The organism is Serinicoccus sp. JS2-9 (genome assembly GCF_059025165.1).
In genome coordinates, this window is the sequence record NZ_CM180091.1 from 2,863,939 (window position 1) to 2,978,590 (window position 114,652).

The window sequence follows — 114,652 nt, forward strand, 5'->3', positions numbered from 1 at the left end:
GTGCGCTGAGAGGGGGTGGGTGCGGCACCGGTTCGCGGTATGCCGTGGCGTCCGCCGGCGGCGTGCTGGTCGCGGAAGCAGGGAGCCGGTGGGTGCCTGCGCACGCCTGCTCAGCGGGAGCTGGACGAGGCCGCCTCAGGGGGTGCGGGCACCCTGGGCGTGCTGGGCCAGGAGGTCTCGCACCGCCGCGGCGTCGCGGGCCGCGACGGCGCCGGCTGCGAGGTCCTGCAGCTGGCGGCGTGACGAGGCGCGCAGCAGTGCCTTGACGGTCGGCACCGAACTCGCCGACACGCTCAGCTCGCGCACGCCGAGCCCCACCAGCAGCCCAGCGGTCTCGGGGTCGCTGGCCAGGTCGCCGCACAGGCTGACGACGACCCCCTCGGGGGCCTGGTCGCTGATGAGCCGCACCAGCCGCAGCACGGCCGGGTCCAGCGCGTCGGACCAGGGCGCCACATGCGCGTTGCCCCGCTCGGCGGCCAGGGTGTACTGACTCAGGTCGTTGCTGCCGATCGAGACGAAGTCCAGCCCGCGGGCCAACCGGGCCAGTCGGACGGCGACGGCAGGGACCTCGACCATGATGCCCACGCCCAGCTGCTCGGGCGGCGCCGACAACCCGGCCCGCCGGGCTGCCTCGGCCAGCCGCTCCTTGGCCCAGTCCACGTCGTCGACCGTGGTCACCATGGGGAAGAGCACGTTGACCCGGTGGCGGCGCGCGACCTGGCAGATCGCCTCCAGCTGGTCGAGCAGCAGGGAGGGATCGGCCCGGAACGCGCGCAGCCCGCGCACGCCGAGGAAGGGGTTGGTCTCGGGCTCCATCGGCATGAACTCCAGCGGCTTGTCACCGCCGACGTCCCAGGTGCGGATCGTCACCGGGTGCGGCGCGAAGGCCTCGGCGATGGCGCAGAAGACCTCGATCTGCTCCGCCACGTCCGGGGCCCGGTGCCACTGCGCGAAGACCGCCTCGGTGCGCACGAGCCCCGACCCCTCGGCCCCGAGTCCGGCGGCGAGCCGCGCCACCGCGGGCGAGGAGACGTTGGCTTTGACCGACACCCGTGCCCCGTCCCGCGTGACGACCGGGAGGTGGGTGTCGGCGAGCGCCTGCTCCCGATAGGCGCGGCGCCGCTCCAGCATCTCCTCGAAAGCCGTCTGCACCTCTGCCGGTGGATCGATCTCGAAGCGTCCGCTGCGGCTGTCGAAGGCCAGCACCGTGCCGGCAGCGACCCGACCGCGATCCCCCACGCCGGTGAGGACCGGCACCCCCCGGGCCCGGGCGATGAGCACGCCGTGACCGAGTGCTCCGCCCCGCAGGGTCACCACGCCGCGGATCGCCGTGGCGTCCAACGAAATCGCCAGGGCCGGGTCGAGCTCGTCCACGACCAGGACGCCCTGCCCCAGCTCCTCGGGCTCCTCTGCGTCGAGCAGCACCCGCATGACCCGTTCACCGACGCTGCGCACGTCCTGCGCCCGCTCCCGCAGGTAGGCGTCCGGCAGCTCCTCGAACCTGCCCGCCACGGCGGCCACGGCGTCCTGCCAGGCCGAGACGGCGCTGGCCCCGCCGTCGATCCGGCCCGAGACGTCAGAGGAGAGCTCGGGGTCGCGCAGCAGCAGAGCGTGGGCGTCGAAGACCTCGGCGTGTCCCGTGCCCAGGTGACGCCGGGCCCGCGCGGCGAGCTCACCGAGACGGTCGACGGCTTCCGCCACCGCGGCCCGCAGCCGGTCGTGCTCCCCCTGCGGCGACCCACCCTCGCGATCCGCCCGCTCGGGCAGCACCTGATCCAGCACCGCAGGGCCCATCGCCGCGTCCAGCCCGGAGCCCGCCACACCCGGCTCGTCCGAGACCGCCGGTGCCGGCTGCTCCTGGTCAGCCATCGGCTCGGCGGGAGCGGGGGTGTCACCGAAGGCCGTCGCCGCCAGTGCCTCGATGTCGGCCAGCACGGCGCTGGCGTCGGGGCCGGTGGCCTCCACCCGCAGCACATGCCCCTGCCGCGCCGCCAGAGTCGCGACCGAGGACAGGCTCATCGCCTCGACAGGTCCGGTCCCACCGGTGAGGTTGCGCACGCGGACCCGCGTGCCGGGAGCGACCTGGGCCGCGGTCGAGACGAGGCGGGCCGCCGGTCTCGCGTGCAGTCCGTGATCACCCAGCACCGAGACGTCGACCTGCTCCCACGCCGCATCGTCTGCGCCGTCTCCGTCGGCGCCGACATGCGCTCCGTCCGCGCCACCCGCGTCGCCCTCGCCCCCGCCCTCGCCGTCGTCGCCGGCGCCGTCGTCGCCGCCGTCGCCGCCTCCGAGGTGGGTCGCCTTGGCCTCGAGCCCGCGCCGCGCCTCCTGCGCGCAGGTGTCGAGATCGGCGCCGGTGCCCGCCGCGACGGTGGCGGCGATCAGACCCTCCACGAGGGGCGCGGGGCTCAGCCGTACCCGATCGGCCACCTCCGGCTCGACCATCTCCAGGGCCATCTCGGCGGACAGCACGGCGCTGCCGAGGTCCAGCAGCACCAGCACGCCGTCGCCACCGCTGGCCTGGTCGGCACGGCCGATCGCCTCCGCGATCGCCATGGCGTCGGTGCCTGTCGTGTCGTCGTCGAGCCCCGCCGCGACCTGCAGGTCAGGTCCGTCGCCGGAGCGCATCTCGCTCGCCAGAGCGACCGCGGCCCGGGCCAGGGGACGGCTGTGCGAGACGACGACCACCCCGATCATCGTCGGCTCAGCTCAGGGTGCGCGCGGCGGCCTCGAGCAGGAGCGTGGCGCTGGTCGCGCCGGGGTCCACGTGACCGGCGCTGCGCTCCCCGAGGTATGAGGCCCGCCCCTTCCGGGCGACCATCGGCTCGGTCGCATCGCGGCCGGCTCCGGCGGCGCTCGCGGCGTCCTGCAACGCGTCACCCAGCCCCTTGCCCTCGGCCACGGCTGCGTCGTAGGCGGCCAGGGCGGGGGCGAGCGCGTCATACATCGTCTTGTCGCCCTCCTCGGCCTTGCCGCGCGCGACGATGCCCTCGACCCCGGCCCGCAGCGCCTGGCCGAACTCGCCGGCGTCGGCGTCCTGGGTGGCCGAGAGCGGGCCGGCGAGGCGCAGGAAGAAGGTGCCGTAGAGCGGCCCGGACGCGCCGCCGACCGTGCTCACCAGCGTCATCCCGACCTTCTTGAGGTAGGCGTCGAGGCTGCCGAAGTCCTCCTGCTCGGCGAGCTGGGCACAGGCGGTGAAGCCGCGCTTCATGTTGCTGCCGTGGTCGGCGTCACCGATGGTGCGGTCGAGGTCGGTCAGGTGGTCAGCCTGGTCCGCCACCGTGGTGGCGCAGTCGGAGATCCAGGTCTGGAACGCAGTCAGGTCAGCCATGTCCTCATCCTCCCCAGCGCAGACCCGGTGTGTCCACGGGAGCGTCCCACAGGCCGACCATCTCCTCGTCGACCCGCAGCAGGGTGACCGAGCACCCGGCCATGTCCAAGGAGGTGATGTAGTTGCCGACGAGCGAACGGGCGACCGTGATCCCGGCCCCGTCGAGCAGCTTCGCGACCTCGGCATACATGAGGTAGAGCTCGAGCAGCGGAGTCCCGCCCATGCCGTTGACGAAGGCCAGCACGCTCTCGCCCCGCGCCAGCTCCAGGTCCTGGAGCACCGGCTCGACCAGCCTGGCCGCCACGTCGCGGGCCGGCGCGAGCTTCTCCGTCGAGCGGCCGGGCTCACCATGGATCCCGATGCCGATCTCCATCTCGTCGTCGGCGAGCTCGAAGGTCGGCTTCCCCGCCGCCGGCACCGTGCACGAGGTGAGCGCGATGCCCATCGACCGGCCCTGGCTGTTGACCCTGCGAGCCAGCTCGGCGCACTCGGCGAGGGGCCGCCCCTGCTCGGCCGCCGCCCCGACGATCTTCTCCAGCAGCACGGTGACGCCCACGCCGCGGCGCCCGGCGGTGTAGAGGCTGTCCTGGACCGCGACGTCGTCGTCGGTCACGACGGCCTCGACCTCGATGCCCTCGGCCATCTCGGCGGCCATCTCGAAGTTCATGACGTCGCCGGTGTAGTTCTTGACGACGTGCAGCACGCCCGCGCCACCGTCGACGGCGGTCGTCGCGGCGAGGATCTGGTCGGGCACCGGAGAGGTGAAGACCTCGCCCGCGCAGGCGGCATCGAGCATCCCGCGGCCGACGAAGCCCCCGTGCAGCGGCTCATGCCCGGAGCCACCACCGGAGACCAGCGCAACCTTGCCGGAGACCGGCGCGTCCGCGCGGAGCACGAGCTTGTGGTCGAGGTCGACGCGGAGCCGCTCGGGGTGCGCCAGAGCCATCCCCTGCAGCGCCTCGACGACCACGTCGTCGGGGTCGTTGAGCAGTTTCTTCATAGGCGTCACTCTGCCACGGATCGCGCCGCGAGGTGAGGGTATGACGTCGCTCGCCGACCTGTCGTCGGGACCGATCGGTCCCGGCGACCGGCCGGTCGGGATCGGCTGCAGCGTTCAGGTGAACGCTGCAGCCGGTCGTGTCCGGCGCGTCGCTGGGACGGAACGGGTGAACTACCGGTCTCGCGCCCGAGGACCCGACCGGTGCTGGCCGCGCCCGTCACCAGCACCAGCGACGGCCCAGCGCTCAGAAACCGAGCCGGTCCAGCGCCTTGGGGTCCCGCTGCCAGTCCTTGGCGACCTTGACGTGCAGGTCCAGGTGCACCCGGTGGCCGAGCAGCCGCTCGATGCCGACCCGCGCCTCGGTGCCGACCTCGCGCAGCCGGGAGCCGCCGCGGCCGATGATGATGGCCTTCTGGCTGGACCGCTCGACGAAGACGTTGACGCGCACGTCCGACAGCGGCGAGTCGTCGGGACGGTCCTCGCGCGGGACGATCTCCTCGACCTGGACGGCCAGGCTGTGCGGCAGCTCGTCGCGCACGCCCTCGAGCGCCGCCTCGCGCACCAGCTCCGCGATGTGCACCACCGTGGACTCGTCGGTGATCTGGTCGGCGGGATAGAGCGGCGGCGACGCGGGCAGGTAGGAGGCCAGCAGGTCGGCGACCTCGTCCACCTGGTCGCCCCGCACCGCCGAGCACGGGATGATCGCGTCGAAGTCGCCGAGCTGGTCGATCGACACGAGATGCTCGGCGAGTCGGTCACGGCTCACCGCGTCGGCCTTGGTCGCGATCGCGACGACCGGCACGGTGCGCACCTGGCGCAGCTCGGCGAGGTCGCGCGCGATGAACGTGTCACCCGGACCGACGCGTTGGTCGCTCGGCAGGCAGAAGCCGATGACGTCGACCCCGAGCAACGTCTCCCGCACCAGGTCGTTGAGCCGCTGCCCGAGCAGCGACCGAGGTCGGTGCAGGCCGGGTGTGTCGACGAGGATGAGCTGGGAGTCGTCGGTCGTCCGGATCCCCCGGATGGTGTGCCGCGTCGTCTGCGGCTTGGAGGAGGTGATCGCCACCTTCGCCCCCACCAACGCGTTGGTCAGGGTCGACTTGCCCGCGTTGGGGCGCCCCACCAGGCAGGCAAAACCGCTGCGGTATGTCGTGTCCTCACCCGGCACTGCTGCTCACCTCGTCCTTGCTGTCCCTGCGGTCGGCCGCAGCGCGGCGGTCGCTGTCCCCGTGGTGGTGGCCGGTGGGGGTGCCGTCGTCGGCACGGTCGTCGCCGCGGCCGGAGGACGTGCCGTCGCCACCGTCGGCGTGGGCGTCGCTGGTGGCGGGACCGCGACCGCTGCGGGTGCCCGCGTCCGCATCGGACGCGTCGCCGGAGCCGTCAGCCTCGGCCGCACCGAGGGTCCGTCCGTCGGAGTCGCCCCGGCCGTTCGAAGCCTGCTCCTCCTCCGGCTCCTGCTCCTCCTCGCTCAACCGGCGCACGAGCACCGTCGCGACCCGGCGCCGCCGTCCGGCCATGCGCTCGGCGGTGAGCTCCAACCCGGCAAGCTCGCCCACCGAGCCCTGGATCGGCACCATGCCGATCGCCGTCGCGAGCAGCCCACCGACGGAGTCGACGTCCTCGGTCTCGATCTCGACCTCGAACATCTCGGCGAGGTCGTCGACCGGGAGGTTCGCCGGCACGCGGGTCACCTCGGTGCCGTCGTCGAGGGCGACCTGCTCGACCTCGACCTGGTCACGGTCGTACTCGTCGGTGATCTCGCCGACGATCTCCTCGACGACATCCTCGATGGTGAGCAGCCCGGCGGTGCCGCCGTACTCGTCGATGACCAGCGCGACGTGCTGACGGCCCTGCTGCATCTCGCGGAGCAGGTCGTCGACCCGCTTCATCTCCGGGATCCGCTGCACCGGCCGCATCACCTCGGTCACCGGCACCGAGCTCGCCGACTCCGCCCGGCTGTTGACGGCGCGCGCGACGTCCTTGAAGTAGAGCATCCCGAGGACGTCGTCGGTGTCCTCCCCGATGACGGGCACCCGCGAGAAGCCGGAGCGCAGGAAGAGCGACATCGCCTGACGCAGGACTTTCTCGGCCTTGATCGTCACGAGGTCGGGGCGGGGCACCATCACCTCGCGCGCCACGGTGTCGCCGAGCTCGAAGATGGAATGGATCATCTCCCGCTCCTCGTCCTCGATCACCGCGGACTCCCCCGCCAGGTCGACCAGCTCGCGCAGCTCGGTCTCCGTGGCGAACGGGCCCTCGGCATACCCCCGGCCAGGTGTCATCGCGTTGCCGAAGACGACCAGGAGCTTGGCGATCGGTCCCAGGAAGAGCCGCATGAGCACCACCACCGGCGCCGCCGTCAGGGCCACCGGCTCGCTGTGCTGCCGACCCAGGGTGCGGGGCGAGACACCGACGAGGACGAAGGTGACCAGCACCATGATGGCGATCGCGATGAGTCCGGTCTGCCACGCCGAGGCGGTGAGCATGCCGACCGCGACCGTCACCACGACCGCCGTGGCCGCCTCGGCGGCGACCCGGACGAAGGCCGCGACCGCGAGATAGGGAGCGGGGTCCGCGGCGATGCGCGCGAGCGCCTTGGCCCCGGAGCGACCGTCGTCGAGCAGCTGCTCGGCGCGGTGCCGGGTCACGCGCTGCAGCGCGGTCTCCCCCGCGGTCAGGAGGAAGGCCACCACCGTGGAGAGGACGGCGATGAGGACCAGCGTGATCACGAGCGACCCACCACGCCGTCGTCGGCGGCCGTCGTGGTGCGGCCACGGTGCGCGAGGAAGGTCAGCAGCAGGGTCCGCTGGAGGTCGAACATCTCCCGCTCGTCCGCGGGCTCGGCGTGGTCGAAACCCAGGAGGTGCAGGATCCCGTGGGTGGTCAGGAGCAGGATCTCGTCGCCCACCGCGTGACCGGCCCGCTCTGCCTGGGTCCGCGCGTAGGACGGGCAGAGGACGACGTCGCCGAGCACCCCCTCGCCGGACTCCCCGGCGTCCTCGCCCCGGCCTCCCGGGCGCAGCTCGTCCATCGGGAAGCTCATGACGTCGGTGGGCCCGGGCAGGTCCATCCACCGCTCGTGCAGATTGGCCATCGTCGTCTCGTCGACGAGCGTGATCGCCAACTCCGCGCGCGGATGCACCCGCAGCTGGTCCAGGACGTGCCGACCGAGGTCGGCCAGCTCCTGCTCGGGGACCGGCGAGGGCACCTCGCCGGACTCGTTGAGGACCTCGATCACGAGGAGCCCTCCTCGAGCCCGTCACGGCCGCGACGGGCCCGGGGACGCTGCTGCCGGTCGTCGTAGCGGCCGTAGGCGTCGACGATGTCGCTCACGAGCCGGTGCCGCACGACGTCCTGGCTGGTGAGGTGGGAGAAGTGGATGTCCTCGACGCCGGCCAGGATGTCCTGCACGACCCGCAGGCCGGACTTCGTGCCGCCGGGCAGGTCGACCTGGGTGGTGTCTCCGGTGACCACCATCTTGGAGCCGAAGCCGAGCCGGGTGAGGAACATCTTCATCTGCTCGGGCGAGGTGTTCTGCGCCTCGTCGAGGATGACGAAGGCGTCGTTGAGCGATCGCCCGCGCATGTAGGCCAACGGGGCCACCTCGATCGTGCCGGCGGCCATGAGCTTGGACATCGACTCGCTGTCGACCATGTCGTGCAGCGCGTCGTAGAGCGGCCGCAGGTAGGGGTCGATCTTGTCGGTCAGCGTGCCGGGCAGGAAGCCCAGACGTTCGCCGGCCTCGACGGCGGGTCGGGTGAGGATGATCCGGTTGACCTGCTTGGCCTGCAGGGCGGCGACCGCCTTCGCCATGGCCAGGTAGGTCTTGCCCGTGCCCGCGGGGCCGAGGCCGAAGACGATCGTGTGGTGGTCGATGGCGTCGACGTAGTGCTTCTGGTTGAGCGTCTTGGGCCGGATCGTCTTGCCGCGGTTGGACACGATGTTCATCGTCAGCACGTCGGCCGGCCGGTCGCTCGTGGCGGTGCGCAGCATCCCGATGCTGCGCTCGACGGCATCGCGGTTCAAGGGCTGCCCCCGGCCGACGATCGCCAGCAGCTCGTCGACGAGCCGCTCGACCAGGGCGAGCTCGCCGGAGTCACCGGTGAGCCGGAACTCGTTGCCGCGCACGTGCACGTCGACCTTGGGGAAGGCGCGCTCGACGGTGCGCAGCAACTCGTCGCGCGGGCCGAGGAGGGTCACCATCGGCACGTCGTCGGGGATGACGACGGTATGGGTGGGGCGGGGTCGGGACGTGCTGCTGTCGGTCTGGCTCATGTCCGTTCCAGTCTAGACGCCGGATCCGACAGGGCCAGCCGGTTTCCCCGCGGGCCGGGCCCGGCTGGCGCTCACGACCGAGAGCACCCCCACGACGAGGGCGACGACCATCGTGCCGACGAAGGCGCTGTGCGGGGCGGTGGCATAGAAGAGCCCGAAGACGACCCCCGTGATCGCCAGGGCGAAGGCCCCGGTCAACGCCTCACCGACCTGCAGCGCGCTGGAGTTGCGCCCGATCTCCGCCTCGGGCGAGAGCCGCATCGTCAGCAGCGAGGTGGTCGGGTAGGCGACACCGACCCCCAGGGTGGCCAGCCCGTAGCCGACGATGAGCACCCACCCGGGCCAGGACAGCAGCACCGCCAGGACGAGCAGGCCGGTCAGCACGGCATACCAGAGCACGCCGCCGAGCATGACGCGGTAGCGATCGGTGGCGGCGGGCAGCCGCCCCTGCCACCAGGACCCCAGCGCCCAGGTGACCGAGGCGACGGCGAGCACGCCGCCGGCCTGCGCGGGCCCGTAGCCGTGCTCGTCGCGCAGCAGCAGCGGGAGATAGGCCTCGGCGGCGAGGAAGGAGCCCCCGAGCGCGCCCCGCACCCCGATGACCGAGGGCAGGCCCCGCCCCAGCGCGAGGGTGCCGCGGGGCAGCAGCCGCAGGCTCGCGATGAGCAGGACCAGCAGCGCCATGCCCCCGACGAGCCACTCGACGCCGGCGACGCTGTCGCCGGCCAGGTTGAGCACCCCGACGCTCAGCGCCGCCGCGACGGCCCACAGGATGATTGCGGGCCGCAGGTGGGCCCCCGAGCCACCCTCGGGGCGTCGCGTGGAGCGCAACGCAGGCCGCAGGACCGCCAGGGCGAGCAGGACGGCGGGCGCCACGCCGAGGAAGACCCACCGCCAGGAGAGATGCTCGACGAGGACCCCGGTGAGCAGGGGTCCGGCCAGCCCGGGCAGCACCCAGGCGGCCGCGAGCAGGGAGAAGACCGCGGGGCGCAGGTCGTCCGGCACCCGCTGGGCGATGACGACGTAGATGGCGACCGAGGCCAGTCCCGACCCGAGGCCCTGCCCGGCCCGCCCCGCGACGAAGATCTCCATCGTCGGGGCGAGGCCCGCGACCAGCAGGCTGCCCGCGAAGAGCAGCGCACCGGTGACGACGACCGTCCGAGGGCCACTGCGGTCGGACCACCAGCCGCCGACGATCATGCCGACCACGCTCGCGGCGACGGTCGCGCCGAAGGCCATGTTGTAGAGGTGGTAGCCGGAGAGCGCCTCCGCCACCGTGGGCATCGCCGCGCCGACCGCGATGTATTCGAGCGCGAACATCGCGATGAGGGCGGTGGCGCCGACGGAGGCCGACCGGATGCCCGGGCTGAAGAGACCGAGCGGCGAGGCGTCGGGGCCCGCGGGGTCGCTCGGATGGCGCCGGCGCCGGCGCCGCAGCGTTCTCGACCCCGGCCGGCTGGTCGTCATCGCCACCGCTGCCGGGACTGCAGCACCGCGAGCGCCGCCGGGCCGGCCGTCGAGGTGCGCAGGACCGTCCGGCCCAGGCGCACGGGGCGCGCACCCGCGGCGAGGAGATCATCGAGCTCGTCGCCTGCGATGCCGCCCTCGGGGCCGACGACGAGCAGCACCTCGCCGGTCTCGGGAAGGGCCACGTCGGCGAGCGCCTCGGTCGCCTCCTCGTGGAGCACGAGGGTCAGCGTCGAGGTCGGGGCCGAGACGCGCGCCACCAGCGACCCCCGGTCGACCGGCGCCCCCACGCCCGGGAGGCGCAGGCGTCGGGACTGCTTGGTCGCCGCGAGCACCGTCTGCTCCCACTTGCGCAGCGCCTTGGCCCCCCGCTCGCCGCGCCAGCGCACGACGCTGCGATCAGCCTGCCAGGGCACGACCTCGTCGACATCGAGCTCGGTCGCCGCCTCGATCGCCTGCAGGTCGCGGTCGCCCTTGGCGAGGGCCTGCACGAGCACGAGCCGCGGGTCGGGCGCGGGCGCCGTGTGCCGCCGCAGCACCTCGAGCTCGAGCTCGCCGGGTCGCGCGGCAAGGACCCGGCAGGTGGCCCCTGCCCCCGCCCCGTCGGCGACGAGGACCTCCTCGCCTGGCCCGATCCGCTGCACGGTCGCCGCGTGCCGGCCCTCCGGTCCGTCGAGGACGAGGCGGTCAGCCTCCTGCGCCAGGGTCGCCGCGTCGACGAGGAAGAGCGGCGCCGTCAACGGTCACCGGCCACGCAAGGCGTCCCACAGGCTGTGTTTGCGGCCGCCGGAGCTGCTGCCCATCCGGCCGGTCGGGCGGGACTCCCCCCGGCTCTCAGCCAGCTGGGCGAGCAGACCGCGCTGCTCGTCGGTGAGCTTGGTCGGGACCTTGACGTCCAGGTGGACCACCAGGTCGCCGCGGCCCTGACCGCGCAGGTGGGTGACGCCCTTGCCGTCCAGGGTGATCGTCTCGGCCGGCTGGGTGCCGGAGCGCAGGTCGACCTCGATCGGCCCGTCCAGCGTCTCCACCGGCAGGGTGGCCCCGAGGGCGGCGGCCGTCATCGGCACCTCGAGGGTGCAGTGCAGGTCGTCGCCACGCCGCTGGTACGTGTCGTCGGCCTCGACCGCGATCTCGACGTAGAGGTCGCCAGGCTCCCCGCCAAAGGGGCCGACCTCGCCCTCGCCGCCGAGCGCGATGCGGGTGCCGGAGTCGACGCCGCCGGGGACCTTGAGCGTGAGATCACGCCGGGTGCGCACGCGCCCCTCGCCGGAGCAGTCGAAGCACGGGTGCTCGATGACGTCGCCGTAACCCCGGCACGCCTGGCACGGACGCGAGGTCATCACCTGGCCGAGGAAGGAGCGCTGGACCTGCTGCACCTCCCCGCGACCGCTGCATACCTCGCAGGTGCGGGTGCCGCTACCCGGCTGCGCGCCCGCGCCCGAGCACGTCGTGCAGACCACCGCGGTGTCGATCTGCAGCGTCTCCTCGCCGCCGAAGACGGCGGTGCGCAGGTCGATGTCGAGCTGCACGAGCGCGTCGTGGCCCCGCTGCACGCGCGAGCGCGGCCCCCGGGCGCCCGCCGCGGTCCCGCCGAAGAAGGCGTCCATGATGTCGCTGAAGGTGAAGCCCTGCCCGAAGCCGCCGGTCGCCCCGCCGTAGGGGTCCTGACCGCGGTCGTAGGACGCGCGCTTGGTCTGGTCGCCCAGCACGTCGTAGGCCTGGCTGACCCGCTTGAACTCCGCTTCGGCGTCGGGGCCGGGGTTGACGTCGGGGTGCAGCTGGCGGGCCTTCTTGCGATAGGCCTTCTTGATCTCCTCGGGGGTGGCCTCGCGGGAGACTCCGAGATCGGCGTAGTAGTCGTTCACGTGTGTGCGCGTCCTTGAGGGTCGTGGGCGTGCGTCCGGTCAGTTCTTGGTTCGGTCAACGGCGGGAGGGGCCCGGGTATGCCGTGAGGTGGCTCACCCGTCCAGGATCTCCGCGACATAGTGGGCCACGGCGCGGACGGTGGCCATGGCCTGGGGGTAGTCCATGCGGGTCGGCCCTACGACGCCGAGCCCGCCCGCGGTGCCGTAGGTCGTGGCGACGACCGACGTGGTGCGCAGCGGCTCGTAGGGGTTCTCGGCCCCGATGGCGACCGCGACCGCCTCGCCGTCGAGGGTGGCCATGCTGCCCATGAGCCGCAGCAGCACGACGTGCTCCTCCAGCGCCTCCAGCACCTGCGACAGGGACGTCGGGAAGTCGGTGCCGACGCGGGCCAGGTTGGCCGTCCCGGCCAGCGCGATCCGCTCCTCGGTGCGCTCGTCGGCCGCGTCCGCCAGGGCGTCGACGACGATCTCCGCCAACGCGCGGTCACCCGGGGCGACGCGGTCGCCGAGGGCGGCCAGGCCGGCGGCGATCGTCGAGAGCCGCTCCCCCACCGCGAGCTCGTTGACCAGCGCCCGCAGGTGGGCGACGACGTCGGGCTCGAGGGTGAGGTCGCGAGCCACGTCGACGACGCGCTGCTCGACGCGCCCGGTGTTGACGATGAGCACGATCATGAGCCGGGTGCCGCCGACCGGGACCAGCTCGACGTGCCGGACGGTGGAGCGGGACAGGCTGGGATACTGCATCACCGCGACCTGCTGGGTCAGGCTGGACAGCAGGCGCGTGGTCCGCGTGACGACGTCGTCGAGGTCGACCGCGCCGTCCAGGAAGCGGGCGATCGCCGTGCGCTCGGCCCGGCTCATCGGCTTGATCTGCTGCAGCCGGTCGACGAAGAGGCGGTAGCCCGCGTCCGTCGGCACCCGCCCGGCGCTCGTGTGCGGCGCGCTGATGAGGCCCTCCTCCTCGAGGACCGCCATGTCGTTGCGCACGGTCGCGGCGGAGACCCCGAGCTGGTGCCGCTCGAGGAGGGTCTTGGAGCCGACCGGCTCGGAGGTCCGTACGTAGTCCTGCACGATGGCGCGCAGCACCTCGAGCCTGCGGTCCTCGCTCACGGTCGCCTCCCTCCGGCGTCACTGGCACTCACGGGTATGGAGTGCCAGTCTACGCGAGCGCGAGCGTCGGGGACGGATCCCGCGGGACGGCGGTGGCGGGCGGGCTCGACGGCATACGATGTGCGCCATGAGCGAGCCGCGCATCGAGACCGACAGCATGGGCCAGGTGGAGGTTCCCTCCGACCGCTACTGGGGCGCGCAGACGCAGCGCAGCATCCACAACTTCCCGATCGGGCAGGACACCTTCGTGTGGGGGCGGCCGGTCATCCAGGCGCTGGGCATCCTCAAGAAGGGCGCCGCGCAGGCCAACGCCGAGCTCGGTGAACTGCCCACGGACGTCGCCGACCTCGTGGTGCGCGCGGCGGACGAGGTCATCGCCGGAGACCTCGACGACCACTTCCCGCTCGTCGTCTTCCAGACCGGGTCCGGCACCCAGAGCAACATGAACTCCAACGAGGTCATCTCCAACCGCGCCATCGAGCTGGCCGGCGGGGAGATGGGGAGCAAGACGCCGGTGCACCCCAACGACCACGTCAACCGGGGGCAGAGCAGCAACGACACCTTCCCGACAGCGATGCACATCGCGGTGCTGCTGGAGCTGCGCGACCGGCTGGAGGGCGCGGTGACCACGCTGCGCGACACCCTCGCCGGCAAGGCGGAGGAGTTCTCCGACGTCGTCAAGGTCGGGCGCACCCACCTGCAGGACGCCACCCCGATCACGCTGGGTCAGGAGATCGGCGGCTGGGTGGCGCAGCTCGACTACGCGCTCGGGGAGGTGCGGCACGCGGGTGAGGGGCTGCGTGAGCTCGCGATCGGCGGGACAGCGGTCGGCACGGGACTCAACGCGCACCCGGACTTCGGGGCGCTCGCGGCGCGCAAGATGGGCGAGGAGGCCGGGCTGGAGCTGCGCAGCGCGGAGGACAAGTTCGCCGCGCTGTCGGCCCATGACGCGCTGGTGCAGACCTCCGCTGCGCTGCGGACGCTCGCGGGCGCGCTCATGAAGATGGCCAACGACGTCCGGTGGCTGGCCTCCGGGCCGCGCAACGGGATCGGCGAGCTGACCATCCCGGAGAACGAGCCGGGCAGCTCGATCATGCCCGGCAAGGTCAACCCCACCCAGTCCGAGGCGATGACCATGGTCGCGACCCGGGTCTTCGGCAACGACGCGACCGTCGCCTTCGCCGGCAGCCAGGGCAACTTCCAGCTCAACGTCTTCAAGCCGGTCATGGTGCACGCCGTGCTGGAGAGCATCCGGCTCATCTCGGACGCCTGCCTCGCCTTCGACACCGGCTGCGCCCAGGGGATCGAGCCGCACACCGAGCGGATCCAGGCCAACCTCGCCAGCAACCTCATGCAGGTCACCGCGCTCAACCCGCACATCGGCTACGACAAGGCAGCGGCGATCGCCAAGGCGGCGCACAAGAGCGGCCAGACGCTGCGCGAGGCGGCCCTGGAGAGCGGCCACCTGACCGCCGAGGAGTTCGACGCCTGGGTGGTGCCGCTCGACATGACCCGCCCCCGCACCGTCTGACCCCTCCCGCACCGGACGCGCGTTCGTCGCGCACCGGACGCGCGTTCGTCGCGTCGTGACGTGACGAACGCGCGCTCGGTGCGTGACGAACGCGCGCTCGGTGCACTGGGCGAGCCTCACACGGCACTCCTGTCACAGGCGTTACGGTCGACGGTTGTGAACGATCGCTACGGCTACGGCACGGATGTTCTGGCCACCGACTGGCGCGCCCCGAAGCGCGGCCGGGCCACGGAGGTCGCCGCCGAGCTCGGCCTCGTGGTCGAGGACGTCGACTCCGGCTGGTGCGGCGCGGTCGTGGCCGTCGAGAAGGCGGGGGGTATGCGGGTGGTGCACCTGGAGGACCGGCGCGGGCGGCGCAAGGGCTTCCCGCTCGGGCCCGGTTTCCTGCTCGACGGCAAGCCCGTGATCCTCACGCCGCCCACCGACCGGGAGCAGGCCGCCCGGCTGGCGGAGCACCGTCAGGCCGCCTCCCGGACCGCGAGCGGATCGGTGCGGGTCCACGACCAGCCCGCCCGCACCGCGACCGGCTCCCGGATCTGGGTCGAGGGCAAGCACGACGCGGAGCTGGTGGAGAAGGTCTGGGGAGACGACCTGCGGGTGGAGGGCGTGGTGGTCGAGATGCTGAACGGCGTCGACGACCTGTCGGCCGAGATCCGGAGCTTCGGCCCGACCCGCGACTCCCGGCTCGGCATCCTCGTCGACCACCTCGTGCCCGGCACCAAGGAGAGCCGGATCGTCGCGCAGGCCGCCCGCGTGAGCCCGTGGGTCCGCATCCTGGGGCATCCTTACGTCGACGTCTGGCAGTCGGTGAAGCCGCAGCGGCTCGGGCTGGACGCCTGGCCGGTCATCGAGCGTGGTCGCTCGTGGAAGCACGGCATCCTGGCCGAGCTCGGCTGGCCGCACGCCACCCAGGCCGACGTCGCGCGAGGGTGGCGGCAGATCCTGGCGAGAGTAACGTCATACCGTGACCTGGAACCGACGCTGCTCGCCAGCGTCGAAGAGTTGATCGACTTCGTCACCGTGAAACCCGAGGAGCACTCATGACCCAGACACCCCCTCCCCCGAGCGGCCAGCACGACCCGCAGCAGCGGGGCGACATCCCGCCGGACCCCGCACCCCAGGGCTCCCAGCCGCCCTACGGGCAGCAGCCGCCCCAGGGGTATCAGCAGGGCTACCAGCAGCAGCCGCCCCAGGGCTACCAGCAGAGCTACGGGCAGCAGCAGCCCCAGGGCGACGAGAAGACGATGATGCTGTTGGCGCACCTGTCCGCCCCGATATCCATGCTGCTCTCGGTGGGCTGGGTGCCCTTCCTCGGCCCGCTGCTCATCTGGCTGTTCTACAAGGACAAGTCGCACGCGGTCCGCACCGCGTCGGCCGGCGCCTTCAACTTCAACCTGTCCCTGACCATCGCGAGCGTCGTCACCTGGATCAGCGTGATCATCACGCTCGGGATCGGCTTCCTCTGGGCGATCCCGGTCTGGATCGTGCTCTTCGTCGTGCAGCTCTGGTGCCACATCAAGGGCGCGATCAAGGCCTCCAACGGCGAGGTCTACGACTACCCGTTCCAGATCCGGCTGCTCAGCTAGGCACCCGGCGGGCGGGCGGAGGGCGGCGGCAAAGTTTTTCGCGTTCCCTCTTGCGCACCCGCCCGCGAAGGACTAGACATGTCCCACGCACTCCCCCCAGGGGAGAGCGGGTCGCAAGGCGTGTCGAGGATTCGACTGTCGACCAGCCTCGTGCCGGTCGACGCTCCCGGTGATGCGGGAGCCGAGCCACCGACACCTTGCGCACCGTCCGGCAGCATCACGGCCGGATCGTGGCCCGGTTCGCGGACTCATACTCCGCGAACCGGGCCACATCCATCTGATCAGGCTCAGGCCCTGCTGGCTCATACCCGGCAGGGTCTGCCCTCATTCTCGTGCTCGGAGGTGTCCGGTCCGGGGACCGACGGTGGCGTGTCGGTGAACTGCGTCGGACGGGAGAGGCCTATCTCGTGCGCGGCCGGAGCGGGGACGGCTCCGGTGTCCAGGGCACGACGATCTCCTGCTCGACGGCGCGGACGGCCAGCCCCCGGGCCCGGGTATGCCCGTCCGCGACCATCGCGTCCTCGATCGCCCTCGCCACCTTCTTCGGTTGCGGACTGCCCAGGATCCACCACGCACAGCCGGCCCCGCGCTGTCCGTCCCGCGGCGGGCTGCTCGCCGTGTCGAGGCCGTTCACAGCCACCGAGCGGTAGGCCAAGGGGCCGGTGCCGATCCGGTAGTGCGGGCTGACCTGCGGCATCCCCCGGTGCCGCGAGATGAGCTGACCTCGGCGCAGCAACCGCACCCGCCCCGGGTCAACGCTCGCCCACGGGACGACATACCTCGCGCTGCGCGTGGGACCGTAGCCCAGCACCAGACCGTGCTCGCACACCCGATGCCGTTCGAGGATCCCCGGCAACGCCAGGGTTGAGCAGAGCAGCAGCATGAGGAACAGCACGAAAAACCGGAACCAGAGCGGGTCCTCCGGGACGGCCCACCACTGCCAGGCCACCACCCCGACGGTGATCACGGTCATGACCACCGACGAGATCGGTCCGGGCCAGCAGCGGAAGGTCCGCAGCACCCGACCCATGTCCGCCCCGCGCAGCGGGCCGGCGGACTCACCCATCAGCTCGCCCGGAGGAGTGTGCCGACGAAATCCAGCACTGGCTCGAAGCTCATTCCACGGAACCGGATGAGCCCGTCCTGCTCCTGTCGCGACAGGTAGGTGCCGTCAGGGCCGGAATACAGACCGGAAAAGCGGGTCTGCTCCGGCGTCGCGGATTCCATCCTGCTCAAGGTCACCGCGACGAGCGCCTGGCCCACCGGCTCGAGAATCGGGTCCTGCCCGTCTACCCGCTCACGTGCGCGCAGCGGCGCGCAGCGCCACCGGGTCGCCTCCGAAAAAGCCATACGCAACCCACCGTGTCTCGATCGTGACCCGGGCACTGGAACAGCACCCCTGTCCAGCCCCGTCGAACGCCTCCAAGATAGACCGCGACTGGAGAGGCACCATCCCTAGCCCAGCAGGCGGTGGACGACGGTGTCGGCCAGCAGCCGCCCGCGCAGGGTCAGCACGACCCTCCCCTGCACCGCCGCCCGACCGTCCACCAGCCCGTCGGCGACGAGCCCGGCCACCGCTGCACGACCCGGCGGCTCGAGGTCGCCTAGCGGCAGCCCGTCGGCCAGCCGGACCCCCAGCAGGACGCGTTCGGCAGACCGCTGCTCGTCATCAAGGACCTCGCGCTCGTGCACCGGGCTGAGACCCCGACCCAGCCGGTCGGCGTAGGCGCGCGGATGCTTGACGTTCCACCAGCGGACCCCGCCGACGTGGCTGTGCGCACCGGGCCCGATCCCCCACCAGTCCGCGCCGTCCCAGTAGGCCACGTTGTGCCGGCACCGGTGCTCGGGCGAGCGCGCCCAGTTCGAGATCTCGTACCACCCGTAGCCCGCGGCCGCGAGCAGCTCGTCGGCGAGCTCGTACTTGTCCGCCTCGTCGTCGTCCTCGGGCGCCGACACCTCGCCACGCCGCACCTGCGCGTGCAGCCGGGTGCCCTCCTCGACCACGAGCGCGTAGGCCGAGACGTGGTCGGGCTCCAGCGCGACTGCCGCCTCCAGGCTGGTGCGCCAGTCGGCGAGCGACTCCCCCGGTGTGCCGTAGATGAGGTCCAGGCTGACGCCCATCCCCGCGTCGCGGACGGCGGCGACCGCCCGGGCGACCCCGGCCGGGTCGTGCGTCCGGTCGAGGGTATGCAGCACGCTCGGCACCGCTGACTGCATCCCGAGGCTGACCCGGGTGAACCCGTGGTCGGCCAGCTGCCGTGCCACGGCGGGGGTGATCGTGTCCGGGTTGGCCTCGGTCGTCACCTCCGCGCCGGCGGCCAGCCCGAAGCGCTCCTGCGTCGCGCGGACGAGCCCGCCCAACGCCGACGGAGCCAGCATCGTCGGCGTGCCCCCGCCGACGAAGACGGTCGACACCGGCGGCGGGGCGGCCGGCCCCAGCACCCGGTGGGCCAGCTCGAGCTCGGCGTGGGCCGCGCCGAGGAAGGTCCCCGGGGCCTCGCCGTCGTCGAGCTCGGGCAGGGTGTAGGTGTTGAAGTCGCAGTAGCCGCAGCGGACCCGGCAGAAGGGGACGTGCAGGTAGACCGAGAAGGGGCGCTGCGGCATACCCTCGAGCGCGTGGGGTGGCAGGGAGCCGTCGACGGGCGCGGGGTCGCCCGGGGGAAAGGCGGAGGGCATGAGGCCCAGTCTCCCACCGGCCCACCGACCTCGACCCCCGGGACGTCATGACCCCGTACACCGCCTGGTGAGGGATGCGCGCTAGTGTCGGGAGCGTGCAGCAGCGCCTTCGCGAGTACATCGACAGCCTGCGGGACCAGGGCTACACGGTGCGTGACGACCAGGGGTCCGACCCTGACCTCATCGCGCCCGGGGGGAACGCCGTCGACACCTGGCGGGAGGACTACCCCTACGCCGAGCGGATGACCCGCGACTACTACGAGGTCGAGAAGTGGCTGCTCCAAGTGGAGCTGCTCAAGTTCCAGTACTGGGCCCGCGACAACGGCTCCCGGCACGTGCTCGTCTTCGAGGGTCGCGACGCGGCCGGCAAGGGCGGCTCGATCAAGCGCTTCATGGAGCACCTCAACCCGCGCGGCGCGCGCGTCGTGGCGCTCAACAAGCCGACCGAGGTCGAGGCCGGGCAGTGGTACTTCCAGCGCTACATCCAGCACCTGCCGACGGCCGGGGAACTCGTGCTCTTCGACCGGTCGTGGTACAACCGCGCCGGCGTCGAGCGGGTCATGGGCTTCTGCTCCAACACCGAGTACGAACGCTTCATGGGCCAGGCGCCGCAGTTCGAGAAGATGCTGGTCGAGGCCGGCATCTCGATCACGAAGTTCTGGTTCTCGGTGACCCAGTCCGAGCAGCGCACCCGCTTCGCCATCCGGCAGCTGGACCCGGTCCGCCAGTGGAAGCTCTCGCCGATGGACCTGGAGAGCCTGGATCGCTGGGAGGACTACACCGCGGCCAAGGAGGAGATGTTCCTGCGCACCGACTCCGACTGGGCGCCGTGGGTGACGATCAAGAGCAACGACAAGAAGCGGGCCCGGATCAACGCGATGCGGCACTTCCTGTCACAGTTCGACTACGACGGCAAGGACCACGACGTCGTGCTGCGCCCTGACCCGCGGCTGGTCAAGCGGGCCGAGGACAGCGCCGGCGACTGAGCGAGGCTCAGGTCCGCGCGTAGGCCAGGTCCGCGATGTCGCGGCCCGCCTCGATGCCGCGTCGCTCGAAGCGGGTCATCGGCCGCAGCGGCGCCCGCTCGGTGGACACCAGCTGCCACGCGGGATGCGCGCCCAGCACCGACCGCACGTGGTCGGCGTAGTCGGCCCAGTCCGTCGCCAGCCGCCACAGCCCTCCGGGCTCCACGAGGTCGGCGACCGTGCCGGCGAAGTCCGGGGCGACCAGCCGCCGCTTGTGGTGCTTGGTCTTGGGCCAGGGGTCGGGGAAGAAGGTCCACACCTCGTGCACGCTCCCCGGGGGAAGCAGGGTCTGCAGCGCGAGCGCGGCGTCGGCCTCGACGAAGCGGACGTTGCACAGCGGGGACTCCCCCATCTTGGCCAGCGCGTGCCCGATGCCCGGTCGCCAGACCTCGAAGGCGAGGACGTCCCACTCCGGGCGCTGCGTCGCGCCGTGCAGCAGCGCGTCACCCGACCCCGACCCGATCTCGACCACGAGGGGCGCGCGCCGCCCGAAGACCTGCGCCGGGTCGATCCGGTATGCCGGGTCCACCGCGGTCGACCCGTCCGCCCCGTGCGGGCGCGGGACGTCGAGGACGAGGGTGTCGGCATACCGGTCCCAGGCGGCCTGGTGCGAGTCCTTGAGCATCCGGCCCCCGCGCCGGGTGAAGGAGCGGGTGCGGGCCAGCGGCCGGGGGCCGACGGCGGGGTGGCCGAGCGCGAGGTGCCCCGGCGGGGCCGCGGCACCGGCAGCGCGGTCGTCCGGAGGAGTGGCCGCGTCCGGCCCCGGACGCTCCCCCGACGCCTCGTCCGCCGGGCTCACTTCTTGGACTTCGCGGTCTCGGCGCCGCTCCCGTCCTGGGAGAGCGCCGCGATGAAGGCCTCTTGCGGCACCTCGACGGAGCCGACCATCTTCATCCGCTTCTTGCCCTCCTTCTGCTTCTCCAGCAGCTTGCGCTTGCGGCTGATGTCACCGCCGTAGCACTTGGCGAGCACGTCCTTGCGGATCGCCCGGATCGTCTCGCGGGCGATGACCCGCGAGCCGATGGCCGCCTGGACCGGCACCTCGAACTGCTGGCGAGGGATGAGCTCCTTGAGCTTGCCGGCCATCTGCACGCCGTAGGCGTAGGCCTTGTCCCGGTGCACGATCGCGCTGAACGCGTCGACGGTGTCGCCCTGGAGCAGGATGTCGACCTTGACCAGGTCGGCGTCCTGCTCGCCGTCGGGCTCGTAGTCGAGCGAGGCATACCCCTTGGTGCGCGACTTCAGCGCGTCGAAGAAGTCGAAGACGATCTCGGCCAGCGGCAGGGTGTAGCGCAGCTCGACCCGCTCGGGCGAGAGGTAGTCCATGCCGCGCAGCGTGCCGCGCCGGCTCTGGCACAGCTCCATGATCGCGCCGATGAACTCGCTCGGCGCCAGGATCGTGCCCCGGACCACCGGCTCGGTGATCGAGGCGATCTTGCCAGCGGGGAACTCGCTGGGGTTGGTGACCTCGAACGTGGCTCCGTCGTCGAGCGTGACGTCGTAGGACACGTTGGGCAGCGTCGAGATGAGGTCGAGGTTGAACTCCCGCTCCAGCCGCTCCCGCACGATCTCCAGGTGCAGCATGCCGAGGAAGCCGACGCGGAAGCCGAAGCCCAGCGCGCCGGAGGTCTCCGGCTCGTAGACCAGCGCCGCGTCGTTGAGCTTGAGCTTGTCCAGGGCGTCGCGCAGGATCGGGTAGTCCGAGCCGTCGATCGGGTAGAGCCCGGAGAAGACCATCGGCTTGGGATCCTGGTAACCGCCCAGCGGCGAGGCGGCCATCCGCCGCTCCCCCGTCACGGTGTCACCGACCTTGGACTGCCGCACGTCCTTCACGCCCGTGATGAGGTAGCCCACCTCACCCACGCCCAGGCCCTGCGACGGCGCCGGCTCCGGGCTGATGACCCCGATCTCGAGCAGCTCGTGGGTGGCCTTGGTCGACATCATCGCGATCCGCTCGCGCGGGGACAGGCTGCCGTCGACGACCCGGACGTAGGTCACCACGCCGCGGTAGGTGTCGTAGACCGAGTCGAAGATCATCGCCCGCGCGGGCGCCCCGGGGTCGCCGACCGGCGCCGGGATCTCGTCGACGATGCGGTCCAGCAGCTCCGGGACCCCCTCGCCCGTCTTACCCGAGACGCGCAGCACATCGCCCGGGTCGCACCCGATGAGACCGGCCAGCTCCTCGGCATACTTCTCCGGCTGCGCCGACGGCAGGTCGATCTTGTTGAGCACCGGGATGATCGTGAGGTCGTTCTCCATCGCCAGATAGAGGTTGGCCAGCGTCTGGGCCTCGATCCCCTGCGCCGCGTCGACGAGCAGCACCGCGCCCTCGCACGCCGCCAGGCTCCGGCTCACCTCGTAGGTGAAGTCGACGTGGCCGGGGGTGTCGATCATGTTCAGCACATAAGTGCGGGGGGCTGCGCCCCCCGCAGGCCCCCCACCGCCTGGTGCTCGCTGCGCTCGCTCGTCCTTCTGCTCTGGGCGATCAAGCTCCTCCGTCGCGATCGTCCAGGGCATCCGCACCGCCTGGCTCTTGATGGTGATGCCGCGCTCGCGCTCGATGTCCATGCGGTCGAGGTACTGGTCGCGCATCGCGCGCTGGTCGACCACGCCGGTGACCTGCAGCATCCGGTCGGCCAGGGTCGACTTGCCGTGGTCGATGTGGGCGATGATGCAGAAGTTGCGGATGACCTCCGACGCGGTGGCGGCGGGCGCGGGCACCTGGTCAGGACGGGCGAGCGGAGACACGCTGGGGGAGCACCTCAGGATCGGGGTAGGCGGAACGGTCGGGCGGAGTGCGTCCGACCAGTGTCCCATGCCTCCCGGTGGGTCAGGCCGACCTCGGCAGCGTGGCTCCTGCCGGACACGATCCGCCCGCCGCGAGGAGCGCGCGGCGGGCGGATCGTCCTGCGTCGTCAGCCCTGCGGCATGAGCACCGTGTCGATGAGGTAGACCGTGGCGTTCGCCGTCTGGACGCCGCCACAGATGACGGCGGCCTCGTTGACCATGAGCTCGTCGCCCATGCCGCTCACCTCGACCGTCTCGCCCTGCACCGTCGTCTGCTCACCGACGACCTGCTCGGGGTCGAGCTGGCCGGGCACCACGTGGTAGGTGAGGATCGAGCTGAGCAGGTCGGCGTCCTCACCGAGGGTGGCCATCGTCTCCTCGTCGATCGCCTCGAACGCCTCGTCGACCGGGGCGAAGACGGTGAACTCGTCACCGTTGAGGGTGTCGACCAGGTCGACGTCCGGGTTGACCTCGCCGGAGACCGCGGCGGTGAGCTGGGTCAGCAGCGGGTTGTTGCTGGCAGCCACCGCGACCGGGTCAGCCGCCATGCCCTCGACCGAGCCGGCGCCGTCGGGCACCTGCTCGGCGTAGTCGGCACAGCCCGGGCCCACCAGGTCCGCCGCCGGGTCGCCCATCTCGTCGGTGGCCATCTCGTCGTCGGCCATGTCCTCGGACTCCATGTCCTCGTCGGCCATGTCCTCAGAGGTCTCGTCATCGGTCATGTCCTCAGCCGCACTCTCGGCGGCGCTGCCCGCTTCGGACGCGGTCTCCTCGGCCTCGCCGCCACAGGCGGACAGGGCGAGGGCAGAGGCCATCGAGAGGGCGAAGATTCCCTTGGAGATACGCATGTTGCTTCCTTTCTGAAGGGTGTGGCTACTCACGCGACGGTGACCGTCACGCTGTGCCACCCGGTCGACCCGTCGGGAGCGATGGGCTCCCGGCGGGAGGTCTGCACACGGCCCGAGCGATCGGTCGCCCGCACCTCGAGCCGGTGGGTGCCCGGCTCTGCCGCCCAGACATAGCGCCAGGCGCGCCAGGTCTGGTCGGAGTCCTCGACGCCGAGCTCGGCGTCCTGCCAGGGGCCACCGTCGGCCCGCACCTGGACCCGCTCGATCCCGATGGTCTGGGCCCAGGCCATCCCCGCGACAGCGACGTCGCCGGCCTCCAGCCGGGCGAACGACCCGGGCACGTCGATGCGGGACGACATCTTGATCGGCGCGCGCTCGGCATACCCCCGCGGCGTCCAGTAGGCGGAGAAGTCGGCGAAACGGGTGACCTCGAGCTCGGTCAACCACTTCGTCGCCGACACGTAGCCGTAGAGACCCGGGGTGACCATGCGCACGGGGAAGCCGTGCTCGGGGGTCAATGGGGCGCCGTTCATCCCCACGACGATCAGCGCGTCGCGGCCGTCGGTGAGGGCCGACAGGGGGGTCCCGGCGGTGAAACCGTCCACGCTGCGGGACCGGACCGCGTCGGCGCCCGCACGCACCCCTGCCTCGGCCAGCAACGTCTTCGTGGGGATGCCGGTCCAGGTGGCGTTGCCGAGCAGGTCTCCGCCCACCTCGTTGCTGACGCACGTCAGGGTGATGCGCCGCTCGACGAGGTCCCGCTCCAGCAGCTCGGCGTAGGTCAGGTGCAGGGGCCGGTCCACCAGCCCGGTGATCCGCAGCGCGTAGTCCTCGATCGAGACCGTCGGGAGCGCGAGAGCGGTGTCCACGCGATAGAAGTCCGAGGTTGGCGTGAGGTATGACGTCAGGCCGGCGACGTCGAAACTCACCCCTGCCGGGACGGCGGGGGCCGGGGAGCGCGGGGTGGGCAGGGCCACCGGGGTGGCGCTCGAGCTGCCGCCGGCGAGCCCGCGCACGGCACCACCAGCGGCGGCGAGGGTGGCCAGCGCCGACGCGGCCACGAGGAAGGAACGCCGGTCACCGCGCTCGGCCGAGTCGAGACGACCGCGACGAGCCGTGGCGACCAGGGCCACGGCGCCACCGACCCCGGCAGCTGCCATCGCTGCCACGACGGCGAGCACCGCACCGAGGCGGCCGCCCGCCGCCGGGTCGGTCAGCAGGGCAGCCCCCGCCACCGCCACCAGGCCGGCGATCCCCAGCGGCAGGGCGGCGGGCTGGCGTGCACCCGTCCAGCCGAGGAGTGCCAGGGCCAGGGCGAGCACCGCGATGACCCCGCCCACCAGCAGCGCCTTATCGGAGGCTCCGAAGGTCGAGACCGCCCACTCCTTCACGGGGCGAGGAGTCCGGTCGACGACCCGGTTGCCCACGGCGACGACCGGTCCCGGCACCCCCACGAGTCGCGCGACGCCCTCCCCGATGAGCACGCCGGCACCGCCGGCGAGCAGCCCCGAGAGGGGGCGAAGAGCCACCGGCAGGGTGCGGCGGGCGGGCGAGGACGTCATACCCCGTCTTCGGGAGCCGACACCCTCCTGGACGTGTGATCTATTTCACATGGCGTCGCGGCGTCGCGGCGGCCCTCGCCTCAGGACGGCGTGAACTTCACGAAGGCGCGCAGTCGCCCGTCCCCGTGGTCCCGGATCTCGGCCCACCCGATCGACTCGTAGAACGAGCGCTGACGCGGCTCGTCATCGGTGAGCAGGACCTGCTGGCGGCAGTGCTGGAACGGCCCGAGCGCGGCGTCCACCAGCGACCGGCCCACCCCCTCGCGCTGCAGCTCGGGACGGACCAGGACGTCCTGCAGATAGGCGATGCTCACGCCGTCGGAGATGACCCGCGCCAGGCCCAGCAGCTCCCCGCCGTAGCGCGCCGTCACGACCCTGGTGGACCCGGCGATCGCGGCACTCAGGGCCGCCGGGTCCGTCGTGTAGGCGCTCCACCCGACGGCGTCGTAGAGCCCGACGAGCTCCTCCTGGGTCGGGACGTCCTCGCCGATGACGATCTCGTGTCCAGCCACGCACCCGAGCCTAGGTGAGCCCCCACGTCGCCGCTCAGCGGGCGCGACGCCCCTCTTTGCCCCGTAGATATCTTGACGTCGAGACGATAGGGTGTCTTCCATTGAGCGGAATACTGATTCCTTGTGACGGAACTTGAGGAGTGGCCATGGCGAGCACCGACCCGACCATCACCCTGGACCTGCCCGACGGAGTGGAGGTGACCGGCGCGCTCCGGCCGGGCTACGAGCAGATCCTCACCCGGCCCGCCCTGGACCTGATCGCCACCCTCCACCGCGCCCTGGAGTCGACCCGCCAGGACCGCCTCGCGGCTCGTGCCGAGGTCGTCGGGGCGGTCGCCGACGGCGAGGACCTGGACTTCCTGCCCGAGACCGCGCAGGTCCGCGCCGACGACACCTGGCGGGTCGCCGACCCGGCGCCGGGTCTGGTCGACCGCCGCGTCGAGATGACCGGCCCCACCGACCGCAAGATGACGATCAACGCGATGAACTCCGGGGCCAGGGTGTGGCTGGCCGACCACGAGGACGCCAACACCCCGCTGTGGGAGAACGTCGTCGAGGGTCAGATCAACCTCCGTGACGCGATCAGCGGCACGATCTGCTTCACCTCCCCCGAGGGCAAGGAGTATGCCCTCGCCACCACCGACCAGCAGCAGCTCCCCACCATCGTCATGCGCCCGCGCGGGTGGCACCTGGACGAGAAGCACATCACGGTCGACGGGCAGCGGGTCGCGGGAGGCCTGGTGGACGTCGCACTCTACTTGTGCGCCAGCGCCCAGCTGCAGCTGGACGCCGGCAAGGGTCCCTACTTCTACCTGCCCAAGATGGAGCACCACCTCGAGGCCCGCCTCTGGAACGACGCCTTCGTCCTCGCCCAGGACGCGCTCGGCATACCGCAGGGCACGATCCGCGCCACCTGCCTCATCGAGACCTATCCCGCGGCCTTCCAGATGGAGGAAATCCTCTACGAGCTGCGCGAGCACTCGGCCGGGCTCAACGCGGGGCGCTGGGACTACCTCTTCAGCGTCATCAAGACCTATCGCACCCGGGGAGCCGACTTCGTCCTGCCCGACCGGGCCGCCGTCACCATGACCGCCCCGTTCATGCGGGCCTACACCGAGCTGCTGGTGCGGACCTGCCACCGACGCGGCGCGCACGCCATCGGTGGCATGTCGGCCTTCGTCCCGGCCAAGGACGAGGAGGTCAACGCCGCGGCCTACGAGAAGGTCCGGACCGACAAGGAGCGGGAGGCGCGTGACGGCTTCGACGGGTCGTGGGTCGCCCACCCGGCGATGGTGCCCACCTGCCGGGAGGTCTTCGACGCCGTGCTCGGTGACCGGCCGAACCAGCTCGACCGCACCCGTGAGGACGTCCAGGTCCGCGCCGCCGACCTGCTGGACGTCGCCTCCACCCCCGGCGAGGTCACCGAGCAGGGGCTGAAGGCCAACATCGAGGTGGCCATCGCCTACCTCTCGGTCTGGCTCACCGGCCGCGGCGCCGTGGCCATCCACAATCTCATGGAGGACGCCGCCACGGCGGAGATCAGCCGCAGCCAGGTGTGGCAGTGGCTGCACCAGGGCATCACCCTGGACGACACCGGGGAGAAGGTCACCCCCGAGCTCGTCCGAAAGCTCACCGACCAGGTCCTGGAGGAGCTGCCCGGTGGCGCGGACGAGCACCGCGCGGCGACCGAGCTCTTCCTGCAGGTGGCCGTCGCCGAGGAGTTCGCCGACTTCCTCACCGTGCCGGCCTACGAGACCATGCCCTGAGTCCGTCCGCGCTGGCGGCTAGGGTGACAGGACGAGCCCGGACGGGGCCGTCGAGGAGAGTAACGATGACGCAGCACGAGCGGACCATGGAAGATCTCCTCACGGACCTGCGCGGATCGCTGCCGGCGCACACGCTGGTCACCGACCCCTCGCAGCGGGACACGTATGCCTGCGACGGGCTCGCGGCATACCGCGTCCGGCCCGGGCTGGTCGTCCTCGTCGAGGACGCGGAGCAGGTCGCGACCACGGTCAGGGCGTGCGCGCGCCACGGCGTGCCCTTCGTCGCCCGTGGCTCGGGGACGGGGCTGTCCGGCGGCGCCCTGCCGCACGCCGACGGGGTGCTCGTCGTCACCAGCCGGCTCCGCACGCTGCACGACGTCCGGCCGCAGGACCAGCGCGCCGTGGCCGACCCCGGGGTCATCAACCTCCAGGTCAGCCACGCGGCGAACCCGCATGGGTACTACTTCGCCCCGGACCCGAGCAGCCAGCAGATCTGTTCGATCGGGGGCAACGTGGCGGAGAACTCCGGCGGCGCGCACTGCCTGAAGTACGGCTTCACCGCCGGGCACGTGCTCTCCCTGGACGTGGTCACGCCCGAGGGTGACCACGTCACCCTCGGCACCGAGGCACCGGACGCCCCAGGCTACGACCTGCTCGGCGCCTTCGTCGGGAGCGAGGGCACCCTCGGGATCGCCACCCGCGCCACGCTGCGGCTGACCCGGCTGCCGCAGGACGTGCGGACCTGCCTGGCCGGTTTCGCCAGCACCGACGAGGCCGGCGCGGCGACCAGCGCGATCATCGCCGCGGGCATCGTCCCGGCGGCGATCGAGATCATGGACGCCCTCGCGATCCAGGCCGCCGAGGAGGCGGTGTCGTGCGGCTACCCGGAGGGCGCCGGCGCGGTGCTGGTGGTCGAGCTGGACGGCCCGGAGGTCGAGGTGGCGCACGAGCTGGAGCAGGTGCGGCGGCTCTGCGACGGGCAGGGATGCTTCGAGTTCCGCGCCGCGACCGACGCCGCGGAGCGCGCCGATATCTGGAAGGGCCGCAAGTCGGCCTTCGCGGCGGTGGGGCGGATCTCTCCCGACTACATCGTCCAGGACGGCGTGGTGCCGCGGACCTCGCTGCCGGAGGTGCTGCGCAAGATGGGGCGGATCTCCCGCGAGCGCGGCGTGCGGGTCGCCAACGTCTTCCACGCCGGCGACGGCAACCTGCACCCGCTGGTGCTCTTCGACGCGGCGCAGAGCGGCGCGACCGAGCGGGCCGAGGAGGTCTCCGGGATGATCCTGGACCTCTGCATCGAGTACGGCGGGTCGATCACCGGGGAGCACGGCGTGGGAGCCGACAAGGCGCGCTACATGCCCCGCATGTTCGGCGACCAGGACCTGGAGACGATGCAGCTCGTGCGCTGCGCCTTCGACCCGCAGCACCTGGCCAACCCCGGCAAGATCTACCCCACCCCCCGCATGTGCGGCGAGCGCCCGCGGGTCGTCCACGCCGCCGACGAGCCGGTGGTGGACGACGCCGAGGTCTTCTGATGTCGGGGCTGGAGCGCCTCTCGGGGGCCTGTGCGGTGCGCCCGGCGGGCGAGGCCGACACGGTCGACGGGGTGCCGGCGCAGGCCGTGGCGCGACCGTCCTGCGCGGAGCAGACCTCGGCCTTGCTCGGGGCCTGCCACGCCGAGGGTCTCGCGGTCGTCGTCCGGGGCCACGGCAGCAAGCTCACCTGGGGGCGGGCGCCGGAGCGGGTGGACGTGATCCTCGAGACCGGCGCTATGGACGAGCTGGTCGAGCACTCCCGCGGCGACCTGGTCGCGACGGCGGGGGCCGGTATGCCGCTGGCCCGGCTCGGCGACCTGCTCGCCGAGGGCGGGCACCAGCTCGTCGTCGACGACCTCGCCGCGGGGCGCGGTGCCGGCGGCGCGGGCTCGACCCTGGGGGGCGCGGTGGCCACCGGGCTGTCGGGGCCGCGGCGCCTGTGGGCCGGGCCGTTACGCGACCTCGTCATCGGGGTGCGGCTGGTGCTCGCCGACGGCACGATCGCCCGCAGCGGCGGCAAGGTCGTCAAGAACGTCGCGGGCTACGACCTGGCCAAGCTGCTGACCGGTTCCTACGGCACGCTCGCCGTCGTCACCGAGGTCACCGTGCGGCTGCACCCCCTCCCCCAGGAAGAGGCCACGGTGCTCGCCCGGGTCCCCCATGACCGCCTCGGCCCGGCCCTGGCCCTCCTCGTCGCCTCCCAGCTCGCGCCCCGCACGCTGGAGGTCGCGGCACGGCCCGGGGCCGACCCGCTGCTGAGCATCGGGCTCGGCGGCTCGGTCGAGGGCACCCGGGAGCGGGCGCAGACGCTGGCGGCCGAGCTGGGGTCGCCCGACCTTGCCGGCCCGTCGGTGGCGGTGGTCGGCCCGGAGGGCCCCCCGGAGAAGACGGCCCAGCTCCTCGCCGACGAGACCGGAACGCACGGGACCGCCACCGACGAGACCGACGCCGACCAGTCGGCCCGTCCGACCCTGGTGCGCGCCACGAGCCGGCTCAGCGGCATACCCGAGCTGGTGCGGGAGGCCACGGACCGGGGGTTCGCGGTGACCGGTTCGGCCGGGGTGGGGGTGCTGCACGCCCGGCTCCCCGAGGGCACCGCCCCGCACGCGGTCCGTCGCGCCGTCGAGGAGGTCCGTGCGCTCACCCTGCGGCTGGGTGGCTCCACCGTGGTCCTGGACGCACCGCCGGCGGTCAAGGCAGGGCTCGACGCCGAGGCCACGTGGGGTCCCGTGCCGGGTCTGGACCTCATGCGCCGGGTCAAGGCCGAGTTCGACCCCGTGCGCCTGCTGGCGCCGGGCCGTTTCGTGGGAGGACTGTGATGAGCACCGGAGGCCACACCCACCTCGGTATGCCCCGGGTTCGGGGGAGCGAGTCCGCCGTGCTGGCGCAGCCCGCCTTCGACGCGCTGCGGCCGCCCGACCCGGACCTGCTCGACGACTGCGTGCACTGCGGCTTCTGCCTCACCACCTGCCCCACCTACCAGCTCTGGGGCGAGGAGATGGACAGCCCGCGCGGTCGCATCGACCAGATCAGGGCCGCGGCGCAGGGCGCGCCCCTCACCGCCGCGACGGTCGGCCACCTGGATGCCTGCCTCGGCTGCATGGCCTGCGTGACCAGCTGCCCGTCGGGCGTGCAGTACGACCGCATCCTGGAGTCGACCCGCGCCCAGGTGGAGCGCCGCGTCACCCGCCCGCGACGGGACCGCGCGCTGCGGCGGCTGATCTTCTCGCTGTTCCCCTACCCCACCCGCCTGCGGGCGCTGCGCGGCCCGCTGCGCGCCGCCCAGCGCTCCGGTGCGCTCGGCCTGGTGCGACGCAGCGGCCTGGTCGGGCGTGTCAGCCCCGAGCTCGACGTCATGCAGTCGCTCGCCCCGCCGCTGGGCCCGCGCGTCACGGTGCCGGAACGCACCCCTGCCGTCGGGACCCGCCGGGCCGTGGTCGGGATGCTCACCGGGTGCGTCCAGCGGGAGTTCTTCGGCGACGTCAACGCCGCGACCGCCCGCGTGCTCGCGGCCGAGGGCTGCGAGGTGGTCGCGCCCGCGCGCCAGGGCTGCTGCGGCGCCCTCTCGGTGCACACCGGCCGCGAGGAGGAGGGCATCGGCTTCGCCCGCCGGCTCATCGACACCTTCGAGGAGGCCGGCGTCGAGACCGTGGTGGTCAACTCCGCGGGATGCGGGTCGACGATGAAGGACTACGTCCACCTGCTCGCCGACGACCCGGCGTATGCCGAGCGTGCCCGCGCGTTCAGCGACCGGGTGCGCGACCTCGCCGAGTTCCTGCACGAGCTGGGACCGGTCGCGCAGCGCCACCCGCTGCGCACCGGCGGGCTGGGTGGGCCCGAGCTGACGGTCGCCTATCACGACGCCTGCCACCTGCGGCACGCCCAGGGCGTGGTGAGCGCGCCGCGCGAGCTGATCCGGGGCATACCCGGGGTGGAGCTGGTGGAGATCCCGGACGGCGAGATCTGCTGCGGGTCGGCGGGGGTCTACAACATCCTCAACCCCGAGCCGGCGACCGAGCTCGGTGACCGCAAGGCGGCCTCCATCCTGCGCACGGGCGCCGAGCTCTTGGTCACCGCCAACCCGGGGTGCCTCATGCAGATCACCCAGGCGCTGGAGCGGGCCGGGCGGCCCCTGCCCGTCGTCCACACGGCCTCGCTCCTGGACGCCTCGATCCGTGGGGTGCCGGTGCGCTGACGCCCCGTCGCCTCACGCGCCCACGGGGGTGCGCGCGTCGCGGCGGCGCGCCCACACGACGAGCCCCACCAGCAGGGCGAGCAGCGCCACGAGCTGGAGCAGCCCGAGGTTGAGCCCGACGCCATAGATCCACAGGTAGCTGAAGGCGCCGCCGGCGAGGCAGTAGTAGGCCGTGACCAGGGCGGTCTTGCGGATGAGGTCGCCCTCGCGGCCCAGCAGCCCGACCGTCGCGGAGGCGGCGACGATGTTGTGGATCGCCACCGGGTTGCCACCGGCACCACCGATTGCCTGGGCGGCGACCACGCTCTCCGGCGCCACCCCGATCTCCTCACCGGTCGCGAACTGGAACAGCGAGAAGGTCAGGTTGCTCACCGTGTTGGAGCCGGCCACGAAGGCGCCCAGCGCACCGATCCACGGCGCGACGAGCGGCCAGTTGGAGCCCGCCACCGCCGCGGCGCCCTCGGCCAGGGTGACCGGCATGGAGGCCAGGCCGGACTCGGTGAACTCGGGACCGGAGCGGATGAGCAGCCGCACGAGGGGCACCGCGAAGAGCAGCGCGACCCCGGTGCCGAGGATCTGCCGACCGGCGACGGACCACGTCTGCCTGATCTGTTGGGCGCTCATGCGGTGCAGGGCGTAGGTGAGTAGACAGGTCAGGATGAAGACGGTCCCCGGGCTGTAGAGCCACTGCCAGGTCGTCGAGATCCCGGTGCCGAGCAGGTCCTCGAAGGGGAGGGTCACCGCGGGGTTCTCCGAGCGCAGCGCCGCGGTGAGCGGCTCCACCAGCCGCGTCGCCAGCAGCAGCAACGCGATGAGGACGTAGGGCAACCACGCCGTCACCAGGCCCATCCGACGGGTGTCCAGGTCACCGAGATGGTCGGTGTCCACCGTGCCCATCCAGCGCTCCTGCCAGCCGGACCGCGGCCCGAAGTCGAAGGTGTGCTCCCGGTCGGGCATGAGGAAGCCGCGCGAGGAGGTGAACATCACCAGCGCGAGCCCGGCCAGCCCGCCCAGGAGCGAGGGGAACTCGGGGCCGAAGAACCGGGCGACGAGCACCGAGGGCACGGTCATCGCGACCGAGGCGTAGAGGGCGAAGGGCCACACCTTCAGTCCCTCGGCGAAGCTGCGTCGCTCGCCGAAGAACCCGGTGAGGAAGACCGCGATGAGCAGCGGCACGAGCAGTCCGACGACCGCATGGATCGCCGCCACCTGGAAGCCGATCTCGGCGATGAGCCCGTCGTAGTCCAGACCCAGCTCGCCGGCGCGCTGCTCCACCCCGGCACCGCCCTGCAGGCCGGTGCCCACCCCCACGATGATCGGCGTACCGACGGCCCCGAAGGAGACAGGGGTGGACTGGATGATCAGACCCACCATGACCGCCGCCATCGCGGGGAAGCCCAGCGCCAGGAGCAGCGGGGCGACGACCGCGGCGGGCGTGCCGAAGCCCGAGGCGCCCTCGAGGAAGGACCCGAAGAGCCAGCCGATGATGATGGCCTGCACCCGGCGGTCCGGGGAGATCGCGGTGAACCCGGAGCGGATGGTGGCCATCGCCCCGCTGGAGATGACGGTCGCCAGGAGCAACAAGGCGCCGAAGACGATGTAGAGCAGCGTGACCGCGATGATGAGGCCCTCGAGCGTCGCCGCGACGACCGCGGTGGGGCGCATCTGCCAGACCACGAGCGCGATGACGACGGTCACGGCATACCCCACCGGCATGGCCAGCTTCGCCGGCCACCGCAACCCGGCGAGGAGGACCCCCACGACGGCGATCGGCGCGATCGCCAGCAGGCTCAGCACAGCCAGGTTGTCCACGTCGACACCTCTCCTCGCAGGGCGACGCCCCCTCCTCGGCGCGCCGTCACCTGGGCGCACTGTAGCCCATGACCGACCCGTCGCGCTGGCGACGGGCCCGAGGCCGTCCGGATGCGCCGGTAGGGTGCACACCATGGAGGACCGACCACGCCTCGGGTATGCCCCGGTGGCGGACGACCGGGCCGATCCAGGCGAGGTGGTCTGGGCCTGGGTGCCCTACGAGGAGGACGCCTCCCAGGGCAAGGACCGGCCGGTGCTGGTCATCGGGCGCGAGGGGCCGCGGCTGCTCGCGCTGCCGCTCACCGGCCAGGACCACGACCGGGACGCCGCTCAGGAGGCTGCGGCGGGCCGGTACTGGACCGACATCGGCTCGGGCGACTGGGACCACCGACGTCGGCCCAGCGAGGCGCGGGTCGACCGGCTGCTGCGGCTCGAACGCGACGCGGTGCGACGCACCGGGGCGCAGCTGGACGAGGACGTCTTCGACCGGGTCCTGGCCGAGGTCCGCAGGCATCTCCCCGACCTGTGAGGGCTGCGGTCACCCGTCGGCCGACCGTCGCCGACGGTCGATGCGACCGACGCGGTGCGCCACCCACCCGGCGCCGAGCAGGCATACCGTGCCCGCCGTGACGCAGGTCACCGCCAGCGGGGCGAGGAAAGTCAGGCCGGAGAGCAGCAGCGGGGTGCCCGACCCGCCGAGGTCGCCGGCGAGGCGGAAGCCGCCGAGGTACTGCGCCCGGTCCTGCTCGGGCGCGGTGTCCGCGCCGAGCGTCATGACGATGCCCGAGCCCAGGCCGTTTCCGACCGCCATGAGCAGGGCGAGGAGGGTGAAGCCGATCAGGCCCTGGCTCAGCGGCAGGAGCAGCACCCCGGCACCGATGAGCAACACCACCGTGACCGCGACGACGCTCCTGCCGTAGCGGTCCATCACCCAGCCGGCGGGGTAGAAGAGCAGGATCTCCAGGAAGGCCGCCAGCCCGAAGACGAGGGAGGTCGTGGCCGCGGACACGCCGATCTGCTCGGCCCAGAGGGGCAGCAGGGTGATCCGAAGGGTCCGGGCCCCCGAGATGACGACCACCGCGCTGCCGACCGAGGCGAGGGTTCGCCGGTGCTCCCAGATCACGGAGAGCACCCGGGTCGGGGCCGGCGTGCCGGGGGTCCGTTCGAGACCAGCGGTGAGGTCGGGCGCGGCCCGCACCACGAGCGCGGCCAGGAGCCCCATCGCCGCACCGAGCCAGAAGACCGACGACACCTGGCCCGTGGCGCCGATGAGCACACCGCCCAGCACCGGCCCGACGAAGCCCCCCATCCGGTGGCTCCCGCCCAACGTGGACATCGCCCGGGCGCGAAGGTGGACCGGCGCCACGACGATGAGGAAGCCCTGACGGGCCAGCAGAAAGACGCTCCAGGCCATCCCCGTGACGACCACCGCGACCGCGAGCACCGTCAGCGTGGGTGCCAGGGCTGCGGCGCCCATCGCCGCCGCGTCCACCAGCCCGGCCACGATGAGCGCGCGGCGCTCGCCGAGCCTGGCCACCAGCGCCCCCGCGGGCAACGACCCGAGCAGGCTGCCGAGGCCGAGCAGCGCCACGACGAGTGCGGCCTGCCCGACGCTGGCCCCCAGGTCGCGGGCGTGCAGCGCCAGGACTGGGGTGACGGCGCTCAGGCCGACCGCGTTGACGATGCTCGGGGCGAAGGCCTGCAGGGCGATGTCCCGCAGCCGGAAGGCGTCCTCGTGCCGCGGCACCGACCCCCTCCTCTCATGCGTGCGGGCCGGACACCTGGTGGTGTCCGGCCCGCTCGTCCAGTCCAGTGGAGCTGAGGGGATTCGAACCCCTGACCCCCTCCATGCCATGGAGGTGCGCTACCAACTGCGCCACAGCCCCGGGGTGGCCCCGTGAGGACTGGACTACTTTACCTAGCGCCCTCGGCAATCGCCAAATCCCCGCGTTGACTCATCCAAGATGCCCGCGTGCGGGGAGTCGTTGACTCATCCCCGGATGCCCGCGTGGGCGCAACCCCAGGTGGATGGAGCTGACGATGGCTACTCGACGGGAGGTGCTCACCTCTCAGGTCAGGGCATGGCCGAAGGCGACTCGAGCGGAAAAGAGCGCGAACCTGGACCGGCTATGCGAGGTCAACGGGTGGCACCGTGACCATGCCCGGCAGATGATCCGGCGTCCACGGGTACACCCCGCCCCCACACCCACCCGCGCCGCCCCGACACAAGTACGGCCCGGAAGTCATCGAGGCATTGACTGAGGTATCCCTGGTCAGGGCACGGGGTGGGCGGTCGTCGGCACCGCGTGGGCCTCCGGGACCCCCACGTTCCAGGCCTCGAGGCGCCATCCGGTGGCATGCTCCACGAGCTCGGCCCAGTGGCAGTTGCGCAACCCGACGAGGGCCTGCGAGGCCTGCTGAAAGTCCAGGCCGACGACAGCGCAGACGAGGGCGCGGGACGCCAGACCGTGGGAGGCCAGCACGGCGGGGCCGTGCTCGGGCAGGTCGGCGACGACCTCCTCGAAGGCCGCCCGGGCACGGGCCGCGACATCGGCCACCCGCTCCCCCGTCTGGCCCCGGACGACGTCCTCGCCGCGCTCTAGAGCCTGCTGCGCTTCGGGGTCGCGGGCGAGCACCTCCTGGTGGGTCAACCCCTGCCACCGGCCGACGTGGATCTCCCGCAACCGCGCGTCCAGCTCGGTCCGCAGCCCGGTCCGCTCGGCCAGGCAGGTCGCCGTCTGGACGGCCCGGGTCAGGTCGGAGGTCACCAGGCGCACGGCCCCCCGCGCGGCGAGCACCTCGGCCGCATGCCGGGCCTGCTCGCGACCGCGGACGGAGAGCTCGGTGTCCAGCTGGCCCTGGTAGATGCCGCCGGCGTTGTGCTCGGTCTCGCCGTGCCGCCAGACGATGACCCGTCGCATACCTCAGCTCTCGCCGGCAGGGGCGCCGGGCTCGGGGAGCAGCACGGCCGGGCAGTCCTTCCACAGCCGCTCCAGGGCGTAGAACTCCCGGTCCTCGCTGTGCATGATGTGCACGATGATGTCGCTGAAGTCGAGCAGGACCCACCGCCCCTCGCGCTGGCCCTCGCGCCGCAGCGGCTTGGTGCCCAGCTGCAGCAGACGCTCCTCGACGGCGTCCACGATGGCACTCACCTGCCGCTCGTTCGGGGCCGAGGCGATGACGAAGACGTCGGTGAGGGCCAGCTGGCCGGACACGTCGAGTCCGACGACGTCCTGGGCCAACGTGTCCTGCGCCGCGGCGGCGGCCGCCTGGGCCAGCTCGATCGCCCGCTGCGTGGCTGCCACTCAGGAATCCTTCCGGTAGAGGTCGTACTTGCCGATGTACTGGACGACGCCGTCCGGCACGAGATACCAGACCGGGTCGCCCTCCGCGGTGCGCTCGCGGCAGCCGGTGGAGCTGATCGCCATGGCGGGCACCTCGAGCAGGGTCACCTTGTCCTCGGGGAGCCCCGCGTCGGTGAGCACGTGGCCCGGGCGGGTGACCCCGACGAAGTGGGCGAGGTCCCACAGCTCGTCCACGCCCTTCCACGACAGGATCTGCGCCAGGGCGTCCGCGCCGGTGATGAAGAACAGCTCGTCGTCCGGCCGCTCCGCCCGCAGGTCGCGCAGCGTGTCGCGGGTGTAGGTCGGACCCTCCCGGTCGACGTCCACCCGGCTGACCGTGAAGGACGGGTTGGAGGCGGTCGCAATGACGGTCATGAGGTAGCGGTGCTCGGCGTCGGTGACCTTGCTCGCGTCCTTGCGGTAGGGCTGGCCGGTGGGCACGAAAACCACCTCGTCCAGGCCCAGCAGGTGCGCCGCCTCGCTCGCGGCCACCAGGTGGCCGTGGTGGATGGGATCGAAGGTCCCACCCATCACCCCCAGACGCATCAGTGCTGGGTTCGACCCATGTCGGGGTCGTGCTTGCCGTCCGCGACACCGTGCGGGTCGAGCGCGAGGGTGTTGCGGAAGGCGTAGAGCAGACCCAGACACAGCAGGAAGGCCACCATCGCGATCACGCCGAACATGATCGGCGGGAAAGGCAGCTCGTTGACAATGTGGTGGCCGCCTTCCTCGGCGGCGGACAGCATGATCTGCGCGGGCGTCATGGGGGTCACTCTACCCGGCAGCTCAGGCGTGCACCGTCCTCAGTGGCTCATCGGATCTGCCCGTCACCCTCGACGACCCACTTGGTCGTCGTGAGCTCCGGCAGGGCCATCGGGCCACGGGCGTGCAGCTTCTGCGTCGAGATCCCGATCTCGGCTCCGAAGCCGAACTCCCCGCCGTCGGTGAAGCGGGTGGAGGCGTTGACGAGCACCGCGGCGGCGTCGATCTCCTGGGTGAACCGCCGGGCTGCCGCGCGGTCACTGGTCACGATGGCCTCGGTGTGCCCGCTCGTGTGCTGCTGGATGTGCGCGAGCGCGGCGTCGAGGTCGTCCACGACCCGCGCGGAGATGTCCAGCGACAGGAACTCCGCGTCGTCGTCACCCTCGGCGATCGGGACGGACAGGGCACCCGCAGCGTCGGCATACGCCCGCATCAGCTCGTCGCCGTGCACCGTGACGCCGGCCGCCGCGAGCTCGGCCATGATCCCGGGCAGCACCCGCTCGGCCGCATCCCGGTGCACGAGCAGCGACTCCGCCGCATTGCACACCGAGGTCCGGTGCGTCTTGGAGTTGGTGACGACGGACACCGCCATGTCGCGGTCCGCGGCGGCGTCGACATACACGTGGCAGTTGCCGACCCCGGTCTCGATGACCGGCACGGTCGACTCGGTGACCACGGTCTGGATGAGGCTCGCCCCGCCACGGGGGATAACCAGATCCACCAGTCCGCGGGCGGTCATGAGCGCACGGGCGGCGTCGTGCCCGCCGTCGGAGAGGAGGTTGATCGCGTCGGGGTTCAGACCCTGCTCCTCGAGCGAGCCGCGCATGACGTCGACGAGCGCGCCGTTGCTGGAGGCTGCCGCAGAACCACCACGGAGGATGACCGCGTTGCCGCTCTTGAGACCCAGGCCGGCAGCGTCCACCGTGACGTTCGGTCGAGCCTCGTAGATCATGCCCACCACGCCCATCGGCACGCGGACCTGCCTGATCTGCAGCCCGTTGGCCAGGGTCGACCCACGGACGACCTCCCCCACCGGGTCGGGCAGCCCCGCCACCTGCCGCAGCGCCTCCGCGACGGCGTGCACACGCGCGTCGTCGAGGGTGAGGCGGTCGAGGAGGTTGTCCGGCAGCCCCTTCTCCCGCCCCCGCTCGAGGTCCTCGGCATTGGCGGCGACGACGTGTCCGGTCGCGGCGTCGATCGCGTCCGCGAGCGCCTGCAGCGCCGCGTCCTTCTGGCTCCGCGTCAGCAGCGCCAGCTCGCGGGCGGCCACGCGGGCGCGCCCCGCAACCTCCGCGACCTGGCGGGTGACGTCCGGGGCGATGGTGGTGGTGCTCATGCGCTGCTCCTGCTCGGCTCGGATACTACGTTCAGAGTATGTCGTCGGCGCGGCCCCGAGGGACGCTGCGCCTGGTGGTGCTCGGGCGTCGGCGGCGGGTCAGAGGACGACGAGGTCGTCGCGCCGCACGACCGGACGCGGCGCCGGCGCACCGGATCGCAACCGGGTGTCGCGGTCGAGGCGGCGCCCGACGAGGGGCCGCAGCTCCTCGGCGTCGTATCCGGCCAGGCCCCGCGCCACGACCCGCCCACGCTGGTCGCACAGGTCGACGGTGTCGCCCGCTGCGAAGCGGCCCTCGACCCGGGTGACCCCGACGGGCAGCAGCGAGGTCCGCCGCCGCACGACCGCCTCGACGGCACCGTCGTCCAGGACGACCCGGCCGCTGGCGCTACTGGCATGGGCGAGCCATCGGCGTCGAGCGGGGCTCTTGGTGCCCACGGGGGTGAAGAGAGTCCCGACGCTCTCGCCGGACAGCGCCGGGTTGACCAGGTCGGCGCTGGTCAGGAGCACCGGGATCCCCTCGGCCACCGCCATCTGCGCGGCCGCGACCTTCGTGGTCATCCCGCCGGTGCCGACCGCGCTGCCGGCGCGGGCCACGTCGATGTCCTCGAGGTCCTGGCGGCTGGTGACGACCGGCACCCGCTGCGAGCCAGGACGAGAGGGGTGCCCGGTGTAGAGCGCGTCGACGTCCGAGAGCAGGACCAGGGCATCGGCGTCGACCAGGTGCGCCACCAGGGCCGCGAGGCGGTCGTTGTCGCCGAAGCGGATCTCGTCGGTGGCCACCGTGTCGTTCTCGTTGATGATCGGGACCACCTCGAGCTCCAGCAGCCGCTCCAACGTCCTCGACGCGTTGACGTAGTGGCTCCGCTTGTGTATGTCATCGGCGGTGAGGAGCACCTGGCCCACCTGGACGCCATACATCGTGAAGGCCCGCGTGTAGGCCGTCATGAGGGCGCCCTGCCCGGCACTGGCAGCGGCCTGCTGGGTCGCGAGGTCCTTCGGGCGGCGCGGCAGCCCGAGCGGCTCCATGCCCGCCGCGATCGCGCCCGAGGAGACGAGGATCACCTGGGTCCCGAGCTGGGCCTTCTTGGCGAGGGTGGTCGCCAGCGCCTGCAGCCGGAAGCCGTCCAGGCCACCCTGGGGACCGGTGAGCGAGGAGGAGCCGACCTTGACCACGATGCGGTGCGCATCGGCGATCACGCTGTGGTCGGAGTTCTGCCCCATGAGGACGAATACTATTCCACGACCGCGCATACTCATGCATCCACCGAGCGTCGCGAATGGGCTTGCCCCTAGCCCCACCGGGCGTCGCGCGTGGTTGCCCCTAGCCCCACCGGGCGTCGCGCGTGGTTGCCCTCAGCCCCACCGGGCGTCGCGCGTGATTGCTCCCAGGCCACCCTGCGACTGCCATGGTGGTCGTGCCAGGCTCACGGTATGCCGGTCGCCCACCTCCGCCAGCAGGTCGGTCACGATCTGCTGCTGCCCTCGGTCGCCGCGCTCCCCCTGGACCACGACGGGCGGGTCCTCTTGGTGCGACAGACGGAGTTCGGCATCTACGGCACCATGGGCGGGGCGGTCGATGTCGACGAGGCCCGGCCGAGGCCGCTCTCCGGGAAGCTCGCGAGGAGACCGGCCTGGAGATCGAGCTAACGGATCTCCTCGAGGTCGTGGGTGGCCCAGACTTCCGTCTCACCTACCCCAACGGCGATCGCTGCGCCTCTGTCTGGACGGTGTATGCCGCCCGCGTCGTCGGTGGGACGCCGGCCCCTGATGGCGTCGAGACGGAGGCCCTGCGCTGGTTCGCGCGGGACGAGTTGGCGGGACCACAGGTCGGCGGCTTCGCGCAGCCAACCTTCCGGGCGCTGGGCTGGATCTGACCCAGGGCCCTGCCCCACGGATAGCGAGAGCCCCCACGGAAACACCGAGTCCCCACGGTGGCAGCAGTGGCGCTAGGCACTCACCGTGGGGCCGCCGACCAGTCATGGGGCACCCGCGTACCGTGCGGCTCGGGCCTCAGCCGTCCTCGGTCCAGCGACCAGCCCGCCGCTCGGCCTCCAGCTCATCCCGCGCAGCGGTCTGGGCGTCCTTGCGGTCGTGGAAGGCCTCGCGCTTCTGGGCACGGGTGGGCCGCGAGCGCTCGTCGAGCCGCAGGTCGGTGCCCCGCGCGCCGAGCAGCTCGGCACCACCGGCCATGGTGGGCTCCCAGTCGAAGACCACGGCGTCCTCCTCGGGCCCGATGAGCACCGTGGACCCGGCGACCGCCCCGGCCTTGAGCAGCTCCTCCTCCACCCCCAACCGGCCCAGCCGGTCGGCGAGGTAGCCCACCGCCTCGTCGTTGGCGAAGTCCGTCTGGCGCACCCAGCGGGTGGGTCGCTCCCCCAGCACCCGGTAGACCTCGCCGTCGCCGGTAATCTCGCGCCGTACGCTGAAGCCCTGGTCGTCCATCGCCTTGGGGCGGATGACGACCCGCGGCGGCTCCACCTCGATCTGCTCCTCCCGCGCCCGGCGCACGTGGCCGGCCAGCGCGAAGGTCAGCTCTTTGAGTCCCTGGTGAGCGACCGCGGAGACGACGTGCACCTCATACCCCTGCGCCTCCAGGTCCGGGCGCACCATCTCGGCGAGCTCGCGGGCCTCGGGCACGTCGGCCTTGTTGAGCACGACCACCCGCACCCGCTCCGCCAGCGGTATGCCGCCCAGCTCGCCGTGCGGGACATAGGCCGCGAGCTCGTCCTCGATCACCTGCAGATCGGTGAGCGGGTCGCGCCCCGGCTCCAGGGTGGCGCAGTCGATGACGTGCGCGAGCACGTGACAGCGCTCGACGTGGCGCAGGAACTGCAGCCCCAGCCCCTTGCCCTCGCTCGCGCCCGGGATGAGCCCGGGCACATCCGCGATCGTGAAGCGCTCGCCGCCGGCGGTGACCACACCGAGGTTCGGCACGAGTGTCGTGAAGGGGTAGTCGGCGATCTTGGGCCGCGCCGCGGACAGCACGCTGACCAGGGAGGACTTGCCGGCAGACGGGAAGCCGATGAGCGCCACGTCGGCGAGCGTCTTGAGCTCGAGCAGCACCTCGGCCTCCTCGCCCGGCTCCCCCAGGAGCGCGAAACCCGGTGCCTTGCGGCGAGGTGAGGCGAGCGCCTTGTTGCCGAGGCCGCCGCGACCACCGCGTGCGGCGACGTACTCCGCCCCGTCCCCGACAAGGTCGGCCAGCACCTCACCGCGCCGGGTCGTCACCACGGTGCCGGACGGCACCGGCAGGACGAGGTCCTCCCCCTGAGCGCCGTTGCGCTCGTCGCCCTCTCCCGGTCGGCCGTTGGGCGCCGTCCGGTGCGGCCCATGGTGGTAGTCGATGAGCGTCGTGACCTGCGGGTCGACCCGCAGCACGATGTCTCCGCCGCGCCCCCCGTTGCCGCCGTCGGGCCCCCCGAGCGGCTTGAACTTCTCCCGGTGCACCGAGGCGACGCCGTGCCCGCCCTTGCCGGCGCGCAGGTGCAGCACGACGCGGTCGACGAAGTTGGCCATGAGGTGATCCTCTCAGGTGGGGCAGACAGCGCGACGCCGGCGGAGCCCCTGGGGCCCGCCGGCGTCGCTGCGGTATGTGGTGTCGCGCCTCAGGCGTCGACGGTCTCCGCGCTCTGGCTCGCGACCACGTTGACGGTCTTGCGGCCGCGCTTGGCGCCGAACTCGACGACTCCGGGGACCAGCGCGAACAGCGTGTCGTCACCACCACGGCCGACGCCCTCGCCGGGGTGGAAGTGGGTCCCACGCTGCCGGACGATGATCTCGCCGGCGCCGACGACCTGGCCGCCGAAACGCTTCACGCCGAGGCGCTGCGAGTTCGAGTCACGACCGTTACGGGTCGAGGACGCACCCTTCTTGTGTGCCATCTGCTGCTCCTCCTCGGGTCGACGCTCAGGCGTCGATCGCGGTGATCTTGACCTGGGTCAGCGGTTGCCGGTGGCCCTGCCGCTTCTTGTAGCCGGTCTTGTTCTTGTACTTCTGGATGACGATCTTGGGGCCCTTGGCCGCCCCCAGCACCTCAGCGGTGACCGTGGCCTTGCCCAGGGCGTCGGCGTCGGTGGTGACGGTGCTGCCGTCGACGAGGAGCACGGGAGCGAGCTCGACGGTGTCGCCGGTCTGACCCTCGACCTTGTCGATGGTCAGGACGTCGCCGACGGAGACCTTCTCCTGACGGCCGCCTGCACGGACGATCGCGTACACGTTGAACTCGCTTTCTCACTTCTGGGTGGGTATGCAACTCCCGGACCGGGACGTGGTCGAGCCGACACCCTGAGGCGTCGTCTGCGAGACCAGTCTGATCCGCTCCGGGCGAGCCCGGGCGAACCGACGCACCAGCCTACCGTGCCGGTGCCTCGGGCTCCAAACTCAGACCTGGTCGTCGGTCCCGTCCGCGACGCCACTCTCCATGGCAGGCTGGTCGCCCGGCGCGTCCGCCCCGGGAGGACCGGCCGGTGCCACGACCCGGCCCCTGCGCCGACGCTTCGGCTTGGGCTCCGGGGCCACCTCCTGCTCGGGAGTCGTGGCCCTGCTGGCGGACGAGGACTGCGGCGTCGCCGCCTCCGCGGCCCTGGTCGACGAAGCGTCAGTCGTCGGCACCACGTCTCGCTCACCGGCCGGAGCATCCGGCGTGGTGTCCGCGTGGTCGCTGGTCGCGTCCCCCTGCTCGGCGGTGGGAGCCGTCGCGTCCACCTCACCGGCAGCCGCTTGAGCGGCTGCGTTGGCGGCCTCCGAGGACGCTCCGGCGGTCAGCGCGGCGGCGTGCGCCGCCGCCGCGATCTGCGCCGGTGTGGGTCCGTTCGGGTTGGGCGGGGGCAGGACGTTCTTGGCCTCACCGTTGGCGGAGCCGCCGTTGCCGTTGCCGGAGCTGTTGCCGCCGCGACCCTTGCCCCGACGCTTGCCGCCACCGCCCTGGCCACCGTCGTCGCCACCGGACTTGCCGACCGGCTCGGTGTGCACCGTGACGCCGCGGCCCGAGCAGTGCGTGCAGGACTCGGAGAAGACCTCGATCAGGCCGGAGCCCACGCGCTTCCGGGTCATCTGCACCAGACCGAGCGAGGTGACCTCCGCGACCTGGTGCTTGGTGCGATCGCGCCCCAGGCACTCCAGCAGCCGGCGCACGACGAGGTCGCGGTTGCTCTCCAGGACCATGTCGATGAAGTCGATGACGATGATGCCGCCGATGTCCCGCAGCCGCAGCTGCCGGACGATCTCCTCGGCCGCCTCGATGTTGTTCTTGGTCACCGTCTCCTCGAGGTTGCCCCCGGAGCCGGTGAACTTGCCGGTGTTGACGTCGATCACCGTCATCGCCTCGGTGCGGTCGATGACGAGCGACCCACCCGAGGGCAGCCAGACCTTCCGGTCCATCGCCTTGGCGATCGCCTCGTGCACCCGGTAGGTCGAGAACACGTCGGTCGTGCCGGTGTACTTCTCCACCCGGTCGGCCAGGTCGGGGGCCACCTCGTCGATGTAGCGCTTGACCTCTCCCCACGCGTCCTCGCCGGAGACAACCAGCTTGGCGAAGTCCTCGTTGAAGACGTCCCGGATGACGCGGACTGTCATGTCCGCCTCCCCGTGCAGGAGGGACGGAGCGTTGGTGCCCTTCGCTCCGGCCGTCTTGCTGATCCGCTCCCAGGTGGCCGTGAGGCGCTCGACGTCGGCACGGAGCTCGGCCTCGGAGGCACCCTCGGCTGCGGTGCGCACGATGACTCCGGCGTCGTCGGGCACGACCTCCTTGAGGATCTTCTTCAGTCGGGTGCGCTCGGTGTCGGGCAGCTTGCGCGAGATGCCCGTCATGGAGTTGCCGGGCACGTAGACGAGGTAGCGACCGGGCAGCGAGACCTGCGAGGTGAGCCGCGCACCCTTGTGACCGATCGGGTCCTTGGTCACCTGGACGAGGACCGACTCCCCCGAGGTGAGGGCGTTCTCGATCCGCTTGGGCTGGTTGCCCTCGAGGCCGGCTGCGTCCCAGTTGACCTCACCGGCGTAGAGCACGGCGTTGCGTCCCTTGCCGATGTCGACGAAGGCCGCCTCCATGCTGGGCAGGACGTTCTGGACCCGGCCCAGATAGACGTTGCCGACCATGGTCGTCTGCGCCGAGCGCGAGACGTAGTGCTCGACCGGCACGCCGTCCTCGAGCACCGCGATCTGGGTGCGGTCGTCCAGACCACGCACGATCATCTGACGCTCGACGCTCTCGCGTCGGGCGAGGAACTCTGCCTCGGTGATGACCGTGCGGCGCCGCCCGGCCTCGCGGCCCTCACGCCGGCGCTGCCGCTTGGCCTCGAGCCGGGTGGACCCCTTGACCGAGGTCACCTCGTCCTTGGCCGAGCGCTCGCTGCCGCTGCGGGAGCGGCGGCGACGCCGCTTGGTGCCACCGCCAGAGCCGGCGTCGCCGTCCTTGGTCTCGCCACCGCCCTCACTGCCGTCCCCGCCGGACGACTCGGTGCTGCCCTGCTCAGCGGACGTCGAGGCCTGGCGACCGCCCCCCTTGCGCTGTCGACCGCGACGGCTACCCCCGCTGCCCCCGTCGTCCTCGGACGTCTCGGCCCCGCCGCCGTCGGAGGCTGCCTGCTCGCCCGTGGAGTCCTTCTGCTGGGGCTGATCGGCGTCCTCACCGCCCGATCCTCGAGACCGCCGGCCCTTGCCGCCGCGACGTCGACGCCGTCCTCGTGCCCCGGCGTCGTCGCCGTCCCCGTCGCCATCGCGAGCGGGATCTGCGTCGGACCTCCCGGCGTCGGCGTCCGTCGAGGCGGAGTCGCCGCTCCGGTCGTCCTCCTGGGCCGGGCGCGGCGCGGTGGCTCCGGACGTGGCCCGCCGGGAGCGCCGGGGCGGGAGGTCGCTCAGGTCGGGCGCCTGAAAGATCAGCCCGAAGGACGGTGTCGCAGCAGCGCCGACGCCCCCACCCTCGTCCTCGGTCTCGTCGGCGTCGTCGTTGCCAGCGTCGTCGTTCTCGGCGTCGTTGCCAGCGTCGTCGTTCTCGGCGTCGTCGTTCTCGGCCTGTTCGCCCTCGACCACCGCCACCACGGGGACGTCCGAGGTGCTCTCGGTGGAGGTGAGGTCCGAGACGCTCTCGTCGGCGGAGGGGGCGTTCTCTGCGGTGCGTTCGTCAGACACTGGGTGTCCTTCCAGGCCACGGGGCGAGTCCACACCTGAGCTCTGCCGAGCCCGTCGCCCCGCGGCGCGGGTGCCGTGTCGTCGCGGCCGGTCGGCCACGACGGAAGTCATCCATGTCACCGCCGTGGTTCGCGCGAGCGCGCGGCACCGACGACGGCGCGATGCCCCCTACGACGACGCCTGCCGTCGATCACGCGTGCCGGCCGTCGGCCGCACAGCGAGGGTTCACATCGGGTCGCGGTGCGGTGTGGGACGCACCTCGACCACCAGGAAGTATCGCACAACGGCGGCGCACGACCGAGCCGACGCACGGCCTCGTCGGGACCGACCCCACCCACGTCAGGGGCAGGCCGTCTTGACGGTACGGTGGGTGCCCGTGCGCGTCTACAACTTCTCTGCCGGCCCTGCCACCATGCCCCTCGAGGTCCTCGAGCGTGCCCAGTCGGAGTTGACCGATTGGCACGGATCGGGGATGTCCGTCATGGAGATGTCCCACCGCGGCACGGAGTTCGTGGGGATCGCCGCGGCCGCCGAGGAGCGCTTCCGGGCCCTGCTCCAGGTGCCCGAGGACTACGCGGTGCTCTTCCTGCAGGGCGGCGCCACGGGCCAGTTCGCCGGTGTCCCGCTCAACCTAGCCTCCCCGGGTGCGCCGGCGGCCTACCTCAACACCGGATCCTGGTCGAAGAAAGCCATCACCGAGGGCAGGAAGTACGTCGACGTCCAGGTCCTCGCGGACGAGAAGGACTCGAACTACTCGACCGTCCCCGCCGAGGGGTCCGTCGAGGTCCCCTCGGACGCCGCCTTCCTGCACTACACCCTCAACGAGACCATCGGCGGCGTCGAGTTCCCCTACGTGCCCCAGGCCGGCGACGTGCCTGTCGTGACCGACGCCAGCTCCACCATCCTGTCGCGCCCGCTGGACGTGTCGCAGTTCGGAGTCATCTACGCCGGCGCTCAGAAGAACCTCGGCCCCTCCGGTCTGTGCGTCGTCGTCGTCCGGCGCGACCTGCTCGAGCGGGCCCGCCCCGACGTTCCCGGTGCGCTGGACTGGAAGGCCATGGCCGCGGCCGACTCCATGCTCAACACCCCGCCCACGCTGGCGTGGTACCTCGTCGGCCTGGTGCTGGAGTGGGTCGAGGAGCAGGGCGGGCTCTCGGCGATGGCCGAGCGCAACCAGGCCAAGGCCGACCTCCTCTACGGCGCGATCGACGCCTCCGACTTCTACTCCAACCCCGTCGACCCGGTGGCCCGGTCCTGGATGAACGTCCCCTTCCTCGTCCCCGACGCCCAGCTGGAGAAGCCGTTCGTGGCGGCGGCCGCCGCGGCCGGGCTGTCCGGGCTCGCGGGACATCGTAGCGTCGGCGGGATGCGCGCGAGCATCTACAACGCCATGCCTCTCGAGGGCGTGCAGGCCCTCGTCGACTGCATGACCGACTTCGAGCAGCAGAACGGCTGAGACTACTCCCATGACGCAGACCTACCCGATCCAGACCCTCAACGCGATCTCGCCCGTCGGCCTCCAGCGGCTCGACCGGGACGTGTTCGACATCGGCACCGACATCGCGGAGCCGCGCGGCATCCTCCTGCGCTCGGCCGACCTGCACTCGCCGCCCATCCCGGAGTCGCTGTATGCCGTCGCCCGGGCCGGGGCGGGCACCAACAACATCCCCGTGGACCAGATGGCGGCGCGCGGCATACCCGTCTTCAACACCCCCGGGGCCAACGCCAACGCGGTCAAGGAGCTGGTCATCGCCGGCATGCTGCTGGCGGCCCGCAACCTGTACCACGCCGCGGACTACACCCGCGGTCTGGTCGCCGATCAGGCTCTGTCCGGCAAGGACCTGGACACGCAGGTCGAGGCGGGCAAGAAGCAGTTCGCGGGCTACGAGCTGCCCGGGAAGTCCCTCGGCGTCATCGGGCTCGGCGCGATCGGCGTGCTCGTCGCCAACGCCGCGCAGTCCCTCGGGCTGAAGGTCCTCGGCTACGACCCGGCGATCACGGTCGAGCGGGCCTGGCAGCTCTCCCCCAACGTCGAGCAGGTGACCAGCGTCGAGGAGCTCTTCGCCCGCTCCGACATGATCACGCTGCACGTCCCGCTCATCGAGGCCACCCGGGGCCTGGTCAACGCCGACCGGATCGCCTCCATGGCCCCCGGCGGCGTGATCCTCAACTTCGCCCGTGGCGGTGTCGTCGACGAGGCGGCCGTCATCGACGCCCTGGACGAGGGTCACCTCCACGCCTACGTCAACGACTTCCCCTCGGAGGCCGGCTCGGTGCACCCCAAGGTGATCGCGCTCCCCCACCTGGGTGCCTCGACCAGCGAGGCCGAGGACAACTGCGCCGTGATGGCCGCGGACCAGCTCTCCGACTATCTGCTCCACGGCAACATCCGCAACTCGGTCAACTTCCCCGAGGTCGTCATGGCCCGCACCCCCGGGACGACCCGACTGGGCATCTTCAACGAGAACAAGCCCAACATGATCGGGCAGATCACCGCGGCCCTCGCGGAGGCCGGGCTCAACGTGGCGGAGTTCACCAACAAGTCCAAGGGCGAGGTCGCCTACACCCTCGTAGATGTCGAGGGCGAGGTCCACGACGAGCTCAAGGAGTCGATCCTGGCCATCGACGGCGTGATCCGGGCCCGCAAGATCGGCTGACCTCCGGCGGCGGGGCGAACCCTCTGCCAGAGTGACGTCGTGAACGCACGCGTACGCCACGAGCGCGAACGCCACCGGGAGGCCGCCGCGGGTCCTGCACCTCGACGCCGCCGCCTGCTACGGCTCCTGGTCGGGCTCCTCGTCACCGTGTGCCTGCTCGCGCTCCTCGGTGTGCTGGGCATCGCCGGCGAGATCCTTGACGAGGAGGAGGACCGGGTGCTCCGCGCGTGGGAGCCGCAGCCGTCCTCGGCACCGCTCCCCGACACCCCGCTGCAGCTCGTCATGGACCAGGACGTCTTCTGGCCCGACCCGGGTGCTCCCGCCGATCCGGACGGCCGCTACGGCCTGGGCGAGACCGAGTGGAGGGACGTGGAGACCGCCCTGGCTCATGCCCGCGGAGGGTGCGGACGAGGTCCTTCTCCTGGGCTGGTCCATGGGCGCGGCCGTGGCGCTGCAGGCCGTCGACCGGTCGCCGGAGGGGCCCGGCCGAGCACACCCTCGAGTGGACGGCCGATCCGCAGGGCTATGCCGACCGCCTCCGGACGTGGCTGGAGGATCGGCTCGGCCGCTGAGCACCGTGGCGCGCTACGGTGGCGGGATGAGCCGCACCGCATACCCCTCCGGGGAGGGTTGAGTCCCGATCCAGGCCCGGGCGATCGCCTACCGCGCCTCGCACGAGGCGATCCCCCTCTTCGGGATCTACGCGCTCCTCTTCGCCGAAAGCGGGCTGGGACCGGCGCAGCTCTCGGTGCTCCTCGCGGTCTGGTCGGCGAGCGCCTTCCTGCTCGAGGTGCCCTCGGGTGCCTGGGCCGACCTCGCCGACCGACGCCGGCTCCTCCTCGTCTCCGGTCTGGTGTATGCCGCGGCCTTCGTGACCTGGCTGCTCGCCCCGACCTTCTGGGGCTTCCTCCTCGGATTCGTCCTCTGGTCGCTGTCCGACGCGATGCAGTCGGGGACGTGGGAGGCCTACCTCTACGACCAGCTGGCCGCCCAGGAGCGTGCTGAGGACTACGGCCGGGTCAAGGCGCGCGCCGAGAGCGCCGCGCTCGTCGTCATGGCGGTGCGATCGCGCTCGCCGCTCCGCTGCACCAGCTCGGTGGCTATCCGCTCGTCGGCTGGGTGAGCGTCGTGGTCGTGGGCCTGCACGTGCTGGCGACCCTCGCGCTCCCCCGCCCCGCACGCCACCGCCCGGGACGCGCTCACCCCGGGCCAGGGAGGCCAACGACGGTCACCCAGCACGTGACGGCGCTCCCGACCGGCGGCGCAGCGGTGGCGGGCGAAGGATCCACGAGCGGGCGGGCGTGGTTAGCGACCCTGCGCGCCGGGGTGAGGCATGCGCGCGCAGCAGGACCGGTCCGCCGGGTGCTCCTGGGGTATGCCGCCGTCGTCACCCTGGTGGGCTTCGACGAGTACTTCCCCCTCGTCCTGGCGGACGACGGGATCTCGGTGGGCAGCGTGGCCGTCGTCATGGCCGCCCTCGTCCTGCTCGAGGCGGCCTTGACCTGGTCCGCGGACCGGGTGGCGCGGCTCACGGGCTGGCGGCACGCCGGCTGGGTCGCCGCCGCGGGTCTGCTGCTGGCCGGCGGGACGTGGTGGTCGGGATGGGCCGCGGCCGCAGCCCTCGCGACCGGCTACGCGCTGGCCAGCACCGCCTACGTCGCGGCCGACGTCCGGCTCCAACATGCGATGGGGCCGACGACCCGGACGCGGGCGACGATCACCTCGGTCGTGAGCTTGGCGGCCGAGGTGGGCTTTCTGGTCACCCTGGCCGCCGTGGGCCTGGCGACGCTGCACCTCGACCTCACCACGGTGATCTCCGTGACCGCGCTGGTGCTGGTCGTCCCGGCCTCCGTGGCGGCGTGGCGGATGCCGCCCGCGCCCTGACCGGCCAGGTGCTGCGGGCCTGGCTAGCCCAGCAGCGCCTCGGCCGTGTCCTGCGTGGTCACCAGCCCGTCCACGAGTCCGCCCGACATCGCGGCCCGGAGGGCGGCGACCTTGCCCTGCCCGTGCGCGATGGCGATGACCTGGGGGATCTCGCGCAGCTGCTTGGGCGACAGGGCGATGAGCCGCTCCTGCAGACAGGTGTCGACGAGCCGACCCTGCGCGTCGAAGCAGGCACCGACCGCCTCCCCCACGACCCCGGCCTCCGAGACCTCACGCTGGCACTCGGGCCCGACCGCGTCGTAGACGGTGGACTGCCCTGGCGCCCACGCCCCCACACCCACCATCGCCACCGTGACCTCGCTCGCGCGAGCCAATCCGTCGGTGACCGCCGCGTCCCTCCGGACCGCCTGTGCCGCAGCGGAATCCGGCATGACCAGCGGCGCGAAGAAGACTGTCCTGCCCCCGCCCGCGATGCGCCCCGCGCGACGTACGAGGTCGACCGAGCTCGAGTCCTCCGTCACCGTCGCCAGCGCCCCGCTCAGCTGGACGATCGGCACGCGCGGGAGCGACTCCAGCGCATACACCATGTCGTGCACGGACCGGCTCCACGGCAGACCGAGCACGTCCTCCTCACGCAGCGTCTCAGCCAGCAACCGCGCTCCGGTCCGGCCCACCTCGCGCCTCGCCTCGGGAGCGGTCGAGGTCATCGGCACGACGCGGCAGCGGGTGAGCCCGAAGCGCTCCCCGAGCTCGGCGGCCAGGCCACCGCCCAGGCCCTCGGGCTCGACGATCTCGATGCGGACGACGCCAGCGGCGTGGGCCAGGTCCAGCAGCCGGGCGACCTTGAAGCGGCTGATGCCCAGGGCCTCGGCGATGTCGGTCTTGGCCTGACCCTGCTCGTAGTGCAGGCGCGCGACGGAGACGGCCAGCACGAGATCGCCCTCGCTCCGGTCAGCCATCACGACCACCACCTCTCGCCGGGACGCAGCTCCGCGTCCCCGACAGCACGCTTGACAGCACCCGCCCGACGGGCTTGACTGAGTCTACTCATACGTGCACACATCCATGCTCATATGTGCATCACACGGGAGGTCGAGCATGCCCAGGAGGATCTCATCATCGCGGAGGCGGGCGTTCACCGCCACCCCGTGTGCCGTGGCGACGTGTGCCGCCCACGATAGGTTGACGCACCGGGCGTCGGCCGGCGCCGTCACATGAGTGAGGGGACCACCATGAAACTCAGCCAGGACACGTTGTCGGACCTGCCCGCCGAGGTGTCACGGCCGACCTACGACCGATCGCGCCTGAGCCCGGGCATCGTGCACTTCGGCGTCGGTGGCTTCCACCGGGCCCACCAGGCGATGTATCTCGACCGACTCATGGACGCCCTCCCTGAGAAGACCCACGACTGGTCCATCGTCGGGGTCGGCACCATGCCCGGCGACGCCAGGATGCGCGACGCGATGGCCGAGCAGGACTGCCTCTACACGATGGTGGTCAAGCACCCGGATGGAGCGCTCGAGCCCCGCGTCATCGGGGCGATGTCGGCCTACCTCTTCGCGCCCGACGACCCCGAGGCGGTCCTCGACCAGCTGACCGACCCGGACGTCCGGATCGTCAGCCTGACGATCACCGAGGGCGGCTACCACGTCAACCAGGTCACCGGAGACTTCGACCCCACCGACGAGGCGCTCCAGGCCGACATCGCGGGCGAGGGTGCACCACGCAGCGCCTTCGGGTTCATCGCCGAGGCGCTGCGTCGGCGTCGCGCCGCGGGCACCGAGCCGTTCACCGTCATGTCGTGCGACAACCTGCCCGGCAACGGCGACGTCGCCCAGAAGATGCTCGCCTCCTTCGCCCGGATGCAGGACGAGCAGCTCGACGAGGGTGCCGCCGCGGACCCGCTCGCGGACTGGATGACCGAGACGGTCGAGTTCCCCAACTCCATGGTGGACCGGATCACCCCCGTCACGACCCAGGACGACATCGACGCGCTCGCGGAGCGCTTCGGCGTCGAGGACGCCTGGCCGGTCGTCTGCGAGCCCTTCACCCAGTGGGTCCTCGAGGACCACTTCACCTCAGGTCGACCCGCGTTCGAGGAGGTCGACGTCCAGGTCGTCGACGACGTCGTGCCCTACGAGCTGATGAAGCTGCGCCTCCTCAACGCGAGCCACCAGGCGCTGTGCTACCTGGGCTACCTCGCGGGCCATCGCTACGCGCACGAGGTCGCCCAGGACCCCCTCTTCGTCGACTTCCTGCTCGGCTACATGGAGCACGAGGGCTCCCCCACGCTCCCTGAGGTCCCTGACGTCGACCTGGCCGAGTACCGACGCACGCTCATCGAGCGTTTCGCCAACCCCGAGGTCCGCGACACTCTCGCGCGGCTGTGCGCCGAGAGCTCGGACCGCATACCGAAGTGGTTGGTCCCGGTCATCCGGCACAACCTGGAGCACGACGGGCAGATCGAACGCTCGGCCCTGGTGGTGGCCGCCTGGGCGCGGTATGCCGAAGGCGTCGACGAGCAGGGCGAGCCGATCGAGGTGGTGGACCGCTACCGGGACAAGGTCATGGCCGCGGCGGCCAGGCAGGGCGAGGAGCCGCTCGCCTTTCTCGAGGACGAGACCTTCTTCGGCGACCTCGCGGAGCAGGAGCGCTTCACCGAGGCCTACACGCACTTCCTGACCAGGTTGCACGAGGTCGGCGCACGCACCACGCTTGAGGACCATGACTGGAGCTGAAGCCACCCTGGTGGCCGGCGTCGACACCTCGACGCAGTCCTGCAAGGTCGTCGTCTGCGACGCGGACAGCGGGGAGATCGTGCGGCAGGGGCGCGGGAGTCACCCGGCCGGCACGGAGGTCGACACCGAGCACTGGTGGACGGCCTTCGAGGAGGCCACCGCCGACGGCCTGCTCGACGACGTCGCTGCCCTCTCGGTCGGTGGCCAGCAGCACGGGATGGTGCTGCTCGACGAGGACGACCGGGTGGTCCGCCCGGCGCTGCTGTGGAACGACACCCGGTCCGCCACGGCGGCGCAGGAGCTCGTCTCCGAGCTCGGCGGTCCGGAGGCATGGGCCGAGCGGGTCGGGGTCGTGCCGTTGGCCGCCATCACCGTCAGCAAGCTGCGCTGGGTGGCCGAGCACGAGCCCGAGCACCTGGCGAGGACGGCGACGTGCGTCCTGCCCCACGACTGGCTGACCGGTCAGATCGCGCGGCGTCTCGGGGGCGAGGCGGCGGGCTGGACCACCGACCGCGGCGACGCGTCGGGCACCGGCTACTTCGACGCCGCCACCGACGCCTACGACCTCGAGCTGGTCCGGCTCGCGACCGGCCGCGAGCTGTCTCTGCCCCGGGTCCTCGGTCCGGCCGAGCAGGCCGGCACGACGGGGGCAGGCGCGCTGCTCGGTCCGGGCACCGGCGACAACGCCGCGGCGGCGCTGGGCCTGGGGCTGCGACCCGGCGACGTGGTGATGTCCCTCGGGACGAGCGGCACCGCGTTCGCCCGGCACGAGGCACCGAGCGCGGACGCCACGGGCGAGGTCGCGAGCTATGCCGACGCGACGGGCCACTTCCTCCCGCTCGTCTGCACCCTCAACGCAGCCCGCGTGCTCACCGCCGGCGCCGCCGTGCTGGGCACCGACCTCGCCGGCCTCGAGCGGCTGGCGCTCGCGGCGGCGCCGGGTGCCGGCGGGCTCACGCTGCTGCCCTACCTGGACGGCGAGCGCACGCCGAACCTTCCGGAGGCGACCGGCACCCTCTCCGGTATGACGCGCGACAACCTCACGCCGGAGAACCTCGCCCGGGCGATGGTCGAGGGGATGCTGCTCGGCGTCGGGGCCGGGGTCGACTCCCTGCGGCGGGAGGGCGTGACCGTCGACCGCGTGCACCTCATCGGCGGCGCGGTCGCCTCGCGGGCCGTGCGGGAGATCGCCGTGGACCTGCTGGGCGTGCCTGTCGTCGTGCCCGAGCCGGGCGAGTACGTCGCGCTGGGCGCGGCGCGTCAGGCGGCGTGGACCCTCCGGGGCGAGGAACCGGGCTGGCCGGTCCCGACCTCCGAGGAGCTCCGGGCCCGCGAGGCCGACGGCGCCGACGAGGTCCGCGAGCGCTACCGTGCCCTGTTCGCCGCCATGCACCGCGTCTGAGGCCGCCTCCTCCTGCTCCCGCGGGTCCAGCACCCGCAGGGGTCACTGGGTGTAGAAGGCGTCCAGCTGGTCCTTGTACTTCTTGGTGACCGTGCGCCGCTTGAGCTTCATGCTGGGCGTCAGGTCGCCGTCCTCGATCGACAGGTCGTGGTCCAGGATGTGGAACTGCTTGACCTGCTCGTGCCGCGCCAGCTGGGCGTTGAGCTGGTCGATGTGGCCCTGAACCATCGTCCGGGCGGCGTCCGAGGTGACGATCTGCGCGTAGGAGTCACCGGCCATGCCGTTCTTGGCACCCCAGGCGGTGATCGCGTCCTGGTCGAGCGTGACGAGCGCCGAGACGAAGTTGCGGCCGTCACCCTCGACGATGAGCTGGCTGGCGTAGGGGCAGATCCCCTTGAAGAGGGACTCGATCCGGGACGGCGCGACGTACTTGCCACCTGAGGTCTTGAACAGGTCCTTCTTGCGGTCGGTGATGCGCACGTAGCCGTCGGCGTCGATCTCCGCGATGTCTCCGGTCGCGAGCCAACCGTCGTCCAGCACCTCGGCGGTGGCCTCCTCGTTCTGGTGGTAGCCGGTCATGATGCCCGGTCCACGCATGAGCAGCTCCCCGTCCTCGGCGACCCGGACCTCGGTGCCGGGCAGCGGCCAACCCACCGTGCCGATCTTGTTCATCCCGGGCGTAGGCCGGTTGACCAGGGAGGCCGCGCTGGACTCGGTGAGCCCGTAGCCCTCGATGATGGTGAGTCCCATGGCGTCGAACCACCGGGCGATGTCGTGGTTGAGGACGGCGGAGCCGGAGATGAAGAAGCGGATGCGGCCGCCGAAGCGCTCCCGGATCTTGGAGAGGACCAGCTTGTCGGCGACGGTGTGCTTGGCCTTGAGCAGCCCGCCCGGCTCACCGCCTGCGGCGCGGATCTGGGCCACTTCGGTGCCGACCCCGCTGGCCCACCCGAAGAGCTTCTCCTTCACGCCGCCCTCGTCGGCCATCATCATGGTGATCCGGCCGTAGGCCTTCTCGAAGATGCGGGGTGCGGCGCCCATGAAGGTCGGCTGGACGACGGCGAGGTTCTCCACGATCTTGTCCACCCGGCCGTCCACCGCCGTGGGGAAGCCGATCTGCAGGGGCAGCACCAGCAGGCACTTGGCGAAGACGTGCGCCAGGGGCAACCAGAGGTACTGCAGGTCCTCCGAGCTGAGGATGTGCACCGCGTCGACCGCGGCACCCTCGTAGGTCCACGCCGAGTGCGGGAGCCGCACGCCCTTGGGGCGCCCCGTGGTGCCGGAGGTGTAGATGATGGTGGCCAGGTGGTCCGGGGTCAGGCGGTCGATGCGGGCGTCCACCACGCCGGCCTCGGCCTCGAGCCGGGCCCGCCCGAGCTCCTCCAGCTCGCCGAGCGAGAGGACGTCGCCCCCGTCACCTGGCCCGTCGATGACGACGATCTTCAGGACGTCCCCGAGCTCGGCCCGGTGCTCCAGGACCTTCTCCACCTGCTCCTGGTCCTCGGCGAAGACCACCCGGCTGCCGGAGTCGGTGATGATGAAGGCCACGTCGTCCGAGAGGGTCGTGGGATAGATCGTCGTGGTCGCCGCGCCCGCGCACATGACGGCCAGATCGGTCAGCACCCACTCCAACCGCGTGGAGCACGCCAGCGCCACCCGCTCCTCCGGCTGAATGCCGAGCTCGATGAGGCCCGCCGCGAGGGCATAGGCACGGTCGCCCGCCTGCTGCCACGACAGCGCCGGCCAGGAGTCGCCCTCCGGGTAGAGGAAGGCATCGGCGTCGGGCGTGGCTCGGACACGGTCCCGGAAGAGGTGCCCCACACTCGCGGCGCGGTCATCGATCACAGCATGGTTCGGCTTCTCATCTTCGAGGCTGGCCACGGCAACTCCTCACGTCGGATGTCCAGTGGGTGCTCATCTTGGCAGGTCTGCGGGGCGGTACCAAGGTGGACGCACCGGAGCGGGGTCTCGAGCGCTCGCGCAGGCCAGCAGACCGAGGGCCAACCAGCAGGCGAGCATCGAGGATCCGCCGTAGGAGACGAAGGGCAGCGGAAGTCCGGTCACCGGCATGAGTCCGAGGTTCATGCCCACGTTCTGGAAGGTCTAGAACGCGAACCAGCACGCGACCCCGACCGCGACCAGGCGACCGAAGGGGTCCTCGCTGCGCAGCCCCACCACGAGGGCCCGCAGCACGAGGAAGCCGAGCAGCACCACCAGCCCGACGCACCCCAGGAACCCCAGCTCCTCACCGGCCACGGAGAAGATGAAGTCGGTCTCCTGGAAGGGGATGAAACCGCCCTGCGTCTGCGGCCCCTCACCGAGCCCCGTTCCGGACCATCCGCCGGAGCCGATCGCCAGCCGCGCCTGCCGCGTCTGGTAGCCGATGCCCTCCGGGTCGAGGGAGGGGTCACGGAAGGCCAGCAGACGATTCACCTGGTAGGGATCGAGCAGCGGCACCGCGAGGGCGGCCATGACGGCGACCGTCGCGCCGGCGACCGCCGCCGCCGTCCACCGCCACGAGGCTCCGGAGGTCGCGACGACGCCGATCGTCAGGACCCCCAGGACCAGGGCGCTGCCGAGGTCCGGCTGCAGCATGATGAGCCCGATCGGCAGCCCGGCCAGCAGCCAGGCCGGGACGACCTCACGCCAGCCGGGCGGACCGTAGGGGTCCCGGCCCTCGGCCAGGATCATCGCCAGCCCGATGACCAGCCCGATCTTGGCCAGCTCCGCCGGCTGCAGCGAGAAGCCGCCCGGGAGGAACAGCCAGGACCGTGAGCCGTTGACCGTCTGCCCCAGCGGCGTCAGCACCAGCACCAGCCCGGCGACCCCGGCCAGGGAGATCCACGGGGCCACCGCGCGCAGCCAGCGTGCGTCCACCGCCACGACGGCGAGGGCGAGCGCCAGCCCGATGGCGGCGTTGACCAGGTGCCGCACCGCGAGCGCACTCCCCACCGAGGTATGTGTCGCCGACCACACCAGCAGGGCCCCCACGAGGCTGAGCCCGAGCCCGGCGACGAAGGGCGCCCAGTCAGTGCGGGCGTAGCGGTCGCGCACGGCGTGCGCCATCGGCCGGCCCCGGCTAGCCCGGCCCGGCGAGGAGCAGGTCGCGGCTGCGGTCGACGTCGTGGGCCATCTGGGTCATGAGCTCCTCGAGGGAGTCGAAGCGCACGTTGCCCCGCAGGCGTTCGATGAAGTCGATCCACACGACCTCGCCGTAGAGCTCCAGGTCGGTGCGGTCGAGCACGTAGGCCTCGACCGTCCGCTGCTCCACGTCGTCGAAGGTGGGATTGGTGCCGACCGAGATCGCGGCGGGCAGGCGCCGGTCGGCGTCGCCCTGACGCAGCGCGGGCCGCTCGAGCCACCCGGCGTAGACGCCGTCCGCAGGCACCATCCCCGTGCTCTCGAAGGACAGGTTGGCGGTGGGGTAGCCCAGCTCGCGTCCACGGTGGTGGCCGTGCACGACCTCGCCGGCGACGCGGTGCGGCCGGTCCAGGATCTCCCGGGCGGCGGCCATGTCACCGTCCACGAGCGCCTGCCGCAGCGCGGTGGAGGACCAGGTGCGCAGGCCCCCGTCGAGCGCGCCGGCGGTGTCCTGGACGACGACGTCGAAACCGTGCAGCTCCCCCAGCTCACGCATGGTCGCGACGTCACCGGAGTTGTTGAGCCCGAAGCGCGTGTCCTGCCCCACGACGACGACATCTGCGCGCAGGCCGTCCACGAAGGTGTCGACCACGAAGTCCTCGGGCGACAGGCGCGCATACTCCTTGGTGAACTCGATGACCACCACGGCGTCCAGCCCCGCCTGCTCGAGCAGGTCGAGCCGGTGCTCCAGCCCGGCGATCTCCTTGGGCGCGCGCTCGGGGTGCAGCACGGCGACGGGATGGGGGTCGAAGGTCACGGCGACCGACGTCAGGCCCCGCTCGCGAGCCAGGTCGGTGACGGTGCGGAGCACCGCCCGGTGGCCGCGGTGCACGCCGTCGAAGTTGCCGAGGGTGGCGACGGTCGGTCCGAGGTCTGCGGGGACGTCCTCGAGGCTGCTGAGGCGATGCACGGCGTCACTCTAACTGTCGCTGGCGGGTGCCAGGACCACGTGCGCCCGCGCCCGCTCGGCGGTCTCGTCCAGCACCGCCACGAGTCGTCCGTCAGGCGCGAGCGCCGCGACGGGATCCGGTCGCCCGGGCTGCGCCGAGTCGATCCGCTGTCCGTAGCCGAGAGCCCGTGCCTCCCGCTCGTCCAGCTCGCGGACCGCGAGCGTCGCGCGCGCCGCGTCGGCCAGACCCACCAGCCGGGATGCCACGCCGTCCTGCTGCGCCGCGAGCTCCGTGAGGTGGTCGAGGGTCGCGGCGTGCGCGAGGGTGATCCCGCCGACCCGGGTGCGGCGCAGCGCGGTGAGGTGCCCACCGGTGCCGAGGGCGGCCCCGAGGTCGCGCGCCAGCGCACGGACGTAGGTGCCCGAGGAGACCGTGAGCCCGACGTCGAGGTCGACGTAGGTCGGACCCGCCTCTCCCGCAGGCCGGTCGCGACGCAGGTCGTCGATCTCGAAGCGGCTGACGGTCACCGGTCGCGGCGCCAGCTCGACGTCCTCCCCCGAGCGCACCCGCGCGTAGGAGCGTCGTCCGTCGACCTTGATCGCGCTCACGGCGCTCGGCACCTGCTCGAGCCGGCCGGTCAGCCCCACGACCGCGGCACGCACGGCGTCATCGGCGAGGTATGCCGCATCCCGCGTCTCGATGACCTCACCGTCGGCGTCGTCGGTGACGGTGCGCTGCCCCAGGCGAAGGGTGGCGTCGTAGTCCTTCTCGGCGCCCACGAGAAAGGTCAGCAGCTTGGTGCCCCGCCCGACGCCGAGCACCAGGACGCCGGTGGCCATGGGGTCCAGCGTGCCCGCGTGCCCCACCTTGCGGGTGCGGCAGAGGCGGCGGGCCCGGGCGACGACGTCGTGGCTGGTCCACCCGGTCGGCTTGTCGACCACGAGCAGCCCGTCCCCGACCGGGGGCAGCCGCTCACCAGCCATCGCTCACCGCTCCCCGGATCCGGGATCGGCGCCCTCGGCGTCGGGCGCGACCTCACGCGGCTTGCGGTAGGGGTCGGCCTCGCCGGCGTAGCCGGTCTCACGCCGGGCGGCGGCCAGCTCCGCGTCGCGGGCGGCCACCTCCCGCAGCAGCTCGTCCATGTGCTGGGCGTCCTCGGGGAGGGCATCCAGGATGAACTCCAGGGTCGGCGTGAGCCGGATCCCCAGCCCCTTGCCGACGAACGAGCGCAGGCGGCCGCGGTAGTCCTCGAGGATCTCGGCGGCGGTCTCGCGGTCCTCGTCGGTGCCGAGCACGGTGTAGAAGACGCTGGCGTGCTGGAGGTCTCCGGTCACGCGGACGTCCGTGATCGTGACGAACCCCACGCGCTCGTCCTTGACCACCTGGGACAGCCCCTGGGTCACGAGCTGTTTGGTCCGCTCGGCGATCCTGCGGGCACGTGCCTGGTCGGCCATGGGTCCTCCTCGGGTCGGTGGATCGTGGTGCGTCGTGAGCCCGCCCATCCTACGGACGGTGCGGCCTCACCCGGAGACGGCACGACGCGCCCGGCCTCGAGGACGGGCGCGTCGTGCGCGTCGGACTCACCGGGATCAGGTGCGGGGAATCTCCCGCATCTCGTAGGTGGTGATGACGTCGTCCGGCTGGATGTCGTTGAACGACCCCAGGTTGATACCGCACTCGAAGCCCTCGCGGACCTCGGTGACGTCGTCCTTGAACCGACGCAGGCCGGCGATCTCCAGGCCCTCGGTGACGACGACGCCGTCCCGGGTGATGCGGGCCTTGGCGCCGCGCCGGATCTCGCCGCCGCGCACGAGGGCACCCGCGACGTTGCCGAACTTGGAGCTGCGGAAGATCTCCCGGATCTCGGCGCTGCCGGTCTCGACCTCTTCGTACTCCGGCTTGAGCATGCCCTTGAGGGCGTTCTCGATGTCCTCGATGGCCTGGTAGATCACCGAGTAGTAGCGGATCTCCACGCCTTCCTTGTCGGCGTAGTCGGCGTTCTGCCCCTCGGCCCGGACGTTGAAGCCCAGGATGATCGCGTCGGACGCGACCGCGAGGTTGATGTTGTTCATCGTGATCGCGCCGACGCCACGGTCGATGATCCGCAGATCGACCTCGTCGCCTACGTCGATCTGCAGCAGCGCGTCCTCCAGCGCCTCCACCGAACCGGACACGTCGCCCTTGAGGATGAGGTTGAGCGTCTCCACCTTGCCCTGGGCGAGCGCCTGGTTGAGGTCCTCCAGGCTGATCCGCTTGCGCGACTTGGCCAGCGCGGCCTGCCGGTCGGCAGCCTCACGCTTCTCCGCGATCTGCCGGGCCGTCCGGTCGTCCGGCGGCACCACGAAGGTGTCGCCGGCCCGCGCGACGGTGTCGAGGCCCAGCACCTGCACCGGCCGGGAGGGCGTGGCCTCCTCGACGTTGTGGCCGTGCTCGTCGAGCAGGGCCCGCACGCGTCCGTGGCTCGAGCCGGTGACGATCGAGTCGCCGACCCGCAGGGTGCCCTGCTGGACCAGCACGGTCGCCACCGCGCCGCGGCCCTTGTCGAGGTTGGCCTCGATGGCGACGCCACGGGCGTCCTTGTCAGGGTTGGCCCGCAGGTCCAGCGCCGCGTCCGCGGTGAGCAGGACGGCGTCGAGCAGCTCGTCGATGTTGAGCTGGTTGCGCGCCGACACGTCGACGAACATCGTCTCGCCGCCGAACTCCTCAGCCACGAGGTTGTACTCCGTCAGCTGGCCGCGGACCTTGTTGGGGTCGGCGCCGTCGACGTCGATCTTGTTGACCGCCACGACGATCGGCACGTCGGCCGCCTGGGCGTGGTTGAGCGCCTCGATCGTCTGCGGCATCACGCCGTCGTCCGCGGCGACCACGAGGATCGCGATGTCGGTGACCTTCGCCCCGCGGGCACGCATGGCGGTGAACGCCTCGTGACCCGGGGTGTCGATGAAGGTGATCGCGCGCTCGGCACCCTCGTGCTCGGTGTGCACCTGGTAGGCACCGATGTGCTGGGTGATCCCACCGGCCTCGTCGGCGGAGACGTCGGCTTGCCGGATGGCGTCCAGCAGTCGCGTCTTTCCGTGGTCCACGTGACCCATGACGGTGACCACCGGCGGCCGTGCCTCGAGGTCGTCGTCAGACTCGGCGTCCGCCTCGGCCTCCAGGTCGATGTTGAAGGAGCTGAGCAGCTCGCGCTCCTCCTCCTCCGGCGACACGACGCGGATGTTGTAGTCCAGTTCGGCACCGAGCACCCCGAAGGTGTCCTCGTCGAGCGACTGCGTCGCGGTCGCCATCTCACCAAGGTGGAAGAGCACCGTCACCAGCGAGGCCGGGTCGACGTTGATCTTGTCGGCGAAGTCGGTCAGCGAGGCACCGCGGCGCACCGTGATGGTGGCGCCGTTGCCGCGCGGGATGCTGACACCGCCGATCGCGGGGGCCTGCATCTGCTCGAACTCCTGGCGCTTGGCGCGCTTGGACTTGCGCCCGCGGACCTTCCCGCCGCCTCGACCGAAGGCACCCTGGGTGCCACCGCGGCCGCGCGGACCGCCACCACGGCCACCGGGGCCACGGAAACCGCCGCCGGGGCCGCCACCGGGTCCACCGGGACCGCCGCCCGGGCGCCCACGGCCTCCGCCGCCACGCGTCGGGCGCTCACCCGGACGCGGCACGGCCGCCTGCGCGGGCATCATGCCCGGGTTCGGGCGCGGCCCACCGGGGCGCGGCCCACCCGGGCGGGGACCGCCCGGACGGTCGCCGCCACCACCACGGGTACCGCCCGGTCGCGGCATGCCCTGGCTCGTGGCGAACGGGTTGTTGCCGGGTCGGGGGTTGCCGGTCCGGTCGCCGCCGGAACCGCCGCGGCGATCGCGGGACTGACCCATCCCCTGGTTGGAGCTGAACGGGTTGTTGCCCGGTCGCGGACCGGGCTTGGCGCCCGGCTTGGCCGCCGGGCGAGGCGCCTTCGGCGTGGCCTTGGCCGCCGGGGCCTCCGGCTCGGCCGGATTCGGGGCGGGACCCGGGGTGGGTGCCGGGCCGGGGGTCGCCGTGGGCGCGGCCGACTCCGGCGCAGCCTGCTCGGGCGCAGCCTGCTCGGGTGTCGTGGCCGGCGCCGCGGGACCGGGCTTGGGCGCGCCGGGGCGGGCCGGGCCGGGGGTCGGCGGCGCCGAGGTGCTGGCCTGGGCCGGCTTGCCCGGCTTGGCTGCCGTCCCGGACGGCGTGGCGGGGGCCTTCTTCTTCTCGTCGGCGCCCTGGGCGGCGGCCGGCGGGTTCTCCCGGATCTTGCGGACCACGGGGGGTTCGATCGTCGACGACGCCGACCGGACGAACTCTCCCTGGTCCTTCAGGTGGGCGAGCAGCTCCTTGCTCTCGACCCCGAGCTCCTTGGCGAGCTCATAAACCCTGAGCTTTGGCACGGTGTGGTGTCTCCTTGGTGGTTGCGCCACGGCCGTGCCCCGCACAGGGGACCACCGTGACTAGTGCTGGTGGGTGCTCATCGCTGAGTACTCATCGGGTGCTCATCAGCGTCAAACCCGCTTCCGGTGTCCTCGATGACAGATCCTGGAGGGATCCGCCCTTGCTGCGGCCAGGTCGGTCGACCTGGCCGGTCTGTCACGTGCACTGCTCCTGCAGCCAGCTCTGCACCGCGTCGGCAACCGGCCGGCTCCCCGCCGGAAGGCGGAGGGCCCGGGCGAACGCACGACGGGCGAGCGCGGACGACAGGCACTGAGGGTCGAGGTGCAGGTAGGCACCCCGGCCCGGACGGAGTCGGCGCGGATCAGGGAGCACGACCCACCGATCGGTGGTGTCGTCCTGGGACGCGACGACCCGCAGCAGTGCGGTCTGGTCCGTCCGGCCCCGACATCCCACGCAGGTCCGCACGGGAGTGTGACGGTTCCGGACAGTGCCCTCCACTCTACACGCCGGGCGCCGGGGCCCCCGCCTCGGACCCGCCGCCGGCCGGCTTCTGAGCGGCCTCGTGCTCCTCCTCGGTGTCCGCCCGAATGTCGATCTTCCACCCGGTCAGCCGGTTGGCCAGGCGGGCGTTCTGTCCCTCGCGTCCGATCGCCAGCGAGAGCTGGTAGTCGGGGACCACGACGCGCACCTGCTTGGTCTTCGGGTCCACGACCCGCGCCGAGATGACCTTCGCCGGCGAGAGTGCCGCCGCGACGAAGCGGGCCGGGTCGTCGTCGTAGTCGACGATGTCGATCTTCTCTCCCTGCAGCTCGGTCATCACCGCCCGCACCCGTTGACCCATCGGACCGATGCACGCGCCCTTGGCGTTGACGCCCGGCACGGTCGAGCGGACCGCGATCTTGGAGCGGTGCCCGGCCTCGCGGGCGATGGCCGCGATCTCGACAGTCCCGTCGGCGATCTCCGGCACCTCGAGCGCGAAAAGTCGTCGGACGAGGTTCGGATGAGTGCGGGACAACAGGATGTGCGGGCCGCGCATTCCCCGCTTCGCGCTCACCACGAAGCACCGCAGCCGCTGACCGTGCTGGTACTGCTCCCCCGGCACCTGCTCGGCGACGGGGAGCTCGCCCTCCACGGTGCCGAAGTCGACGTTGACGAAGCGCGAGTCGTTGGACTGCTGGATGATGCCCGAGGCGACATCACCCTCACGCGCGCGGAAGTCCCCCAGCACCGCGTCGTCCTCCAGGTCGCGCATCCGCTGCGTGATGACCTGGCGTGCCGTCGAGGCCGCGACGCGGCCGAAGCCCTCTGGGGTGTCGTCGTACTCCGGCAGCGACTCGACCTCGACCTCGCCACGGGTGCCGTCCTCCAGCACCGGCGGCTCCTCGCGGGCCCAGACCGTGACGTGCCCCGACGCGCGGTCCAGCTCGACGCGGGCGTGACGGGCGTGGCCCTCCAGCCGCTGGTAGGCCGAGAGCAGCGCCTGCTCGATCGCCTCCACGATGACGTCCATGGGGATCTCGCGCTCCCGCTCCAGCACGCGCAGCGCAGCCATGTCGATGTCCATCAGACGTCCTTTCCGTCGGGACGGGCGAACTCCACCTGGACCTGACCCTTGGTCACGTCCTCCAGAGGGAGCGGCGCGGGGCGATCCTCCAGACCGAGACCCTCGGCGCCGGCGGAGGTCAGCCTCGCCGTGGTCGTGGTGCCGTCGGCGAGCGTGACCTTGAGCAGGCGCCCGACGTTGCGGCGGAACTGGTCGACGGTGGTGAGCGGCCGGTCGATCCCCGTCGAGCTCACCTCGAGGGTGTAGGGCCGCTCCCCCATCACGGCACAGGAGTCCATCGCGGCCGAGACGGTGCGCGTCGCCTCGGAGACCTCGTCCAGGCTCAGTGGCTCCACCGGGCTGGTGGTGTCGTCGGCCGACAGGTCGGCGAGGTCCCGCGCGAGCAGCACCCGCACGAGGCGGCGGCTCCCGGCCTCCTGCACCGTCACGGCGTCGATGACGACGCCCGATCCCGCGAGCGCCGGTGCGGTGTGCTCCGTGATCGTCGCGGCGGCTGCCCGGGCGTCCATGCGGTGCTCCTCTGCTCTTCTGCTGTCACGCGGACCGGCACCCATCCTGGAAGTCCGAGGTGGGTCACGGGCGGGAGGCACCCGTCGGTGCCCGGCCGGTCCGACCGGACCGCCCACCTTACCGTCTGCGATGATCGGCGTCATGCCTGCCACCCTTCCCTCGCGCCGCGCCCTGCTGCGTGCTGGTGGGCTGGCGTTGGCCGCGGCGACGCTGACGGGGTGCAGCGGCGACCGGTTGCGCACGCCGTGGTCGCCCGACCCGTCCGGCGACGCCTCGGCCACCTCGGCGCCGCCGGACACCGACCTGCTGGTGGCGGCGCGCGGCCGGGTGGTCCGCTACCGCGAGCGGCTGGGGCAGGTGGCCCCGGAGTCCTCGGGCCAGCGAGATACGGCCCGCCTGCTCGAGGACCTCTGGGCGACCCAGCAGGACCGGCTGGACCAGATGCTCATCCTCTCCGGGACGGCCCTGCCCGAGGCGACCACCAGCACCCAGGAGCCCGCTGCGTCGACCGGCGCCGCGAGCGGCGACCGTGCGGCCAGCACCAGCGCGGGCCCCGGCGTACCACCGCTGGACCTGGGGCGCGAGCTGCGTGACGATCTCGCCGACGCCACCAGAGAGGTCGGCCGCTCCACGGCCACCCACCGCGCCGTCCTGGTGTCGCTCGCCGCCCAGCACGCCGTGAGCGCCGGCCTGCTCGGGGCTGCTCCTGAGTGGCCCGAGCTCGCGGGCCCCACCGGTGCGGCGGCCGTGCCCGTGCTCGCCACGACCCGGCCCGCCGTCTTCGGGCTGGAGGTGGTGGCAGCCCGGTCCAACGGCGAGGAGCGGGAGCGCTACGAGCAGGTGCTCGCCGCGGTGCAGGCGGCGACGCGCTCCCTCACCACGCTCGCCGGTGACGCGGCCCCGGTGCCGCCGCTGGGCTACGACCTGCCCGAGCCGCTGACCAGCGCGGGTGCGCGACGTGACCTCGCCCGCGCTCTGGTCGGCGACATCGCCCCCGCGGTGCTCTCCGTCGCCGCGCGCACCGGCGACGCCGAGGACCAGAACGCCTCGCTCGTCCGCTTAGTGGCCGACGCGACCCGCTGGGGCCGGCGCTTGGGCCGGGACGACGAGGCCTACCCGGGCATGACCCTCCCCTGAGTCGGCCCGTCAACCGGCCTTCCGAGCGGTGGCACGGTGCATCGCGCGCAGCGAGAACCACGATGTCCACCCGAGCACTCCGACGCCGGCGGCGATCCACGCCCACGAGGGCACCGGCCCGCCCGGGGTGTCTCCCGGTCCCTGTCCGGCGGCGACGAGGGCGACCGCCACCGCGAGCGTCAGTCCGACCACGACGACCAGGCGAGGGTCGGTGGGACGACGGCGAGGACGAGTCCGGCACGGCCGGCCCTCGGGTCCCGCAGCCACCCCCGCACCAGGAGCGCTCGCACCACGAGCAGGACGAGCAGCAGCACCAGCGCCCCTCCGGCCACCAGGCCGGCCCCGCGCCATGGCGCATCGGCTGCGCCGAGGGTCGCCGCGACCGTCTCCAGCTCGGGACCGAACCGCCCCAGCGTCTGGAGGAGGGCCAGGCCGGCCAGCGCCAGCAGGACCACGGGGGCCAGGAGCAGGGTCACCGCCGCCGCGCAGCCGAGGGAGGAGGCGACGCCGTCGACGGGGTCGCGTCGCGGTGCCTGGTCGTTCCACTCACCCTCGTGCAGCCCCCGGTGGCGGTCGTCCCACTGCTGCATCCGGTCGCGGTAGCCCTCACCCTCGGTCTGGGACATCGTGCTCACCTCGGTTCAGGGGGACCCCCACGGGCGGGGTCGGGCTGCTCACCCTAGCGCTGCGGATGTCAGGCTGGAACCATGGTGAACCGCCTCTCCGCCAGCACCTCGCCGTATCTGCTCCAGCACGCCGACAACCCGGTCGACTGGTGGGAGTGGGGCGATGACGCCTTCGACGAAGCCCGCCGTCGGGACGTGCCGGTCCTGCTGTCGGTGGGGTATGCCGCGTGCCACTGGTGCCACGTCATGGCGCACGAGTCGTTCGAGGACGACGAGGTCGCCGAGGTGCTCCGGGAGGGCTTCGTCGCCGTCAAGGTCGACCGGGAGGAGCGCCCCGACGTCGACGCGGTCTACCTGGGGGCCACCACCGCACTCACGGGCCAGGGAGGGTGGCCGATGACCTGTCTGCTCACTCCGGAGGGGGAGCCCTTCTGGGCCGGCACCTACCTGCCGCGCGAGGATCTGCTGCGCCTCCTCCGGGCGGCCGGGGAGCAGTGGCGGACCGACACCGCGCGGCTGCGCGAAGGTGCCGGCCGGGTCGTGACGGCACTACGGGAGGCCGACGACCGGGCCTCCGGACGCACCGGCTCAGGGTCTCCCCGGCCCGGCGCGATCGACGAGGTCGATCTGAGTGCTGCCGTGGCTGGGCTGGCCACGGACTACGACCCCCAGTGTGGCGGGTTCGGCGGGGCCCCGAAGTTCCCGCCGTCGATGGTGCTCGCCTTCCTGCTGCGGCACCACGGTCGCACGGGCGAGGAGCAGGCGTTGCGGATGGTGCGCGACACCTGCGCCGCGATGGCGCGGTCGGGTCTCTACGACCAGATCGGTGGAGGGTTCGCGCGGTATGCCGTGGACCGCGCCTGGGTCGTGCCCCACTTCGAGAAGATGCTCTACGACAACGCCCTCCTGCTCGGGGTCTACACCGACCTCGCGCGCGCGGACGCCAGCTCCCGGCCCCTCGCCGAGCGCGTGGTGCGTGAGACCGTGGAGTGGCTGCTACGCGAGCTGTGGACCGAGCAGGAGGCGTTCGCCAGCTCGCTCGACGCCGACACCGACGGGGTCGAGGGCGCGACCTACGTCTGGACTCCCGACCAGCTGCGGCAGGCCCTCGGCGCGGAGGACGGCGAGCGCGCCGCCGCCCTGCTCGGCGTGACGCCCTCGGGGACCTTCGAGCACGGCAGGTCCACGCTGCAACTGCGCACCGACCCCGAGGACCCGGCCTGGTGGGCCGGAGTCCGGCAACGCCTCGACGTCACCCGCAGCCTGCGGTCGCAACCGGCGCGCGACGACAAGGTCGTCACCGCCTGGAACGGCCTCCTCGTCGCCTCGCTGGCACACGCGGGCTGGGTGTTCGAGGAGGAGGACTGGATCGACCTCGCGGCGCGCTGTGCCAGCTTCTTGCTCCGCGAGCACCTCGTCGACGGGCGGCTGCGCCGCAGCTCACGCGACGGTGTGGTCGGCCGCGCGTTGGCCGTCGCCGAGGACTACGGCGCCCTGGCCGACGGGCTGCTGGCGCTGCACCGCGCGACCGGCGAGGACACGTGGCTCGACGAGGCGGGCGCGCTGCTCGACCGCGCGGTCGAGCTCTTCGGCGAGGACGCCGGGAGCTTCGCGGCTACCGGGCACGACGCCGAGCGCCTCGTGCTCCGACCCCGCGCCGACGGCGACAACGCCGAACCGGGCGGGCTGTCGAGCCTGGTCGTAGCCCTCGGCCGACACGGTGCCCAGGCGACCGACAGCGGCCGACTGGAGGCTGCCCGGGGGGCGCTGCGACACCTCGCCCCCCTGATCCGCCAGGCTCCGCGATTTGCGGGCTGGGGACTCGTCGCCGCCGAGGAGCTTGCTGCGGGACCGGTGGCCGTCCGGCTCTCCGCGGCGGCGGGCGGCACCGCGACGCGCGACGACCTCGGCACGGCGGCCCGGCACACCCCGGTCGGGGTCCTCGTGGTGGACGGCGACCGCGCGCTCGGCAGCGCGGATCCTCGGGTGGCCACCGTCTGCCGAGGCACGACGTGCGGTCTGCCGAGCAGCGCACCGGGCCACCTGCCACACTGAGAGCAGAGTTGCTCCCGCGCGGTGCCCCACTTCCCCGCGGGACGCTCGGCACGAGGTCGGCACGGACGACGAGGTGAGCGATGCGCAGGGATGCCCGGACCGCCGGGGCGATCGTCCTCGCCCTCTGCGCGGTGAGCCTGCCCGCGTGCACCCCCGGCGAGGACCTACCTGCCGAGGGCGGCACCACCGGGACCGCCGCGGCTCCTGCGCCGGACTCGACCGGCGACGGAGCTGGTGCCAGCGGCCCTGAGGACGGCGCCGCGACGGCCTCGTCCGACGATCCCGCGGCCGGCTCGCTCACTACGGACGACCCGGCCCGGCCGGTGGAGATCACTCTCGCGGCCACCGGCGACATCCTCGCCCACTCCACCCTCAACCGGTCGGCGAGCTGGTATGCCGGCGGCGCGGAGGGTGCCTACGACTACTCCCCCATGTTCGCGGACGTCGCTCCCCTGCTCACCGAGGCCGACCTGGCCCTGTGCCACCTGGAGACGCCGTTGTCCCCGGACAACACCAACCTGTCGGTGCCGGACACCCTGTCCTTCAACACGCCCCGCCAGATGGCCGACGCCCTCGCCGGTGCCGGGATCGACGGCTGCGACTTCGCCTCCAACCACACGATGGACCGCGGGGTGGCCGGCATCGCCGCGACCGAGCAGGTGCTGCGGGACGCCGGGATGGGGTATGCCGGGCCGCAGGCCGAGCAGTCGCGTGCCGGGGAGGCGGAGATCTACGACGTCGAGCCCGGCGACGGGGGCGCAGCAGCGCGGGTCGCCCACCTGGCCTACACCTACACCTATCCCAACTCCGGCACCCCGACGACCGACATCCCCCAGGAGGCGCCCTGGCTGGAGCAGGCCTCGTGGCCGGTGCTCGGGAGCGAGGGGATCGTGGAGCAGGCGCGCGCCGCGCAGGACGCGGGGGCCGACTTCGTGGTCGTCTCGATGCACTGGGGACAGGAGTACCAGGCGCAGCCGACCCAGGACCAGACGCGGATCGCGCGCGACCTGCTGGAGTCGGGGGCGGTCGACCTCATCCTCGGCACCCACGCCCACGTCATCCAGCCCTGCGAGCAGGTGTCCGGACGCCACGTGATCTATGGGCTCGGCAACTTCCTGTCCAACCAGAGCCCGCAGACCAACGTCAACCTCATCCCCGCCACCCAGGAGGGCATGGTCGCGCTCGCCACCCTGCGCCGCGACGCCGACGGCGTGGTCACCACCGCGCTGAGCTACCAGCCCACGCGGGTCGAGATCTCGCCCGAGATCGTCCCGAGCCACATCATCCGACTCGCCACGCAGCAGACCGCTCCCGAGACGTGGGAGCGCACCACCGCGACCGTGGACCTGATGGGCGGGTGCGGAGCCGCGCCCGTCAGCCCGGCAGGTCGACGCTGACCTGGCGACGCCGGCCCACGCGTCGTGCTGCCTCGGCGACCGTCACGAGACCGACCACGGCCGGCAGGGTGAAGATCGCGATCGCCGACCCCACGGACAGGGACGTGCCGGCCAGCGTGCCGACGGCGACCGGGGTGACGAGGTAGGCCACGCGCATCCCTGCGGTCATGGCCCCCAGGCCAGCACCGCGACGACCCGGCAGTCGTGCCGCTTCGTCGTAGAGGGTCGGCATGAAGGTCGCCACCCCGATCCCGACGAGCACGAAGCCGACGATTGCCGCCCCGGCCGCAGGCATCGACGTCGCGACGACGAAGCCCGCCGCCGCCAGGCCGACGCTGAGCCGGTGCAGCCCGACCCGGCCCAGGCGCTGCTGCAGCCAGTCGCCGCCGAAGCGCATGGCGGTCATGCCGATGGTGTAGGCGACGAAGGCCAGGCTCCCGACGGCAGCCGCGGCGCCGAAGTCGTCGGTGAGCCGGAAGGCCGCCCAGCCGCCGCCCGTGACCTCGGCGACGACGGCGAACATCCCGGCCAGGGTGAGCAGCAGCATGGGCAGCGCCCGAGCCGGTCGATCCGGACCCGTCGCCGCGTCGAGGTCGGCGTCGGCGTCGGCGTGGCCATCCTCGTCCTGACGCAGCAGGTGGCGGGTGACGAGGACCAGCGCCCCGATCATGACCGCTGCCACCAGCGCCAGATGCGCGAGGACGGACAGGCCCGCCGCGTTCGCCGCGACGGCACCCAGGCCGCCGGCGAAGGTGCCCAGGCTCCACAGCCCGTGCAGCCGGTTCATCACCGGGGTGCGTCGCCGGGCGCTGATCCACGAGCCCTGCAGGTTCATCGAGATGTCGACCATGACGTCGACGAACAGGTAGAGCAGGAGGCCGAGCAGCAGCACGACAGGCGACCTCGCCCACCCGATGAGCAGCAGCGCGCCCACCAGGAGCACCGCTCCGGCGATCAGGACGGTCCGCGTGGACAGCGCATGCACGACGCGCCCGGCGACCAGGCTGCCGGCGAGACCGGCCACCGCGGCCAGGGTCAGGATCAGCCCGAACTCGTCGACCGTGACCCCCACCCGGTCGCGGATCTGGGGTGCCCGGGCGATGAACGAGGCGGTCATCGCGCCGTTGACGAAGAACTGCCCGGCCACAGCGGCCAGGGCACGCTGGTCGAGCGGCGACAACGAACTCATGCGTACGATCGTACACACTGGGGGCTCACCCGAAGAACTGGCGCCAGGTGTCGTCACCGATCTTGAGGATGAAGGCGGCGAGGATGACCACGAAGACGACCCGCACGAAGCCGCTCCCCCGCGCGACGGCCACCCGCGCACCGAGATAGCCACCGAGGATGTTGCCGGCCCCGAGCAGCAACCCCACCGGCCACAGCACCGCGCCCTGCGGCACGAACACGACCAGGGCGGCCAGGTTGGTGGCGAGGTTGGCCAGCTTGGCCTTGGCACTGGCCTCGAGGAAGCCGTAACCCAGGGCGCTCACCAGGGCGAAGACGAAGAAGGAGCCGGTGCCGGGACCGAGCGCTCCGTCGTAGGAGCCCACGACGAGCCCGATGAGAACCGCGGTGCCGACGTGCTTGCGCCGGGAGTGCCCGAAGCGCAGGGCCTGCATCTGGCCCATCGAGGGCCTGAACAGCGTGTAGGCCCCGACCCCGACGAGCACCACCAGGATGATCGGGTTGAACGCCTCCTTGCTGATGAGGAAGGCGAGCGCCGCGCCCGCGGCACTGCCCGCGAAGGCCGCCAGCGCGAGCGGGATCGCGGTGCGCACATCAGGTCGGATCCGGCGGAAATAGGTGATCGAGCTCACCGTGGTGCCGCAGATCGACCCCACCTTGTTGGTCGCCAGCAGCTGCACCGGCGTGGCGCCGGGCAGGCCGACGAGGAGCGCCGGCAGCTGCACCAGGCCACCCCCGCCGACGACGGCGTCGATGAAGCCCGCCGCCAGTCCGGCGAGGGCGAGGAAGACGAGGACGCCCGGGTCGAGGCTCTCCAGCACGCGCGGGTATGCCGTCAGGCGCCGTCGGGAGCGGCCGCGTCGGCAGCGAGGCCGGCACCCCTGGCAGCACTGCCGGCGTCCCTGCCGCGCACCTCGGCCAGCACGCTCGCCACGGCGTCGTCGACGGAGACCTCGCGGCGGTCGCCGCTACGCCGGTCCTTCACCTCCAAGACCCCGTCCGCCAACCCGCGCCCCACGACGAGGATCGTGGGCACGCCCAGCAGCTCGGCGTCCTTGAACTTCACGCCCGGGCTGACCTTGGGCCGGTCGTCGTAGATGACCTCCAGACCGGCGTCCTCGAGCTCGGCGACCAGACCCTCGGCGTGGTCGAAGACCGCCTGGTCCTTGCCGGTCGCGACGACGTGCACGTCCGCGGGCGCCAGGTTGCGGGGCCAGACCAGACCGATCTCGTCATGGGTCGCCTCGGCGACCGCCGCCACGGCGCGAGAGACCCCGACGCCGTAGGAACCCATCGTGACGGTGACCAGCTTGCCGTTCTGGTCCAGCACCCGGAGGTCCAGGGCCTCGGCGTACTTCCGGCCGAGCTGGAAGATGTGGCCCATCTCGATACCGCGGGCCAGGGTGAGCGGCCCGGCCCCGTCGGGGCTGGGGTCGCCTTCCCGGATCTCGCCCGCCTGGATCGTCCCGTCGGCCGTGAAGTCACGGCCGAGCACGAGGTCGAAGACGTGCTTGCCGTGCTCGTCGGCGCCGGTGACCCAGGCCGATCCCTCCGCGACCGAGGGGTCGAGCAGGTAGCGAATACCACTGCTGCGGTTCTCCCCCAGGACCCCGGGCCCGATGTAGCCCTTGGCCAGCATCGGGTACGCGGCGAAGTCTGCCTCCTCGAAGGGGCGCCAGGCGGCGGGCGCGACCTGGGCCTCCAGCCGCTTGGCGTCGACCTCGCGGTCACCGGGCAGGCCGATAGCCAGCGGCTCGGTCGTCCCGTCCGGGTGCTCGAGCATGACGACGACGTTCTTCAGCGTGTCGGCCGCGGTCCAGGCCCGGCCGTCGGTGCGCGGGTGCAGCGCGTCGGCCTGGGCGACGAGGGTCGCGATGGTCGGACTGTCGGGGGTCTCCTCGACGTGGGCGGCCGGGGTCGCCTCGACGACCGCCGCGTCCACCGCGGGCGCCTGGGGCACGACGACGGCCTCGACGTTCGCGGCATACCCGGAGGCCTCGCAGCGCACGAAGGTGTCCTCCCCGACGGGGCTCACGGCGAGAAACTCCTCGCTGGCCGAGCCGCCCATGGCGCCGGAGTCGGCGTGCACGATGACGTAGTCGAAGCCGAGCCGGTCGAAGATCCTGACGTAGGCCTCGCGGTGCCGCTGGTAGGCCTCCTCGAGCCCGGCGTCGTCGACGTTGAAGGAGTAGGAGTCCTTCATGATGAACTCGCGGCCGCGCAGCAGCCCGGCCCGGGGCCGGGCCTCGTCGCGGTACTTCGTCTGGATCTGGTAGAGCGTGAGCGGCAGCTCCTTGTAGGAGCTGAACATGTCCTTGACGGTGAGGGTGAACAGCTCCTCGTGGGTGGGGCCGAGCAGCATGTCGTTGCCCTTGCGGTCCTGGAGCCGGAAGAGGTTGTCGCCGTACTCCGTCCACCGGCCGCTCGCCTCGTAGGGCTCGCGGGGCAGCAGCGCGGGGAAGGACAGCTCCTGCCCGCCGATCGCGTCCATCTCGTCGCGGACGATCGCCTCGACCTTGCGCAGCACCTTCAGCCCCAGCGGGAGCCAGGAGTAGACACCCGGGGCGGCGCGCCGGATGTAGCCGGCGCGCACGAGCAGCTTGTGCCCGGGCAGCTCGGCGTCGGCCGGGTCCTCGCGCAGAGTCCGCAGGAACAGGGTCGACAGGCGCATGACCACGTGGGTGCACTCCTTCGGTGGGGCAGGGGGTGTGATGCGGTATGCCGGTGTGCACCGGCGGTACGAGGGTACCCGTCGCCCCCGGCGCGGCTCGACGGGTTTGCCGGCCGAGCGGATCCTCCGCGTGGTGGGCACCGACCGCGGCCGACCGCGCGGTCCGACGAGCCTCCTCCCGGCACCCTGTCAGCGTGCGGCGGCGACCGCGTGCTCCACCCCCGCGACCAGCCGGTCGACCTCGGCTTCGGTCGTGTAGGGAGCCATACCGACCCGCACTCCCCCGGTCGCGCCCAGACCGAGCCGGTGGGAGAGCTCCCAGGCGTAGAAGTGCGAGGCCGGGGCGTTGACGTCGAGGGTGGCGAGGTGCCGGTGGATCGCGGCCGGCTCGACCCCCTCGACGGTGAAGAGCAGCGTCGGGGTGCGCCGGGCGGCCCGTGACCAGAGGGTCAGCCCCGGGATCGCGCCCAGGCCCTCTTCCGCCTGGCGGCGCAGGCCGTCCTCATGCTCCTCGATCGCCGCGAAGGCGCTGGTGAGGCGCTCGGCGCGGGACACACCGGCGCCGCCGTCCTCGCCGCAGCGATCGCCCTGGTCGCCCTGATCACCCCACGACGCGATGACGTCCACCGCCGCCGTGGCGCCGGCCAGCAGCTCGTACGGCAGCGTGCCCAGCTCGAAGCGCTCCGGCACGGCGTCGGTCGAGGGCAGCAGCTTGTCCGGGCGCAGCTGCTCCAGCAGGTCCCCGCGCCCCGCCTGGACGCCCAGGTGCGGGCCGAAGAACTTGTAGGGCGAGCAGGAGATGAGGTCGGCGCCGAGGGCGGCCGCGTCCACCCGGTCGTGGGCAGCCAGGTGCACGGCATCGACGTGCACCAGGGCGCCCGCCGCGTGGGCAGCAGCACTGATCGCGGGCACGTCGGGACGGGTCCCGATGAGGTTGGCGGCACCGGTCACCGCGACCACCCGGGTCCGGTCCGACAGCACCGCGCGGACCGCCTCGACCGGAAGCTCTCCGGTGGCGGGGTCCATCTCGGCCCACCGCACCGTCGCCCCGGACGCGAGCGCGGCGTTCACCCACGGCCGGATGTTGCCGTCGTGGTCGAGCGAGGTGACGACGACCTCGTCGCCAGGACCCCAGCCCTGCTGGCGGGCCAGGGTGCGGGCGAGGTCCATGGTGAGCGCGGTCATGCTGCGGCCGAAGACCACCGTGCCAGGCTCGACCCCGAGCAGGTCGCCCATCGCCGACCGCGCCTCGTGCACGACGTCCTCGGCCCGACGCTCCGAGGCGGTCACGGTGCCCCGGTTGGAGATCGAGCTCAGCAGCGTCGCGGCCACCGCCTCGGCGACGGCGCGCGGCGTCTGCGACCCTCCCGGGCCGTCGAAGTGGGCCACTCCCCCGTCCAGGGCGGGGAACTCGGCACGGACCGCGGTGACGTCGAACGGCATACCGCCAGCCTAGGGTGACCCGGCGCCCGGTGAACGCGACGGCCGACGACACGCCCGAGCAGCACCGGCTCATCCGCGCACGTGCACGGATGAGCCGGTCCGGACGGGTGTGTCGTCGGGACGGACCCGGCTCAGCCCTTGCGCATCCCGAGCCAGCGCTGGCGCAGCAGGTGCGCGGCGGCCTTGGGCTGCCGGTCCCGGGTGAAGGCGCCCTTCTTGTTGCCACCGACCCGCATGATGCCCGAGGTCGTGGCGAAGTCGGCGAAGTTCCACATCTGCTCGCCGACGACCGCGTCGATCGCGTCGAAGACCCGGTGCTGCACGTCAAGGCAGTCGCGCTGGTACTCCTCCGACCAGGGCTCGGCGGGGAGCTGGTGCAACCCCGGCATCGTGTCGGCGCCGTACTCCGTGATGATGATCGGCTTCCCCTCGCTCGCCCAGCCCTCCAGCTCGGCCATGAAGCCGGCCTCGGCCGCGGCGAGGTCACCGGTCGCGACGTGCCACCCGTGGTAGCGGTTGAGCATGACGACGTCCGCGAACTGGCTGACCCGGCATCGTCCGTGCGGGGCGAGCATGACGTTGACGAAGCCCACCGGCCGGGTCGGGTCGGCCTCCCGGGCCACCTCGAAGAGCGGCTCGACGTAGCGCTCGGCCGCCTCGGTCTCGCTCTCCGGCTCGTTGGCGATCGACCAGATGACCACGCTCGGGTGGTTCTTGTCCCGAGCGATCAGCTCCCGGATGTGCTGCGCGTGCACCTCCTTGGTCACGTCGTTGACCGTCTCCGGCGAGAACGTGGTGTAGCCCTGCCCGCCGAAGATGCCGCCCCCGAGACCCATGTTGAGCCCCACCGCGGCGGTCTCGTCGATGACGACGACGCCCCGCTCGTCGGCGTAGTCGAGCACGTCCTCGCTGTAGGGGTAGTGCGAGGTGCGGAACGAGTTCGCCCCGATCCAGTCCAGCAGCTCGAAGTCGCGCAGCATGAGCGCGTCGAGGTGCGCCTTGCCCACGGTGACGTGGTCCTCGTGCATCCCGAAGCCGGTGAAGTAGAACGGCTCGCCGTTGATGAGGAAGCGGGTGCCCTCGACCGCGACGGTGCGCACCCCGACCCGCTGGTGGAAGGAGTCGAGCACCTCGACCCCCTCGCCGGCCACCAGCTGCAGCTCCAGGTCATACAGGTATGCCGCTCCCGGCCGCCACAGCTGCACGTCCGGCACGCTGAGCTCACCCTCGGCGCCGGTGCCTCGAGCAGGTGGCCGATCACGTCGGGCCAGACCCGGGGGTCGAGGTCGTCCACGGTGGCCGCGATCTCGACCAGGCGCTCCTCGCCATGGCCTCCCCCGGTCCGTCGCCCCGCCTCTCCGTGCTCCGGTCCGGTGGATGGCTCGTGCACCACCACACGCACGACGTTGGCGCGGCCCGAAGTGTCGCGGCTACCCGCCCCGGTGCCGTGCTCCGCGGCGACCGTGCCCGACCCCAGGCCGACGGGGGTGCAGGTGACCCTGGTGACCTGCAGGTCGTGCGGGGCCGCCGCGACCCCGACGACGTCGGCGCCAGAGTCCCACGCACCGACCTCGTGGAAGTGCACGTCGTCCTCGGCGACCTCGTGGGCGCGCGCCTCGGCGGCCGCCAGGGCGGAGAAGGTCGCTCGCGCCAGGTCGCGGACCGGCGCGGCAAGGGGCGCCTGCTCGAGCCTGCCCTCCAGGTCGCGCCAGGGACGCGGCTCGGCAGCGCGCGCTGCCGGGGTGACGACCACCTTGGTCGCGGCCAGCCCGGCCCGCGCCACCTGCCGGGTGGAGAGCTCGACGGGGTCCTGGGCCCCGACCGCGACCGCCGCTCGGACGACCTCGGGTGCGATCGAGAACGATCCCCTGTGCCTCACCGAGGACGCCCGTCAGACTCCAGAACCGCTCTCGGACGTGCCGCGGGCGGCCCACCCGGAGGTGGACCGCCCGCGGCGGAGACGTCAGCGACGCCGACCGATCACCCGGTCAGCTCTCGTCGGCCTCGTGGTCGTGGTCGTGCGGGGCGTCGCCGCCCAGCGGACCGGCGAAGGTGTGCTCCGGACCAGCCGGCTCGGGCACCTGGAAGTTGCCCGGCACGGTGCGACCCCGCACACCGTTCACGCCCTCGGTCGACGCGGCATACTTGAAGACGGCATAGGCCATGACGTCGGTGTTGACCTCCATGGCGTGCGCATCGATGTTGTCGATGTCGTCGCACTCCTGGTGGTAGCACTGGTCGAAGGACTCGCCCGCGACGCCACCCCAGATCGCCTGCTGCTCCTCGGTCTTCACGACCTCGGCGCCGGTGAACAGGCCGCTGGAGGGGATGCCATTGTTGATGAAGGCCTGGTAGTCGCTGCGACCACTGAAGGCGGAGTCGTCGTAGGGCTCATTCAGCAGCGTGTAGTACTCCTCGAAGGTCTTCTCGATGTCCTCCGAGCCCTCGGGGACGGGCGCCCCAGCCACGAAGCTGGACTCGTCGGCGTCGTAGACCCCGAAGAAGTAGTTCGGCGAGCCGACCATGTCGAAGTTGAGATACATGGCGATCTCGTCGAGCTCCTCCTCGGTGCGCTGGTTGACCCACTGGGTGGAGCCGATGAGACCGAGCTCCTCGGCGCCCCACCAGGCCAGCCGCACGGTGTTCTGCGGCTTGGTCTTGCGCATGTTCTCGGCGACCTCGAGCAGGGCGGCCGAGCCGGAGCCGTTGTCGTTGATACCGGCGCCGACGGTGACGCTGTCGAGGTGGGCGCCCGCCATGACGATGTTGTCCTCGTTGCGACCCTCCATCTCGGCGATGACGTTGTAGTCGACGGCGTCTTCGACGAAGTCGACCTGGACGCGAGCCGTAGAGCCGTCCACGGCCAGCGACACGCCCGCGTCGAAGGACGTCCCCACGACCGGGATGGCGACCACATCGGGCCCGCCGAGCGTCGCGTTGAGCACCCCGAACCTGTCCCCGGATCCGACGGTGTCACCCTGGTTGAAGATGACGACGGCACTGGCTCCGGCGGCCTCGGCATTGAGTGCCTTGCTCGCGAACGAGCAGGCGCCACGCTGGACCAGGGCGATGTCGCCCTCGGGGAAGTCCGCGAAGTCCTCCACCTCGCAGCCGCTCGAGCTGCCAGCGCGCTCGTCCTCGGCCAGGGCGAGGTCGACGCCGGTCACGTCCGCCGTCACGTCTCCCTCACCGGTCCCTGTCACAGGATTGTGAGCGTGAGCCACTTGCACCGGGGCGAGCTGGTCCAGCGCGGTGTCGAGGGCGTCGTAGTAGAACGGGACGACCTCCACGTCCCAGTTGGCGGCCTCGAGCTTCTGGGCCACGTAGTCGACGCTGGCGTCGTAGCCCGAGGTGCGGGAGGCCCGGTTGCCGTCGTTCTCGTCCGCGATCTGCTGGAAGGCCTCGAGGTGCTCCATCGCACCCTCGAGCGTCACGCACTCGAGGAAGTTCTCGAAGGTCTTGTTGGCACGGGTCTGGCACTGGCGCTCCGTCGGCCGGTCCGACGGCGGCGCCGCGAGTGCCGGCACCGCGGCCAGTCCGGAGCCCACGAGGGCTGCGGCGGCGGCCACTCCGAGGGCACGCCGATGACTGCTGTTGAACATGGAGGACTCCTTCGTCACTCTCTCGTCGCGGCTGGGCTGCCGCTTGGCGTCAACGTAACGTGCCCCTCCGACAACCGCCACCCCTACCGGCGAGTCGCGTCGTCCGTGTGATGGGGTGACTCCCGTGACCGACCCGCAGACCGCACCCGATCCGCACCGCTGGCTCGAGGAGGTCGAGTCGCCCGAGGCCCTCGCCTGGGTGGGACGACGTAGCGCCGCCACCGAGACCGCGCTGGCGAGCGGCGAGCGCTACCGCACGCTGCACGCCGATCTGCAGGACGCCCTGGAGGCGAGCGACCGCATACCGCTGGCGACGCAGGCCGGCGACCAGCTCTACGGCTTCTGGACCGACGCCGACCACCCGCGCGGTGTCTGGCGCCGCACCACCTGGGAGTCCTATCGCACCGACGAGCCGGTCTGGGAGGTGCTGGTCGACCTCGACGCGCTGAGCGAGGCCGAGGGCGAGCCGTGGGTCTGGCAGGGGGCCAGCCTGCTGCGCCCGAGCTGCGACCGCGCGCTGGTGCATCTGTCGCGGGGCGGTTCCGACGCCGGCACCACCCGAGAGCTCGACCTGACGACCGGCACCTGGGTGCCCGCACCCGAAGGCTTCGCGAAGCCGGAGGCCAAAGGGCGCCTCACCTGGCGGGACCGCGACCACGTCTACCTCACCACCGCCGACGACCTCGGTGGCGCGACGCGGTCCGGATATCCCCGCACCGTCCGGCTCTGGCGTCGTGGGACGCCGATCAGCGAGGCCGAGGTCGTGCACACCATCGGCGAGGACGACCTCGGCCTCTTCGTCGTCCACGACCAGGAGCGCGACCAGACGCTCCTGCACCACGGCCTGGCGTTCTACCGCAGCCGGACGCTGCTGCTCACCGGCGACGGCCCCGTGGCGCTCGAGCTGCCGGAGAGCGCGGAGGCCGACGTCCACGGCGAACAGGTGGCCGTCCGGCTCCGGCACGACTGGTCCCCCGCCGAGGAGACCTTCGCGGCGGGCAGCCTGCTCCTCGCACCTTTGAGCGAGGTCCTCGACAGCGCCACGGACGCCCCCTGGACCCCGGTCTTCACCCCCGGCGACCGATCCGCCCTCGTCGACCACACCTGGACCGACACGGCACTGGTGACGACGGTCCTGGTGGACGTGCGGCATACCGTGCAGGTGCACCGGCCCGGCGGGACGGGGTGGAGCACGACGGATCTCACCGCCGACCTCGACGTGGGGCTGCGCACGGTCAGCGTGGCCGCGGTGGACGACCACCGCAGCGACGACCTGTGGGTGGTGACGACCGGCTTCCTCGAGCCGATGAGGCTCTCCCTGGCCCGCCTCGGGAGCGATCCGGCGTGGACGACGGTCTCCCTGGAGCAGCTCAGGACCGCTCCCGAGCGCTTCGACGCGAGCGGGCTGGAGGTCGCGCAGCACTGGGCGACCTCCGCGGACGGCACGGCGGTGCCCTACTGGCAGGTCGGACCGGCCGAGCTCCTCTCCGACGGCTCGACACCGGCCGTGCTGCACGGTTACGGCGGCTTTGAACATGCCCTCACTCCTGCCTACGACCCGATCGTCGGGCGCGCCTGGCTGGCGCACGGCCACGTCCACGTCGTCGCCGGGATCCGTGGCGGTGGCGAGCTCGGACCGCGGTGGCACCAGGCGGCGTTGCAGCAGCACCGGCACCGGGCCTACGAGGACTTCGTCGCCGTCGCCCGGGACCTCGTGGCGCGCGGAGTCACCTCCGTCCCCCGCCTCGGGGCGACCGGACGCTCCAACGGTGGTCTGCTCATCGGCAACATGCTCAGCACCTACCCCGACGACTTCGGGGCCCTCGTCTGCCAGGTGCCGCTGCTCGACATGGCCCGCTACCCCCACCTGCTCGCCGGGGCGTCATGGATGGCGGAGTACGGCGACCCCGACGACCCCGAGCAGTGGTCCTGGCTGCAGGCCTACTCCCCCTACCACCGGCTGGACCCGACCCGACCCACGCCCCCGGTCTACCTCGCGACCTCCACCCGGGACGACCGGGTGCACCCCGGCCACGCCCGCACCATGGCCGCGCTGCTGGAGGAGCACGGGCACGACGTGACCTACTGGGAGAACACCGAGGGGGGCCACGGCGGCGCCAGCACCGCGGCGCAGTGGGCGACCTGGCACGCCCTCGCCTGGGAGTTCCTGCACCAGCGCCTCACCTGATCTCAACCTGAGCAAAGAGGTCCGCTCCAGGCAGGGGATTGATCCCCCGCGTGGCGCCGACGTCTGTGCTCAGGTTGGGTGTGGGTGGCGCTCAGAGCAGGACGGTGGCGAAGGTGCCGGTCTGCACGAAGCCGACCCGGCGGTAGGTCGCGACTGCCGGGGCGTTGAAGTCGTTGACGTAGAGGCTCACCGTCGGGGCGACGTGGCGCACCGTGTGCTCCACGACGGCCGCCATCGCGGGCGCGGCAATCCCCTGGCCGCGCCACTCCGGGTGCACCCACACCCCCTGCACCTGCGCCACCCCCAGCGCCACCGAGCCCAGGTCCGCCTTGAAGACGACGCGTCCCTGCTCGATCCGCACCAGGCAGTGACCGCGCTCGATGAGTCCTGCGACACCGCGCCGGTATGCCGTGCCGCTCCCCTGGTAGGGCGGGTAGCCGATCTCCTCGGTGAACATCGCGGCCGCGGCAGGAACGACGAGGTCCAGCTCCTCCGGCCGGGCGGGGCGGACCGTCGGGTCGACCGGCATACCGAGCTCGGACGGGAGCGTCGCCATGGTGAGGACGAGTTGGTTGTCCCGCACCTCCCGCGGCTCCCCCCAGTGCCGCGCCAGTCGGTCCCACAGATCGAGCACCTGGTCGGCCGGGCCGAAGATCGAGCTGGCGGTGGCGCGCCGCCGGACCACCTTGGCGGCGAGCGCGCCGATCGCGCGCGGGCTGGCCCCGACCGGCACGACGTTGGCCGCGCACCAGCACAGCGCGTGCTCTCCCCCGGCCTCGTAGCCGAACAGCGGCCCCCGCGTGCCGATGAGACCGGACTCCTGGATGCGCGCGGCGACGAAGACATTCGTCACCGGGTCCTCGTCGCACACCTCGAGGGCACGGCGGACGTCGTGCAGGCCGTAGGGCCGCACGCTCCCCATGCCCGAGCCCAGGGTGCGCAGCATGGACACAGCCTGCCGCACCCCGCTGCCCCTGGCGACACGGACCCGCCGCACCGGGCCTGACGCGACGAGTGAACCGTGACGTGACAGTCTTGCGGGCAGGAGCCCCGCCGGGGCAGGATCGAACCTCGAGGAAGGTGTCCCATGCAGCCACGCGCACTCACGCCACAGAACCGTGACGAGGCCCTCAGGGTCCTGAAGGAGTCCGGATCGGGCGGAGAGCCGCTGGACGTGCTGGTGATCGGGGGCGGCGTCACCGGGGCTGGCGCCGTGCTCGACGCCGCCACCCGCGGACTCTCCACGGTCATCGTCGAGGCCCAGGACTGGGCGTCCGGCACCTCGCAGTGGTCCACCAAGCTGGTCCACGGCGGGCTGCGCTACCTGCAGATGCTGGACTTCAAGCTGGTGCACGAGGCGCTCACCGAGCGCGGGCTGCTGCTCAAGACGCTGGCCCCGCACCTCGTCAAGCCGATGCCCTTCCTCATCCCGCTGGAGCACCGCGTCTGGCAGCGGGCCTACTACGGGGCGGGCGTCACCCTCTACGACGTCCTCGCCAACATCATGCCGGGGCGTCGTGCGCTGCCGATCCACCAGCACACGACGCGCGGCGGGCTGCAGAAGCAGTTCGGCGACCTGCGGCATGAGACCGCGATCGGCGCGGTGAAGTACTGGGACGCCACCGTCGACGACGCGCGCCTGGTGTCCACCCTGGTGCGCACCGCCCACACCTACGGCGCCCAGGCCGCCAGCCGCACCGAGGTGGTCAAGATCGTCAAGGACGAGCACGGCACCGCGATCGGGGCGGAGCTGGCGGACCTCGAGACCGGCGAGCGCTTCGAGTGCCGCGCGCGCCACATCATCAACTGCACCGGCGTGTGGACCGACGACGTCTCCGAGCTCGCCGACACCGACGGCGGCCTCAACGTCCTCGCGTCCAAGGGCATCCACCTCGTCATCCCGCGCGACCGCATCCAGGGCACGTCCGGTCTCTTCCTCCAGACCGAGAAGTCGGTGCTCTTCTTCATCCCCTGGTCGCGCTACTGGATCCTCGGCACGACCGACACCCCGTGGGAGCTGGACCGTCAGAACCCCGTCGCCACGGCTGCCGACATCGACTACGTCCTCGACCACGCCAACGAGGTGCTCAAGACGACGCTCACCCGGGAGGACGTCGTCGGCTGGTATGCCGGCCTCCGCCCGCTGCTGCAGCCGGGCACCAAGGAGGGGACGGACTCGGCGAAGGTGAGCCGGGAGCACACCGTCGCCAACCCCATCCCCGGCCTGACCGTCATCGGCGGCGGCAAGCTCACGACCTACCGCGTCATGGCGAAGGACGCCGTCGACTTCGCGATCGGCGGCCGGGCCGAGGAGCTGCCCTGCATCACCGACCAGATCCCCCTCCTCGGCGCAGTCGGTGAGGAGGCGATGCGGCGCCGGATGCCCGCGCTGCGTGAGGAGTTCGGCTGGACCGAGCAGATGACCGAGCACCTGCTGCACCGCTACGGCTCTCTCGTCGAGGAGCTCCTGACGATGATCGCCGACGACCCCTCGCTCGCGCAGACCCTGGAGCACTCCAGCGCCTACCTGCGGGCCGAGATCGCCTACGCCTGCCGCAGCGAGGGCGTGCTCCACCTGGAGGACCTCATGATGCGGCGCACCCGCCTCATCTACGAGGCTCCGGACAAGGGGCTCGCCACCGTCCCGGAGATCGCCGACATCGCGGCGGCCGAGCTGGGCTGGAGCCCGGAGAAGAAGCAGTCCGAGATCGAGGCCTACACCTCGCGGGCCGAGGCGGAGATCGCCGCCGCCCAGGAGCCGGACGACGAGAGCGCCGCCCGCGTGCGCGACCACCTCGGCGAGGTGGCCCCGCTGCAGGCGATGGGGTCGGGCAACGACGTCTGACCCGTGTGCGTCGGGCGCCCGCCCGGCGCATCGTGACACGAAAGGAAACACCCCGTGGGAGAGATCTTCGTCTCTGAGGTGCTCGGCACCATGATGCTGCTGCTCTTCGGCTGCGGTGTGGTCGCCAACGCGATCCTGCCCAAGACCAAGGGCACCGGTGGTGGCGCGAGCGCCGCCTGGCTGCTCATCAACTTCGGCTGGGGTCTCGGTGTCTTCGCCGGTGTCTACACGGCCTTCAAGTCCGGTGCGCACATCAACCCGGCCGTCACCGTCGGCCTCTGGGTCAACGGCTCGGACTTCTTCCCCGGCAACCCCGAGGCAGGGCTGGCTGCGGTCGAGGCCACCTTCGGCAACGCGATGGTCTACTTCGCCGCGCAGATGCTGGGTGCCTTCCTCGGCGCGGTCCTGGCCTGGGCCGCCTACAAGCAGCACTTCGACGCCGACGGCGACCCGGCCGCCAAGCTCGGGGTCTTCTCCACCGGCCCGGAGATCCGCAGCTACGGGTGGAACCTCGTCACCGAGGTCATCGGCACCTTCGCCCTGGTCTTCGTCGTCATCGTCTTCGGCAGCACGCCCTCCGGGCTGGGGCCGTTGGCGGTGGCGCTGCTGGTCGTCGGCATCGGCGCCAGCCTCGGTGGCCCTACCGGGTATGCCATCAACCCGGCCCGCGACCTGGGCCCCCGCATCGCGCACGCCGTCCTGCCCATCCCGGGCAAGGGCAGCAGCGACTGGGGCTACTCGTGGGTCCCCGTCGTGGGCCCGCTGGTCGGTGGCGTCCTCGCCGGCCTCGCCGCCGCGCTGTATCTCTGACGCGCCACGTGGCGGCGGGCCCGCCGCCACGGGCACGTCATACCCCTCCCGTGACCGCACACACCTCCCCTGACCACAACGGAGTGAAGGAGCAGACCCATGGCGGACTACGTCCTGTCCATCGACCAAGGCACCACGAGCACCCGAGCGATCGTCTTCACCAAGAGCGGTGAGATCCACTCGGTCGGGCAGAAGGAGCACGAGCAGATCTTCCCCAAGGCGGGGTGGGTCGAGCACGACCCGGCCGAGATCTGGTCCAACACCAAGGAGGTCATCGGGACCGCGATCGGCAAGGGTGGCCTCGGGACCGGCGACCTCGCCGCCGTGGGGATCACCAACCAGCGGGAGACCGCCGTGGTCTGGGACAAGAACACCGGCGAGGCCGTCTACAACGCCATCGTGTGGCAGGACACCCGCACGGACAAGATCGTCGCCGAGCTCGGTGGCGACGACGGCGCCGACAAGTACAAGCACATCTGCGGACTGCCGTTGGCGACCTACTTCTCCGGCCCCAAGGTGAAGTGGATCCTCGACAACGTGGAGGGCGCGCGGGAGAAGGCAGAGGCCGGCGACCTGCTCTTCGGCACCACCGACTCCTGGGTCGTCTGGAACCTCACCGGAGGCACCGACGGCGGGGTGCACGTCACGGACGTCACCAACGCCTCGCGCACCATGCTCATGGACCTCAAGACCCTGTCCTGGTCGGAGGAGGTCGCCGCCGACATGGGCATCCCGATGTCCATGCTCCCGGAGATCAAGTCCTCGGCGGAGGTCTACGGCGAGAGCACCAAGCTCGGCGTCCCCATCGCGGGGATCCTGGGTGACCAGCAGGCCGCCACCTTCGGACAGGCGTGCTTCGAGAAGGGCATGAGCAAGAACACCTACGGCACCGGCTGCTTCATGCTGCTCAACACCGGCACCGAGATCGTGCCCAGCGAGAACGGCCTGCTCACCACCGTCTGCTACAAGATCGGCGACCAGGAGGCGGTGTATGCCCTCGAGGGCTCGATCGCGGTGGCCGGCTCACTCGTGCAGTGGCTGCGCGACAACATCGGCCTCATCCAGGACGCCCCGGAGATCGAGGCGCTGGCCACGGAGGTCGACGACAACGGCGGTGCCTACATCGTGCCGGCGTTCTCCGGTCTCTTCGCGCCGTACTGGAAGGACGACGCCCGCGGGGCGATCGTCGGACTCACCCGCTACGTCAACAAGCACCACCTGGCGCGCGCGGCGCTGGAGTCGACGGCCTTCCAGACCCGGGAGGTCGCCGATGCGATGAACGCCGACTCCGGCGTCGACCTCACCGAGCTGCGGGTCGACGGCGGCATGGTGGCCAACGAGACGCTCATGCAGTTCCAGGCCGACATCTTGGGCGTGGACGTCGTCCGGCCCAAGGTGGCGGAGACCACGGCGCTCGGTGCGGCCTATGCGGCCGGGATCGCGGTCGGCTTCTTCTCCGGTGAGCAGGACGTCATCGACAACTGGGAGGAGGGCCAGCGCTGGAGCCCGCAGATGAAGGACGCCGAGCGCGAGCGCCTCTTCCGTCAGTGGAAGAAGGCCGTCACCAAGACCTTCGACTGGATGGACGACGACGCCGAGGCGGCCGAGGAGGCCGTCGAGGAGGCCGAGGGCGACGCCTGATAGGTATCGATGAGGTCACGATCCGGCCCGGGTGCGTCGCGCGCACCCGGGCCGGACGTATGGTGCGGCCATGAAGAACACGACATTCTCCGTGGCAACTACCGCAGCCCTGGTCCTGGCGCTGGGCGCCTGCGGCTCCGAGAGCACCGACAGCGGCTCGGGTGGTGAGGGCGACTCCGGCGAGTCGGCCGCCGCCGACCTGGACCTCATCAGCGAGGGCACCCTGACCGTCTGCTCCGACGTCCCCTACCCGCCCTTCGAGGACTTCGACGAGTCCACCGAGAGCGGCTTCACCGGCTTCGACGTGGACATCGTCAGCGCGATCGCCGAGGGCCTCGAGCTCGACCTGGAGATCAAGGACTCCTCCTTCGACGCCCTCCAGTCCGGGCTGGCGCTCAACTCCGGCGACTGCGACCTGGCCGCGTCCGCGATGACCATCACCGAGGAGCGTCAGGAGAACCTCGCCTTCTCCGAGGGCTACTACGACTCCCAGCAGTCGCTGCTCGTCCCGAACGACTCGGACATCACCGGTATCGGTGACCTCACCGGCCGCACCGTGGGAGTCCAGCAGGGCACCACCGGCGAGGCCTACACCGAGGAGAACGCCGCGGACGCCGAGATCACCTCCTTCCCCAGCGACGCCGAGATGTATCAGGCGCTGCAGGCCGGGCAGGTCGAGGCCCTGCTCCAGGACCTCCCGGTCAACCTCGAGCACACGCGCGACGGCGACTACCAGATCGTCGAGGAGTACTCCACCGACGAGACCTACGGCCTGGCCATGAACCAGGACAACACCGCGCTGGTGGACGCCGTCAACGAGCAGTTGACCGAGCTGCGCGACAGCGGCGAGTACGACGAGATCTACAACACCTACTTCAGCACCGAGGGTGGCGACGAGGACTCCGCCACCTCCGAGGGCTGAGCACCGCCACCAGACTGCTCCCGTGACTCGCACCCAACGGCAGCGCGCCTTCCGGCTCACGCTGTACGTCCTGTTCGTCCTCCTTGTCGTCGCCTTCGTCCTCGTCGCGGACTGGGAGGCGATCTCGGCCAACTTCTTCCTCCGGGAAGGGTTCACCGAGACCTGGCAGGACTTCATCTTCGTCGGCGCCAAGAACACCATCCTCTACACGGTGATCTCCTTCGTCGGAGGCTTCGTGCTGGCGATGGTGCTGGTGCTCATGAAGCTGGCGCCGGTGGCGCCGTTCCGCTGGGTGGCCACGGCCTACATCGAGCTGTTCCGCGGGCTGCCCGCGCTGGTCGTCATCCTCTTCATGGCTTTCGGGGTGCCGATCGCCTTCGGATGGCGGCCACCGGGCGGCCCGGTGGGCGCCGGCCTGGTCGGGCTCATGCTGGTCTCCGCGGCCTACATGGCCGAGACGCTGCGCGCGGGCATCGAGGCGGTGCCGAAGGGCCAGACCGAGGCCGCTCGATCGCTCGGCATGAACGGCGCGTGGACCATGGCCACGGTCGTCATGCCGCAGGCGTTGCGCATCGTCATCCCGCCGCTGACCAACGAGCTGGTCATCCTCATCAAGGACACCTCCTTGCTCTTCGTCATCGGGATGGCGGCCAACGACAAGGAACTCACGGTGATGGCGCGCGACTTCATGAGCAGCGGCCCCTCGGCGGGCACCGCCACCTCGCTGACCTTCGCCGCACTGCTCTACCTGGCCATCACCCTCCCGCTCACCCGCGTCGTCGCGTGGCTCGAACGCCGACAGAAGAGGTCCCGCTGATGGTCCCCACCCTCCACCCGACGCAGGAAGTGGACCCGGGAGCCCCGGCGATCGAGGTCCGCGACCTGCACAAGTCCTTCGGCGACAACCACGTCCTGACCGGCATCGACTTCCACGTCGACGCGGGCCAGGTGGTCTGCGTCATCGGGCCCTCCGGCTCGGGCAAGTCGACCCTGTTGCGCTGCGTCAACCGGCTCGAGGAGCCGACCTCGGGCCACGTGCTCATCGAGGGGATCGACATCACCGACCCGGAGACCGAGCTCGACGTCGTCCGCTCTCGGATCGGCATGGTCTTCCAGCAGTTCAACCTCTTCAGCCACATGACGGTGCTCCGCAACCTCACCATCGCCCAGCAGCGGGTCAAGAAGCGGGGCCGCAAGGAGGCCGAGGAGATCGCCCGACGCAACCTCGACCGGGTGGGGCTCTCGGAGAAGGTCGACGCCTATCCCGCCCACCTCTCCGGCGGCCAGCAGCAGCGGGTGGCCATCGCCCGGGCGCTGTCGATGGACCCGGACATGATGCTCTTCGACGAGCCGACGTCGGCCCTCGACCCCGAGCTCGTGGGCGACGTGCTGGACGTCATGAAGTCGCTCGCGTCCGAGGGCATGACGATGATGGTCGTCACCCACGAGATGGGCTTCGCCCGCGAGGTCGGCGACAAGCTCGTCTTCATGGCCGACGGCGTCATCTGCGAGGAGGGCGACCCGCGCGAGGTGCTCGGCAACCCCCGCGAGGCCCGCACCCAGGAGTTCCTCTCCAAGGTCCTCTGACCACAGGCGGTCGCTCCCGTCAGGACTCGGTCAGCTCCTTGAGCTGGGTGAGGCCCTTCTCGAAGTCCTTGCCGACCATCGTGTCCATCGACATCACCCGGCCTAGCAGGCGCATCACCCCGGTGTGCTCACCAGACATCGTCCAGGTGACCATGGTGGCCGCACCGCCGTCCTCGGCGTCCAGGTCGAAACGGAAATCGTTGTCGGCGGGGAACGGCTTGTCGAAGCGCAGGGCGATGTCCACCCTGCCCGGCTCCTGCACCCCCGTGATGCGCATCGACCCGGCCCCGGCCTCCTTGTTGCCCTCCCACACGTAGGCCGAGCCCACCCCCGAGGGTGGGCCGGAGTAGCTGCGATCCATCTCGGGGTCGACGCCCTCCCACGGCGACCAGTCACGCCACCGGCGGAAGTCCACCAGCTCGCGGAGCACCGTCTCCGGTGACGCCGCGATGCGGATCGTCCGGGAAACGCGGTAGGGCACGGGCGCGGGGCGCAGACGCATGACTTCTCCTCACTGGTCGAACCACTGCGGCTCGTCCGGGTCAGGCCAGACGAGCTCTGGCCGCTGCGGATCGGTGGTGTCGACGATCCAGTCCGGCGCCCAGGTCCGGGACTGGAGCCGGTAGATCCGTTGCGCCTCAACATACTCCGCGTCCTGCCCAGGATCCGCATGCGACACCAGGGCGGTCGCGGCCCACTCGCCGCGCAGATCGGGGCGGCGCAGGAAGTCGCCCTCCAGCACCAGCATCGCGTCCGGCAGGAGGGGCCTGCCCGGCCGGCCGGACCCCACCGGCGCCAGCCCCTCGCAGAAGGGCCAGAGCACCTCACGACGGAGCGTGTCGACGTCGTAGTGGTAGGGGGCGTCCCGGTAGGCGGACGCAGACACCACCTGCAGGTCGCGCCCGCCCAGGCGACGCCCGAGCGCTCCGAGCTCGACCGCCAGCTGCGCCCGGCCACTCCCCTCCGGACCGTCGATCGCCACGACCGTACGCTCCCCCGGGCGCACCGCCAGCAGCAGACCCAGCAGGTCGACGAGGACGAGCTGGCGCAGCGGGAGGAATCCGGGGGTGGTCACCGCAGCAGGGTATGCGGTGCGTCCGACCACTCCATGTAGACGCCGTTCTCCAAGAGGTTCGCGTCGCCGGGCGCCGGCTTCTCGACGAAGCCCACGGTCCGGTACAGGCTGCGGGCCCGGGTGTTGTCGGCGCTGACGTCGAGCCAGACCCGGTGCACCGTCGGGCTGGCGAGCGCCTGCTCGAGGAGCTGCCGCAGCAGCAGCCGGCCCAACCCCTGACCCCGCCCTTCGGGGGCCACCACCATGCGCCGGATCTCGACGACCTCGGATGCCTGGATGCCGATGAGGATCCCGAAGGCGATAACCCGGTCCAGCCGATCCACGAGGACCCAGTGGTCGACGTCCGGGTCCCCCAGCGCCTGGGTGTGCCACTCCAGCCCTCCCTGGCCCAGGAACTTGCTGGTGTCCATCGCCTCCTCGAAGGACACCACCGTCGTGAGGTCGCCGCGCCGGGTGTGCCGCAGGTGCGAGCCGACGACCAGGCCACCGCGATCGCGGGCCAGCGGACGTTGGCGCACGTGCGGGGTGCCGGTGACCTTCGGCGTGCTGACCACGATCATCTCCAGGTCGACCTCGCCGTCGTTGCGCATGAAGTGCGGGGTGCGCGGCGGGACCTCGATGCCGGACTCGGGCGGCACCTCCACCTCGCGGCGGCCGAGCGTCATCGTGCCCGTGCCGGAGAGGACGTAGAAGAACTGCCGCGACCGCTCGTGCGTGTGCGGCTTGCCCGAGGTCCCCGGGGGCATGTGCTCGTGGACCACGGAGAGGTCGGACCGCTCGACGAAGTGGTAGGCCTGACACACGTCGTGCCACGTCGACTGGCGGGCGGTCTGCCTGCTGATCGGGTCCGGTGCCATGACACGACGTTACCGGCTCCCGTGTTGCCGGCGCGTTACCCGACGGTCACCGTGGGGGCTCCGGCCGACGCGTCGTCGTCCAGCTGGCCCATCTCCTCGGCGATGCGCATGGCCTCCTCGATGAGAGTCTCCACGATCTGGCTCTCCGGCACGGTCTTGATGACCTCGCCCTTGACGAAGATCTGGCCCTTGCCGTTGCCGGAGGCCACCCCGAGGTCGGCCTCGCGGGCCTCCCCCGGCCCGTTGACGACGCAGCCCATGACCGCCACCCGCAGCGGGACCTCCATGCCTTCCAGGCCGGCGGTGACCTCGTCGGCCAGGGTGTAGACGTCGACCTGCGCGCGACCGCACGACGGGCACGACACGATCTCCAGCTTGCGCGGCTTGAGGTTGAGGCTCTGCAGGATCTGGTTGCCGACCTTGACCTCCTCGACCGGCGGCGCAGACAGGGAGACCCGGATGGTGTCGCCGATGCCCTTCGACAGCAGGGCGCCGAAGGCGACCGAGGACTTGATGGTGCCCTGGAAGGCAGGGCCCGCCTCGGTGACCCCGAGGTGCAGGGGCCAGTCGCCGCGCTCGGAGAGCATCTCGTAGGCCTGCACCATGACGACCGGGTCGTTGTGCTTGACCGAGATCTTGAAGTCGTGGAAGTCATGCTCCTCGAAGAGGCTGGCCTCCCAGACGGCAGACTCCACCAGGGCCTCCGCGGTGGGCTTGCCGTACTTCTCCAGCAGGCGCTTGTCCAGCGACCCGGCGTTGACGCCGATCCGGATGGAGACGCCGGCGTCCTTGGCCGCCGCCGCGATCTCCTTCACCTGGTCGTCGAACTTGCGGATGTTGCCCGGGTTGACGCGGACCGCCGCGCAGCCGGCGTCGATCGCGGCGTAGACGTACTTCGGCTGGAAGTGGATGTCGGCGATGACCGGGATCTGCGACTTGGTCGCGATGGCGGGCAGCGCGTCGGCGTCGTCCTGGCTGGGGCAGGCCACCCGGACGATGTCGCAGCCGGTGGCCGTCAGCTCGGCGATCTGCTGCAGGGTGGCGTTGATGTCGGTGGTCGGCGTGGTCGTCATCGACTGCACCGAGATCGGGGCGTCGCCGCCGACCTCGACCTTGCCGACCTTGATCTTGCGGGTCTGCCGACGGGGCGCGAGCACGGGGGGCGGGGCGGACGGCATACCGAGGGACACGGGGACAGCAGAACTCATGGGCTCATTGTCGCACCCGCCCCTGCGGACTCCCTGACGGTCCGCCGGGTGGCTCAGCCCAGCTGGATCGGCCGCACGATGTCGGCGTAGATCAGCAGCGCGGTCATGCCCAGGAGGCCGATGGCGACGGCGTAGGCGACGGGCAGCGCAGCCGCGGTGTCCACGGGACCGGGGTCCGGGCGGCGGAACACCCGGGCCCAGGTCTTCTTCACCGCCTCCCACAGGGCGCCGGCGATGTGTCCGCCGTCCAGGGGCAGCAACGGGATGAGGTTGAAGACGAAGAGCGCCATGTTGAGGGACGCCAGCAGCGAGACCAGCAGCCACATGCGTTCGCCCATGGTCTCGACAATCCCCTCGATGCCGTCCTGGGTCACCTCACCCGCGACCCGCCCGACGCCGACCACGGACATGGGGCCGTTGGGGTCGCGCTCCTCGGCGCCGAAGGCAGCCTGGCCCACGTCGACCAGCCGCTGCGGCAGAGTGAGCACGATGCCGGCGGTGCCGGTGAACATCTCTCCGACGACCCCGGGCACGGCGGTGATCGGCTGCTGCTCGTGGCCGAGCGTCGGTGACGCCCCGAGGAAGCCGACCTGTCCGTAGACCGGCTCCCCCTCGTCGTCCAGGACGACCATCCCGTCCTCACCGACGAGCGGGCGCTCGCGCAGCACGAGGTCAGCGGTGAGGGTCTCCCGGGCACCGTCGCGCTCGACCACGAAGACGCCATGCTCACCGGCGTTCTGGATGGCGTAGGTCGTCTCGGTCCAGTCGCTCACGGACGTGCCGTCGACCGAGACGATGGTGTCGCCCACCTCGAAGCCGGCCGCGGCGGCGGGGGACGCGGGCTGACCGGCGCAGTTGTCGTCCGCGACGTCCTGGTTGGCGCAGGCGGAGACCTGGCTGATCGTCGGCGTGGCGACCGGGATGCCCTGACCCATGAGCAGGAGGGTGATGAGTCCGGCGCTGAGCACGAGGTTCATCAGCGGCCCCCCGGCCATGATGACGACCCGCTTCCACACCGGCAGCCGGTAGAACACGCGGTCCTGGTCGTCGGGACCGACCTCCTCCAGCGCCTCCTCGCGGGCCTGCTCGACCATGAGCTGCATCGGGTTGGAGCTGCTGGCCCGCAGCTTTCCCCCGTCCTGTGCTCGCGGGGGGAACATGCCGATCATCCGGATGTAGCCGCCCAGCGGGATGGCCTTGACGCCGTACTCGGTCTCTCCCCGCTGCCGGGACCAGAGGGTCGGGCCGAAGCCCACCATGTATTGCGTCACCCGCACCCGGAAGAGCTTGGCCGGGACGAGGTGACCGATCTCGTGCAGCGCGATGGACACGCCGATGCCGACGAGAACGACGAGCACTCCGAGCAGATAGAGCATGATCCCTCCGGGTCAGGTCGGGGTGTGCGCGCCGACCAGGTCACGAGCCGCGGTGCGGGCCCAGGCGTCGGCGTGGAGGACGTCCTCCACGGTGAGGTCAACTGACGAGGCGGCCGTGGCGTTCCCGGCGTGCCGCTCGACGACGACGGCCACCGTGTCCACGATGTCGGTGAAGCGCAGCCGGCCGTCGTGGAAGGCGTCCACGCACTCCTCGTTGGCGGCGTTGTAGACCGCGGGGAAGGTGCCCCCGGCCTCCCCCACCTGGCGAGCCAGGCGCACCGCGGGGAAGGCGTCGTCGTCGAGCGGCGCGAAGTCCCACGACTGCGCGCGGGTCCAGTCGCACGGTTCGTCGACGTCCTCGAGCCGCTCCGGCCAGGACAGCCCGAGCGCGATCGGCACCAGCATGCGCGGGGGCCCGAGCTGGGCGATCGTCGACCCGTCGTGGAACTCCACCATGCTGTGGATCTGCTGCTGCGGGTGGACGACGACCTCGATCTGGTCGTAGGGGACCCCGAAGAGCAGGTGGGCCTCGATGACCTCCAGCCCCTTGTTGACCAGGGTCGCCGAGTTGGTGGTGATGACGCGACCCATGGCGAAGTTGGGGTGGGCGAGCGCCTGCTCCGGCGTCACCTCGGTCAGCTGCTCGCGGCTCATCCCCCGGAACGGGCCGCCGCTCGCGGTCACCACGAGGCGGCGCACCTCGCTGCTGCGGCCTCCGCGCAGGCTCTGCGCGATGGCGCTGTGCTCGGAGTCGACGGGGACGATCTGGTCGGGCGCAGCAGCGGTCGTGACCAGGGCTCCGCCCACGATGAGCGACTCCTTGTTGGCCAGCGCCAGCGTGCTCCCCGCCGCCAGCGCGGCGAGGGTGGGCCGGAGGCCGATGCTGCCGGTGATGCCGTTGAGCACCACGTCGGCTCCCGACCCGGCGACCGTGGTCGCGGCCTCGGGACCGGTGAGCAGCTCCGGCCGGTATGCCGCGCGCCCGGCCTGCCGGGCGGCCTCGCCCAGCGCGTCCTCGAGGTCGGTGCGGGCCGCGTCGTCGGTCCGGGCGATGGCTACCTGGTCGACCTCGAGGGCGACCGCCTGCCGCGCCAGCAGCGGCAGGTCGCTCCCCCCGGCCGAGAGCGCGCGCACGCGGTAGCGCCCGGGGTGGCTCCGGATGACGTCGACCGCCTGGGTGCCGATCGAACCGGTCGACCCCAGCAGGGTCACGGTGCGTGCGCTCATCTCTTCATTGTGCGCCATCGTCGCGGCCGACCTCCCAGCCGGCGCCAGGTCGAGGCAGGACGGGAGACGGGCAGCGCGAGCGCCGAGCCGACGAGCAGCCCCAGCGCGATCGCGGCCACGATGGTCGTCGCACCCAGGAGGGTGGCGCTCCCCGCGGCCCCGGTGCCGATCTGGCTCACCCCGATGAGGCCGACGGTGCCGGGCACGAGCAGCCAGAAGGAGGGCAGGAAGGCCACCAGCCGCGGGACGTCGTCGCGCACCCGGCTGAGCAGGGACGCCGTGAAGGACGCGACGAGGGCGCCGGTGAAGCCACCGAGCGGGAGCGAGGAGGCGCTCTGCTGCGCCGCGAGCTGGGCCGAGAACGTGAGCACGAGGACCAGCCCCGACCAGCGCAGCAGGCGCCACGGCAGCGCCTCGGACAGGGTGATGCCCAGGGCGATGAGGCCGAGGCCCAGGGGCGCGACGACCAGGCCAAGACCGTCGACCCGCACGTTGGCGAAGGCGCCGGCATCGACGTCGAGGACCATCGCGGCGCCGACCAGACCGAGGGAGAACAAGCCCAGCTGCACGACGCCGTAGAACACCCGTGAGCTGCCGGCGACCATCGCCCCCCGGGCCAGCTCGCTGACCCCGGTGACGAGCAGCGCACCCGGCAGCAGCACCGCCAACGGGCAGATGACGGTGCGCAAGGGGCCCTCCAGCAGGCCGAGCTCGTAGCCGCCGAAGACGACCACGCCCGCGGTGAAGGCGGCCACCGAGGGCAGCAGCCCCCCCAGCAGGCTGTGCCGGCCGGCCTGGGTCATCAGCAGGCTGACGAGGAGCGAGGCCACCGCGGCGGCGGCCAGGTCCGGCAGTCCGGGCTGCAGGATCAGCCCGATGCCGACCGAGACCGCCATGAGGCCCACGTGTCGGACCCAGGCAGGGTAGGGGTGCTGGATGCGCCGCAGCGCGTCCAGCCTTCCAGCCGCCTCGGCGACCCCGACGGCGCCGTCGGACAGCGCCTGGTGGGCGTCGTGGACCGCGGCGCACTGGTCCAGGCGCAGCGGGCCGCGCACGGGGGCGATGCTCGCCGCGCTCCCGTCGCCGAGGGCCAGGAAGACCGCGGTGGGGCTCGCCGCCACGCGGACGTCGGGATGACCCGCGCGGCGGCCGAGGAGCCGAACGTCCTGCTCGGCCTGGGTCACCGGCTCCCCGGCCGCGATCAGGTCGGCCGCGAGGCGGGCGAGGAAGGCCCGGGCGGCCTGCTCGTCCCGCGCGGCGAGAAGGTCGTCGTCGTGGGAGGTCACGCGCCTACCGTAGGGCCCTCGCGTCAGCCCGCAGGACGGACCACGTCCTCGACCCACCCGCCGACGAGGTCCGCCACCCGGTCCGGCTCCACCGGGTCGAAGACCAGCCGGCAGCCGTCCTCGTCGCGACCGGGGCGGGCTGCCACGAAGCACCCGGACGGTCCGGCGGCGAGCAGGCGACTCTCGGGAGCCGCCGCACCGTCCCGCACCCGGGTGAGCTCGGCCAGCACGACCGGGTGGTCGAGGCGGGTGGGGAGCAGGGCTGCCGCGGTGAGGTCCACGACCCGGGAGGCTCCGGTCCCCGGACGGGCGTCCGCAGGCACCACCGCGTCGACGACCGCCCTGGTGAGCGACTGCGCGTCCAGGCAGAGCTCCAGACCGTGCAGCCCGTCCGGGTGCAGGTCCTCCACCACGCCCCCGTCGGTCAGCAGGTGCAGCATGCGCAGGTCCGGCCGGTCCTCGACGCCCCCGAGGAAGCGCTCGGCCACGACCACCGTCTGAGCCGAGAGGCGCAGGTCGAGGACGAGCCGCAGCAGCTCGGCCGGTGCCGAGCCTGACGCGAGCGCGCCGTCGGGCCGCAGCAGTCCGCGTCCGACCAGCGAGTCCCGCGCCTGCGCACGTGCCGCACCGTCCGCCGCCCGCGCCGCACCGCCCGCACGCGCCGCATCGCCCGCACGCGCCGCATCGCCCGCCCCCTCCGCAGGCGCCGCACCGCCCGCCTCCGCACGCCCCGCACCGCCTTCCGTCGGCGCCGGCGGGGTCGCGGCACCCCCGGACAGCTCGGCGAGATGGGCCCGCTCGAGGAGCTCCAGCTCGACGCTGGTGAGGACGAGCAGCGGCCCGGGCGCCGCCCCACTCACGGCCGCGCCCTCCATCGCTGCCCCACTCACGGCCACACCCGGCCGAGGTCGACAGGAGCGCGCAGCACAGGACCGATCGGCACATCGGGGAGCTGGATCGGCTCTCCCATCCCCCGCCACCATTCGCGGACGTCCTCGGCCTCCGGCAGCCGCCCCACCACCTGGTCGACCAGCACGCGTCCGGGCACCTGGAGGGGCCCGCCGGCGGGAAGCCCGATGACCCGGTGTTCGGGATCGGCGACGGCGCGCAGCGCCGGCTCGGCCCACTCCTGCACCGCCTCGACGCGCTCGGCCGCCCGGAGTCCGACCGTGGCCAGCGTCGTCGCCGCGCTGCTGCGCAGCTCGGTGAGCCCGCGGGCCGCCCGCGCCCCGGCGGTCGCCACGACCGCCTTGGCCCGGTCCTGCAGCGGGCGGAGCACGGGCCCGAGGCGGCGTGCGTAGCGCATCGCGGTGCCGACACCGTCGTAGACCGCATTGCCCGCCATCCACGCCTGGTAGGCCCCGATCATCCCGACTCCCGCCACGGCGAGAGGTGGATAGAGGATGCCGCCGAGGGTCAGGGGACCACCGACCAGAGCGGCACCCGCGGTGATCTGCGTCGTCCTGCCGCGCCACCCGGCATACCCCGCGCCGTCCCGGACGTCGCTCCAGGCGCCGGCCCAGGCCATCGCCAGGCCGACCGGCCCGGGGACCAGACGCACCCCGCGCAGACCCGTGCCTCCCGGCCTGTGCCAGGTCAGGTCCCCGAGCCGGCCGAGCGCCCGTCGGGCGCGGGCCAGCGCCTGGGCGCGGACCACCCCTGCCCTCGCCCACCGTGCCCGGGCCAGGCCCACCGCGAGGTCCGTCGTGTGGACCAGCCGCAGCGCCGTGGCCACGGTCGACCGGGCCGCCGTCGACACCTGCTCCGGCAGGTCCCGCAGCTCGCGCAGGTCCGTGACCACCGACCACGCCTCGGCGACCACGTGGGCGGCCCGCTGCTGCGCCGCCGCGAACTCCTCCTCCGCCTCGGCGATCCGTCGCTTCGCGACGGCGACCTGGCGTTCCACGTCCTCGAGGCGGGCTGTCCAGAGTGCCGCCGTCGCGGGGTCCGCCGGGATAGCGATTGCGCGGAGGGCGGTGTCCTCGGCCTGGAGATCCTCCAGCGTGCGCTCCCAGCGGCGCACCTGCGCCGTGGCGGTCTCCGCCACCGCGGCACAGCGCTGGACGGCATTGCCCGCCTCCGTGGCCGGGCGCGCCGCCTGGGAGACCAACCGGCCCACCTCCTGCGCGCGGGCCTGCTGGGCGAGCGCCGCGAGGCCGCCCCACCCGACGACGGTCGAGGTCGCCAGGCGCCCGCCCCACGTGTCGAGCTCCACCCCGGCGAGCTGCAGCGCCCTCGCCCCGCGCAGCAGCTCCTCCGGCGACGCCTGCAGCACCGACGAGCTCACCGGGTCGACCATCCTGTCGCGCGCGCCGCCCACATCGCGGTCTGCATCCCCTCGACCCGCAGGTATGCCGTCGACGCCTCCTGGGTGGCGATCGCCAGGGACCTGCCCCGCTGGGCTACGCGCGCCAACCCTTGTCCCCACTCCGTCGCCGCCGAGGAGGCGGCCGCGCTGAGGGTACCGCCTCCCCCGGCGGCCGCCACCAGCTGCAGCGCACGGCGGCACGCCTCCCCCACGTCCTCGACCTGGCGACCCGCCCGCGCGAGCCCCGCAGCCTCCTCGGCCATCGCCGCGGCATCCACCGTGACGGCACTACCCATCGTCCGACCCCCTCGACTCACCCCGTGGATGCACCCGGGCACCCCTCACGCCTCCGAGGCTAGAGGCTGAGGTCGTCCCGCGTCGGCCGTCGTCCACAGGCACCCCCACAGCCCCGAGACCAACGTCGGGATAGCACGACCTCCCTCGGCAAACTTCCCGATGAGGGTCGTGCTACCCCGTGGTCAGTCGGGGTGTCTGGCAGTGGAGCGGGGCGGGGACCGAGCTACTCCCCGCGCAGCACCGGCCCCAGGTCGTCCAGGACGCTGCGGTCCTCGATCGTCGAGGGCACCATCGCGTCCGCGCCGTCGGCGAGCTGCCGCATGGTCTTGCGCAGGATCTTGCCGGAGCGGGTCTTGGGGAGCGCCTCCACGACGTCAACCTGGCGCAGCGCTGCCACGGCGCCCACCTCCTGCCGGACCCTCTCGACCAGCTCGGCACGGAGCTCCTCACGCCCAGCGTCGTCCAGCTCGACACCCGACTTGAGCACCACGAGGGCCCGCGGCACCTGCCCCTTCAGCGCGTCGGAGACGCCGATGACCGCGCACTCGGCCACCGACGGATGCCCCGCCAGCGCCTCTTCCAACGATCCGGTGGAGAGCCGGTGCCCGGCGACGTTGAGGACGTCGTCGGTGCGGCCCATGACGAAGACGTAGCCGTCCTCGTCCAGGTAGCCGCCGTCCCCGGAGAGGTAGTAGCCGTCGTAGGCGGACAGGTAGGACGAGACGTAGCGCTCGTCGTCGCCCCACAGGGTCGGCAGCGTGCCGGGCGGCAACGGGAGCCGCAGGCAGATCGCCCCCTCGGTGCCGGGTGACACCTGCTCCCCGCGCTCGTCCAGGATCCGGACGTCGTATCCCACGGTCGGCAGCGTGGGACTGCCCGGCTTGATCTCGAACTGCGCCAGCCCCAGCGGGTTGGTCGCGATCGGCCACCCGGTCTCGGTCTGCCACCAGTTGTCGATGACCGGCACCCCGAGGTGCTCGGTCGCCCACTCCCAGGTGTCCGGGTCCAGCCGCTCTCCCGCGAGGAAGAGGGCGCGCAACGAGCTCAGGTCGTAGTCGGCCACGAGCGCGGCGTCCGGGTCCTGCTTCTTGATGGCCCGGATCGCGGTCGGCGCGGTGAAGGCCGCCACCGCGCGGTGCTGCTCGATCATCCGCCAGTAGGCACCCGCGTCGGGCGTCCCGACCGGCTTGCCCTCGAAGAGGATCGTCGTCGCCCCGGTGAGCAGCGGCGCGTAGACGATGTAGGAGTGGCCGACCACCCACCCCACGTCCGAGCCGCACAGCCAGGTCTCCCCCGGCTCGACGCCATAAAGGTGCGTCATCGACCAGCGCAGCGCCACGGCATACCCTCCGCTGTCGCGCACGATCCCCTTGGGCTTCCCCGTCGTGCCGGAGGTGTAGAGGACGTAGAGCGGGTCGGTGGCCTCCACGGGCACGCAGGCGGCCGGGGCCACCGCGTCGGGGTGCATGAGCCGGCCCCAGTCCAGGTCGCGCTCCCCCATCTCGGCGGTCAGCTGCTCGCGCTGCAGGATCACGCAGTGGTCCGGCGTGTGCGCCGAGCGCGCGATCGCCTCGTCGAGCATCGGCTTGTAGGGCACGACCCGCGTGGGCTCGATGCCGCAGCTGGCGGAGACCACGACCTTCGGCGCGGCATCCTCGATGCGGGCGGCGAGCTCGGCCGGCGCGAAACCGCCGAAGACCACCGAGTGCACCGCACCGATGCGCGCGCAGGCCAGCATCGCGATGACGGCCTCGGGAACCATCGGGAGGTAGATGACGACTCGGTCGCCCTTCTGCACGCCCAGGTCCCGCAGCACCCCGGCGAACCGCGCCACCAGATCGAGCAGCTCGGCGTAGGTGTAGTTCCGCGTGGTGCCGGTCACCGGGCTGTCGTAGATGAGCGCCGTCTGGTCGGCGCGACCGCGCACGACGTGGCGGTCCAGCGCGTTGTAGCAGACGTTGAGGCGCCCGCCGGGGAACCATCGGTAGAAGGGTGGGTTGCTCTCGTCGAGCACCTCGGCGGGGCGCCGGATCCAGTCGACGAGCTCTGCGGCCTCGGCCCAGAAGGCGCGCGGGTCGGCCAGGCTCCGGGCCACGGTGTCGCGGTAGGCCTGCTGGTCGGCAACGGCGTCGGTGCTCATCCCCCCATCAAACACCCGATTAGGGTCGGGCGGTATGCAGAACACCGAGTGCCCCGTCAGCGACCGGGTGTCCCGGGTCCCGGTGGAGCGTGGCCCCACCCGGGAGGTGCGCTACTCCCGCGTCGAACCGTCCGCGCCCGTGGCTGGGCGCGAGGTGGAGGACCAGGCCGCGTGGGCCCGGTGGCTCGCTCACGAGGGTCCGCTGCCACCGCTGCGGGTCCAGGGGTTGGACCTGACCCGTGACCGCGACCTGCTGCTGGCCCGCGACGACCTGGACGACCTCGTCGTGCTGGGCGGGCAGCTGGACCCGGAGGTGGAGCAGCACCTGCGGGGGCAGGGGGCGCTGATCTTCCCCGCGGCCCCGAGGGCACCGATCGACCCCTACCGCGGCCACCTCTACACCGCGGAGGAGCTGTATGCCGGACTCGCCGCGGACGGCTACGCCGAGACGGTGGACGCCCACGCCTACCGCTGGTTCGAGGACGCCACGCTGCGGCACGACGCCTACGTCACAGCGCTGCGGGCGATCCACGACGACGCGATGTCAGACGCCCTCACCGCAGTGCTGGAGGGCCGCAGGGTCGTCGGGGTGATGGGCGGGCACGCCTTGCGCCGGGGCAGCACCGAGTTCGCCGCGGCCGCGCTGCTCGGTCATCGGCTCGCCGAGGGCGGTGCCGTCGTGCTCACCGGCGGCGGGCCCGGTGCCATGGAGGCCGCGAACCTCGGTGCGTGGGCGGACGACGAGACCCTGCTCGATCGGGCCCTGGACCGGGTCGGTCAGGTGCCGGACTTCGCGCCCGACGTGGCCGCCTGGGTGGACCCCGCCCTCCGGCTGCGGCAGCGGGCGGCAGCGGGGGCGGCGCCCCGGGGTCTGCGCAGCGTCGGGATCCCCACCTGGTACTACGGCCACGAACCGCCCAACGCCTTCGCCCAGCTCATCGCGAAGTTCTTCTCCAACGCCCTGCGCGAGGACCTGCTGCTGGCGCTCTCCCGGGACGGCGTCGTGGTGCTGCCGGGCGCGGCCGGCACCGTCCAGGAGATCTTCCAGATGGCCACCCGGCTCTACTACGAGGTCGACGCCGCGCGCGCCGACGGCGACGAGCACGAGCGGCAGACGCCGCTCGTCCTCGTCGGGGTCGAGCACTGGACCGACCGGCTCCCGGTGTGGCCGTTGCTGCAGGCCCTGGCGACCGGACGGTCGATGACCCGGGCACTTCACCTCGTCGACACCGTCGACGAGGCGGTCGAGCTCCTGACCGTCGTCAGCGACTGAGCACGAAGGCGGTGAGGTAGCTCATCGAGTTGCCCGGGTCGATGTCGTCCGGCCCGAAGTCGCCGAGCGCCTCGGCCGCGGCCTCGGGATCGACCACCGCCTGCCCCATGAGGGCGTAGTCCACCAGCGGCTGACCCGGAGTGAGCTCCCCGACCGCCCCGACCATGTCGGTGACGCCCTCCGGCGCCCGCGACAGATAGGTCGCGTGCGTCGGCGTCATCGGGATGAACTGGATTCCGACCACCGCCGACGGCTCGGCGCTGAAGAAGGTGGCGAAGTCCTGCTTGCCCTGCCAGTTGAGGCTCACCGACGGCGCCTCGAACTCCTCCGGGAGCTCGGGATCGATCCAGTAGGTCAGGGTCGTGTCGGCCTCGGTGCTGGCCAGCCAGGACGCCTGTTCGGCGGCCTCGCCGTCCCCGGTGGCCGTCGCCCAGAGGTAGACACCCGCCCAGGCGTTGACCGCCTCCGAGCTCGACTCCTGGTTGTTGCCGTCGGCGAAGGGCGCCGTGCCGGAGGCCCACGAGTGGCCGTACCACTCGTCGAAGACCCGGCGCTGCGGGAATGCCGCCGAGGACTCCCGCGCGGCGATGTCGTCCACCACGAGGTCGGCGACCGGTGCCCAGGCCTCGGCCAGCTCCGGCTCGTCCGTCGCCAGCACGCCGGCGGCGTAGAGCATGTGCCCGTAGTGGAAGTGGTGGTCGTTGAACTCGTCCGAGCCGTACGACGGGAGCTCTCCGACCAGGCCTCCCAGGGTGTCGTCGTACCGGAAGCAGCGCTCGGTCGTACCGCTGCACCCGGCCGGGTCGAACCACTGGTCCAGCTGCTCGACCAGCGCATCGCGCACGGTCGTGGCGAGCTCGTCCTGCCCCAGCTCGCGGGCCAGGAGGTAGAGGTTCGCGGCGCGCTGCAGCTCCTTGCCACCGTGGTAGCTGTCGGTCGCCTCGAACGTGAGCTCCGCGACGTCCTGCTCCAGCAGGTCCTGGACCTGCGCCGCCTCCTCCTCCGACAGACCGGAGAGGTCGAGCGACGGGGTGATGTCCAGGGTCGGAGCACTCACCTCGACCTGGCTGCCGGCCAGCAGCCGGACCGGGCCGAGCACGCTGTCGTAGCCACCGGCGAGCACCTGCTGGTCCTCCGGCACCTCGTGGTGCGGAAGCAGCGCCATCACGGTGTCCCCGCCCTGGGTCTCGTAGCGGTAGGTCGTGCTGACCTCGTCCTCCCCGACGGCGTACTCCGCACCGGCGGACACCAGCGGCCGGGCGCCCTCCGCGAGCGCGGCGGCGGTCTCGGCGTCCTCGGGCACGGCATACGCGAAGAGGTGCTGGCCCTCCTCGAGGGTGAGCGTGGTCCCGTCGACCTCGCCGTCCGTGCGGATCTGGTAGGGCACGTCCCCGACGGTGAGCTCGACGCCACCGTCGGTGGCGCTCGCTCCCGGCGGAAGCTGGACGCCCTGCGAGCCGGCCGCGGTGAACTGCACGTAAGGCCAGCCCTCTGCCATCGTCAAGGTGCCGACCGGGGTGTCTCCCTGGCGGTACTCGACGCTGGCCATGAGCCCGTCGGCCGCGACCAGCTCGTAGGAGTCGGACTCCAGACCGAGCGGCACGTGGTCGGGGTGGGGCCCCATGACGACCTTGGGGGCCGCCTGGGGTTGAGGGAGGCCGATGACGACCTCGTCGTCGCTCAGCCGGGCGCTGAGCGTACCGGTGAAGACCGGGCGGTCCTCCGGGTTGAAGACGGCGGGCGTGATCCAGCTGTTGGTGGGCGGGTGCACGCCGTCGGCGACGGCGATCTCCCCGGCCCACGGACCGCTGGCGACCGACAGGTCGCCGAGCTCGTCGGCCAGCAGGGCACGACTGTCGGCACCGTCCGCGCCACTGGCGGCAGGTGTCGGGCCGGTGTCCTGCGGCTCGGGGTCCTGGCCGCTGCTGCAGGCGGCCAGGAGCCCGGCCGCGAGGGCGCTCGCGATGAGGCGCGAGGTGTGGGTCGAGCGCATGTCAGCCACCTCCACGGGGGGTCACGAGGTCCTCGAGCGCCGAGGCCGCCCAGGCCCCGACCCCGTCGGACTCCAGCGAGAGGCTCGCCATGACAGGAGCACCGTCTTGGACGACCCCTCCCTGGGTCAGCGCGTCGCCGCGGGCGAAGACGATGGCGTTGACCCCGGAGTCCGACTCCTCGAAGGAGACCTCGTAGATCTCCACGTCGACGGACCGGCCGTCGGGCAGGGTCACGGCGACAGTGGAGCCACCGTCGGAGAGCCGGGAGTAGTCCTCGGCGGACATCGGCAGGACGGCCCGGACCCGCATGCTGTCCTGGAGCTGGATCTGGGTGATCTCGGTGTTCGCCGGCACGAAGGAGCCGGTCCCGAAGGGCAGGCTGCCGACGACACCGGAGGCGGTGGCCTGGAAGACGATCTCGTCGTCGCCCTCGATGCGGTACCCGACGCCTTCGTCGTTGAAGCGGGCCGTCTCGCGGGCCTGCTGCAGGGTGGGTGACTGCAGCCGCAGCAGGTCCTGGCCCTCTGCGACCTCCTCACCGCTGCTGACGAGGATCTCGGAGATGGACCCCGCGAAGGGGGTGCCGACGATGGAGACGTCGGACTCGATGACCGCCTTCTCGGCGCTCAGGGCGTGGGTGCGGTCGTAGGCATGGGTGAGGCCGACGGCGGCGATCGCCACGGCGACCACCAGGCCGAGAATGAGTTGCAGGATCTTGCGGGCACGCATGATGACGCGTCCTCTCTGGAGGAGATGGTTCGGATGGAGTGTGGGAGCTCGTGGCTCCGGAGGGGTCGGCGCTCAGGCGGTGGCGCGACGCGCGCGGCGGCGGCCGCGGACCGGCCGGCCCGCCCGGGCCAGGGCCCGCGCCTCACGCCAGGCGATGACGAGGTAGACGGTGAGGACACCGGTGTTGAGCAGATTCCAGCCCAGCGCGATCGACAGGGTGGCGGTCCACTCGGCGACCCAGATCCCGACGGCGCTCGTGGCGACGAGGAACCCCCACATGACGAACTGCGGGAGGATGAAGTTGAACGGCGAGTTTGCCTTGCCGGCCTGGCCGGTGACGTGCCAGGCCAGGTCCTTGCCGCGCAGGGCGTTCCACAGCGCTCGGAGCGCCATGGGGAAGGACACGGTCGACAGCAGCAGCGTCTCCCAGCGGAACCGGCCGGTCGTGTAGATGGCCACGACGATCTGCATGACGTAGAAGCCGCTGTAGAACAAGGCCCACTGCCACAGCGGCACGGTCGGGTTGATGGGGGTCAGCCCGAGGTAGATCTGGAGCGAGGGCAGCACCAGTAGGATCGCCGTGACGACACCGCCGAGGTAGAAGGTCGAGGTGCCGAAGTACTGCAGCCGCTGGTCCAGCGTCAGCCGCTTGTCCCGCAGCGGGTTGTTGTGCAGCAGCACCTCGAAGGCGCCGGTGGCCCACCGGGTCTGCTGCTTGGTGTAGGACTCGATCGTCTCAGGGGTGTCGCCGATGGCGAGCACGGTGGGCACGTAGATCGAGGTGTAGCCCAGCTGGTGCAGCCGGATGGAGGTCCAGATGTCCTCGGACTTGGAGTCCTCGCTGATGCCGCCGACCTCCTCCACCGCCGACCGGCGGAAGATGACGTTGGTGCCCACGCAGAAGGCGGAGTTGAAGCGGTTCTTGCCCGGCTGGATGAGGGAGTAGAAGACCGTCTGCATGAAGCCGGCGCCGCGCGAGATGAAGTTGTGGATGTTGCCGTAGACCTGCGGCGTCTGGACGAAGGCGACCTCGTCCTGGGCGAAGAACGGCACGGTCTCGACGAGGAAGTCGGGCGAGGCGACGAAGTCGGCGTCGAGGATGACGAAGAACTCCCCGTCGCTGCGGCTGAGGCCGTGGTTGATGTTGCCAGCCTTGGCACCCTCGTTGGTCTCCCGCGTGAGGTAGCGCACGCCGACCTCGCCGGCGAGCTCCTGCACCTGCGGCGACCGCCCGTCGTCCAGGATCCAGGTCACGTGCTCGCCGCTCATGTCCCGCGCCGCCTCGGCGGTGGCGCGGATCGTGTCCAGCTCCTCGCCGTAGGTGGTGATGAAGACGTCCACGGTGACCGGGCGGCCGTCCAGCTGCATCCGGTCGGTGGCGTGCAGCGGCAGGTCGAGGTCCAGCGAGGTGGGCATGAACAGGTCACGCCGTGCGGCGTGGTAGGCGAAGTCCCGCGGCTCGTGTGCGCTGGACAGCTGGGTCCACAGCGAGACGAGCACCTGGAACATCATGATCGTCTCGCACGCGACGACGAGGACCCAGGGAAGCAGGTCGCCGACGTTCTCGGGCCGGGCGAGGAAGGAGGCGTAGAGCAGCACGCCGAGGGTGGCGAGCAGGACGAGCATGGTGAGGGAGGGCGACTGAAGATCCCGGTGCGCGAGCCCGAGGCCCGTGACGCGCTCCCTCCAGGCCTCCCTGGCCCGGTCGTCGTCGGTCCAGAGCAGCTCTGGACCCGTGGTCTGTGCATCGTGCTGGTCGGCAGCGTTGAGCGAGGTCAACGACATACGACTACCCCTTGTCGAGGTTGATGGTGGTGTTGACCCCGTTGTCCCCCTGACGCCTTCAACGATAGAGCATGACCGCGTCGATCACGAGAACGTCACGTTTCGATCACGTAACGTGAGAGGTCAGAGGGTCTCCGCGCCCGCTCAGACCGTCGCGGCCAGCTGGCCGCACGCGCCGTCGATGTCCGAACCGCGGGTGTCCCGCACCGTCGTCGGTATGCCGTGCGCCAGGAGGCGTTCCACGAACTGCTGCTCGACGCCGCGGCGGGAGGCGGTCCACCTGCTCCCTGGCGTCGGGTTGAGTGGGATGGGGTTGACGTGGACCCACCCGCGGCCGCGCGCGTTGAGCTTGTCGCCGAGCAGGTCCGCGCGCCAGGCGTGGTCGTTGATGTCGCGGATGAGGGCGTACTCGATCGAGACCCGGCGGCCGGTCGCCTCGAAGTAGCGCCGCGCGGCGTCGAGGGCCTCGTCGACCTTCCATCGCGTGTTGATGGGGACGAGCTCGTCGCGCAGCTCATCGTCCGGTGCGTGCAGCGAGAGGGCGAGCGTCATCGGGATCCCCTCGCCCGCCAGCCGGTCGATCCCGGGCACGAGGCCGACGGTCGACATCGTGATCCCCCGGGCCGACATGCCCAGTCCCTCGGGCGAGGTATCCACCAGGCGGTGCACGGCGCCCAACGAGGCCTTGTAGTTGGCCAGCGCCTCGCCCATGCCCATGAAGACGACGTTGCTCACGCGCACCGCTTCGCGGGCGTCGGCGGCGCTGAGCGCGGCATCCGGGTCCTGCCCGTCGCTGCCGCCGAGCTCCCCGTGGCGCAACGCCCGGGCCGCCGCCACCACCTGCTCCACGATCTCCGCCGCGGACAGGTTGCGGGTCAGGCCGGCCTGCCCGGTGGCGCAGAACGGGCAGTTCATCCCGCACCCGGCCTGACTCGAGATGCACATGGTGACCCGGCCGGGATAGCGCATGAGGACGGACTCGACCATGGCGCCGTCGTGCAGCCGGTGCACCTGCTTGAGGGTGGCGCCCTCGTCCGCCGACAGCGTGCGCACCGGCGTGAGCAACGGCGGCAGCAGTCCCGCCACCAGGTCCTCGCGACCGGCCTTGGGCAGGTCCGTCATCTCCGCCGGGTCCGTGACGAGCCGCTCGAAGTAGTGCCGGCTCACCTGGTCGGCCCGGAAGCCGGGTATGCCGAGCTCGGTCGCCCAGCGCTTCCGCCCGGCGAGGTCGTGGTCGGCCAGGTGGGTCGGTGCCTTCCCGCGCCGAGGGGCGCTGAAGGTCAGTTGACCAGGGGCGGGGCGGTCGGCGGTCGGGGTGGGGAGATCGGTGCTCATGACCGCACCAGTGTCGCAGACCGGCCCGTGGTGAGCGGTGCTCAGACCAGCAGGTGGAGCAGGGCCCAGCACACGGGGGCGGTGACGACGAGGGAGTCGAGGCGGTCCATGACGCCGCCGTGACCCGGCAGGATGCTGCCCATGTCCTTGATGCCGAGGTCGCGCTTGATCGCCGACTCGGCGAGGTCGCCGACGGTCGCGAAGGCGGCCGCCACTGCCCCGACCACGGTGCCGGCCCACCAGGCGCCGTCGAGCAGCAGGGTGACCGCGAGGGCCCCCACCACCGCGCTGGTCACCACCGAGCCCGCGAAGCCCTCCCACGACTTCTTCGGCGACAACGACGGTGCCATGGGGGTGCGCCCACGCAGGACGCCGACGGCATACCCCCCGGTGTCGGAGGCGATGGTGACCAGGATGAAGGTGATGATCCGCGCGACGCCGTCCGGCTGCGCCACCATGAGGGAGGCGATGGCGGCCAGCAGCGGGACGTAGGCGACGATGAAGACCCCGCCGGCGATGTCGCGGATCGCGTGCTCCAGGGACCCGACGCTGCGCCAGAGCAGCACCAGCGCGGCAGCTGCGGCGAAGCCCACGGCGAGCGCGTCGGCACCGCCGTAGTAGGCGAGCGGGATGAGCCCCACGGACGCCAGCACCGGCGGCAGGGGCGGATCCACGCGCCCGCTGCGCAGGGCCTGGTCCAGCTCCCACACCCCCACGACCGCGGCGGCCATGACCAGGTAGACGAAGGCGACCTTCGCGAAGACGAGGCTGGCGAGGATCACCAGCACGAGGACGACGCCGACGCCGATCGCCGCGGGCAGGTTGCGCCCGGCCCGGGGGGTGGGGCCGTCCCCACGGCTGTCCGTGCGGGCGGCGGCACGGGCCGCCCGCGCGGCCCGCCGGGTCAGCGGCTGCTCGGCGGCCGGTGCGCCAGGCGTCGGCTCGGTCATCTGCGGTGCTCTCGTCGGGCCCCGTCGCTGCTCAGACCTCGAGCAGCTCGGTCTCCTTGTGCTTGAGGATCTCGTCGACGGCCTCGACGTGGCGCTTGGTCAGGGCCTCGAGCTCCTTCTCCGCGCGCGAGCCCTCGTCCTCACCGATCTCGCCGTCCTTGACGGCTTTGTCGATCTGGTCCTTGGCGTGGCGGCGCATGTGCCGCACGGAGACCTTAGCGTCCTCGCCCTTGGCGTGGGCGAGCTTGATGTAGTCGCGCCGCCGCTCCTCGGTCAGCTGCGGCATGACGATGCGGATGGCGTTGCCGTCGTTGCTGGGGTTCGCCCCCAGGTCCGACTCGCGCAGCGCCTTCTCGATGTCCTTCATCGCGCTCTTGTCGTAGGGCGTGATGAGCACGGTGCGGGCGTCCTGGATGCTGAAGCTGGCCAGCTGCTGCATCGGGGTCGGGGCGCCGTAGTAGTCCACCTCGAGCTTGGTGAACATGCCCGGGTGGGCCCGGCCGGTGCGGATCGAGGCCATGTCCTCCCGCGCCACGTCCAGCGCCTTGTCCATCTTCTCCTCGGCCTCCATGAGGGCCATCTCCACGACCTCGGACATCGTGCTCCTTCGGGTATGTAGCGGGCGGGCGTGCGGGGCGACGCCGGGTGCGGCCTGGCGGGCGCCCCGTGGTGCGGGTGTCGGCGCGGGGCCTCAGCCCGACGTGACCAGTGTGCCGATCCTCTCACCCTTGATGGCGCGGGTGATGGAGTCCTCGCCGTCCATGCCGAAGACGAGCATCGGCAGGTCGTTGTCCATGCACAGGCTGAAGGCGGCCGCGTCGACCACCCGCAGGTTGCTGGTGAGCGCCTGGCCGAAGGTGAGCTGGTCCAGCTTGCGGGCGGAGGAGTCGGTGCGCGGGTCGGCCGTGTAGACCCCGTCGACGCCGTGCTTGCTCATGAGCACCTGGTGGCACTGGATCTCCAGGGCCCGCTGCGCCGAGACGGTGTCGGTGGAGAAGTACGGCATACCGGCGCCGGCGCCGAAGATGACGACGCGACCCTTCTCCAGGTGCCGCATCGCGCGCCGCGGGATGTAGGGCTCGGCGACCTGCCCCATGGTGATCGCCGTCTGGACACGGGTGTCGACGCCCTCCTTCTCGAGGAAGTCCTGCAGGGCCAGGCAGTTCATGACCGTGCCGAGCATGCCCATGTAGTCGGCGCGGGACCGCTCCATGCCGCGCTGCTGCAGCTCCGCCCCGCGGAAGAAGTTGCCGCCGCCGACGACGACGGCGATCTCGACGCCGCTGCGGTGGGCGTCCGCGATCTGGTGCGCGATTCGCTTGACGACGTCCGGGTCGACCCCGACGCCGCCACCGCCGAACGCCTCGCCGGAGAGCTTGAGCAGCACCCGGCGCGGAGCGTCGCCGCCCTCGGTGGCGGGCTGGCCCTCGGCGGACGCGGTGGGCGTCGAGGTGGGCGTCGCTGCGGGAACCGTGGGGGCTGTCGTCATGCGGATCCTCCCTGGAGGGGTCGTGCCTGGCGGTCGCTCGATCCTGCCACACGCCCGGCGGCCCGGCGATCCCTGCTGCTCAGCGCCCCGTGGGGAGCTTGGTGCCGGCGACCTGGCGCTCGTCGAGGACGGCGCGCCGGAAGCGGTAGAGCCGCGCCGGGCGGCCGCCCGTCTCCCCCGTGCGCTCTCCGGTCTCCTCGACGAGGTCCTGGCCGGTGACCAGGCGCCGGAAGTTCTGCTTGTGCAGCGGCTGGCCGGCCAGCGCCTCCACGGTGCGCTGCAGCTGGCCCAGGGTAAAGACCTCGGGCATGAGCTCGAAGACGACGGGGCGGTACTGGATCTTGGAGCGCAGCCGGGACAGCGCCGTGGCGAGGATGCGCCGGTGGTCGGACTGGAGCGGGTCGCCCGGGACCCTGCCACGCAGCGTGCGGGACTCGGGTAGGACGTCCATCTCGTAGAGCAGCTCGTAGCGCTGCAGCGCCAGCTCGGGCGCCCACGGCCGGCCGTCCAGCCCGAAGCAGATGTCGGCCCGGCGTGCGCGGACCTCCCGCTGGGCCGTTGTCCCCTCGCCGATCCACCGGTCGAGCTGGGTCTGGATCTCCACATCGGGAAGGGGACGCGCGGGCTGGGCCGCGTCGGCGACCGGCCGGTGGTCCTCCCAGGGGAAGAAGTCGTACCAGTCCCGCCACTGCGGGCCGCCGTCGGTGCGGGTGAGGCCCAGGTAGGACACCGAGACCGCCCGACGCTGCCCGGGGTCGCCGTCGGCGAAGGTGTAGAGCTGCTCGACGTAGCCCAGCCGGTGCCCGGTCTGCTGCTCCACCCAGGCCGAGAGACCTGCCTGCATGGAGCGGTGGTCCGAGCGCAGCGGCCCAGAGGGCAGCCGCTCCCCCGTGGTGAGGACGACGGGCGTATCACCCACCACGGCCGTCACGACGGCGACCAGCTCCGCGCGTAGGTCGTCGTCCACGTCCACCACCGGATGTCTCGCCACGTCGTCATCCTGCCTGGTCACCGGCCGTGACGTGGTCATGACACTCCCGTCGATTGACTTATGCTCACGCGCAGCATATATACTCCCTCTGGTATTAATGCTCACCGTCAGCATAACCGGCTCAGCCGGGAAGGAGCAGACCATGACCGCTCTCACCAGTGACCCGACTGCCGCCGCGGCCGCCGTCGAACGCACCGGCCACCTCTACAACCGGGTGCGACACGTCATACCTGAGGTGGAGTGGTATGCCTTCGCCGAGGACGCCGAGGCGATCGGTCGCCTCAAGGAGGAACGCAACGCGGTCGTCCTGGCGCACAACTACCAGACGCCGGAGATCTTCCACTGCGTCTCCGACATCGTCGGCGACTCGCTCGCCCTGGCGCGCGAGGCGGAGGATGTGGACGCCGACGTCATCGTGCTCGCCGGCGTGCACTTCATGGCCGAGACGGCCAAGCTGCTCAACCCGGCCAAGACCGTGCTCATCCCGGACCTGCGCGCGGGGTGCTCGCTGGCCGAGTCGATCACCGCCGCGGACGTGCGCTCGCTGCGCGCGGCGCACCCGGGCGTGCCCGTGGTGACCTACGTCAACACCTCGGCGGAGGTCAAGGCCGAGAGCGACATCTGCTGCACGTCCGGCAACGCGGTGAAGGTCATCGAGTCGCTCGGGGTCGACAAGGTCATCATGATCCCGGACGAGTTCCTCGCGCAGAACATCGCGGCCCAGACCGACGTCGAGGTGGTCACCTGGGCGGGGCACTGCGAGGTGCACGAGCGCTTCTCCCCTGCGGATGTGCGCCAGCTGCGCCGCGAGCACCCCGACGCCGTGGTCCTCGCCCACCCCGAGTGCCCGCCGGAGGTCGTGGCCGAGGCCGACCACTCCGGCTCGACCGCGCAGATGCTCGACTTCGTGGTCACCCGGCAGCCGCGTCAGGTCGCCCTCATCACCGAGTGCTCGATGAGCGACAACGTCGCCGCCGAGCACCCGGAGATCGACTTCGTGCGGCCCTGCAACATCTGCCCGCACATGCGCCGCAACTCCCTGTCCACGATCCGACGCGCGTTGGAGACGATGACGCACGAGGTCACCATCGGGCCCGCGGTCGCCGACCGCGCCCGGCTCGCCGTCGAGCGGATGCTGGCGGTATGACGTGGCGACCGGTCGTCGTCGGCGCCGGGCTGGCGGGCCTCACCGCGGCCCTGCGGCTGGCCCCCGAGCCGTGCGTGGTGCTCAGCGGCGCACCCCTGGGCAGCGGTGCGGCGAGCGGGTGGGCCCAGGGCGGGATCGCCGCGGCGCTGGGCCCGGACGACTCGCCGCAGCGGCATACCGCCGACACGCTCGCGGCCGGCGCCGGGCTCTGCGACCCCGACGTCGTGGCTGCCGTGACCGGGGCGGCGCCGGAGGCGGTGGCCTGGCTGAGCGGGCTCGGCGCGCGCTTCGACCGCGACGGTGACGCGTATGTCCTCGGCCTGGAGGGCGCGCACGACCGGCACCGCATCGTGCACGCGGCGGGTGATGGCAGCGGCGCGGAGATCATGCGGGCGGTCGTCGAGCAGGTGCGGCGCACGCCGTCGGTCACCGTGTTTGAGCGGGCCTGGGTGGAGCGGCTCGTCGTCGCTGCCGACGGCGGGATCGGCGGGCTGGTGGTGCGGACACCGTCGGGGCGGACGGTGCTGGAGACCGGCCGCGTCGTGCTCGCCACCGGAGGGTCCGGTGGGCTCTGGGAGCACACCACCAACCCGCGCGGCGCCGTCGGGTCGGGGCTGGCGCTGGCGGCCCGCGCCGGGGCCGTGCTGCGGGACCTGGAGATGGTGCAGTTCCACCCCACGGCGCTCGACGTGGGCCGGGACCCGATGCCGCTGGTCAGTGAGGCGGTCCGCGGCGCGGGCGCGGTGCTGCTGGACGGCTCGGGCGGCCGACTGCTCGCAGAGGTGCCCGGCGGTGACCTGGCCGCGAGGGACGTCGTGGCCCGCGCGGTGCACGCGGAGCTGTCGGGCGGCGGACGCGTGCTGCTGGACGCCCGCGAGGCGGTGGGCGAGGGATTTGCGGAGCACTTCCCCACGATCGCCCGGGCCTGCCTGGCCGCCGGGATCGACCCGGCCCGTGAGCCGATCCCGGTGCGGCCTGCCGCGCACTACCACTGCGGCGGCGTGCTCGTGGATGCTGCGGGTCGCACCGGGGTGCCCGGGCTGTGGGCCCTGGGTGAGGTGGCCTCGACCGGGCTGCACGGGGCCAACCGGCTGGCGAGCAACTCGCTGCTGGAGGCGGTCGTGCAGGGCGGGGTGGTGGCCGAGGACGTGCGCGCCGGCCGCCGGGCACCGTCTGCGCACGGCGTCGTGGGTCTCGGGACGGTCCGGCCGGCCCCGGCCGGAGTGTCGGGCCGAGGCGCCAGCGACTCTCGAGCGATGCAGCCCGGCGGTGCCGTCCGGGGTGCACCGGCCGAGCTGAGGGCACTGCTGGACCGGCACGTGGGCATCGTGCGGGACGGGGACGGGCTGCAGGTGGCGGTGACACAGCTGCAGGAGGCCGCAGAGCGGTGCGGTGTCGACGACCTCGCCGACCCGACGCTGGTGGCGCTCCTCGTCGCCCGCAGTGCCCTGGTGCGCGAGGAGTCGCGCGGCGGCCACCTGCGCACCGACCACCCGGGTGCAGCCGCGTCGGGTGAGGCACGGCATACCCACATCACGCTGGACGATCTGCTGCCGACGAGCACGAGGAGGAGCGCATGAGCGCGACGAGCCACACGGTGCCTGGCCCGGACGAGCGGGCCCGCCTCAGCCAGGGGAGCCACACGGTGCCTGGACCTGAAGAGCGGACAACCATGAGCGTGCCCGGCCCCCGGGCCGACCTGGCCCCGCTCCCCGACGCGCTGCTCGGGTCGCTCGTCCGCGCCGCGCTCGCCGAGGACCTCGGGCGCGCGGGAGACCTCACGACCGACGCCGCCGTGCCGGCCGGGAGCACCGCGACCTTCGCGCTCACCGCGCGTGAGGCGGGCGTGGTGGCCGGGCTGGACCTGGCGCGACTCGCCTTCGCCACCCTCGATCCGGGGGCGCGGCTCGACGTGGCGCTTCCG

General features: G+C 72.1%; 101 protein-coding genes, 1 tRNA gene and 2 pseudogenes (2 of these 104 running past the window's edge). 32 read left to right on the forward strand and 72 right to left on the reverse strand.

Going from position 1 to position 114,652, the window contains the following annotated elements:
• Positions 1-9 carry the end of an alpha-ketoglutarate-dependent dioxygenase AlkB gene (locus AC5PYY_RS13855; RefSeq protein ID WP_493897385.1) on the forward strand. 630 nt of this gene lie to the left of the window's left edge, so only the last 9 of its 639 coding nucleotides appear in the window; its start codon lies off the left edge, out of view; it ends in the stop codon at positions 7-9.
• Positions 10-135: 126 nt separating this feature from the next.
• Here the strand turns inward: AC5PYY_RS13855 and ptsP are convergent, their stop codons facing one another.
• The 11 genes from ptsP to hrcA all read right to left on the reverse strand — a co-directional run bounded on the left by ptsP (position 136) and on the right by hrcA (position 13,048).
• Positions 136-2,697, reverse strand: a complete 2,562-nt coding sequence (gene ptsP, locus AC5PYY_RS13860) for a phosphoenolpyruvate--protein phosphotransferase (RefSeq protein ID WP_493897386.1) — start codon at positions 2,695-2,697, stop codon at positions 136-138.
• A gap of 7 nt (positions 2,698-2,704) precedes the next feature.
• Positions 2,705-3,331, reverse strand: a complete 627-nt coding sequence (gene dhaL / locus AC5PYY_RS13865) for a dihydroxyacetone kinase subunit DhaL (protein ID WP_493897387.1) — start codon at positions 3,329-3,331, stop codon at positions 2,705-2,707.
• Between the two features lie 4 nt (positions 3,332-3,335).
• Positions 3,336-4,331: a dihydroxyacetone kinase subunit DhaK gene (gene dhaK, locus AC5PYY_RS13870; RefSeq protein ID WP_493897388.1), complete on the reverse strand. Its 996-nt coding sequence runs from the start codon at positions 4,329-4,331 to the stop codon at positions 3,336-3,338.
• A 244-nt stretch (positions 4,332-4,575) separates the two neighbouring features.
• Positions 4,576-5,499, reverse strand: coding sequence for a GTPase Era (gene era / locus AC5PYY_RS13875; protein ID WP_493897389.1), 924 nt, complete (start codon positions 5,497-5,499; stop codon positions 4,576-4,578).
• Positions 5,489-7,060 carry a hemolysin family protein gene (locus AC5PYY_RS13880; protein WP_493897390.1) on the reverse strand — a complete coding sequence of 524 codons (1,572 nt, stop codon included), beginning with the start codon at positions 7,058-7,060 and terminating at the stop codon, positions 5,489-5,491. Before AC5PYY_RS13880 ends, era begins: the two co-directional genes overlap by 11 nt.
• Positions 7,057-7,569, reverse strand: coding sequence for an rRNA maturation RNase YbeY (gene ybeY, locus AC5PYY_RS13885; RefSeq protein WP_493897391.1), 513 nt, complete (start codon positions 7,567-7,569; stop codon positions 7,057-7,059). Before ybeY ends, AC5PYY_RS13880 begins: the two co-directional genes overlap by 4 nt.
• Positions 7,566-8,606, reverse strand: a complete 1,041-nt coding sequence (locus AC5PYY_RS13890; RefSeq protein ID WP_493897392.1) for a PhoH family protein — start codon at positions 8,604-8,606, stop codon at positions 7,566-7,568. The genes ybeY and AC5PYY_RS13890 overlap by 4 nt, the downstream gene beginning before the upstream one ends.
• A 12-nt stretch (positions 8,607-8,618) precedes the next feature.
• Complete coding sequence (locus tag AC5PYY_RS13895) at positions 8,619-10,073, reverse strand: MFS transporter (protein WP_493897393.1); 1,455 nt, start codon at positions 10,071-10,073, stop codon at positions 8,619-8,621.
• Positions 10,070-10,813 (reverse strand): 16S rRNA (uracil(1498)-N(3))-methyltransferase, encoded by a 744-nt coding sequence (locus AC5PYY_RS13900; RefSeq protein ID WP_493897394.1) that lies wholly within the window; start codon positions 10,811-10,813, stop codon positions 10,070-10,072. Before AC5PYY_RS13900 ends, AC5PYY_RS13895 begins: the two co-directional genes overlap by 4 nt.
• A 3-nt stretch (positions 10,814-10,816) precedes the next feature.
• Positions 10,817-11,938, reverse strand: coding sequence for a molecular chaperone DnaJ (dnaJ, locus tag AC5PYY_RS13905; RefSeq protein ID WP_493897395.1), 1,122 nt, complete (start codon positions 11,936-11,938; stop codon positions 10,817-10,819).
• A gap of 93 nt (positions 11,939-12,031) precedes the next feature.
• Positions 12,032-13,048, reverse strand: coding sequence for a heat-inducible transcriptional repressor HrcA (gene hrcA, locus AC5PYY_RS13910; RefSeq protein WP_493897396.1), 1,017 nt, complete (start codon positions 13,046-13,048; stop codon positions 12,032-12,034).
• Between the two features lie 127 nt (positions 13,049-13,175).
• Between hrcA and fumC the strand changes: the two genes are divergently transcribed.
• From fumC to AC5PYY_RS13925, 3 genes are all read left to right on the forward strand, one after another.
• Positions 13,176-14,579, forward strand: coding sequence for a class II fumarate hydratase (gene fumC, locus AC5PYY_RS13915; RefSeq protein ID WP_493897397.1), 1,404 nt, complete (start codon positions 13,176-13,178; stop codon positions 14,577-14,579).
• Between the two features lie 156 nt (positions 14,580-14,735).
• Positions 14,736-15,623: a DUF3097 domain-containing protein gene (locus tag AC5PYY_RS13920; protein ID WP_493897398.1), complete on the forward strand. Its 888-nt coding sequence runs from the start codon at positions 14,736-14,738 to the stop codon at positions 15,621-15,623.
• Entirely contained in the window at positions 15,620-16,165 is a 546-nt protein-coding gene (locus AC5PYY_RS13925) for a DUF4870 domain-containing protein (protein ID WP_493897399.1), read from the forward strand. The genes AC5PYY_RS13920 and AC5PYY_RS13925 overlap by 4 nt, the downstream gene beginning before the upstream one ends.
• A 400-nt stretch (positions 16,166-16,565) precedes the next feature.
• Here AC5PYY_RS13925 and AC5PYY_RS13930 read toward each other — a convergent pair whose 3' ends face one another.
• From AC5PYY_RS13930 to hemW, 3 genes are all read right to left on the reverse strand, one after another.
• Positions 16,566-17,231: a hypothetical protein gene (locus tag AC5PYY_RS13930; protein ID WP_493897400.1), complete on the reverse strand. Its 666-nt coding sequence runs from the start codon at positions 17,229-17,231 to the stop codon at positions 16,566-16,568.
• Positions 17,231-17,515, reverse strand: coding sequence for a hypothetical protein (locus AC5PYY_RS13935; RefSeq protein ID WP_493897401.1), 285 nt, complete (start codon positions 17,513-17,515; stop codon positions 17,231-17,233). The genes AC5PYY_RS13930 and AC5PYY_RS13935 overlap by 1 nt, the downstream gene beginning before the upstream one ends.
• 105 nt (positions 17,516-17,620) lie before the next feature.
• Positions 17,621-18,841, reverse strand: a complete 1,221-nt coding sequence (hemW, locus tag AC5PYY_RS13940) for a radical SAM family heme chaperone HemW (RefSeq protein ID WP_493897402.1) — start codon at positions 18,839-18,841, stop codon at positions 17,621-17,623.
• Between the two features lie 74 nt (positions 18,842-18,915).
• Between hemW and ppk2 the strand changes: the two genes are divergently transcribed.
• Positions 18,916-19,827 (forward strand): polyphosphate kinase 2, encoded by a 912-nt coding sequence (gene ppk2 / locus AC5PYY_RS13945; RefSeq protein ID WP_493897403.1) that lies wholly within the window; start codon positions 18,916-18,918, stop codon positions 19,825-19,827.
• Between the two features lie 7 nt (positions 19,828-19,834).
• On the opposite strand, the gene trmB is transcribed toward ppk2, so the two are convergent.
• The 5 genes from trmB to AC5PYY_RS13970 form a co-directional block, all read right to left on the reverse strand.
• Entirely contained in the window at positions 19,835-20,665 is an 831-nt protein-coding gene (gene trmB / locus AC5PYY_RS13950) for a tRNA (guanosine(46)-N7)-methyltransferase TrmB (protein ID WP_493897404.1), read from the reverse strand.
• On the reverse strand, positions 20,662-22,587 hold the full coding sequence (gene lepA / locus AC5PYY_RS13955) for a translation elongation factor 4 (RefSeq protein ID WP_493897405.1): 1,926 nt from the start codon (positions 22,585-22,587) through the stop codon (positions 20,662-20,664). The genes trmB and lepA overlap by 4 nt, the downstream gene beginning before the upstream one ends.
• A 194-nt stretch (positions 22,588-22,781) precedes the next feature.
• Complete coding sequence (locus tag AC5PYY_RS13960) at positions 22,782-23,501, reverse strand: fasciclin domain-containing protein (RefSeq protein WP_493897406.1); 720 nt, start codon at positions 23,499-23,501, stop codon at positions 22,782-22,784.
• Between the two features lie 29 nt (positions 23,502-23,530).
• Positions 23,531-25,063 carry a molybdopterin-dependent oxidoreductase gene (locus AC5PYY_RS13965; RefSeq protein WP_493897407.1) on the reverse strand — a complete coding sequence of 511 codons (1,533 nt, stop codon included), beginning with the start codon at positions 25,061-25,063 and terminating at the stop codon, positions 23,531-23,533.
• Between the two features lie 80 nt (positions 25,064-25,143).
• A complete protein-coding gene (locus AC5PYY_RS13970; protein ID WP_493897408.1) occupies positions 25,144-25,575 on the reverse strand; it encodes a GNAT family N-acetyltransferase in 432 nt (143 codons plus the stop codon).
• Positions 25,576-25,721: 146 nt separating this feature from the next.
• Here AC5PYY_RS13970 and aceB point away from each other — a divergent pair, with 146 nt between their 5' ends.
• From aceB to AC5PYY_RS13990, 4 genes are all read left to right on the forward strand, one after another.
• A complete protein-coding gene (gene aceB / locus AC5PYY_RS13975) occupies positions 25,722-27,341 on the forward strand; it encodes a malate synthase A (RefSeq protein WP_493897409.1) in 1,620 nt (539 codons plus the stop codon).
• A gap of 65 nt (positions 27,342-27,406) precedes the next feature.
• On the forward strand, positions 27,407-28,876 hold the full coding sequence (locus AC5PYY_RS13980; RefSeq protein ID WP_493897410.1) for an FAD-linked oxidase C-terminal domain-containing protein: 1,470 nt from the start codon (positions 27,407-27,409) through the stop codon (positions 28,874-28,876).
• Positions 28,876-30,195, forward strand: coding sequence for an FAD-binding oxidoreductase (locus tag AC5PYY_RS13985; protein ID WP_493897411.1), 1,320 nt, complete (start codon positions 28,876-28,878; stop codon positions 30,193-30,195). Before AC5PYY_RS13980 ends, AC5PYY_RS13985 begins: the two co-directional genes overlap by 1 nt.
• On the forward strand, positions 30,195-31,571 hold the full coding sequence (locus AC5PYY_RS13990) for a (Fe-S)-binding protein (protein ID WP_493897412.1): 1,377 nt from the start codon (positions 30,195-30,197) through the stop codon (positions 31,569-31,571). Before AC5PYY_RS13985 ends, AC5PYY_RS13990 begins: the two co-directional genes overlap by 1 nt.
• A 12-nt stretch (positions 31,572-31,583) precedes the next feature.
• Here AC5PYY_RS13990 and AC5PYY_RS13995 read toward each other — a convergent pair whose 3' ends face one another.
• Complete coding sequence (locus AC5PYY_RS13995; RefSeq protein ID WP_493897413.1) at positions 31,584-33,383, reverse strand: L-lactate permease; 1,800 nt, start codon at positions 33,381-33,383, stop codon at positions 31,584-31,586.
• 133 nt (positions 33,384-33,516) lie between these two features.
• Here AC5PYY_RS13995 and AC5PYY_RS14000 point away from each other — a divergent pair, with 133 nt between their 5' ends.
• On the forward strand, positions 33,517-33,912 hold the full coding sequence (locus tag AC5PYY_RS14000) for a type II toxin-antitoxin system PemK/MazF family toxin (protein ID WP_022925649.1): 396 nt from the start codon (positions 33,517-33,519) through the stop codon (positions 33,910-33,912).
• A 9-nt stretch (positions 33,913-33,921) separates the two neighbouring features.
• Here the strand turns inward: AC5PYY_RS14000 and AC5PYY_RS14005 are convergent, their stop codons facing one another.
• From AC5PYY_RS14005 to proB, 8 genes are all read right to left on the reverse strand, one after another.
• Positions 33,922-35,130 carry an MFS transporter gene (locus AC5PYY_RS14005; protein ID WP_493897414.1) on the reverse strand — a complete coding sequence of 403 codons (1,209 nt, stop codon included), beginning with the start codon at positions 35,128-35,130 and terminating at the stop codon, positions 33,922-33,924.
• 66 nt (positions 35,131-35,196) lie between these two features.
• A tRNA-Ala gene (locus AC5PYY_RS14010) sits at positions 35,197-35,269 on the reverse strand.
• A 387-nt stretch (positions 35,270-35,656) separates the two neighbouring features.
• Positions 35,657-36,304, reverse strand: a complete 648-nt coding sequence (locus AC5PYY_RS14015; protein WP_493897415.1) for a histidine phosphatase family protein — start codon at positions 36,302-36,304, stop codon at positions 35,657-35,659.
• 3 nt (positions 36,305-36,307) lie between these two features.
• The gene (rsfS, locus tag AC5PYY_RS14020) at positions 36,308-36,688 is read right to left on the reverse strand and encodes a ribosome silencing factor (protein WP_493897416.1); all 381 of its coding nucleotides are present in this window, start codon (positions 36,686-36,688) and stop codon (positions 36,308-36,310) included.
• Positions 36,689-37,258: a nicotinate-nucleotide adenylyltransferase gene (gene nadD, locus AC5PYY_RS14025; protein ID WP_493899381.1), complete on the reverse strand. Its 570-nt coding sequence runs from the start codon at positions 37,256-37,258 to the stop codon at positions 36,689-36,691. It lies immediately after the preceding gene.
• A 14-nt stretch (positions 37,259-37,272) separates the two neighbouring features.
• Complete coding sequence (locus AC5PYY_RS14030) at positions 37,273-37,491, reverse strand: hypothetical protein (RefSeq protein ID WP_493897417.1); 219 nt, start codon at positions 37,489-37,491, stop codon at positions 37,273-37,275.
• Between the two features lie 47 nt (positions 37,492-37,538).
• Positions 37,539-38,825, reverse strand: coding sequence for a glutamate-5-semialdehyde dehydrogenase (locus AC5PYY_RS14035; RefSeq protein WP_493897418.1), 1,287 nt, complete (start codon positions 38,823-38,825; stop codon positions 37,539-37,541).
• Positions 38,826-38,924: 99 nt separating this feature from the next.
• Positions 38,925-40,079: a glutamate 5-kinase gene (proB, locus tag AC5PYY_RS14040; RefSeq protein WP_493899382.1), complete on the reverse strand. Its 1,155-nt coding sequence runs from the start codon at positions 40,077-40,079 to the stop codon at positions 38,925-38,927.
• A gap of 180 nt (positions 40,080-40,259) precedes the next feature.
• On the opposite strand from proB, the gene AC5PYY_RS14045 reads away from it, so the two are divergent.
• Positions 40,260-40,475 carry an NUDIX hydrolase gene (locus AC5PYY_RS14045; RefSeq protein WP_493899400.1) on the forward strand — a complete coding sequence of 72 codons (216 nt, stop codon included), beginning with the start codon at positions 40,260-40,262 and terminating at the stop codon, positions 40,473-40,475.
• Complete coding sequence (locus tag AC5PYY_RS14050; protein WP_493899383.1) at positions 40,466-40,702, forward strand: NUDIX hydrolase; 237 nt, start codon at positions 40,466-40,468, stop codon at positions 40,700-40,702. Before AC5PYY_RS14045 ends, AC5PYY_RS14050 begins: the two co-directional genes overlap by 10 nt.
• A 136-nt stretch (positions 40,703-40,838) precedes the next feature.
• Here the strand turns inward: AC5PYY_RS14050 and obgE are convergent, their stop codons facing one another.
• From obgE to AC5PYY_RS14070, 4 genes are all read right to left on the reverse strand, one after another.
• Positions 40,839-42,344, reverse strand: a complete 1,506-nt coding sequence (obgE, locus tag AC5PYY_RS14055) for a GTPase ObgE (RefSeq protein ID WP_493897419.1) — start codon at positions 42,342-42,344, stop codon at positions 40,839-40,841.
• A gap of 89 nt (positions 42,345-42,433) precedes the next feature.
• Positions 42,434-42,709, reverse strand: coding sequence for a 50S ribosomal protein L27 (rpmA, locus tag AC5PYY_RS14060; RefSeq protein WP_493897420.1), 276 nt, complete (start codon positions 42,707-42,709; stop codon positions 42,434-42,436).
• Between the two features lie 25 nt (positions 42,710-42,734).
• Positions 42,735-43,043 carry a 50S ribosomal protein L21 gene (gene rplU, locus AC5PYY_RS14065; protein ID WP_493897421.1) on the reverse strand — a complete coding sequence of 103 codons (309 nt, stop codon included), beginning with the start codon at positions 43,041-43,043 and terminating at the stop codon, positions 42,735-42,737.
• Positions 43,044-43,208: 165 nt separating this feature from the next.
• Complete coding sequence (locus AC5PYY_RS14070) at positions 43,209-45,956, reverse strand: Rne/Rng family ribonuclease (RefSeq protein ID WP_493897422.1); 2,748 nt, start codon at positions 45,954-45,956, stop codon at positions 43,209-43,211.
• A gap of 370 nt (positions 45,957-46,326) precedes the next feature.
• On the opposite strand from AC5PYY_RS14070, the gene serC reads away from it, so the two are divergent.
• Together serC and AC5PYY_RS14080 are read left to right on the forward strand one after the other, a co-directional pair.
• The gene (gene serC / locus AC5PYY_RS14075; protein WP_493897423.1) at positions 46,327-47,412 is read left to right on the forward strand and encodes a 3-phosphoserine/phosphohydroxythreonine transaminase; all 1,086 of its coding nucleotides are present in this window, start codon (positions 46,327-46,329) and stop codon (positions 47,410-47,412) included.
• Between the two features lie 10 nt (positions 47,413-47,422).
• A complete protein-coding gene (locus AC5PYY_RS14080; protein ID WP_493897424.1) occupies positions 47,423-48,613 on the forward strand; it encodes a phosphoglycerate dehydrogenase in 1,191 nt (396 codons plus the stop codon).
• A gap of 117 nt (positions 48,614-48,730) precedes the next feature.
• Here the strand turns inward: AC5PYY_RS14080 and AC5PYY_RS14085 are convergent, their stop codons facing one another.
• Positions 48,731-49,003 (reverse strand): hypothetical protein, encoded by a 273-nt coding sequence (locus AC5PYY_RS14085; protein ID WP_493899401.1) that lies wholly within the window; start codon positions 49,001-49,003, stop codon positions 48,731-48,733.
• Positions 49,004-49,310: 307 nt separating this feature from the next.
• Between AC5PYY_RS14085 and AC5PYY_RS14090 the strand changes: the two genes are divergently transcribed.
• Both AC5PYY_RS14090 and AC5PYY_RS14095 read left to right on the forward strand, forming a co-directional pair.
• A complete protein-coding gene (locus AC5PYY_RS14090; protein ID WP_493899384.1) occupies positions 49,311-49,736 on the forward strand; it encodes an MFS transporter in 426 nt (141 codons plus the stop codon).
• Between the two features lie 203 nt (positions 49,737-49,939).
• Entirely contained in the window at positions 49,940-50,497 is a 558-nt protein-coding gene (locus tag AC5PYY_RS14095) for a hypothetical protein (protein ID WP_493897425.1), read from the forward strand.
• A gap of 23 nt (positions 50,498-50,520) precedes the next feature.
• On the opposite strand, the gene AC5PYY_RS14100 is transcribed toward AC5PYY_RS14095, so the two are convergent.
• A complete protein-coding gene (locus AC5PYY_RS14100; RefSeq protein ID WP_493899385.1) occupies positions 50,521-51,456 on the reverse strand; it encodes a sugar-binding transcriptional regulator in 936 nt (311 codons plus the stop codon).
• Between the two features lie 273 nt (positions 51,457-51,729).
• On the opposite strand from AC5PYY_RS14100, the gene AC5PYY_RS14105 reads away from it, so the two are divergent.
• Positions 51,730-53,235 (forward strand): mannitol dehydrogenase family protein, encoded by a 1,506-nt coding sequence (locus tag AC5PYY_RS14105; protein WP_493897426.1) that lies wholly within the window; start codon positions 51,730-51,732, stop codon positions 53,233-53,235.
• On the forward strand, positions 53,222-54,637 hold the full coding sequence (gene xylB / locus AC5PYY_RS14110) for a xylulokinase (RefSeq protein ID WP_493897427.1): 1,416 nt from the start codon (positions 53,222-53,224) through the stop codon (positions 54,635-54,637). Before AC5PYY_RS14105 ends, xylB begins: the two co-directional genes overlap by 14 nt.
• Positions 54,638-54,679: 42 nt before the next feature.
• On the opposite strand, the gene AC5PYY_RS14115 is transcribed toward xylB, so the two are convergent.
• The 9 genes and pseudogenes from AC5PYY_RS14115 to rimP form a co-directional block, all read right to left on the reverse strand.
• Positions 54,680-56,482, reverse strand: coding sequence for an AMP-dependent synthetase/ligase (locus AC5PYY_RS14115; protein ID WP_493897428.1), 1,803 nt, complete (start codon positions 56,480-56,482; stop codon positions 54,680-54,682).
• A gap of 69 nt (positions 56,483-56,551) precedes the next feature.
• Positions 56,552-57,703: pseudogene (rodA, locus tag AC5PYY_RS14120) on the reverse strand (rod shape-determining protein RodA).
• Between the two features lie 13 nt (positions 57,704-57,716).
• Positions 57,717-58,688, reverse strand: coding sequence for a bifunctional riboflavin kinase/FAD synthetase (locus AC5PYY_RS14125; RefSeq protein WP_493897429.1), 972 nt, complete (start codon positions 58,686-58,688; stop codon positions 57,717-57,719).
• A gap of 9 nt (positions 58,689-58,697) precedes the next feature.
• The gene (gene truB, locus AC5PYY_RS14130; protein WP_493897430.1) at positions 58,698-59,651 is read right to left on the reverse strand and encodes a tRNA pseudouridine(55) synthase TruB; all 954 of its coding nucleotides are present in this window, start codon (positions 59,649-59,651) and stop codon (positions 58,698-58,700) included.
• Positions 59,652-59,654: 3 nt separating this feature from the next.
• On the reverse strand, positions 59,655-60,122 hold the full coding sequence (gene rbfA, locus AC5PYY_RS14135; RefSeq protein WP_493897431.1) for a 30S ribosome-binding factor RbfA: 468 nt from the start codon (positions 60,120-60,122) through the stop codon (positions 59,655-59,657).
• Positions 60,123-60,257: 135 nt separating this feature from the next.
• Entirely contained in the window at positions 60,258-63,074 is a 2,817-nt protein-coding gene (gene infB, locus AC5PYY_RS14140) for a translation initiation factor IF-2 (protein WP_493897432.1), read from the reverse strand.
• A 196-nt stretch (positions 63,075-63,270) separates the two neighbouring features.
• The gene (locus AC5PYY_RS14145) at positions 63,271-63,573 is read right to left on the reverse strand and encodes a YlxR family protein (RefSeq protein WP_493897433.1); all 303 of its coding nucleotides are present in this window, start codon (positions 63,571-63,573) and stop codon (positions 63,271-63,273) included.
• Between the two features lies 1 nt (position 63,574).
• Positions 63,575-64,639 carry a transcription termination factor NusA gene (nusA, locus tag AC5PYY_RS14150; protein WP_493897434.1) on the reverse strand — a complete coding sequence of 355 codons (1,065 nt, stop codon included), beginning with the start codon at positions 64,637-64,639 and terminating at the stop codon, positions 63,575-63,577.
• Positions 64,639-65,148, reverse strand: a complete 510-nt coding sequence (rimP, locus tag AC5PYY_RS14155) for a ribosome maturation factor RimP (RefSeq protein ID WP_493897435.1) — start codon at positions 65,146-65,148, stop codon at positions 64,639-64,641. Before rimP ends, nusA begins: the two co-directional genes overlap by 1 nt.
• 142 nt (positions 65,149-65,290) lie before the next feature.
• Here rimP and AC5PYY_RS14160 point away from each other — a divergent pair, with 142 nt between their 5' ends.
• Entirely contained in the window at positions 65,291-66,286 is a 996-nt protein-coding gene (locus tag AC5PYY_RS14160; protein WP_493897436.1) for a DUF4439 domain-containing protein, read from the forward strand.
• A gap of 9 nt (positions 66,287-66,295) precedes the next feature.
• Here the strand turns inward: AC5PYY_RS14160 and AC5PYY_RS14165 are convergent, their stop codons facing one another.
• Positions 66,296-66,478 (reverse strand): hypothetical protein, encoded by a 183-nt coding sequence (locus AC5PYY_RS14165; RefSeq protein WP_493897437.1) that lies wholly within the window; start codon positions 66,476-66,478, stop codon positions 66,296-66,298.
• Positions 66,466-66,912, reverse strand: a complete 447-nt coding sequence (locus tag AC5PYY_RS14170) for a hypothetical protein (protein WP_493897438.1) — start codon at positions 66,910-66,912, stop codon at positions 66,466-66,468. Before AC5PYY_RS14170 ends, AC5PYY_RS14165 begins: the two co-directional genes overlap by 13 nt.
• An 81-nt stretch (positions 66,913-66,993) precedes the next feature.
• Between AC5PYY_RS14170 and AC5PYY_RS14175 the strand changes: the two genes are divergently transcribed.
• On the forward strand, positions 66,994-68,967 hold the full coding sequence (locus AC5PYY_RS14175; RefSeq protein WP_493897439.1) for a thioredoxin domain-containing protein: 1,974 nt from the start codon (positions 66,994-66,996) through the stop codon (positions 68,965-68,967).
• Positions 68,968-69,047: 80 nt separating this feature from the next.
• On the forward strand, positions 69,048-70,364 hold the full coding sequence (locus AC5PYY_RS14180; RefSeq protein WP_493897440.1) for a CapA family protein: 1,317 nt from the start codon (positions 69,048-69,050) through the stop codon (positions 70,362-70,364).
• Here AC5PYY_RS14180 and AC5PYY_RS14185 read toward each other — a convergent pair.
• The 7 genes and pseudogenes from AC5PYY_RS14185 to AC5PYY_RS14215 form a co-directional block, all read right to left on the reverse strand.
• Positions 70,342-71,553 (reverse strand): MFS transporter, encoded by a 1,212-nt coding sequence (locus AC5PYY_RS14185; RefSeq protein ID WP_493897441.1) that lies wholly within the window; start codon positions 71,551-71,553, stop codon positions 70,342-70,344. The two genes, AC5PYY_RS14180 and AC5PYY_RS14185, sit on opposite strands and share 23 nt — an antisense overlap.
• 25 nt (positions 71,554-71,578) lie before the next feature.
• Positions 71,579-72,373: a TSUP family transporter gene (locus AC5PYY_RS14190; protein ID WP_493897442.1), complete on the reverse strand. Its 795-nt coding sequence runs from the start codon at positions 72,371-72,373 to the stop codon at positions 71,579-71,581.
• A gap of 14 nt (positions 72,374-72,387) precedes the next feature.
• The gene (locus tag AC5PYY_RS14195) at positions 72,388-74,223 is read right to left on the reverse strand and encodes a proline--tRNA ligase (RefSeq protein ID WP_493897443.1); all 1,836 of its coding nucleotides are present in this window, start codon (positions 74,221-74,223) and stop codon (positions 72,388-72,390) included.
• A 189-nt stretch (positions 74,224-74,412) separates the two neighbouring features.
• Positions 74,413-75,666: a cysteine desulfurase-like protein gene (locus AC5PYY_RS14200; RefSeq protein WP_493897444.1), complete on the reverse strand. Its 1,254-nt coding sequence runs from the start codon at positions 75,664-75,666 to the stop codon at positions 74,413-74,415.
• 131 nt (positions 75,667-75,797) lie between these two features.
• A complete protein-coding gene (gene uidA, locus AC5PYY_RS14205) occupies positions 75,798-77,045 on the reverse strand; it encodes a beta-glucuronidase (protein ID WP_493899386.1) in 1,248 nt (415 codons plus the stop codon).
• Positions 76,952-77,545, reverse strand: a pseudogene (gene larC / locus AC5PYY_RS14210) (nickel pincer cofactor biosynthesis protein LarC); the annotation flags it as partial. The pseudogene larC and the gene uidA, both read right to left, overlap by 94 nt.
• A 109-nt stretch (positions 77,546-77,654) precedes the next feature.
• Positions 77,655-79,268, reverse strand: a complete 1,614-nt coding sequence (locus AC5PYY_RS14215; protein ID WP_493897445.1) for a M20/M25/M40 family metallo-hydrolase — start codon at positions 79,266-79,268, stop codon at positions 77,655-77,657.
• Between the two features lie 124 nt (positions 79,269-79,392).
• Between AC5PYY_RS14215 and AC5PYY_RS14220 the strand changes: the two genes are divergently transcribed.
• Positions 79,393-81,456: a prolyl oligopeptidase family serine peptidase gene (locus AC5PYY_RS14220; RefSeq protein WP_493897446.1), complete on the forward strand. Its 2,064-nt coding sequence runs from the start codon at positions 79,393-79,395 to the stop codon at positions 81,454-81,456.
• Positions 81,457-81,547: 91 nt separating this feature from the next.
• Here the strand turns inward: AC5PYY_RS14220 and AC5PYY_RS14225 are convergent, their stop codons facing one another.
• On the reverse strand, positions 81,548-82,402 hold the full coding sequence (locus AC5PYY_RS14225) for a GNAT family N-acetyltransferase (RefSeq protein ID WP_493897447.1): 855 nt from the start codon (positions 82,400-82,402) through the stop codon (positions 81,548-81,550).
• Positions 82,403-82,543: 141 nt separating this feature from the next.
• Between AC5PYY_RS14225 and AC5PYY_RS14230 the strand changes: the two genes are divergently transcribed.
• The 6 genes from AC5PYY_RS14230 (at position 82,544) to AC5PYY_RS14255 (ending at position 89,261) form a co-directional block, all read left to right on the forward strand.
• On the forward strand, positions 82,544-84,301 hold the full coding sequence (locus AC5PYY_RS14230; RefSeq protein WP_493897448.1) for a glycerol-3-phosphate dehydrogenase/oxidase: 1,758 nt from the start codon (positions 82,544-82,546) through the stop codon (positions 84,299-84,301).
• A 90-nt stretch (positions 84,302-84,391) separates the two neighbouring features.
• Positions 84,392-85,111, forward strand: a complete 720-nt coding sequence (locus AC5PYY_RS14235) for an MIP/aquaporin family protein (protein ID WP_493899387.1) — start codon at positions 84,392-84,394, stop codon at positions 85,109-85,111.
• A gap of 99 nt (positions 85,112-85,210) precedes the next feature.
• Positions 85,211-86,752, forward strand: a complete 1,542-nt coding sequence (gene glpK / locus AC5PYY_RS14240) for a glycerol kinase GlpK (RefSeq protein WP_493897449.1) — start codon at positions 85,211-85,213, stop codon at positions 86,750-86,752.
• A 70-nt stretch (positions 86,753-86,822) separates the two neighbouring features.
• Entirely contained in the window at positions 86,823-87,674 is an 852-nt protein-coding gene (locus AC5PYY_RS14245; RefSeq protein ID WP_493897450.1) for a transporter substrate-binding domain-containing protein, read from the forward strand.
• A gap of 22 nt (positions 87,675-87,696) precedes the next feature.
• Positions 87,697-88,491: an amino acid ABC transporter permease gene (locus tag AC5PYY_RS14250; RefSeq protein WP_493897451.1), complete on the forward strand. Its 795-nt coding sequence runs from the start codon at positions 87,697-87,699 to the stop codon at positions 88,489-88,491.
• Positions 88,491-89,261: an amino acid ABC transporter ATP-binding protein gene (locus AC5PYY_RS14255; RefSeq protein WP_493897452.1), complete on the forward strand. Its 771-nt coding sequence runs from the start codon at positions 88,491-88,493 to the stop codon at positions 89,259-89,261. Before AC5PYY_RS14250 ends, AC5PYY_RS14255 begins: the two co-directional genes overlap by 1 nt.
• A gap of 19 nt (positions 89,262-89,280) precedes the next feature.
• On the opposite strand, the gene AC5PYY_RS14260 is transcribed toward AC5PYY_RS14255, so the two are convergent.
• From AC5PYY_RS14260 to AC5PYY_RS14310, 11 genes are all read right to left on the reverse strand, one after another.
• Positions 89,281-89,763 (reverse strand): SRPBCC family protein, encoded by a 483-nt coding sequence (locus AC5PYY_RS14260; protein ID WP_493897453.1) that lies wholly within the window; start codon positions 89,761-89,763, stop codon positions 89,281-89,283.
• A gap of 9 nt (positions 89,764-89,772) precedes the next feature.
• Positions 89,773-90,336, reverse strand: coding sequence for a nucleoside/nucleotide kinase family protein (locus tag AC5PYY_RS14265; RefSeq protein ID WP_493897454.1), 564 nt, complete (start codon positions 90,334-90,336; stop codon positions 89,773-89,775).
• Positions 90,333-91,193 (reverse strand): GNAT family N-acetyltransferase, encoded by an 861-nt coding sequence (locus AC5PYY_RS14270; protein ID WP_493897455.1) that lies wholly within the window; start codon positions 91,191-91,193, stop codon positions 90,333-90,335. The genes AC5PYY_RS14265 and AC5PYY_RS14270 overlap by 4 nt, the downstream gene beginning before the upstream one ends.
• A gap of 35 nt (positions 91,194-91,228) precedes the next feature.
• The gene (gene ispG, locus AC5PYY_RS14275; RefSeq protein WP_493897456.1) at positions 91,229-92,401 is read right to left on the reverse strand and encodes a flavodoxin-dependent (E)-4-hydroxy-3-methylbut-2-enyl-diphosphate synthase; all 1,173 of its coding nucleotides are present in this window, start codon (positions 92,399-92,401) and stop codon (positions 91,229-91,231) included.
• Between the two features lie 53 nt (positions 92,402-92,454).
• The gene (locus tag AC5PYY_RS14280) at positions 92,455-93,777 is read right to left on the reverse strand and encodes a M50 family metallopeptidase (RefSeq protein WP_493897457.1); all 1,323 of its coding nucleotides are present in this window, start codon (positions 93,775-93,777) and stop codon (positions 92,455-92,457) included.
• A gap of 12 nt (positions 93,778-93,789) precedes the next feature.
• Positions 93,790-95,004 carry a 1-deoxy-D-xylulose-5-phosphate reductoisomerase gene (gene dxr / locus AC5PYY_RS14285; RefSeq protein WP_493897458.1) on the reverse strand — a complete coding sequence of 405 codons (1,215 nt, stop codon included), beginning with the start codon at positions 95,002-95,004 and terminating at the stop codon, positions 93,790-93,792.
• Positions 95,001-96,290 (reverse strand): threonine/serine exporter family protein, encoded by a 1,290-nt coding sequence (locus AC5PYY_RS14290; protein WP_493897459.1) that lies wholly within the window; start codon positions 96,288-96,290, stop codon positions 95,001-95,003. Before AC5PYY_RS14290 ends, dxr begins: the two co-directional genes overlap by 4 nt.
• 23 nt (positions 96,291-96,313) lie before the next feature.
• Positions 96,314-97,180, reverse strand: a complete 867-nt coding sequence (locus tag AC5PYY_RS14295; protein WP_493897460.1) for a hypothetical protein — start codon at positions 97,178-97,180, stop codon at positions 96,314-96,316.
• Positions 97,177-98,577: a hypothetical protein gene (locus tag AC5PYY_RS14300; protein ID WP_493897461.1), complete on the reverse strand. Its 1,401-nt coding sequence runs from the start codon at positions 98,575-98,577 to the stop codon at positions 97,177-97,179. The genes AC5PYY_RS14295 and AC5PYY_RS14300 overlap by 4 nt, the downstream gene beginning before the upstream one ends.
• Positions 98,574-98,894 carry a hypothetical protein gene (locus tag AC5PYY_RS14305; protein ID WP_493897462.1) on the reverse strand — a complete coding sequence of 107 codons (321 nt, stop codon included), beginning with the start codon at positions 98,892-98,894 and terminating at the stop codon, positions 98,574-98,576. Before AC5PYY_RS14305 ends, AC5PYY_RS14300 begins: the two co-directional genes overlap by 4 nt.
• 224 nt (positions 98,895-99,118) lie before the next feature.
• Complete coding sequence (locus AC5PYY_RS14310; protein ID WP_493897463.1) at positions 99,119-101,035, reverse strand: propionyl-CoA synthetase; 1,917 nt, start codon at positions 101,033-101,035, stop codon at positions 99,119-99,121.
• A gap of 34 nt (positions 101,036-101,069) precedes the next feature.
• Between AC5PYY_RS14310 and AC5PYY_RS14315 the strand changes: the two genes are divergently transcribed.
• A complete protein-coding gene (locus AC5PYY_RS14315; RefSeq protein WP_493897464.1) occupies positions 101,070-102,308 on the forward strand; it encodes an LOG family protein in 1,239 nt (412 codons plus the stop codon).
• Here the strand turns inward: AC5PYY_RS14315 and AC5PYY_RS14320 are convergent.
• The 8 genes from AC5PYY_RS14320 to AC5PYY_RS14355 all read right to left on the reverse strand — a co-directional run bounded on the left by AC5PYY_RS14320 (position 102,298) and on the right by AC5PYY_RS14355 (position 111,581).
• The gene (locus tag AC5PYY_RS14320) at positions 102,298-104,301 is read right to left on the reverse strand and encodes a glycosyl hydrolase (RefSeq protein ID WP_493897465.1); all 2,004 of its coding nucleotides are present in this window, start codon (positions 104,299-104,301) and stop codon (positions 102,298-102,300) included. The two genes, AC5PYY_RS14315 and AC5PYY_RS14320, sit on opposite strands and share 11 nt — an antisense overlap.
• A 1-nt stretch (position 104,302) precedes the next feature.
• Positions 104,303-105,031 carry an efflux RND transporter periplasmic adaptor subunit gene (locus AC5PYY_RS14325; RefSeq protein ID WP_493897466.1) on the reverse strand — a complete coding sequence of 243 codons (729 nt, stop codon included), beginning with the start codon at positions 105,029-105,031 and terminating at the stop codon, positions 104,303-104,305.
• Between the two features lie 72 nt (positions 105,032-105,103).
• Positions 105,104-106,816 carry a glycosyltransferase family 2 protein gene (locus tag AC5PYY_RS14330; RefSeq protein WP_493897467.1) on the reverse strand — a complete coding sequence of 571 codons (1,713 nt, stop codon included), beginning with the start codon at positions 106,814-106,816 and terminating at the stop codon, positions 105,104-105,106.
• Between the two features lie 144 nt (positions 106,817-106,960).
• Positions 106,961-108,151 (reverse strand): 23S rRNA (adenine(2503)-C(2))-methyltransferase RlmN, encoded by a 1,191-nt coding sequence (gene rlmN / locus AC5PYY_RS14335; protein WP_493897468.1) that lies wholly within the window; start codon positions 108,149-108,151, stop codon positions 106,961-106,963.
• 41 nt (positions 108,152-108,192) lie between these two features.
• Positions 108,193-109,101: a phosphatidate cytidylyltransferase gene (locus AC5PYY_RS14340; RefSeq protein WP_493897469.1), complete on the reverse strand. Its 909-nt coding sequence runs from the start codon at positions 109,099-109,101 to the stop codon at positions 108,193-108,195.
• 31 nt (positions 109,102-109,132) lie between these two features.
• On the reverse strand, positions 109,133-109,699 hold the full coding sequence (frr, locus tag AC5PYY_RS14345; RefSeq protein WP_493897470.1) for a ribosome recycling factor: 567 nt from the start codon (positions 109,697-109,699) through the stop codon (positions 109,133-109,135).
• Between the two features lie 93 nt (positions 109,700-109,792).
• The gene (gene pyrH, locus AC5PYY_RS14350) at positions 109,793-110,590 is read right to left on the reverse strand and encodes a UMP kinase (RefSeq protein ID WP_493897471.1); all 798 of its coding nucleotides are present in this window, start codon (positions 110,588-110,590) and stop codon (positions 109,793-109,795) included.
• 79 nt (positions 110,591-110,669) lie between these two features.
• Complete coding sequence (locus AC5PYY_RS14355) at positions 110,670-111,581, reverse strand: NUDIX hydrolase (protein ID WP_493897472.1); 912 nt, start codon at positions 111,579-111,581, stop codon at positions 110,670-110,672.
• A gap of 142 nt (positions 111,582-111,723) precedes the next feature.
• Here AC5PYY_RS14355 and nadA point away from each other — a divergent pair, with 142 nt between their 5' ends.
• The 3 genes in view from nadA to nadC are tightly spaced (each overlapping or abutting the next) and all read left to right on the forward strand, a layout consistent with a single transcriptional unit that may run on beyond the window.
• Positions 111,724-112,728, forward strand: coding sequence for a quinolinate synthase NadA (nadA, locus tag AC5PYY_RS14360; RefSeq protein WP_493897473.1), 1,005 nt, complete (start codon positions 111,724-111,726; stop codon positions 112,726-112,728).
• Positions 112,725-114,308, forward strand: coding sequence for an L-aspartate oxidase (locus tag AC5PYY_RS14365; protein WP_493897474.1), 1,584 nt, complete (start codon positions 112,725-112,727; stop codon positions 114,306-114,308). The genes nadA and AC5PYY_RS14365 overlap by 4 nt, the downstream gene beginning before the upstream one ends.
• On the forward strand, positions 114,305-114,652 hold the 5' end (the start) of the coding sequence (gene nadC, locus AC5PYY_RS14370; protein WP_493897475.1) for a carboxylating nicotinate-nucleotide diphosphorylase. 627 nt of this gene lie beyond the right edge of the window; the window shows 348 of its 975 coding nt (coding positions 1-348); the start codon lies at positions 114,305-114,307; the stop codon falls past the right edge of the window. The genes AC5PYY_RS14365 and nadC overlap by 4 nt, the downstream gene beginning before the upstream one ends.

Bases quoted from the DNA above. Each gene is read 5' to 3' on its own strand.
- ptsP (WP_493897386.1), bottom strand. From the start codon at position 2,697: ATGATCGGGGTGGTCGTCGTCTCGCACAGCCGTCCCCTGGCCCGGGCC.
- dhaL (WP_493897387.1), bottom strand. From the start codon at position 3,331: ATGGCTGACCTGACTGCGTTCCAGACCTGGATCTCCGACTGCGCCACC.
- dhaK (WP_493897388.1), bottom strand. From the start codon at position 4,331: ATGAAGAAACTGCTCAACGACCCCGACGACGTGGTCGTCGAGGCGCTG.
- AC5PYY_RS13890 (WP_493897392.1), bottom strand. From the start codon at position 8,606: ATGAGCCAGACCGACAGCAGCACGTCCCGACCCCGCCCCACCCATACC.
- AC5PYY_RS13895 (WP_493897393.1), bottom strand. From the start codon at position 10,073: ATGACGACCAGCCGGCCGGGGTCGAGAACGCTGCGGCGCCGGCGCCGG.
- fumC (WP_493897397.1), top strand. From the start codon at position 13,176: ATGAGCGAGCCGCGCATCGAGACCGACAGCATGGGCCAGGTGGAGGTT.
- AC5PYY_RS13925 (WP_493897399.1), top strand. From the start codon at position 15,620: ATGACCCAGACACCCCCTCCCCCGAGCGGCCAGCACGACCCGCAGCAG.
- AC5PYY_RS13930 (WP_493897400.1), bottom strand. From the start codon at position 17,231: ATGGGTGAGTCCGCCGGCCCGCTGCGCGGGGCGGACATGGGTCGGGTG.
- AC5PYY_RS13935 (WP_493897401.1), bottom strand. From the start codon at position 17,515: ATGGCTTTTTCGGAGGCGACCCGGTGGCGCTGCGCGCCGCTGCGCGCA.
- hemW (WP_493897402.1), bottom strand. From the start codon at position 18,841: ATGCCCTCCGCCTTTCCCCCGGGCGACCCCGCGCCCGTCGACGGCTCC.
- ppk2 (WP_493897403.1), top strand. From the start codon at position 18,916: ATGCGCGCTAGTGTCGGGAGCGTGCAGCAGCGCCTTCGCGAGTACATC.
- AC5PYY_RS13960 (WP_493897406.1), bottom strand. From the start codon at position 23,501: ATGCGTATCTCCAAGGGAATCTTCGCCCTCTCGATGGCCTCTGCCCTC.
- AC5PYY_RS13965 (WP_493897407.1), bottom strand. From the start codon at position 25,063: ATGACGTCCTCGCCCGCCCGCCGCACCCTGCCGGTGGCTCTTCGCCCC.
- aceB (WP_493897409.1), top strand. From the start codon at position 25,722: ATGGCGAGCACCGACCCGACCATCACCCTGGACCTGCCCGACGGAGTG.
- AC5PYY_RS13980 (WP_493897410.1), top strand. From the start codon at position 27,407: ATGACGCAGCACGAGCGGACCATGGAAGATCTCCTCACGGACCTGCGC.
- AC5PYY_RS13985 (WP_493897411.1), top strand. From the start codon at position 28,876: ATGTCGGGGCTGGAGCGCCTCTCGGGGGCCTGTGCGGTGCGCCCGGCG.
- AC5PYY_RS13990 (WP_493897412.1), top strand. From the start codon at position 30,195: ATGAGCACCGGAGGCCACACCCACCTCGGTATGCCCCGGGTTCGGGGG.
- AC5PYY_RS14000 (WP_022925649.1), top strand. From the start codon at position 33,517: ATGGAGGACCGACCACGCCTCGGGTATGCCCCGGTGGCGGACGACCGG.
- AC5PYY_RS14015 (WP_493897415.1), bottom strand. From the start codon at position 36,304: ATGCGACGGGTCATCGTCTGGCGGCACGGCGAGACCGAGCACAACGCC.
- nadD (WP_493899381.1), bottom strand. From the start codon at position 37,258: ATGGGTGGGACCTTCGATCCCATCCACCACGGCCACCTGGTGGCCGCG.
- AC5PYY_RS14030 (WP_493897417.1), bottom strand. From the start codon at position 37,491: ATGACGCCCGCGCAGATCATGCTGTCCGCCGCCGAGGAAGGCGGCCAC.
- AC5PYY_RS14035 (WP_493897418.1), bottom strand. From the start codon at position 38,825: ATGAGCACCACCACCATCGCCCCGGACGTCACCCGCCAGGTCGCGGAG.
- proB (WP_493899382.1), bottom strand. From the start codon at position 40,079: ATGCGCGGTCGTGGAATAGTATTCGTCCTCATGGGGCAGAACTCCGAC.
- AC5PYY_RS14045 (WP_493899400.1), top strand. From the start codon at position 40,260: ATGCCGGTCGCCCACCTCCGCCAGCAGGTCGGTCACGATCTGCTGCTG.
- obgE (WP_493897419.1), bottom strand. From the start codon at position 42,344: ATGGCCAACTTCGTCGACCGCGTCGTGCTGCACCTGCGCGCCGGCAAG.
- rpmA (WP_493897420.1), bottom strand. From the start codon at position 42,709: ATGGCACACAAGAAGGGTGCGTCCTCGACCCGTAACGGTCGTGACTCG.
- AC5PYY_RS14080 (WP_493897424.1), top strand. From the start codon at position 47,423: ATGACGCAGACCTACCCGATCCAGACCCTCAACGCGATCTCGCCCGTC.
- AC5PYY_RS14085 (WP_493899401.1), bottom strand. From the start codon at position 49,003: ATGAGCCAGGGCGGTCTCCACGTCCCTCCACTCGGTCTCGCCCAGGCC.
- AC5PYY_RS14100 (WP_493899385.1), bottom strand. From the start codon at position 51,456: ATGGCTGACCGGAGCGAGGGCGATCTCGTGCTGGCCGTCTCCGTCGCG.
- AC5PYY_RS14105 (WP_493897426.1), top strand. From the start codon at position 51,730: ATGAAACTCAGCCAGGACACGTTGTCGGACCTGCCCGCCGAGGTGTCA.
- xylB (WP_493897427.1), top strand. From the start codon at position 53,222: ATGACTGGAGCTGAAGCCACCCTGGTGGCCGGCGTCGACACCTCGACG.
- truB (WP_493897430.1), bottom strand. From the start codon at position 59,651: ATGGCTGGTGAGCGGCTGCCCCCGGTCGGGGACGGGCTGCTCGTGGTC.
- rbfA (WP_493897431.1), bottom strand. From the start codon at position 60,122: ATGGCCGACCAGGCACGTGCCCGCAGGATCGCCGAGCGGACCAAACAG.
- nusA (WP_493897434.1), bottom strand. From the start codon at position 64,639: ATGGACATCGACATGGCTGCGCTGCGCGTGCTGGAGCGGGAGCGCGAG.
- rimP (WP_493897435.1), bottom strand. From the start codon at position 65,148: ATGGACGCCCGGGCAGCCGCCGCGACGATCACGGAGCACACCGCACCG.
- AC5PYY_RS14160 (WP_493897436.1), top strand. From the start codon at position 65,291: ATGCCTGCCACCCTTCCCTCGCGCCGCGCCCTGCTGCGTGCTGGTGGG.
- AC5PYY_RS14170 (WP_493897438.1), bottom strand. From the start codon at position 66,912: ATGTCCCAGACCGAGGGTGAGGGCTACCGCGACCGGATGCAGCAGTGG.
- AC5PYY_RS14175 (WP_493897439.1), top strand. From the start codon at position 66,994: ATGGTGAACCGCCTCTCCGCCAGCACCTCGCCGTATCTGCTCCAGCAC.
- AC5PYY_RS14180 (WP_493897440.1), top strand. From the start codon at position 69,048: ATGCGCAGGGATGCCCGGACCGCCGGGGCGATCGTCCTCGCCCTCTGC.
- AC5PYY_RS14185 (WP_493897441.1), bottom strand. From the start codon at position 71,553: ATGAGTTCGTTGTCGCCGCTCGACCAGCGTGCCCTGGCCGCTGTGGCC.
- AC5PYY_RS14195 (WP_493897443.1), bottom strand. From the start codon at position 74,223: ATGCGCCTGTCGACCCTGTTCCTGCGGACTCTGCGCGAGGACCCGGCC.
- AC5PYY_RS14200 (WP_493897444.1), bottom strand. From the start codon at position 75,666: ATGCCGTTCGACGTCACCGCGGTCCGTGCCGAGTTCCCCGCCCTGGAC.
- AC5PYY_RS14215 (WP_493897445.1), bottom strand. From the start codon at position 79,268: ATGTTCAACAGCAGTCATCGGCGTGCCCTCGGAGTGGCCGCCGCCGCA.
- AC5PYY_RS14225 (WP_493897447.1), bottom strand. From the start codon at position 82,402: ATGCTGCGCACCCTGGGCTCGGGCATGGGGAGCGTGCGGCCCTACGGC.
- AC5PYY_RS14230 (WP_493897448.1), top strand. From the start codon at position 82,544: ATGCAGCCACGCGCACTCACGCCACAGAACCGTGACGAGGCCCTCAGG.
- AC5PYY_RS14235 (WP_493899387.1), top strand. From the start codon at position 84,392: ATGATGCTGCTGCTCTTCGGCTGCGGTGTGGTCGCCAACGCGATCCTG.
- glpK (WP_493897449.1), top strand. From the start codon at position 85,211: ATGGCGGACTACGTCCTGTCCATCGACCAAGGCACCACGAGCACCCGA.
- AC5PYY_RS14245 (WP_493897450.1), top strand. From the start codon at position 86,823: ATGAAGAACACGACATTCTCCGTGGCAACTACCGCAGCCCTGGTCCTG.
- AC5PYY_RS14255 (WP_493897452.1), top strand. From the start codon at position 88,491: ATGGTCCCCACCCTCCACCCGACGCAGGAAGTGGACCCGGGAGCCCCG.
- AC5PYY_RS14260 (WP_493897453.1), bottom strand. From the start codon at position 89,763: ATGCGTCTGCGCCCCGCGCCCGTGCCCTACCGCGTTTCCCGGACGATC.
- AC5PYY_RS14270 (WP_493897455.1), bottom strand. From the start codon at position 91,193: ATGGCACCGGACCCGATCAGCAGGCAGACCGCCCGCCAGTCGACGTGG.
- ispG (WP_493897456.1), bottom strand. From the start codon at position 92,401: ATGAGTTCTGCTGTCCCCGTGTCCCTCGGTATGCCGTCCGCCCCGCCC.
- AC5PYY_RS14280 (WP_493897457.1), bottom strand. From the start codon at position 93,777: ATGCTCTATCTGCTCGGAGTGCTCGTCGTTCTCGTCGGCATCGGCGTG.
- dxr (WP_493897458.1), bottom strand. From the start codon at position 95,004: ATGAGCGCACGCACCGTGACCCTGCTGGGGTCGACCGGTTCGATCGGC.
- AC5PYY_RS14305 (WP_493897462.1), bottom strand. From the start codon at position 98,894: ATGGGTAGTGCCGTCACGGTGGATGCCGCGGCGATGGCCGAGGAGGCT.
- AC5PYY_RS14310 (WP_493897463.1), bottom strand. From the start codon at position 101,035: ATGAGCACCGACGCCGTTGCCGACCAGCAGGCCTACCGCGACACCGTG.
- AC5PYY_RS14315 (WP_493897464.1), top strand. From the start codon at position 101,070: ATGCAGAACACCGAGTGCCCCGTCAGCGACCGGGTGTCCCGGGTCCCG.
- AC5PYY_RS14320 (WP_493897465.1), bottom strand. From the start codon at position 104,301: ATGCGCTCGACCCACACCTCGCGCCTCATCGCGAGCGCCCTCGCGGCC.
- AC5PYY_RS14325 (WP_493897466.1), bottom strand. From the start codon at position 105,031: ATGCGTGCCCGCAAGATCCTGCAACTCATTCTCGGCCTGGTGGTCGCC.
- AC5PYY_RS14330 (WP_493897467.1), bottom strand. From the start codon at position 106,816: ATGTCGTTGACCTCGCTCAACGCTGCCGACCAGCACGATGCACAGACC.
- rlmN (WP_493897468.1), bottom strand. From the start codon at position 108,151: ATGAGCACCGATCTCCCCACCCCGACCGCCGACCGCCCCGCCCCTGGT.
- AC5PYY_RS14340 (WP_493897469.1), bottom strand. From the start codon at position 109,101: ATGACCGAGCCGACGCCTGGCGCACCGGCCGCCGAGCAGCCGCTGACC.
- frr (WP_493897470.1), bottom strand. From the start codon at position 109,699: ATGTCCGAGGTCGTGGAGATGGCCCTCATGGAGGCCGAGGAGAAGATG.
- pyrH (WP_493897471.1), bottom strand. From the start codon at position 110,590: ATGACGACAGCCCCCACGGTTCCCGCAGCGACGCCCACCTCGACGCCC.
- nadA (WP_493897473.1), top strand. From the start codon at position 111,724: ATGACCGCTCTCACCAGTGACCCGACTGCCGCCGCGGCCGCCGTCGAA.
- AC5PYY_RS14365 (WP_493897474.1), top strand. From the start codon at position 112,725: ATGACGTGGCGACCGGTCGTCGTCGGCGCCGGGCTGGCGGGCCTCACC.